We start from the raw sequence: 113215 nt of genomic DNA, 5'->3' as shown, positions 1-113215 counted from the left end.
GTGGCGCTGCTCTGTGCACTCTGGGTGTCGAGCAGGGTGCAGGCCACGTCCTGGCCCTGCCATTGCAGCGTCACGCGCTGCGGAGTGATGTGCGCGGTCTGCACCCTGTCGTTGATGAGCAGCGGCACGGTGAATGGCTTGACCGGCAACGGGCGCTGCAGATAGCCCCAGCTCAGCGTCAGCGGATCGATGAGCCCGGCGGGCGCTGGCTGGGACGGCGGCAGCGCGGCAGAGGCGGCCTCGCCCGCGGTGCGGATGCGCATCTGTCCCTGGTCGATCTGCACCTGCGTGGCGGGGCTGTCGCCCTTCTGGTTGCTCGCCGCCAGCAGCGTGGGCTGACCGCCACTCACGCTGCCACTGGCCGTCCGCACCCAGTGCAGGCGGCGCAGCAAGGTGGCCAGGGCACCACGCGGAGTGAGGGTGCTGTCAATCCGGTAGGGGCCGTTGCCGCTGACAGGCCAGGACACCGTGTCCTGCGCCATCGCCACACCCTCGGCGCCTCCCAGGCCCCCAAGCAACACCAGCAGTTGCGCGGCGCGCGAGTCGGTGCCCTTGCCGTCGGACTCCAGCCGCACCCGCCAGTCGGCCTGCAAGGGCGCCGCGGCCAGATGCGGCACTGCCGCCGACTGCGCTTGCACCGTCCGCGGCAACAGCGCGGCAGCGCAGAGCAGCAGCCCGGCCAGCACATGGCGTGAGCGTGACTGGGCGCAACAGCGCGGGGAGGTGGACAGGGAAGTTGCGGCGGGAGTCATGGTTGTTCAACGTGCAAGCCAGGGGGCTTGCCGACACCCGCTGCCTCTGCTTGTTTGATCGTTTTTTTGTTTTATTAATATGAATTCTATCTGTTTTACTTATTCAATTGCACTGCCTAGCATGTCACCATCGTTCATTCAAAGCCGTGCAACGCATCATGTCCACCTGGAAACCGCTCAACCGCCTGCCCTCCCCGGTCGAACTTGTCCGGCAATTCACGCCGAATTGGTTCACGGTCAATATGGGCACGGGCATCACCTTTTTGCTGCTGGCGCAGTTTCCCGCGCAGGTCCCGGGGCTGCATGCGCTGGCCCATGGTTTGTTCCTCGTGGACGCGCTGCTGTTTGCGCTGTTCACCGCACTGTTTGTCGCGCGCTGGCTGTTTTTCACCAGCGACGCGCTGCCGCTGCTGCGGCATCCGGTGCAGTCGATGTTTCTCGGCGCGATTCCGATGGCGCTGATTCCGCTGGTCAACGGTCTGGTGCTGTTCCATCCGCACGACCCGCTGGCGGCGCAATGGGCGCTGCAGTTGTGGTGGATCGATGCCGGGCTGTCCTTGCTCACCGGCTGGCTGGTGCCGTGGTATCAGTTCACCGCACAGGATCATGCGCTGGAGCGCATGACCGGGGTCTGGCTGCTGCCGGTGGTGCCTGCCGAGGTGGCCGCATCCAGCGCGGGCTATCTGGCGCAGCATCTGCCGGCAGCGCAGGGGCAGTCGCTGGTGGTGGCGGGCTATGCGCTGTGGGGCATGTCGGTGCCGATTGCCCTGGGCATCCTGACCGTGCTGTATCTGCGCTTGGCGCTGCACAAGCTGCCGCCCAAGGAACTGGGCGTGTCCACCTGGTTGAGCCTGGGGCCGATCGGCACTGGCGCGTTTGCGCTGCTCACCCTGGGCGCCGCCGCGCCGCAGGCGTTCGCCGGCACGGTGATGGCGCCGGTCGCGGCGCTGGCCGGGCCGCTGGGCGTGGTCGGCGCACTGGTGCTGTGGGGGCTGGGGCTGTGGTGGCTGGTCACCGCCGTGGCGCTGACCGCGATCCAGCTGCGCCGCGGGCTGCCGTTCAACCTCGGCTGGTGGGGCTTCACCTTCCCGCTGGGGGTCTATACCGCCGCCAGCCTGACGCTGGGGATACGCACCGACATGCCGTTTTTCACCGCATTCGCCGCCGCGCTCATCGTGGCCCTGGTGGGTGCCTGGGCGGTGGTCGCGGTGCGCAGCATGCATGGGCTGTGGCACGGCCATCTGGTGCATGCGCCCTGCCTGAGCTGCAAGGCGGCTGAGTCGGCCAAGGCCTGAGCAGGGCTCAATCGAGCAGGTCGAACGCCAGTTGTTCGACCTGCAGAAACTCCCGCGTGAACCCGGCGAGCGCCCGGTAAAACTGTGCGGCGCGGTCGCCTTCGATCACGTCGCACATCTGTGCGCCCCAGGGCTGGATGTGGCGCTGGAACAGATCGCGCTGGCGGGTCAGGGTGCACACCGCGGGGTCGTCGCCGGCAATCAGAAAGCGCATGATCTCGGCGAGCACGGCGAAGTGGTCCTCGCTTTCGCCGAGGTCGATGCGGCGGCTCAGGCCGATGCCCGACAGGTCCGCACGCAGGCGCGCAAGCGGCTTTTCGTGCAGCGCACCGGCGAGGTAGAACGAGCCGTAGACATACACCGCGGGCCGGCCGGTGCCGCCGAACAGCGCCTCGAATTCGTCGCGTACCAGCTGCGGCGTCACACTGGCGGCAACGCGCTGGAGCTCGCACCAGGCTTGCTGCAGCGCGCTGTCGGGCGCATCGGATGCGGCGGGCGCAGCCGCCAGTTGCGACAGCACTTGCGCGCTCGGCGGCGCGATGAACAGCAGCGACAGCAAGCCCCAGAGGTCGGCGCGGGCGGCGTCTTCGTCGCTGCCCGGCGGTGCCAGATCGACAGGGGTGTGTTGCGGCGATGGGGTGTGCTGCATGGCGGTCAGGGCAGATGGTGGATGGTCATGTCGGCGCCGCTGTGCATGTCGATCACCCGGCAGTCGCCACACATTTTCAACCGCTCGGCGGCCGCGCCGGCGAAGGCGGGATGGCCGGCGAGCCTGGCCACCATCTGCTCGATGGCCTGCACGGTGCCAAAGGGCTTGCCGCAACGCACGCAACGCCAGGGCTGCGCCGCGTTGCGCACTTGCGGCGTGCTGCGCTGCGGCCCCCATTGCAGCCGGGGCTCCAGGCGGATCGCGTCTTCCGGGCAGGTCTTGACGCACAGCCCGCATTGCACGCAATTCTTTTCGATGAAGCGCAATTGCGGCGCCTGCGGGTTGTCGGCCAGGGCACCCGCCGGGCAGGCGCCCACGCAGCTCAGGCACAGGGTGCAGCGGTCGGTATCCACCCGAATCGCGCCGAGCGGTGACCCCGCGCCATGCGGCAGCGCAATGGCGGCTGCGCCCGAGGCGACCTCCCGCACCGGGGCGTGGCGCAGCAGATGATCAAGCGCGAGGTCGAGCGTCGCGCGCTTTTGCGGCAAGGCGGCAAACTGGGCCTGCGCGCTGGGCACCGCACCCGCAGTGCGCGGCCTTGCCAGCAGCGCATCGAGTTCGCGCGCGTCGGCGGTCTGCAGCAGGCGCAGGAGCGTGCCGTCGTAGCCCATGCCGTGCAGCAGCGTCTGGGCAAGCTGCAACTGCGCCTGCAGCGCGTGCAGATAGGCCGGGGCTTCGGAGTGGTCGGACAGCACGACAATCTCCGCCGCGCCCCAGGCCACCGCCGACAGCCACAGCTCCAGCCCGACCGAGGCGATGTGCCAGACCGACACCGGAATGACATGCGCCGGGATTCCGCGCACCTGCGGGTCGGATGCGGCAAGACGCCCGATCTGGCCGATGAGTTCCGCCCCGGCCTCCTGGCTGTGCAGCAGCAGCGCGGGCCGCTTGAGCCCGGCGCTTTGCGCGGTGCGCAGCAGGGTGCGCAGCCGGGCGCCGAGTTCGGGCGCGCGCGGGTAGGCATAGGTCAGCGCACCGCTCGGGCAGACCGTGGTGCAGGCGCCGCAGCCCACGCACAGGTGCGGGTCGATCTCGATCTGCTCGACAAAGGGCTTGCCCTGCGCGGCCCTGGGGAGGATGGAATCGTCCGCGGCGATGGGCGGAGTCTGGTCGGGCCGCAGGCGGGCACGGCTGTGCACCGCCTGCGCGGAGCAGATGTCGATACAGGCGTGGCAACCCAGCAGGGTGTTGCGGCTGTGCGCGCACAGCTTGGGGTCATACTGGAAGAACCGGGGCTTTTCGAAATCGCCCTTGAGGTCGCGCAGTTCGGCCACCGCACGCGCCAGCGCCAGCGGGTCTGCCCCCGGAGCAAAGTAGCCTTGGGGCGGTTGATGCAAGGTCACGCTGGGCTTGGGCTGCAGATCGAGCACCAGGTCGACCTGCAGGGTGTCGATGCGCGGCGCGCGCTGGAAGTCGATCGCGCCGATCGCGCCGCAAGCCTGCACGCAGTCCCGGTGACTGGCGCAGCGCTGCAGGTCGATTTGATAGTCCAGGCCGATCGCGCCTTCGGGGCAGGCGGCGATGCAGGCATTGCAGCGGGTGCAGACGTCGAGGTCGATCGGGTTGGCGCTTTCGACATCGACCTCGAACGCACCGAGCCAGCCGCGCACCGCCATCACACGCCCGGCATGCACCGGGTGTTCATGCTGCAGCGGCAGCGCTGCAGACGCGGCGCGGCCGCCGGGGCTCCCGGTGACGAACAGCTGCAGTTCCAGACTGTCGGCGAGCAACTTGCGCGCCATGTCGAGCGACTCGGCATCGCCGATGACCAGGCAACGCCCCGCGCTGTGGTAGCGCGCGGTCGGCACCGGCTCGGGCTCGGGCAGCGCCGCAGCGGCCAGCAGCGCGGCGATTTTCGGGTTGGCATGCGTGGCGCTGCGGCTCCAGCCGGCGGTCTCGCGGATGTTGACAAAGCGGATCGGCCGCACATCGGGCGCCGGCACACCCTCGGTCTGCGCGGCGACCGCAGCGAACAGCGTGGCTTCCTGGGTGCAGGCGACGATCAGCGGCTCGGAGCTTTGCGCCGCGCGCTGGAACTGACCGATCTCGCGGCGGCAGAGCTGGCTGTGCGGTTCGATGCTCTGGCCCAGCGCGGCGCCGAGCTGCGCGCCATCCAGGGGCATGGTGTGGTTGCAGTTGCAGACCAGGGTTTTCATGTTGAGGGGGGAATCGGCTGGGAAGATGGGTCTGCGGGCGCATCGGCTTGGGCGTCCTGCTCGGACGGCGCTGCAGCATGGCCCGCAGACGCGGGGACGGTCCGGGTGGGCATGGCGCAACCGGCAACCGCTTGTTCCGGCCCGAGGTCTGCAGCGGCGGTCTCTGGCAGGGCCAGCCCCAGGTTCGGGGTCAGCTTGAGGCGCGCCAGAAGGCCGGGCGGAACAGGGCTGGGAGTGTTGTAGTCGTCGATATAGGTATCGAGCCCGTCCATCACGTTGAACTGCGGGTCGGAGAACAGCTTGCGCAGCGCGGCCCGGCGCACGCCCTCCTCCACACCGCTGGCGATGAAGCGCGTCAGGTCGGCGGTATGGTCGAGCGGCGCAAGCTCTTCCAGTGTGGGCGCTGGCGGCTGTTCGGCAGCGGGCGCTGGAATGGGCGGCGGGTGCGCAGACACGGGCGATTCCAGCCCCTTGTCTGCTGGGGCGGGCGCGGTGGGCGGCTCCGCTGGGGCAGCATCTGCACCGCCCTGCAGCTTGCGCCGCGACCAGCGCGACAAGAAGCCGGAGTCACCGGAGCTGGACGTGGTCATGAGCAGCAGGCTGGCGGGTCGTCGCTGTCGGCCCGCGCAGGCGGCGCATTGCCGCTGGACACATCGCGCTCGCCCGGAGCGAGAAAGCTCTGCGGACGACGGCGCTTGCGCGGCTCGGGCTTGTAATGCCGGGACGAAAAATCGGCCAGCCAGTTGGCCACCACAGCCGGCAGCGGCGCGATCTCGATGGTCTCCCCGGCATCCATCCAGCGGGCGGCTTCGTTGTAGGACAAGGTCACCGCCTGGATGCTCGGCAAACCGTCGGGCGCCTGGCGCGGATCATCGCATTCCGGCTCGATCGCCGACGTCCACCAGACGAACCAGCTTGGTTGCGGCGAGGTGAGATTGAGGTGATAGCCCTCGGCTTCGTCCCGAAACAGTTGCACGCTGCAGCCGGGATAGAGCCATTGCGACTGCGTCTTTCCCCATTCCAGGCAAACGGGCAGCGGCGCCGATGGTGCGTCCGCCCGTTCGGTCGGCAGCACGTCGCGCAGGCTCCAGCGCCAGCGCTGCCAGCGGTTGCTCAACTGGTCGCGCTGCATCAGCACGGCGACCGGCCATGTGGCAAGTGCAAGAGGCGGAGCGTTCATGCCAACACCTGCTCCAGCGGTTGCGCGATGAACCGGTGCGGCGCGGTGTACTGCAGAAAGTGGCGATTGGTGCAGCGGGCAAACAGGGCGATGCCCAGCTTTTCTGCGATGTCATAGCCCATCTGCGTCACGCCGGAGCGCGACACCAGGATGGCCACGCCCATCAGGGCGCATTTGATGACCATCTCCGAGGTCAGCCGCCCGGTGGTGTAGAACACCTTGCCGGCGCCGCTCACCCCATGCAGCCACATCCAGCCGGAGATCGCGTCCACCGCGTTGTGGCGGCCGACATCCTCGGTGAACATCAGCAGGCGCCCCCCCTCGAACAGCGCGCAGCCGTGCACCGAACCCGCGCTCTTGTACAGCGAATCGTGCAGGCGCATCGCGTCGAGCAACGCATACAGCTCGCCTTGACTGAGCCGGGTTTCTGGGTCGAGCGTGGCGTTGTCCACTTCGTCCATCAGGCTGGCGTAGACCGTGCCCTGCCCGCAGCCGGTGGTCACGACCCGACGCCCCGCACTGCGCTGCGTCAGATCGGCGATGCCGCTGCGGCTGGTGATCGAACAGGCCTCGACATCCCAATCGACCTGCACCGCAGCAATGTCGGCGATGGAGCGCACCAGACGCTGGTTGCGCAGATAGCCCAGCGCCAGCAACTCGGGTGCCGCGCCCACGGTCATCAGGGTGACGAGTTCCTGTTTGTCGAGATAGAGCGTCAGCGGGCGTTCGGCAGGAATGTGAACCTCCTGCGTCTGGCCAAATTCATTGCGCACCAGCACGCCGCGGGTCAGCGCCACGCGCGCGTCGCTGAGTTGCGGAATGGGAGGAGGCTGGACAACAGGCGACAAGGCGTCTGGCGGGGACGGAAATTTTGATTGGGCCATCAATGCATTTCTCGGGCGGAAGCGCACAAGGGCGTGAAAGCCAACCGGCCCACGTGCCGACGCCCAGGCGCTGCTTCCTATTTCTGGGGGGATGCCGCCGGGGCGGCTGCGGCAGGCTCTGCTGCCACATACGGCCCGGGGTTGACACAGGGCGGCGTCGCCACAGGCGGCTGGGTGGTCTTGCCTTGCTCCTTGGCGGCAGCGTAATAGAACGCGGCCACCTTGTCCTGCGCTTCGCACAATTGGTAGGCGGCCACCTTGTCGGCCCACTTGCTCTTGGCTGCGGCCTCTTCAGCCTTGGCCTGGGCCTGCGGGCTGGGCGGCGGCAACTTTGCCCAAGCGGTTGCGCCGCAGGCCAGCGAGACGGCCACAATCAGTCCACGCATGCATCGCATCATCGTCTCCTCAAGCCTTGGGTTTGATCAAGGGCACCGGCGCCTGCGCACCCGTGCCGCTGCGCTGCGCGGGAATCTTGCCGGACTGGATGTCGTCCAGCCAGAGCGCGTGGTGCTGCCTGGCCCAGCTCTCGTCCACATAGCCGGTGCGCATGCCGTCGAGCGCGCCCTCGGTGCCGATGCTGCCGATGTAAATATGTCCGAAGGCCATGGCCATCAGCAAAATGGTCGCCGAGGCATGGATGATTTCGGCCACCTGCATCGCACCGCGGGTGTAGGGGAAGTTGGGCACCAGCCTGTCGAGCACCAGCCCCGATGCCACAGCCACCAACCCCAGGAACAGCACCCCGACCCAGAACCAGATCTTCTCGCCCGCGTTGAACCGCGCAGACGGCGCCTCGCCGCCGCCAAACAGCCCACCGCCCTTGGCCAGCCAGGCCAGATCGGACTTGCTCGGCAGGTTGTCGCGCACGAAGGTCAGCAGCACGAGGACCAGTGCCAGCCCGAACAGTGGCCCGACGAAGTTGTGGATGGTCTTGAGCGCGTAGGTCAGCCAGCCAAACAGTGCTGCGCCGAGCACGGGCAGCAGGAAGAATTTGCCGAACATGATGACGATGCCCGACACCGCCAGCCCGATGAACGAGAACGCCAGCACCCAGTGCATGAAGCGCTCGAACGGCGTGAAACGCTCGATCTTGCGCCCCGTGGGCTTGTGCTGCAGGCGAATCTTTCCACGGATGAGATAGAACGCGCCGATGCCCACGAGCGCAAGGATCAGCAGCCAGCCGCCGACCGGAATGAGCAGCAGGTTGCGCGTCTGCCGCCAGGCCTCACCGGCCGAGGTGAAGCGCGATCCGGGATAGGCCGTTTGCGGCTGGATCAACACCCCGGCTTCGGGGTCGGGCAGGCTGGTGAATCCGGCCTGCTGCCTGATCTCGCGCCACATCGGGGCATTGTTGCCAGGCTGCACCCGTTCGCGTTCGCCGTTGGTCTGCTGCGCATAGCCAGCCATGGTCGATGCGCCCGGCGGCGCGGCAGGCTGGTCGGCGCGCTGCGCCACTGCGGCCTGTCCGGGTGCCACCGGGCTCGGCGCATCTGCAGCAATGGCGCTGCCGCAGGCCACACCCAGGCTCAGCGCCAGGATTGCAAGCCCGCGGGACAGAAAATTGGAATAGCGTCTGGACATGACCCGCTCCTAGCGCATGCGCACGTATTCGTTCTGGTCCTGCGCACGGCGATCGATGGCGCGTTGCCAGCTCGCCTTGTCACCGATTTTCCAATCCTTTTCGGTGAATGCCGGGTTGGCGCCCATCCACGGGTCTTGCGACGGCGGTGCGCCGGTCTGCGTGAGGGTCTGCGGCTTCTGGCCGCATCCGGCCAGGGCGGCAAGAGTCAGCGCGGAAAGAATCATGGCAATGCGGTTCATGACGAGGCTCCCTGTGTGGTCGGCGCGGGCTGCGCCGCTGGAGCCGACTGCGCATCGGCCTTGCCATACGCCGTGCCCCAGCCCCACAGCTCGGCACCGCCGCCACGGTGCAGCACGCGGTCGCGCAGGATGTCGGCGATGACCTCGCCGTCTCCGGCGAGCAGCGCCTTGGTCGAGCACATCTCGGCGCAGATCGGCAGCTTGCCTTCGGCCAGGCGGTCGCGACCGTACTCCTTGAACTGCTCCTCCGAGCCATTCGGCGCCGGGCCGCCGGCGCAGAAGGTGCACTTGTCCATCTTGCCGCGCAGACCGAACTCGCCGTTGGCGGGAAACTGCGGTGCGCCGAACGGGCAGGCGTACGAGCAATAGCCGCAGCCGATGCACACGTCCTTGTCGTGCAGCACCACGCCTTCTGGAGTGCGATAGAAGCAACTCACCGGGCACACGGCCATGCAGGGCGCATCGGAGCAGTGCATGCACGCCACCGAGATGGATTTCTCACCGGGAACGCCCTCGTTCATGGTGACCACACGGCGGCGATTGACGCCCCAGGGCACCTCGTTCTCGTTCTTGCAGGCGGTCACGCAGCCATTGCAGTTGATGCAGCGTTCGGCATCACAGATGAATTTCATGCGGGCCATGGGGTTGTCTCCGTTTGGCGTGAGCGCGCATCAGGCGCGTTCGAGTTGGCACACGGTGGTCTTGGTTTCCTGCATCATGGTCACCGCGTCATAACCGTAGGTCGTGGCCGTGTTGACCGCCTCGCCCAGCACGATGGGCGCAGCGCCCTCGGGGTAATACTGGCGCAGATCCTTGCCCTGCCAGTGCCCGGCGAAGTGGAAGGGGATGAACACGGTGGAGCGGTCGACCGCCTCGGTGATGCGCGCTCGCACCTTGATGCGCGCACCCGTGGGCGTACTCACCCACACGTCGTCACCTTCGCGGATGTTGCGGTCATTGGCCACTGCGGGATTGACCTGGACAAAGGCGAACTGCTGCAATTCGGCCAGCCACGGGTTGGAGCGGGTTTCGTCACCGCCGCCTTCGTACTCGACCAGCCGACCGGAGGTGAGGATGAGCGGAAATTTCTTGACGATGTCGATGTTCTGATCCTGCACGGTCTTGTACAGCGTGGGCAGGCGCCAGAAGGTCTTTTTGTCGTCGTAGGTCGGGTACTTGACCACCATGTCGGGGCGCACCGAGTACAGCGGCTCGCGATGCTGCGGAATGGGATCGGGGAAATTCCACACCACGGCGCGCGCGCGGGCGTTGCCGAAGGGGTGGCAGCTGTGGTTTTTCATCACCACGCGGATGATGCCGCCGGAGGGGTCGGTCTTCCAGTTCTTGCCATCCGCGGCCTTTTTCTCGGCGTCGGTGAGTTCGTTCCACCAGCCGAGTTTTTTCAGCAACACCGAGTCGAACTCCGGATAACCCGTCTGAATGTCTGCGCCCTTGGAGCAGGAACCATCGGCGGCAAGCAGCGACTGGCCGTCGCGCTCGACGCCGAAATTGGCGCGGAAATTGCCGCCGCCTTCCATGACGTTGAGCGAGGTGTCGTACAGGTTGGCAGTGCCCGGATGCCGCAGTTCGGGCGTGCCGTAGCAAGGCCAGGGCAGACCGAAATATTCGCCATCGAGCTTGTAGCCGGTTTCCTTGTCGATGCCGCCGCGGGCACGCAGGGTCTTCACATCGAATACATGCATGTTGCGCATGTGGATCTTCAGCCGCTCGGGGCTTTGGCCGGTGTAGCCGATGGTCCAGACTGCGCGGTTGATTTCGCGCAGGATCGATTCGGTCTCCGGCTCCATCATGCCGCCCTTGCCGGGCACCATCTTGTAGTTTTTCACCAGCTCCTTGCCGAAGCCGAGCCTGTCGGCGAGCTGGGCCATGATCATGTGATCGGTCCGCGACTCGAACATCGGCTCGATCACCTTCTCGCGCCACTGCAACGAACGGTTGGACGCGGTGACCGACCCCGAGGTCTCGAACTGCGTGGTCGCGGGCAGCAGATAGACCGCGCGATTGGGGTTGAGCGGCGCATCGTCGGCCGGCATCGCAGCCATTGCGGCCGTGGCCGAGGGGTAGGGATCGATGACCACAAGCAGATCGAGCTTGTTCATCGCCTTCTTCATGTCCAGGCCGCGGGTCTGCGAATTCGGCGCATGGCCCCAGAAGATGTGGGCGCGCAGATTTGGCCCCTGATCGACCATGTCATTGGGCGTGAGCACCCCGTCGATCCAGCGCGACACGGTCATTCCGGGCTTGGTCATCATGCCCGGAGCGAAGCGGCCCTTGATCCATTCATAGTCCACCCCCCAGACCGCAGCGTAGTGCTTCCACGCGCCGTCGATCACCCCGTAATAGCCCGGCAGCGAATCGGGGTTGGGCCCCACGTCGGTTGCACCCTGCACATTGTCGTGGCCACGATAGATATTGGTGCCGCCACCTGACTTGCCCACATTGCCCAGCGCAAGCTGCAGGATGCACGAGGCGCGCACGATGGCATGACCGATGGTGTGCTGCGTCTGCCCCATGCACCAGACAATGGTGCCCGGCTTGTTTTCATGCAGCATCTTGGCGATGGCAAAAGTGGTGTCGCCATCGACGCCGGAGACTTCCTTCACAGCGTCGGGATTCCACTTGGCCAGCACGTCTTCCTTGACCTTGTCCATGCCCCACACCCGGGCGTCGATGTAGTCCTGATCCTCCCAGCCGTTCTTGAAAATGTGATAGAGGATGCCGAACACCACCGGCACGTCGGTGCCCGAGCGCAGGCGCACGTGCATGTCGGCCTTGGCCGCAGTGCGGGTGAAGCGCGGATCGACCACGATCACCTTGCAGCCGTTTTCCTTGGCGTGCAGCAGGTGCAGCATCGACACCGGGTGCGCCTCGGCCGCGTTGGAGCCGATGAACAGCGCGACCTTGGAGTGCGACAGGTCGTTGTATGAATTGGTCATCGCACCGTAGCCCCAGGTGTTGGCCACGCCGGCCACCGTGGTGGAGTGACAGATGCGCGCCTGGTGGTCGCAGTTGTTCGTCCCCCAGAAAGACACCCATTTGCGCAGCAGATACGACTGCTCGTTATTGTGCTTGCTCGATCCGACGACGAAGAGTGCGTCCGGTCCGCTTTCCTTGCGGATCTGCAGCAAGCGCTGCGAGATCTCGTCCAGCGCCTGATCCCAGGAGATGCGCTGATACTTGCCGTCGACCAGCTTCATCGGGTAGCGCAGGCGGTGATCGCCGCGGCCATGATCGCGCAGCGCCGCGCCCTTGGCGCAATGCGCGCCCAGATTCAGCGGCGACTCGAACACCGGGTTTTGCCGCACCCACACACCGTTTTCCACCATCGCGTCGGAGGCGCAACCCACCGAGCAGTGCGTGCACACCGTGCGCCGCGTGACCACGTTCTTGCTGCCCGCCGACCCCGGCGCGGGGGTGTCCGCCGCGTCGGCTTTTTTCATCAATTGCAATTGCGAGCCAACCAGCCCGGCGCCCAGCCCCAGCCCCACGCCGATGCCCGAGCGCCGCAGAAAGGTGCGGCGGTCGAGGGTGGGCAGCGCCCGACTCAGGCTGCGCTTGAGTTGGTCGACCCAGATGGTCGAGGAATCCGCGGCCTTGCCTTGTGCGTCTTTGCGTTCGGATATACGGGTCAGCAGCATGTCTTTACTCCAGTGCAATGCGTGGGCACGGACGACGCGCCAGGCAAGGCGTTGATCTCACAAAACCGGAAATGCACGGCGCGACGGGTCGCAGGAACAGCGATGCGCGTCACGGTCAGAGCCGTGTGGTGCGGTAATACGCGCGAATGTGCTCGGTGAGGTGGTAGCCCGACGGCTTCACGCCATCCGCCTCGGGCGCGGCGGCGGCCCTGGGATGCGCCGCCTGCGCCACCGCATCGGCCCGTGCCGCAGACGCCCCGAGTACCGCGGCGGCAATGCCGCCCATGCCCTGCAGCAGCGATCGGCGCTTGATCGGGTTTCCGTCGTGGGGGTCGGGTCGTTTTGCAGTCATTGGAGTCTCCTTGCGACAGGCCGCTGTGTCATTGTTTGTTTCGACTGTAGTCCAACCACAGCCCGCTTTCAATGCGGAAGATTGCACATCCGATCATGCTAATACGGTAATAAACAGCATCTTGCACCTGCTTCAAGCGCAGCCTAATATGAAATTCCTTACATCGCAAAGGGCTTTTATGGATCTCCTGAACCTCGCGCGCGGCCCGCTGTTGGCCACCAGCGTGTTGATCTTCGTGCTGGGCATGCTGTGGAGAACAGTGGGGCTTGTCCGCCGCCCAAGCAAGCTGGCAAGTTCAGCGCCGCGACGCGCCCATGTGCAGGGGGCCGTCTGGGCCACGGTGCTGCGGCACATGCTGCCGCGCACCGGCACCCGCCCGAGCCCGACGCTGGCGACCCTCAACCCCTACTTCTATCACCTTGGTCTGGCGTTCATCGTCTTTGGTTATGCGCCGCACATCGCCTTCCTGCACAGGCATCTGCGCGTGTCGTGGCCAGCGCTGCCCGATGCGGTGATGTACCTGGCCGCCGGCGTCACCATCATCTCGCTGCTCGTCGCGCTGGCCATGCGGCTGATGGACCCGACGCTGCGGCGCATTTCCAGCGCCGACGACTACATCTCCTGGGGACTGCTGTTTCTGGTGATCTTCACCGGCATGGCGCTGATCGATCGACCCTCCAGCGCCTATGCCGCGCAGGCGTTTTCCGCTGACCCGACCCGATTGGCGATCCACCTGATGTCGCTGGAGTTGCTGCTGGTGTGGTTTCCGTTCGGCAAGTTGTTCCACACCCTGAGCTGGTTCTTCGGCCGGGCGCAGTTCGGCGCGTTCATGGCACGGCGGGGGGTACGGGCATGATGAATCGAGAGATGTACGCGCAGTTCGGCAACGCGATCGCGCATCTGGCCGAGCAGGCGCCCAAGGTCGAGATGCCGGATGCACAACGCGTGCAGCGCGCCAAGGAGGTCATGCTGCAAAAGATGGATCGCAACCTTGCGGTCGATCTGGAGACCTGCGTGCGCTGCGGCTATTGCGCCGATGCCTGCCAGTTCAGCGTGCAGAACGACGACCCCGACCTCATTCCCACGCACAAGCTCGATCTGCTGCGGCGGGTGTGGCGGCGCGAGCTCGCGCCGATGTCGTGGCTGTGGAAACCGTTCACGCCGGATGTGAGCGCCGACGATCTGCGGCAATGGCAGGCGCTTTGCTTCGACAGCTGCACCGAATGTGGCCGCTGCAGCATGGTCTGCCCGATGGGCATCAACATTGCCCGCGGTGTCAACGTCATGCGCGAGGCGCTCGCGGCTGCGGGGCTCGCGCCCGATGAACTGCGCGCGGTGCAAAGCGAGCAGGACGCCCGCGGCACGGTGTTTGGCGCGGATGCCAGCCATCTCGCTGAAGCGGTGGAAGCGGTGCGTCGCCGTGGCGTGACCGTGCATCTGGACAAGCCCAAGGCCAAGGTACTGATGCTGACCACGGTGCTCGACATCCTGCTGTTCCAGGACGCGCTCGACGCCACCGCTCGGGTGCTCAACGCCGCCGGGCTGGACTGGACGCTGCGCAGCAATGGGTATGAGGCGGCCAACTTCGGTCTGCTCTCCGGCGTGGAGGAAACGCAGAAAAAGGCGTCCGAAGCGGTCATTCGTCAGGCCATCGAGATCGAGGCCGAAATGGTGATCGTGCCGGAATGTGGCCATGCCTACCCTGCCCTGCGCTGGGAGGGCGCCGAGGTGCATGGGGGGCCGCTGCCATTTCGTGTGCTGGCCATCTCCGAGCTGATCGGGGAGCTTGTGGAGCAAGGCAAGCTGCCCCTGCGCGGCGATGCACATCAGACCCTGATGTTCCACGACGCCTGCAAGCTCGGGCGGCACGGCGGCGTGTTCGAGCAACCTCGGCTGGCGCTGCGCGCCACAGGAGCGGAGCTGCGCGAGCCGCGCGATACCGAGGAGATGAACTGGTGCTGCGGCGGCGGCGCCGGCGGCTTTCTGATCAATCGCGCTGCACCGCTGCGCGCGCAGGCCTTCGCCATCAAGCGGGCCCAGGTGGACAGCAGCGACGCACAGGCCATCGTCACGTCGTGCGGCAGCTGTCGGCTCAACTTCCTGGCGGGGGCGGAGCAGACTGCATGGGACAAGCCTGTTCTCAGCCTGGTCGAACTCGTCGCGCAAAATCTCAAGGAAAATCCGTTGCCCTCCGCAACGTCCTGACCGTCTCCGCGCGCTCTCGAGGAAACGCAGGGCCGCCCCAGGTGCCCTTGACCCCCACGGGGGCGGTAAGCCGACCTGGGGGCACTCAAAAAGAAAAGCCCGCTCATGCGGGCTTTTCCCTGTCTGCGAGTCCTCCCCCGGGCGCAGAGGTGCTGGGGGGATGTTCCGGTCAATCCGCCGCGTAGATGTCGCGATCTTTGGTTTCGGGCAGGAAGAACAGGCCGATGATGAAGGTGCCCGCGGCCACGATGACCGGGTACCACAGGCCGTAGTAGATGTTGCCGTTCTGTGCCACCAGAGCAAAGGAGATGGTGGGCAGCAGGCCGCCGAACCAGCCGTTGCCGATGTGATACGGCAGGCTCATCGAGGTGTAGCGGATGCGGGTGGGGAACAGCTCGACCAGTGCCGCAGCAATCGGGCCGTACACCATGGTGACGAAAATCACCAGCAGCGCCAGGATGCCGATCACCATCGGCAGATTCATCTGCGCCGGGTCGGCCTTCGCGGGATAGCCCGCAGCCTTGAGCGCCGCGCCGATTTCCTTCTTCAGCGCCGCCTCCTTGGCCTTGAATTCGTCAGGCGGAAGATCCTTGGCGCCGACGACCGAAATGGTCTTGTCGCCGATCTTGATCACGGCCGGGCCGGTGCCGGACACGGTGTTGTAGTTGGCCGAGTTGGCCGCCAGCATCTGCTTGGCGATGTCGCAGGACGAGGTGAACTTGGCCGTGCCCGTGGGGTTGAACTGGAAGGTGCACTGGGATTGATCGACCGTGAGCGTGACCGGCGAGTTCTGCACAGCCTGATACAGCGCCGGGTTGGCGTAGTGGGTCAGCGCCTGGAACAGCGGGAAGTAGGTCAGTGCGGCGATCGCGCAACCGGCGAGGATGATGGGCTTGCGACCGATCTTGTCCGACAGCGCGCCGAACACGATGAAGAACGGCGTGCCGATGAGCAGCGCGGCGGCGATGAGCAGGTTGGCGGTTACGCCGTCGACCTTGAGCGTCTGCGTCAGGAAGAACAGGGCGTAGAACTGCCCCGTGTACCAGACTACAGCCTGCCCGGCGACCAGGCCCAGCAGGGCGAGGATGACGTACTTCAGGTTGCCCCAGCGCGCAAACGCTTCGGTCAGCGGCGCCTTGGAGGCCTTGCCGTCTGCCTTCATCTTGACGAAGGCCGGAGACTCATTGAGCTTGAGCCGAATCCAGACCGACACGCCCAGCAGCAGGATGGACACCAGGAAGGGCACACGCCAGCCCCAGGCGTTGAAGGTATCTTCGCCCAGCGCCGTGCGCGTACCAAGAATGACCAGCAGCGACAGGAACAGCCCCAGCGTGGCCGTGGTCTGGATCCACGAGGTGTAGGCGCCGCGCTTGCCGTGCGGCGCATGTTCGGCCACATAGGTGGCCGCGCCGCCATATTCGCCGCCAAGCGCCAGGCCCTGCAGCAGCCGCAACGCGATCAGGATCACCGGCGCGGCCACGCCGATGGCCGCATAGTTGGGCAGCACGCCGACGATGAAGGTCGACAGACCCATGATGAGGATGGTGACCAGGAAGGTGTACTTGCGGCCGATCATGTCGCCCAGACGGCCGAACAGCAGCGCACCGAACGGCCGCACGATGAAACCGGCGGCAAACGCCAGCAGGGCGAAAATGAACGCCGATCCGGCATCCAGGCCAGCAAAGAACTGCTTGGCGATGATGGCCGCCAGCGAACCATAGAGGTAAAAGTCGTACCACTCGAATACCGTACCGAGGGAAGAGGCGAAGATCACCTTCTTCTCACCCGCCGTCATCGGGCGCGCTTGTGCGCCCATTGCAATGGAAGCCATGCTCAAGTCTCCTGTGTGTGGACATGGGCGTGGCGCTGCTCCCCGAGGCCGGCAACGCAACGCATCAACCCCGCGGCGCCGATTTGTTACGGCACGTCACTGGGATGACGGATTGTTTTCAGGCTAGCTGACCATGTGCTGACAGCGGCACCGATGGAAATCTAGGGAAATCACTGAGCTGCAACGCAGCAATTTCGCAAGGCAGCCTTCGACAGAACAATTCCGCCAGACCGTCGAACGAAGACAGACAGATGTTGCGTTGCAACATTCCGAATGTCTGGGACGATGACAGGCACAAAAAAACCGGCCAGCGGCCGGTTTTCAGGTGGGCAGAGGCGCTCAACCGGGCAGGCCGACAGTCGGGTTGCCGAGGTTGGTCCACTCGTTCATCGATCCCGCGTAGAGCTTGGAATTCTTGTTGCCCAGAATTTCATGCACCACGAACCAGGCGCCAGAGGCCAGGTGGCCGGTGTTGCAGTAGGTCGTGGTCGGGGCGTTGTCGCTGATGTTGAAGTCTTGGAAGATCTTCTTGTAGTCGGCCGCGCTCATGAACATGGCCGCACCGTGGTCATCCTTCACGATGGCGTCGATCGGGAAGGTCTTGGCACCAGGCAGGTGGCCTGCGGTCTTGTTGATCGGCTTCTTGGCAATGCCGAGATATTGCGCAGTGGGGCGCGCGTCGATGAACTGCTCGGTGCCGCTCTTCAGGCCTTCCTTGACATCATTGAGGCCTGCCAGCAGCGCCTTGTCCTCGCCAGTGGCTTTCCAGTCGCCAGCCGTTTTCGGTGCGGGCTTGGTGCTCACGGGGAACCCCGCGTTGATCCAGGCATTGGTACCACCGTTGAGGATGGCGATCTGGTCGGCGGGCACGCCGAAATAGCGCATCTGGAAGTACAGACGGGTGCCGCGATCCATCGCGAACACGGCATTGCCGGTCGGCACGATGACATAGGGCTTGCCGCTGTTCACGCCGGCGGCGTCGAGCACCTTGGCGAAGTAGTCGGCGGTGGGCATCATGGCCTTGAGCTTGACGCCATCGACCGTGCGCTCTTCGCGGATGTCGTTGAAGTTCACCAGATCGGCACCGGCGATGTGACCGCCGCTCTTTTTCACGAAATGATCCTTGCCCAGGACGGGCTCTTCGTCATAGGCCTTCATGCTGCCGCCACCGCGGATGTCGATGACGGTCACCTCATTGAGGTGGGCTTTCAGCCACTGGGGCGTGACCAGCGGGCCGGGCACGTTCATGGCAAAGGCAGCATGGGCAGCGCCCAGTCCAATGGCTGCGGCGATCAGGGTTTTGGCGAGTTTCATTTGGCTCCTCACGAGGTTGGTGCATTCGCCGATCTCAACGGTCAGCGATCAGATTGCGCCGCGCAACCGGGTCGGGCTGGCGGCATTGCATGTCCCGCCTGCGGCAAGATCGACGCAGGCGGTCAGACATCGGGCGGGTGTTCTGCTGCACGCAGCACAGCGGCGTTCGCTGCAAAACGTCTCCACATCGGTTCTTGTTGTCAACAGCGCCCTGGCCTGCAATGGCATCGCCACGGCGCACTCCCTGCTCAACGGGGCGGCGTCATCCGGGGTACAACCGAATCACGCCTGACCAAGCTTCACGACAACGAGGAGCAAAACCTGGGTGACTGCACTGTATGCAGTTGCGGGCGCAGAAACTAGGGCCAGTATGTATCAACTGTGACCTGGCGTTTCTGCTGCCATCCGGCCCGCCGCACGACAACTGTGTGAGAAATCTCACGTTTTGGCGAACACAAGCGTAAAGCGCCCTGCACATTGCTCGACCGCGACCGCCGCGCATTCTTAGAGTGCCTCCTGGAGTTTCTCTCCGTGCTGACGGCAAGGGCCGCGGCGCGATCCGTTCACGGTCCATCTCGGAAAAAAGGAAAAATCATGGGACTTCTCGCCTGGCTGCGCCGACATGACGCGGGCCATCTGTCCACCACGGACACCCACCTCACCCCGGACATCGACCCGGAGGAAGATCTGTTCGAGGGCCTCTACCTCGGTCAGGCCGTGCAGGGCCATCTCGCGTGGAAAAAGCGGCTCAAGTCCATCGTTGTCGAAGGGCGGCAGGACGATGTGGACATCGCCCAGGTCGCTCCGGACGATCTGTGCGCGCTGGGGCAGTGGCTCAACGGTCCGGCCAGGGCGCGCTACGGCAAGCTGCCTGAATATGCGCGGCTGCGCAAGATCCACGCCGAGTTTCATCTGACAGCCGGACAGGTGCTGCTCAACAGTCGCAACGGCCAGCGGGACGAGGCCGAGAAGATGCTGCGCGGCGCGTTCAGCGCGCTGTCAGACCAGGTGCAGCTCGAACTGGTGCGGTTTTACGCAGCAGCCCGGCCGAACTGATGGCGGACAGGCGGGCTCGGCGCATCGTTTGAAACTGCGGTTCGAGCACACTGTAAAAATTCCTTCGCATCGGCCCGGACCGCTAGGGGATTGTCAATTTTTCCCGCAAAATCCCGGCGGTGCGTGATGTTTTTGCGCCCATCCCCCACCAACCGATGAGGAGCCCAGTATGTCCCTGATGCAAGATTTCAAGGCGTTTGCCGTCAAAGGCAATGTGGTCGACCTGGCCGTGGCCGTGATCATTGGCGGCGCATTCGGCAAGATTGTCGAATCGCTGGTGAATGATGTCATCATGCCGGTCGTCGGCGCCATTTTTGGCAAACTCGACTTCTCGAATCTGTTCGTCGTGCTGGGCAAGGTGCCCGACGGCACCGCGCAGACCCTGGACGCGATGAAAAAGGCGGGGGTGCCGGTGCTGGCCTACGGCAGCTTCATCACCGTGTCGGTGAACTTCATCATCCTCGCCTTCATCATTTTCATGATGGTGCGCATGATCTCCAAGCTCAAGCATGCCGAGCCGCCCGCTCCGCCCGCGCCAACGCCGGAAGACGTCGTGCTGCTGCGTGAAATTCGCGACGCGCTGAAGAAGTAACGACCAGACTGGCCCGGTTTTCCGAGAAGCGCCGGGCCGCTCAATCCTGCCGGGGGAGTTCCACCCAGAACGTTGCGCCATGGCCGGGGACCGACTCGACCCCGGCGCTTCCCCGGTGTTTTTCCGCCACCAGGCGCACGTAATACAGCCCCAGCCCGGTACTCCCGGTACTGCCAGAGCGGGCTGAGGCATGCTCCGCTGTGCCACGCGCAAAGCGCTGAAACAGCTGGGCCGCTTTCTCCGGCGGCAATCCGGGTCCCTGGTCCTGCACCCAGAAACGAACCGCTTGCGGCTCCAGTGCCGCGCCCAGAGTCACGGTCGATCCGGCCGGGCTGTGCTGCACGGCGTTGCGCAGCAGGTTGCCGGCCAGGCGTTCCAGCGCGTCGAAATCACCGCGCACCCAGATGGGTGCGTCGGGCAGCCTGCGCGCGAATCGCACGCCGCGCTTCAGGGCCTCGTCGTAGGCAAAATCCGCGGCCTGGTGCAGCACCGCACCGAGATCGAGCTCGGTCAGGGCAGCGGGCTCCAGTGCCTGCGCCCGGGTGAGGTTGAGAAAGCCCTGCGCCAGATCGTGCGCACGCCGCAACTGGGCAAGCAGCCGTTCGCGCGCAGGGGCGTCGAGCCGGCCCTCCTGCAGTTGCCGCACGGCGGCGGCCAGCGGCGCGCGCACATCATGGCTGATGAAGGCCAGGGCGTCGTCGCGGCGGGTCTGCAGGTCGCGCAAGCGCTGCTGCGCGGCCTGCACTTCGAGGATGCGCCCCTCGAAGCTCAGACGCCTGTGCGCGGCATCGGGACTGGCCTCGGCAGGGTCGCGTCCGGCGCGACGCAGCTGGCGAAGCTCCCAATCCAGATGCCGTCGCGCGGCCTCCAGACGCCGCCATCCCCACAGGGGGTAGGCCGACAGTCCCGCCGCCAGAGCAGCAGTGGGGGGCCACCACCAGCCCAGCAGGATGGGCAGCGCCGCTGCGGCCAACAGCAGCACGAGCACCCAGATCATGCTGGCCAGCAACCCCGCCAGAGGCATCAGCCGGGGCAGCCACACCAGAGGAGCGAGAGCCAGCAGCGCGGTCAGCCCCAGCGCCCAGGCGGTGGGCACGGTGCGGATCAGGGTGCCATCGCGCAGGGCGAGCACGGTGTTCGCCAGCACCTCCACGCCGGGCATCGGTGCGCCCTGGGTGGTGACCGGGGTGGCGAGAAAGTCCCCCAGCCCTGCAGCGGTGGCGCCGATGAGCACGATCTTGCCGCGCAAAGCATCTGGCGGAAAGGCGCCGTCGAGCACCGCGCTGGCGGACAGGGAGGGCACGGTGCCGCGCGGGCCGACATAGCGCAGCAGGCGCAGGTCGCGCGCCGCGAGGGCATAGGGGCGCACCGGGGCGGCATCTGCCGCGGGCTGCGGCGCACGGCCCCGCAGCGGCTGGTGGGCGATGGTCAGCACAGTCTGCGCCAGCAGGGGCCAGGCCGGTGCGCCCACGCCTTCCCACAGATAGACACTGCGGGCAACGCCGTCGCTGTCGAGCTGCACGCCCACGCGCCCCAGCCCCGCAGCGGCGGATGCCAGCGGCGGAATGGGCAGACCTTCCACAATCTGCCCACCGTCGCGGGAGGTGTCGAGCACCACGGGCAGCGCCACGCGCCCGCAGGCACGCAACGATTGCGCCAGCGCGGCATTTCCCGCCGGGTCCGTGCCCACCTCGGTCAGGGCGATGTCGAACCCAACGGCCTTGGCCCCGGCGCGGCAGACTGCGTCCACCAGGCGGGCATCGGTGGCGCGCGGCCAGTGTCGATGCGCAGGGGCAGCAGCGGAATCAGCAGCAGCCAGAGATGCGGATAACGCGCAGGCACCTCGATGACCTGCACGACCGGCGGGCCTTCTGTGCCGTCGCTGTCGTCCACCAGCCGAGCGCCCAGATAACGCTTGCCGGAGGACGGACGCGGCAGGGTGAGCGCACCGCCAGGGCTTTGCACCTGCGCGAGTGCGGGCTGCAGACTGGCGTTGTTCGACAGGGTGAGGGCGTAATGCTGCCCGGCTGGAGCGGGAGGCAGATCGACCATCAGATGATCGGCGTCAAAGCGCATCGCAGCCCTGGACAGATCGGCCGGGCCGGGACCGGGCAGGTAGGTGAACTTCTGCGGCTTACTCCACGGGCCCTGCTGCCCCTGCGCATCGACACTGGCCGCGCGCCAGAACAGGGTGCCAGGCGGCAGATCGGCGGTCGGTGTCCACTGCGTGTCCTTTGTCTGCACGTCGAACAGGGGCTGCGAGAAATCGGCCGTCGTGGCCAGTTGCACCTGGGTGCGCGCCACATCAAGCACAGCCGACCAGCGCAGCGTCGGACGCGCAACCCGCACCGTCGCTGCCGCCGCGGGTGCGGTCAACATCGGGAAGAACGGCCGGGCGAACACGGTGAAGGCATGCGTGGCGTCGAGGCCCTGCAGCCCATTGGCATCGACTGCGCGCAGACGCAGCACATAGCGCCCGTTGGGCAGATCGGCGATGTTCAGCACCTTTCCACTGGTGGTTTTTTGCAGCAGCACATGCGCCGCATCGTTTTCGGGCAGAACCTGCCCGAACCACGATGTCGCGCCGGTCTGCGCGGGGAGCGGAAAGCTCAGTGGCAATTGCTCGAACCGGGTCGGCAGGGCGGAGACATCCGGCGCGGCCAGCAGACGCACCGGCGGCAGCGGCGGCTGACCGGCGCGTGCCAGCGAACCCATCTCGGCACCCACCCGCACCTGCGTGCCCTGCGCCTGCAGGTCCACCGCGCCGGCCAGGGTTTCTTCCCGCGTGGTCTCGGCGGCGGCGCTGACGCGGAACTGCGTGCCGCGCACCACCGCCTGGGCTGACGGCGTGAGGATGCGCAGGTTCTGGTTCGGCAGACGCTTCGGGTTGTCGCGGATTTCCATTTGGCCTTGCTGCAGACGCAGCCGCGTGTCGGCCATCAGACCGTTGGCATAGAGACTGAGCGTGTCCAGCGACAGCAGGCTGCCGGGCTGCAGGGCCAGGCGGGTGCCGTTGGCCAGTTCGATCACGGCGCTGCCGCCCTCGGGAACCTGCACCTGAGCCCCGGCGGCCAGCGCCTGCCCCGGCTTGGCCGCCTGCCAGTCGTCCTGGGCCTGCGCCCGCCAGCGCACCGCGCCAAAAACCTGGATCAACTGCGCGGAGGACGGTTGCACGCGCAGCAGGCTGGCCGGAAACGACAGCACCGTGCCCGGCGGAATCTGTCGCGGATTGGCAATGCGGTTGTCACGCTGGACGCGCGGCCACTGTGCCGGGTCGCGCAGGTAGCGCTGACCCAGCGCGATCAGGGTGTCGCCGGGACGGACGGTGTATTGCCAGGACGGGGACGGACTGGCATCGGCCGCCGGGGACACGGCCTGCGCCCAGGCCAGGCCCGGGTTGAGTGCAAGAAAGAAGGCGGCGAGCAGCAGCGCCCGACGTCGCAACGGCAAGGCCATGAGTGCGCGCATGAATCGTCTTGGGTCAGAGAGGCCGCAGCGGCGCGTGCAGGGTCGGCAGGCCCAACGCCCGTTGCGAAACTGGCGATTCGCGGCGTCGGGCTGGCCCTGAAGAGGCACTGCAGCAAACCCCTATTGTCGGCCATGCGGACGAAAGCGGAGTCAAGCGTTGCGCTCGATCCGCCGGGCTCGAGCGCGTGAGGCGGTTGTCCACCTCAGTCGTCAAGCTCGGGCGGGATGGTCGGCGGCCCTTCGTCGGGGCTGCGCGCGCGCTCCAGGCGGTAGCCGCGCCCGTAGACGGAAACCAGGCGCCAGCCGGATTCGGGCTGCAACCCCAGCTTGCGCCGCAGCGCGCTGACATGCACGTCCACCGTGCGGGTCTCGACCTCGGGGCGCAAACCCCAGATGGTCTGGATGAGATAGTCGCGGGTGAGCAGCCGGTTCACGTTCTGCAGGAAGTGCAGCGCCAGATCGGTTTCACGGTCGGTCAGATCGACCCGCGCGCCCTGCACAAAGATCTGCCGCCGTGAACAGTCTGCCTCGATATCGCCCAGGCGCAGCCGTGCGCTCGGCTGCGCCGCGCCGGAGCGCCGCAGCACCGCCTGCAGCCGCGCCAGCAGCACCGGGCGGGACAAGGGCTTGACGAGGTAGTCATCCGCCCCCGACTCCAGCGCCTGCACCACGTCCGTTTCCGCATTGCGTCCGGTGAGAAAAATGACCGGCGGCACGCTGGCCCCCAGTTGCAGACGCAGGCGGCACAGCACGTCCGGACCGCTGAGGCCGGGCAGCATCCAGTCGAGCAGACAGGCGTCTGCACCGCCACGCTCCACCGCGCGGGCAAATTCCTGGCCATCCGTGTAGTGCTGCACGTCGTAACCGGCCTCACGCAGCCAGCCCGAGACCTCTTGTGCCAGGAGGAAGTCGTCTTCGAGGTATGCGATACGCAACGCGGAATGAGGTGGCACTGTGGGGCTGAAAAACGTCATGCGACAAGACAATGTTGAGCAAGGAACGATCGGAACGCAACAGGAGTTTCGCGCTGACACCGAAACAAGCGCAAAAAACAAGCAAGCGCAACACCCTCTATCAATACTGTGCAAATCATCACGTCATGGCAAGAAACACGCAAGTAGTGTGATCGGCGCTTTACAAAGTTCGTGCCGTGAATCGATCCTGCGCAAATCGTGTGCTCGATTGTCCCGGGCGTCCGCCCTGCGCCGGCATGAGGGTGTGTAAAGCCTGCCGATTCGGGCCGATGCCGGGTTGCGCGTCCCCAGCATGTCCCGGAGACGCATGACGGCAGCAACTGGCCGTCCATTCCGGGAAAACAGACCAGCGGACCGGCATGAATAATGGCACCATGCATGGATCACCAGCCGAAACGAGGCGCGCCGAAGCCGCCAACCCTGCACCAGCTGACCGAACTGGCGGGGTCAACGCCTTGCACGGCGTGTGGCGCGCCCTGGTCTGCGCCAGCGTGCTGGGCGCCGGCAATCTGCTGGTTCTGCCGCTGACTGCGAACGCGGCAGAGGCGGCCGCGTCGACCCCGCCCGCCTCCGTCACGCCTGCGGAAAAGCCGCTCTACAACGTGGAAATCGATGCGCCGAAGGACCTGCAGGACCTGCTGAGTGCCAATCTCGATCTGTTGCGTTGGCGCAACTTTCCCGACCTGCCGCGCGACCAGATCGAGCGTCTGGCCGAGGAAGCGCCGGCGCAGGCGCAGCGGCTGCTGGCCACGCAAGGGTATTTTTCGCCGCAGATCGCGGTGCAGATCGATTGCCCGGACGGCGCGCCGATCCAGGTGGTGCTGCACGTGCAGCCCGGCGCGCCGACCCGGGTGCAGTCGGTTGATCTGCAGGTGGACAGCCCCGACGGCCAGCCCGATGCCGCGCTCACCGCGCGGCTGTCGCGCGCCTGGGCGCTCAAGCCGGGCGCGGTGTTCCGCGATGCGGACTGGGAGGCGGCCAAATCGAAGGCGCTCTCGATGCTGCTGTCCGGACGCTGGCCCGGCGCGCGGCTGGTGGACAGCCGCGCCAGCATCGATCCGGCCACCCAGCAGGCGCAGCTCGACGTGCGGCTGGAAACCGGCGCGCCGTATGTGTTCGGCGGGCTGAAGATCACCGGGCTGCAGCGCTATCCGGCCAGCATCGTCGAGCGCCTGGCGCCGATGCGGCCGGGCCAGCCCTATTCGCAGTCCGCACTGCTCGACTACCAGGCCGCGTTGCAGAACAGCCCGTATTTCCGCAACGCCCTGGTCGACGCCGATCTGCGCCGGGCGCAGGGCGATGTGGTGCCGGTGGACGTGCAGGTGAGCGAGAACCCCTCGCAGAAGCTCGGCTTCGGCGTGGGGGTGAGCAGCGACACCGGCCAGCGGGTGCAGGCCGACTGGCGCGACCTGAACTTTCTTGGCCGTGCCTGGCGCTTGTCGAGCAGCGTCAAGCTGCAGACCCGTGAGCAAAGCGGCAACGTGCAGCTGGCGTTTCCGCGCACCGCGCAGGGATTCGACGACAGCATCGGCCTGTCGCAGGACCGCACCGACATCTCCGGCCTGGTCACGCGCAACACCAGCCTCACCGCGCAGCGCGCGCGCACCCGCGGCAACATCGACACTGTGCTGGCGCTGCAGTATCAGGCCGAGAGCCTGGTGCCGCAGGGTGCGGCATCCAGCGAGGTGCATGCGCTCAGCCTGAACACCAGCTGGACCCGGCGCGATGTCAACAGCGTGCTCTACCCCAGCCGTGGCACGCTGATCAACCTGCAGCTCGGCGGCGCCAGCCGGGCGCTGCTGTCCAGCGCCAACTTCATCCGGCTGTATGCCCGCGGCCTGGGGTATGTGCCGCTCGATCGCAGCAACCAGCTGATCTTCCGTGCCGAGGCCGGGGCGGTGCTGGCCAACGGCGCCAGCGGCATTCCGCAGAATTTTCTGTTCCGCGCCGGCGGGGCGAACTCGGTGCGCGGCTACGCCTACCAAAGCCTGGGACTGCAGCAGGGCGGCGCGATCGTCGGCGGGCGCTATCTGTTCACCGCCAGCGCCGAGTATGACCACTGGTTCACCCGGCAGTGGGGCGGCGCGGTGTTCTATGACGCGGGCAACGCCGCAGACACCTGGAGCGCGCTCAAGCCGGTGCGCGGCTATGGCGTCGGCGTGCGCTGGCGCAGCCCGGTCGGTCTGGTGTCGATCGACCTGGCGTACGGCCAGGCAGTGCACGCCTACCGGCTGGATTTCAACGCGGGGCTGTCGTTCTGATGGAGCCGCAGATGTCAGCGCAGCACGACACTGCCTCGCAGCCCACCCCGCCGGGTGGCGACGACCACAGCCCGACGCGCGGCAAACGCCGCTGGCTGCGGCTGATCGGCTGGGCATGCGCCGCAGCGCTGGCGCTGCTGCTCGCCGCCGCAGGTGCGCTCGCCTGGCTGGGCAGCGCGGCGGGTGTGCAATGGCTGGCATCTCGCACCCCGCTGCAAATCGGCACGACGCAGCTCGTCGCCCGCGATGTGCGCGGCAGCCTGTGGAGCGCACTGCGCATCGGCCAGCTGCAGATCGTCACCCCGAGCGACACGCTCACCTTGACCGACGCACAACTGCGCTGGACGCCGTCCGCACTGTGGCGGCGGCAACTGGCGATCGAGCGCTTGAGCGCGCAGCGCGTCGATCTGCAGCAGACCCACCCCGCGCCGGCTGCCGGGCCGCTGCAACTGCCTGCCAGCCTGCGCCTGCCGCTGGACGTCTCGATCGACCGCATCGCCATCGGCGCGCTGCGCGTTGGCCCGCCGAGCAAGCTGCGGGATGTCGGCAGTCTGAACGGCGCGCTGCGTTACGCCCGCCGCCAGTGGACCGCGCAACTGGCTGCCGTCACCCCGTGGGCGCGGGCGCAGTTGCACGCCACCGTGGCAGACGCTGCGCCGTTTGCGCTGCACGCCACGCTTGCCGCCACGCATCTCGGCCTGCCGGGCAAGGCGGCCGCGCACGATGCCGCGCTGCTGCGCGCCAGCGGCACGCTGCGCGATCTCGTGCTCGACGGCACCCTGCGCATGGCCGCCGCCAGCGTGCAACTGCAAGCCCGTCTGACCCCGTTCGACCCCACGCCGCTGGCGCGCGCGCGGCTGACCACGACCGCACTCGACCCCGCCGCGTTCGACCCCGCGCTGCCGCGCGCCGCGCTCGACGTGCAGCTCGACCTCGGGCCGTCGAGCGCGCAGCGGCTGCAGGGTCAGATCGCGCTGCGCAACCGCCTTCCCGGCGCGATCGACCAGCAGCGCCTGCCCTTGCGCAGCGTGCAGGCAAGGCTTTCGGGTGATGCCGAGCATGCCAGCGCAGACGATCTGCTGATCGACCTCGGCGCGGGCGGGCAGCTGCGCGGCACGCTCGCCTGGAACGCGTCCATGCTGCAGGCGCGGCTGCAGGCGAGCAGCCTGAACGCCCGCGCGATCGACACCCAGCTCGCCGCCACCCGGCTGTCGGGGCCGATTTCGCTCGACGCCTCCGCGCAGCAGCAGCGCGCGCAGATTACGCTGACGCAGCCCGGCTGGGATCTGCATCTGAGCGCAGCGCGCGCGGGCGACAGCGTGCGCATCGACCGGCTGACGCTTGCCGCGCTCGGCGGTCGGCTGGACGCCAGCGGCAACCTGTCCACCGCGGGCGCGCAGCCCTTCGACCTGCGCGCCCGGCTGCGGCAGTTCAACCCGGCGCAGTTTGGCAACTACCCCGCCGCCACGCTCGATGCCGACCTCACTGCCCGCGGCAGCGTGCAGCAGCGCAGCGCACAGCTCGCGCTGCAGGTCGACCGCAGCATCTGGCGCGGCCACACCTTCACCGGCCACGCCCGGCTGGCGCTCTCCGCGCAGCGGCTGTGGGACGTGGACGCCGCGCTGCGGCTGGGCGACAACCAGCTCAGCGCGCAGGGCGCGTTCGGCCTGCCGCGCGACACCCTGCGGTGGACGCTGGCCGCGCCCGCGCTGGCGCAGATCGACCCCGCGCTTGCCGGCCGGCTGCAGGCGCAGGGCACACTGCTGGGCGGCTTGCAGGCACCGTCCGGCCAGCTTGCGCTGCAGGCCGACGACGTGCGCTGGGCGCAGCGGCTCGCGCTGCACCGCCTGGTTGCCGAGGGGCACTTCGACACCGGGGCTGCGCCAGCGCACCCCGGCGCGCCGCAGATCGCCGCGCTGCTCGACCGTCTGGCCGGGGCCGTCAGTCTGATCCTCGACGGCGTGCAATGGACGCAGGGCGAGCAGACGGTGCGACTGGGCGCGCTGCAGGCGCAGGCGCGGACCAGCGCCGGACTCAGCGGCCAGTTGCAGCTCTCCACCCGGCTGCAGAACCTGCAGGCCGATGGCCAGAAGCTGGCTGATGCCACACTGCAGATCGACGGCACCCGCGCACACCACACCCTGGCGCTGGACGCGCAAGGCCGGTGGCAGCGCAGCGGCGCGGCAAGCGCGCCTGCGGTGCCGATCGACCTGCGGCTGCGCGCCGAGGGCGGCTGGCTGGGCGCGCAGCAGCGCTGGCGCGGCAGCATCACCGCTTTGGACAACCGCGGCAGCGCGGCGCTGCACCTGCAGGCCCCGGCAGCACTCGATCTGGCGTTCAGCCCGCTGCGGCTGCAGCTGCAACGCGCGATGTTCACGCTGCAGGCCGGGCGCATCGACCTGGCCGACCTGGACATCGCCCCGGGCCAGCTGCGCACGCAAGGCAAGCTGCAAGCCGTGAACACCGCCGACCTGCTGGCGCTGGCGGGCATCACCCCGGCCAGGGTACGCAACACCCTGGTGCTGTCGGGCGACTGGGCCCTCGACGCTGGCGCGCAGGTCAATGGCCGCCTGCACCTGCAGCGCGACAGCGGCGATATTGCGCTGCAGCTCGCCGCACCGCCGCCGCAGGTGGGCAGCGTGACCGTCGCACCGCAGTGCACCGCGACCCTTGGCGGATCGCGGTCGCGCGGCGGCTTTTTGCCGCTCGATATCGGCCAGCTGGTGCTCGACCTCACCGCCAAGGACAGCCGCGTGCGCGCCCAGGTCGTGCTGCAGACCGCGATCGGCACCGCACAGGCCAGCGGCGAACTGGCGCTGTCGCAGCGCGACGGCCTCTGGGGTGTGGCGGGCAACGCGCCGCTCGTGCTCGACGCCGGCGCCGACATGCCCAGCCTGGCCTGGGCCGCGCCGCTGATCGGCTTCGATTACCGCGCCGAAGGCCGGCTGCAGCTTGCGGTACAGGGCCGCGGCACGGTGGCGGATCCACAGTTCAGCGGCACGCTCACCGGCCGCGCGCTGCGTCTGGCCTGGGCCGCGCAAGGGGTCGATCTGAAAGACGGCACGCTGCGCGCGCATTTCAGCGGCGACCGGCTGCAGCTCGACCAGCTCGAACTCCACGGCGGCAGCGGACTGCTCACCGCCACCGGCAGCGTGCGGCTGCAGAACGGCCTTCCCCGCGCCACGCTCGATCTGCGGGCGACCCGGCTGCAGGCGCTCAACCGCCCCGACCGCCAGCTGGTGCTCAGCGGCAGCGCGCAGGCCGTGCTGGCCGACAAGGTGCTGGCGATCACCACCGACCTCACCGCCGATCGCGCCGACATCTTGCTGCCGCGCAGCAGCGGCCCGACGCTCAGCAGCGACGTGGTGATCCAAGGCCGCGCCGCACCGCCCGCGCAGAGCGCGGCGGCCATGCCGCGCGCGGTGCGCTTCGATGGCACCTTCCACCTCGGCGCCGACTTTCATCTCTACGGCCAGGGGCTGGACGCGATGCTTGGCGGCAGCGTGCGCGTGCGCGCGGACGACGGCGCGCCGCCCACGGCCACCGGCAGCATCGAACTGGTCAAGGGCGAGTACACCGCGTACGGCCAGCAGCTGCAGGTCACGCAGGGCCGGATCAACTTCGCCGGCCCGCTGGACAACCCCGGCATCAACATCACCGCGACCCGGCCCAACCTGCCCACCGGCATCAGCGTGGGTGTGACGGTCACCGGCAGCGCGCGCCAGCCCGTGGTCAAGCTCAGCGCGACCCCGGCGATGCCCGACACCGAAATCCTGTCGTGGCTGGTGCTGGGCCAGCCGCTCGACCAGGTCGGCGCCGCAGACATCGGCCTGCTGCAGACCGCCGCTGCCGCGCTGATGGGCCCGAGCGACGGCCTGCCGCTGCAGACCCGGCTGGCGCGCGCGGTCGGGCTGGACAGCATCAGCGTGCAAAGCGCCGCCAGCAGCACCAACGGCGGCACCAACGGCAGCACCAGCGGCAACGGGCTGCAGGGCACGATCGTGACGCTCAGCAAGCGCCTGTCGTCCAACACTCTGGTGAGTTTTTCGCGCGGGCTGGACGGGGTGTCGAGCATTTTCACCATCCAGTACCAGCTCACCAGGCGGCTTTCGGTGCAGACCCAGACCGGCACCGAAAACGCGGTGGACCTGTTCTACACCTTCACGTTTCGTTGAACCTCAGGCCGAAAACACCGCCGCCTCAGCGGGTTGCGATGCACCCTATCATGGGCCGACCGCCTTCCATCTGAGCCCCCATCATGGCGACCAAACCCCTGAAAATCGGCATTTCCGCGCGCATCGACCACCCCCAGCCGGGGCAGGCCGGACTGCGCAGCAAAACGTTGCAATACCTGGAGCAGTCGGTGGCGCACTGGGCCATGTCGCGCGATGTGCTGGTGTTCATGGTGCCCACCGTGGCCACCGGCAGCGGGCTGGTGCGCAGCAATATTCGCCTGTCCGACTATGCCGACGCGCTCGACGGCCTGATCCTGCAGGGCGGCGCCGACATGAGCCCGAACAGCTACGGCGAGGAGCCGCTCAAGCCCGAATGGGCCGGCGACCCGATGCGTGACGGCTATGAAATGGAGCTGCTGCACGAATTCATCGAGGTACGCAAGCCGGTGCTCGGCATCTGCCGCGGCGCGCAGCTGATCAATGTCGCGATGGGCGGCACGCTCTACCAGGATCTGCCGACGCAAAAACCCAGCCCGGTGCAGCACCTGAGCGACAGCTACGACCGTCACTTCCATCCGGTGCGCTTCATCGAGGGCGGGCTGCTGGCGCGGCTCTATCCCGAGGTCGACCCCGCCACGCTCCACATCGTCTCAGTGCACCATCAGGCGGTGCGCACCCTGGGCCGCGATCTGGTGGTCGACGCGATCAGCCCCGAAGACGGCCTGCCCGAAGCCATCCGCGGCACCGGCCGCAACTTTCTGCTCGGCGTGCAGTGGCACCCCGAGTTCCACCACCCGTCCAACCCCGAGCTGCTCGACTGCACCCCCATCCTCGACGAATTCCTGCGCCATGTGCGCAAGCGGCGGTGGTGATGCGGGCCATGCAGACCCATACCCTCTCCCGCCTGTGGGTGGCCGCGCAGTTCGGGCTGATCGGGCTGATGATCGTCTGGCCGGCGCCGCATTGGGCGCGCAACGGGCCGTCGTATGCGCTGCTGCTGGCCGGATCGGCGCTGGTTCTGTGGGTGTTCTGGCACAACCGGCCGGGCAACTTCAACATCGTTCCAGAGCCGCGCAAGGGGGCGCATCTGGTGACCACCGGGCCCTACCGCTGGGTGCGGCACCCGATGTATGTCGCGCTGATGCTGTTCATGGCCGGTGTGGCCGCAGCGGCGCACAGCCCGGTGCATTGGGGCTTGTGGGTTGCGCTGTGCGTGGTGCTGAACTTCAAGGCGGCGATGGAGGAGCGCCTGTTACGCGGCGTCTGGCCGGATTACGCGGACTACATGCGGGTCACGCGGCGCTTCATCCCCGGGATGTGGTAGCGCGCGGGCCAGCAGGAAGGCAAACCCCAGCCCGCCGCACACCGCCTGCAGCAGCATGGCCAGCAGCGCGCGATTGCCGGGCAGAAAATTCCAGCTCGGGCTGAACGCCACGGCCACCAGCGGCAGCAACAGCGCGGCGACGCAGAGCTGATAGAAGCGCCAGCGCATCAAGTCCTGCGGCGCCATGTGGGCGCAGCCGGTCTGGCGCAATCCGAGCGCAAAGCTGCCTGCGGCCACCAGGGCCAGCAGCCACGCGCCGCCCTGCCCTGCCGTCCACTCCCACGCGCCCAGCAGCAGCGCACAGATTGCCCCGAGCAGCCAGAGCCTTGACGCGCGCGCCTGCTTTCGGCGCCCCACCTGCAGCGCGAGCAACGCCAGCAGCGCAAAATCGATCGCGACCCGCCACAGCGCCTGACGATCCACCGCGAGATACAGGCATCCCCACTGCAAGGTGAACAGCACTCCGCCCCACAGCGCGGGCAGCAGCGACGCCCCTTGTGCAAACAGCGCCGTGCCGCGCCAGCGTGACCACAGCCACAGCAGCAACATGGCCCAGGCTGCCGCAATGGCCGCCTGGAACAGGGGCGCCACCTGACCGGCCACAGACTGGCTGCTGCCGTATTGCGCCAGCCAGCACAGCATGGTGCCGAGCAGCGCGGCGGCAGACCGCAGACGTGGCGAAATGGAAAGAAACGGGCGCGACATGCGCGCATTGTGGCCGAATGCGTCGCGCGAGCAGGCCAAGTGGTACGCACTGAGACAGGTCAAGCCACACATCACGCATTTCTGCTGCAATCAGGTCACCCTCTCCACGCCGCCGCACATCATGAACTGGAACTCCCTTGCGCAATTCATCCACATCCTCGCCGTGGTGCTGTGGATCGGCGGCATCGTGTTCATGGACGGGTTTCTGGCCCCGGCGCTGCGGCGCGTGATCGCGCAGGCGCAGCCGCGGGCACAGCTGCTCGACGTGCTGTTTCGCAACTTTTTCGCCGCGATCTGGGGCGCGGGCGCGGCGCTGGTGATCACCGGCTATGGCATGGTGTTCCTGCGCGGCGGCTTCGGCGCGCTGAGTGCGGCGCAATGGGTGATGGTGGTGCTCGGCAGCGCCATGGTGCTGCTGGCGCTGTACATCTTTTTCGTGCCCTTCCTGCGCATGCGATCCGCGGTGCTGCACAGCAACTGGGATGCTGCCTGCGCCCAGGCCGGCCGGATCCGGCTGCTGTCCACGGTGAACATCGTGCTCGCCGTGCCGACCATCCTGTCCGGGGTCTGGGCGGTTTTCGGGCCGTTGTTCTGATCAGCCCTTTTTCGCCTCGCGCTCTGCGGCCAGCGTCGCGGCCACGCCGGGGCGGGCTTCCATGCGGGCCTTGTAGCGCGCCAGCGCAGGCCAGGGCGACAGATCCACACCGACATACGCCGCCCAGGTCATCACGGTGTAGAGGTAGGCATCGGCCACGCTGAAGCCGCTGGGCAGCAGGTCGTCCTGCTTGTCCAGGGTCTGCGCGACCAGCGCAAAGCGCTCGGCCAGACGGGCCTTCTGCGCGGCAATCAGGTCGGCGCTGCTGGCCGGGTTGAACAGCGGGCTGAACTGCTTGTGCAGCTCGGTGGAAATGAAGTTCAGCCACTCCTGCAACTGGTAGCGCGCCACGGTGCCATTGGCCGGAGCGAGGTGCAGCTCGGGCTTGCGGTCGGCAAGATATTGCACGATGGCCGGGCCTTCGGTGAGGATGGTGCCGTCGTCGAGCTCCAGCGCGGGCACGTAGCCCTTGGGGTTGATGGTGCGGAAGTCGCGCCCGTCGCTGGTCTGCTTGCTCTTGAGATCGACCAGAACCACATCGTGCGGCATGCCGAGTTCGTGCAGCACGATATGCGGGGACAGCGAGCAGGCGCCGGGGCTGAAGTAAAGCTTCATTTCAGGGTCTCCAGGGAGTGTGCCGCAGTCATGACAGCAGCGTTGTGTGAGACGCCATCGTAGGCCGCGGCGCGGTTTTGTGCAGGCGGATTCCGGTTCAGGCTGGCGCGGCGGCGCGCGCCTGGCGTGCGAGCTCGACCAGCGCGGCGCGGGCGGACTCGGGGTCGCGCACCTCGGCGGGGAAGTCGACGCGCAGCACATGGCCGTCGGCGCGCACATCGAAACCGTCGCAGTCGATGCCGATCATCGACGCGTCCAGCACGTCCACGCCATGCACATGGCGGCAGTAGGCGCGCAGGTTGTGCGCATGGTCGGCGTTCATGTGCGCGAGGATGTCGTCCTCGGCTGCGGCCAGCAGCGGCGCGGGCGGCGGGGCGTAGCGCTCGGGGCGGATCCAGTGAATCTTGCCAAAGCCGCCGATGTAGCGCACGTCTTCGACCACGATGCGGTAGAAGTGAAAGTCGTGCATCGCGAAATAGCCCTCGGCCTGCGGCAGATAGCGCAGGTAGCGCGCGCCGAATGCGGTTTTGTCGGGCAGGCGCTCGGCGCGGCCGACCAGGGTCACGCGGCCTGCGGCCTGCATGTCCTCGGCGCAGGGATGGACGATCAGGCTGACCCGCGGGTCGGCGTCGATGTTCTTGGTGTGCTCGGCGAGCGTCGAGATCAGGATGACCGGGTTGCCGTCGTGATCGAGCACATACGGCGACACCGAGCCGAAGGGAAAACCATCCAGCCGTTTGGACAGGGTGGACAGCACGCCGTTTCGATGGGCGCGCACGAATTGCCGGGCTTCCTTGCCCAGCGCCAGAGCATGTTCGGTATCAGCCATGTGGGATTCCTCCGTTAAGGCAACACTGAAAAAGTCCTTGTGATGATGCGCGCCGGTGTGCGGGATGGGATGCAAGGCGCACACCGCAGCCATAGCCGAAGCTATGGCGAGGATGTGCAACGCCGCAGACCGCCCGCAGACCGGATGCGCAGCGCGCAAGGGACTTGTTCAGCGTTGTCTTGAACATTCGAGCAGGCGCGGCTTAACAGGTTCTGAAGGATGCTCAGCCCTGCGGGTCGGCGACGTCGCGGGCCATGATGGCCTCGCGCAGCCAGTAGATCAGCACCACGCCGGGCACGGCAGCGGCCACGGTGAACAGGTAGAACGCAGGCCAACCCATCGCGTCGACCAGATAGCCGGTCGCCGGGCCGACATACACCCGCCCCACCGCCGACAGCGCCGACAGCAGCGCGAACTGCGTGGCCGAGAATCGTACGTCGCACAGCGCCGAGAGCAGCGCGACGAAGGCCGCCGTGCCCATGCCGCCGGTGAGGTTCTCGATGCCCACGGCCCCGCCCATCAGCACCAGGCTCTTGGGCGAGACCGCCAGCACCCAGTACGCCAGATTGGAGACGCCCTGCAGCACGCCGAACAGCAGCAGCGCGCGCCACAGCCCCAGACGCGCCTGCAGCGCCCCGCCCAGCAGCGCGCCGACGAGGGTTGCCGCCAGCCCCATGCTCTTGTTCATCAGCCCGACCTCGGCGGGGCTGAAGCCTACGCCACGGATCAGGAACGTGGTGGACAGCGCGCCGGCAAACGCATCGCCGAGCTTGTAGAACACGATGGCCAGCAGCAGCATCCACGCGCCCTTGCGGCTGAAAAACTCCTGCAGCGGCAGGGCCACCGCATCGCGCAGGGTGCGCGGCGGCGTGGCATGCACAGGCGGGCGCGGCGCCCACAGCGTGGCTGCGGTCAGCAGCAGCATCAGCGCGGCCATCAGCGCGTACACCCCGCGCCAGCCGGTGACATCGGTGGCCAGCCACAGCGCCAGACCGCCCGAGACGATCATCGCCAGACGGTAGCCCAGCACCAGCACCGCAGCGCCCGCGCTGCGTTCCTCGGCCGGCAGCACATCGGTGCGGTAAGCGTCGATCACGATGTCCTGCGACGCCGAAAAGAACGCCACCCCCACCGCCAGCAGCAGTAGCGGCACCGCGCGGGCGCTGGCCGCATCCACCCCCAGGCGCTCGGCGGCATGCACCAGGCCCGGCCAGGCGGCGGCCTGATCCGGACCGGGCACGCCGACGGCGGCCATCATGCCCAGCGCGGCCGCCAGCAACAGCTGCGCCAGCAGCAGCCAGCCGCGCCGCCGCCCCAGCCAGCGGCCCCACAGCGGCACGGTGAACCGGTCCATCGCCGGCGACCACAGGAACTTGAACACATACGCCTGGCCGACCAGGGTGGCGAAGCCGATGGCCTTCAGGCTCAGCCCTTCCACCGTCAGCCAGGCCTGCAGCGTGCCTGCGGTGAGCGCCAGCGGCAGGCCGGACGAAAACCCGAGCAGCAAGACTGCCGCGATGCGGCGGTTGCCGAACACCGCCCAGGCCGAGACGGCGGGCGGCTTGACGTTGATGGAATCTGCGGGAGCGGACATCGGGCGAGGAAGGCGATCAGCAAGGGCGCAGGATACCCAAGCCCGGACTTTTTCAGTCCGGCGGCATGTCTCCCGGCAGCGGCCAGCCGAGCAACTCGGCCAGGCGGTTGACCACCCACTGTGCCTCCTTCGCGTCCACGCCGGAGTCCGGTCCGCGCAGGCCGCGATACACCCGCTGCAGCACATCGTCCTCGGTGACGTGCAGGCTGGACTGGATGTCTGCGGCGTGCTCGGTCAGCAGGGTGGCGAGGTCTTCGCAGAATTCATACCGCGCGGTGATGACCTCGCGCGACTGCGTGGGGCGGGTGCGGTGCGGCTCCAGAAACAGTGCGATGAACGACGGCGGCACGACGAGCTGCGAGTCGCCCGCCATCATTCGAACCCGACCACGGGATGCGGCTGATACGGCGCCTCCAGCGTCGCGCGCTCGTCGGCGCCGAGCTTGACCGACAGCGCGGCGACGGCGTCGGTGAGATGCTGCGGCCGGGACGCGCCGATGATCGGCGCGGCCACGCCCGGGGTGCCCAGCACCCAGGCCAGCGCCAGTTGCGCCAGCGGCAGGCCGCGCTGCTGCGCCAGCGTGCCCAGCGCCTGTGCCACTTCGCGGTCGTTCTGCTCGGTGCGCGCAAACAGCTTTGCGCCGAATACATCGGTGGCGATGCGCGGGGTGTGCTCACCCCAGGGCCTCGCCAGCCGTCCGCGTGCCAGCGGGCTCCACGGCAGCACCGCCACGCCCTGGTCGCGGCACAGCGGCAGCATCTCGCGCTCCTCCTCGCGGTAGAGCAGGCTGAGCTCGGGCTGCATGCTGACAAAGCGCGTCCAGCCATGCTGCTGCGCGACCTGCTGCGCCTTGGCAAACTGCCAGGCGAACATGCTGGACGCGCCGATGTAGCGTGCCTTGCCCGCCTTGACCACGTCGTGCAGCGCCTCCATGGTTTCCTCGATCGGGGTGTGCGGATCCCAGCGGTGGATCTGGTAGAGATCGACATAGTCCATGCCCAGCCGCTTCAGGCTGGCGTCGATCTCGAACAGGATGGCCTTGCGCGACAGACCGCCGATGTTCGGCGCCTGCCGCGACGGAAACCGCACCTTGGTCGCCACGACGATTTCCTCGCGGCGGGTGCACTCGCGCAGCACGCGGCCGAGGATTTCCTCCGAGGTGCCGTCGGAATAGGAATTGGCGGTATCGAAAAAATTGATCCCCAGCTCGATGGCTTGACGGATCAGTGGGCGGCTGGCGGCCTCGTCCAGGGTCCAGGGATGGTTGCCGCGCTCGGGTGCGCCGTAGGTCATGCAACCCAGGCAGATGCGCGAGACCTCCAGGCCGGTGTGGCCGAGTCGGGTGAATTCCATGCGAGTCTCCTTTGGCGTGCGCCCTGTGGCGCGTGGCGCCATTGCAGCACGGCTGGCGCCCACCTGCACCTCAGCGCAGCAGAATGGGTTCGCCCGCGCCCGGAATCTGCCAGGGGATGCGCCGCTGCTGCAGCTGTTCGCTGAAGGCCTTCATGCCGCGGTCGTTGTCGCCGTGGACCAGAAACACCTTGCGCGGCGACCCGCACCGGGCCAGCCAGGCCAGCAGTTCGCTTTGCCCGGCATGGGCGGAAAAGCCGTTGATGGTGTGGATCTGCGCGCGCACCTGGATGTCCTCGTCGAACAGCCGCACATGCTTGGCGCCGTCGATGATCAGGCGGGCGAGCGTGCCCCCGGCGGCGTAGCCGACGAAGATGATGCTGGCCGCCGCGTTCCACAGGTTGTGGCGCAGATGATGGCGCACCCGTCCGCCGGTGGCCATGCCGGAACCCGCCATGATGACCGCGCCGCCGCGGATGGTGTTGATCGCCATCGACTCGGAGGCATCGCGGGTCATGCGCAGCCCCGGCAGCGCAAACGGATCGTTGGTCTGCAGCCGGGCGTGGAATTCGGCGCGCAGCGCCTCGGGGTAGCGGGTGAAAATCTCGGTGGCCGAAATTGCCATCGGCGAGTCGAGAAACGCGGTGAGATGGCGCGGCAGGCTGCCCTGCTCCATGCCCACCGACAGGGCGTAGAGCACCTCCTGCGCGCGCTCCAGCGCGAAGGTCGGAATGACCACATTGCCGCCGCGTGCGTGGGTGGCAGAGATGGCGTCGATCAATTCGTCGACTGAGGCAGCCCAGGGACGGTGGTCGCGGTCGCCATAGGTGGTTTCCATCACCACATATTCGGGCGGAGCGGGCGGGGCCTGCGGATCGTCGAGCAGCGGTCGGCCCGGGTTGCCGATGTCGCCGGAGAAATAGACGGTGTGCGTCCTGCCGCCGTCGTGCAGTTCGAGGAAGATCGAGGCCGAGCCGAGGATGTGCCCGGCGTTCAGGAAGGTGGCGCGAACCCCTGCGGCCACCTGCATCGGCTGCCCATAGCTGGCCGTGCCGTCGAAAAAATCCATGCTGTGAAAGGCGTCCGCCAGGGTGTAGAGCGGCTGCGGCGGCTGGTCATCGCCACGGTGGTGGGCATGGCGTTCGGCGCGGCGGGCTTCTTCTTCCTGCAGCCCGGCGGCGTCGGTGAGCACCAGCCGGGCGAGCTCGCGCGTCGGCGCGGTGCTGATGATGCGGCCACGAAACCCGCGCTTCACCAGAAGGGGAATGCGGCCGCAATGGTCGAGGTGGGCATGGGTGAGCAGCAGCACGTCGATCTTGCTGGCGTCGAAGCCGAAGTCCTGCGCGTTTTCCTCGGCCAGCTCGTGCCCGCCCTGGAACAGCCCGCAGTCGATGAGCACGCGGGCCGAGTCGGTTTCGATCAGGTGGCAGGAACCGGTGACCTGCTTGGCGGCACCGTGGCAGGAGAGTCGAATCATGACGGGAGTCCTTCACTTGAGGCGGTCTGGGTGCATCCCGCGGCGCACAGGTCGAGCACACCCTGCGCCAGATCGGCGTCGAGCGCGATGGTGTCCACACCGGGCGCGGCCACGTCATCCACGGTATTGGTCACCGCGATGCGCGCGGCGCCCGCGGCGCGGATTGCATCGAGCGCGTCGGCGACAAACAGGCCGTGCACCGCGACGCACACCGGCGGCGGGCTGCCTGCGGCGCGCAGATGGTCGAGCGCGGCGACCAGGGTGCGGCCGGTGCTGATGATGTCGTCGATCAGCACCGGCGTGCGGCCCGGGTGCAGGTGCAGGTCGGGGAGGGTCGAGCGCACGTCGGTGTCGCCCAGCCGGGTTTTCTGCACCACGACCACGGGCGCGGCGGCGCGCGCGGCCACGTCGGCCGCCCATTGCGCGCTCTCGCCGTCGGGGCCGACGACCAGCGGGTTGGGGACGTGCGCCGCGATCCACTGCGCCAGGCGCGGCGCGGCGTGCAGCACGCGGCTGCGCAGGTTGTAGATCTCGGACAGGTCGTGGATGCGGTGCAGGTGCGGATCGACCGTGAGCATCCAGTCGAAATGCGCCGACAGCAGCCGGGCGTACAACCGCGCCGACACCGCCTGCCCCGGCGCAAAGCGGATGTCCTGCCGCATGTAGGCCAGATACGGCGCCACCAGCCCGACCTGCAGCGCGCCGAGCTCGCGCAGCGTGCCCGCGGCCATCAGCAGCGACACGGTGCGGGCATCGGGCTGGTTCAGGCTGCAGACCAGCACCGCCTGGCTGCCCGGCGGGGGCGGCGCCACCTGCACCAGGCTCTCGCCATCGGGGAAGGCGTGCACCGTGCAGGACATCACGCGCACATCGGCGCGGCCCTGCAGCGCCTGCGCGATGGCGGCTGCGCGCGCGGCGTTGCCAGGAAAGGGGTAGAGCAGCAGCGGGCCGGTCATCGTTCCTCCAGATGCACGATGGGCGGATGGCGCGCGACGAAATCGAGCGCATACGCCAGCTCGCCCTGCGACTCGGCGTGCAGCACGAACAGCGGCGCGCCGCGCTCGACCCGTTCGCCCACATGCACTCCCAGCCACAGCCCTGCGGTTTTGGCATGCGGCGCGCCGGCGAGCTTGGCCGCGCGCGCCAGCAGGCGGTTGTCGATGCGCGCCACGCGCCCGGACTGCGCCGCGACGACGGGATGGGTGTAGGGCGCGCGCCCCGGCTCGCGCAACCCGCCCTGCGCGCGGCAGATCGCCTGGAACTTGTTCCAGGCACGGCCATCGGCCAGCGCGGCGGCGGCCAGGCCGAACGCCGCCTGCCCTGCGGCCAGCCCGCCGAGCTCGACCACCGCGGCGGCCACCTGCAGCGCGCGCTGACGCAGGTCGTCGGGCGCGTGCGGCTGGTTCTGCAGCACGGCCAGCACATCGTGCGCCTCGAGCGCTGGCCCGACGCCACGGCCCACCGGCTGGCTGCCGTCGCTGATCAGGCCGTGCAGCTTCAGACCGATGGCATGCGCGGTGCGCTGCAGCGCGTGCAGCAGCGACTGCGCCTCGACCTGGTTGCGCACCTTGGCGGTCGGGCCGGTGGGGATGTCGATCACCACGTGGGTGGAACCGGCGGCGAGCTTTTTCGACAGCACCGAGGCGACCAGCTGGCCTTCGCTGTCGAGGTCGAGCGTGCGCTCCACGCGGATGAGCAGATCGTCGGCCGGGCTCATGTTCATCGCCCCGCCCCAGGTCATGCAGCCGCCCTCGGCATCGACCACGCGGCGCATCTCGTCCAGGCTGAGATCGACCCGCGTGATGGTCTCCACCGTGTCGGCCGTGCCCGCAGGCGAGGTGATCGCGCGCGAACTGGTCTTGGGCATGACCAGCCCCAGACTGGCGACGATAGGGACGACGATGGGCGTGGTGCGGTTGCCCGGCAGACCGCCGATGCAGTGCTTGTCCACCACCACCGGGTGCGACCAGCTCATGCGCCGCCCGCTTTGCACCATCGCGCGGGTCAGCGCGGTGACCTCGGCCGCGTTCATCCGCCCGCCGGCGCAGGCCACGAGAAAAGCGCTGAGCTCCACATTCGACAGCCGCCCGGCGACCACGTCGGCAATGATGGCGTCGAGCTGGCTTTCGCTCAGGTGCTGGCCGTAGATCTTCGCCCGCACATGGCTCATGCTGTCGCTGGGCGGGGCGTAACGGAACCGCAGCCGCTCGCCCTCTGCCGGGTTCAGGCGCCGCCAGGCCGATTCCGACAGCCCCGCTTCGTCGGGCCCGAGCAGCTCACCGGTCACCAGGATGTTGAGCGTGGCGATGATGCTGTGCTGCGGGGCGATGACCTCGACCCGCGCATGCGCCTCGAAGCCCTCGGCCCGGCACACCGGAGAATCGGCGCGCAGCACCACCACCGGCTCGTGGTGGGTGTCGATCCCCAGCCGCACCGGGCGCAGCGCAGCGGCATCCGATCGGTCTGGAGTGTGCGCGGCTTCCTGCATGGCAGATCGGGGAATGTGCGTTGTGGTTGTTGCGACCGCCGCAGACAGACCCGCGGCCAGCCGTTTCAACGCAGGCTAGTGCGCCAGGGCGCCGCAGGCAAGCCCCGGCAAACCCCGGGGCAAGATTTGTCGGGCGGGGATGATCTGCGTCAAGCCAGCGGCTGACGTAGATCGGTGATGATGCGCGCGTCTGGCGGCCAGGACTCGACCGGATGCCAGCTCACCTCGGCGCGCAGCTTGGTCAGGTCGCGCACAGTCTGCTGTACTGCCTGCGCCAGCTCAGCCGAGACGTCTTGCGAGGCGCAGAGCAGTTCCATGTGATCTTCGCCATTGCGCTGCGACACCTGCAGCCGCGCGCGCTGCAGTTGCGGGTGGCGGCGCAGGATGTCATGCACCTGCTGCGGGTGGACGAACAGCCCCCGCACCTTGGTCGCCTGATCCGCGCGCCCCAGCCAGCCGCGAATGCGCACCTGAGTACGACCGCAGGGCGAGGGCGTATGGCGCGACACGGGGATGATGGCCGACAGGTCGCCGGTGCCAAAGCGCATCAAAGGGTAGTCGGGGTTGAGCACGGTCACCACCACTTCGCCGATCTCGCCATCGGGCACGGGCTGATCGTCCGGTCCGACGATGTCGACCCGCACCGACTCGTCGACAAACAGACCGTCACGTGCACGGGTTTCATAGGCAATCAGGCCGACATCTGCAGAGGCATAGCACTGCAGCGCGCTGATGCCCAGCGCGTCCAGCCGCGCCAGCAGGTCCTTGCCGAGTGCCTCGCCCGAGACCAGCGCCTTGCGAAGCTGCGGCAAATCCACCCCCAGCGACTGTGCGCGCTCGATCAAAATGCCGAGAAACGAAGGCGTGCCGGCATAGCAATGCGCGCCAAGGTCGGCCAAGGCCTGGACCTGCAGCTCGGTCTGCCCCACGCCGGCGGGAAACACGGCGCAACCGAGACGTTGCGCGGCGCCTTCAAGCATCGCCCCCGCTGGGGTGAAGTGGTACGCGAAGCTGTTGTGCAGCAACTCGCCAGGGCGCAAACCCGCAGCATGCAGCGCGCGCGCCATGCGCCAGTAGTCCACGTCATGACCCTGCGGTTCGTAGATCGGCCCAGGTGAGCTGAAGACCCGCGCTGCGGTTCTGATGTGCGGCGCACGCGTCGTCCATCCAATGGTGGCATGACCACCGAACACATCGTCGCCGCGCGCGCGACTTGCACGCTGCAGTTCAAGCAGTTCGCCCTTGCGCAACACAGGAATGCGCACCAGCGCCGCCGGGTCGGTGAGTTCGCGCGGATCGATACCGCGCAGACGCTGCGCCCATGCAGGGGAATGCGCCTTCGCGTACGCGGCAACGTCGCGCAGCGCCTCCCAGAATGCGGCCTCGCGTTGCTCCGGGGGGCGCGTTTCGAGCGCATCAAACGGCGTATCGTCGGGCAGGGCGGTCATGGTGGAGTCGGAGTAAGGAAAACACGGCACGGTTCAGCTGAGCCAACGTTTGCGACGGCGATAGCTGCGCACGTCGCGGAAAGATTTCTGCCCGCGATCGGCCAGACCGAGATAGAACTCGCGCACGTCGTCGTTTGCAGCAAGATGACTGGCTGTACCGTCGAGCACCACGCGGCCGTTCTCGAGGATGTAGCCATGATCGGCGTAGCGCAACGCCATCGCGGTGTTCTGCTCGGCGAGCAGGAAAGTAGTGCCCTCACGCTGGTTGAGCTCGCGCACGATGGAAAACACCTCGTCGACCACCTGCGGCGCCAGCCCCATCGAGGGCTCGTCGAGCAGGATGAGCCGAGGATCGGCCATCAGCGCCCGGCCGATCGCGCACATCTGCTGCTCGCCGCCCGAGGTATAGGCCGCCTGGCTGCGGCGCCTCTCCTTCAGGCGCGGGAAGTAGGCATAAACCTTGTCGAGCGCGTCGCGCACCGCCGCCTTGCCATCCCGACGGCTGTAAGCCCCGGCAAGCAGGTTGTCCTCGATGCTCAAGTGGGCAAAGCAGTGGCGCCCCTCCATCACCTGGACCACTCCCTGACGCACCAGGGACGGAGCGTCCAGCCGGTCGATACGATGGCCCTGGTAGTGGATGCTGCCCTTGGTGACCTCGCCACGCTCGGCACTCAGCAGGCAGGACACCGCGCGCAGCGTGGTGGTCTTGCCCGCGCCGTTTCCGCCCAGCAGCGCGACGATGCGCCCCTTGTCCACATGGATGGACACGCCCTTGAGCACGAGGATGACATGGTTGTAGATTACCTCGATGCCCTGCACGTCGAGCAAGGGCGAGGCGGACTGCGGGGTAGACAGGGCGTTCATGGTCGGTCGAATCGGGAAAGCGGGATGGGGCCGATCCGCATCTGCGCCGACCGGCCCGGGTGGATCAGGAGCCCGAGGTCATTTCCTTCGCGCAGTCTCGCGCGGGAATGTTGTGCTCCTTGGCGTATTTGGCCGCCGCATCGCGCACCATTGGCTTGATGATCTGCATGTCCGCGTCGTACCAAGTGTCCTGCATCACCCACTTGCTGCCATCCCAGGTCTGCAGTCGCGCCCAGCTCGATCCCATGTGATCTTCGCAGGTGGTGCGCAATGGACGCAGCTGACCCTCGATGCCCAGCCGCTTGAGCGCAGCGTCATTGAGGTTCAGGTTCTCCAGCCCCCAGCGCACCTGCTCGCCGGTCATCGGCTTCTTGCCGTATTGCTCCTGCGCCCGACGCACGCCCTCGACCGCGAGCATCGCCGAATACAGGCCGCGGTTGTAGAGCACCTGGCCCACCAGTTCGCGTGCACCGGTGCCCTGATTCTTGTCGTAGACGTATTTCAAAATGTCCTGCTGCACCTTGCCGATGCCCGCGCCGTACTGCATCGCCAGCGCGTTGTAGCCCTTGGCTGCCGTGCCCACGTCCTTGACATCCGGCTCGGCGCCCGACCACCACACCCCATACATGCGATCCAGCGGATACGCAGTTGCCACTGCTTCCTTCAGCGCGGTGGCGTTCATCACGCCCCAGCCCCACAGCAACACATAGTCAGGGCGTTCGCGCCGCACCTGCAGCCAGGTGGCCTTCTGCTCCACACCGGGATGCGTGACCGGCAGCTTGACGAACTTGAAGCCGTGCAGCTTGGCACGCATCTCCAGCATCGCGATCGGCTCCTTGCCATATGGCGAGTCGTGATAGACCAGCGCGATGGTCTTGCCCTTGAGCTTGTCGGCGCCACCCTCGCGCTTGATGATGGTCTGCATGATGATGTCGGCCGCAGTCCAGTAGGTGCCGAGCATCGGGAAGTTCCACTTGAACACCGCGCCATCTGCCGACTCCGAACGGCCGTAGCCCGCTGTGATCAGCGGGATCTTGTCCTTCGGAGCCTTTTCCGTCAGCGCGAAGGTCACGCCAGTGGACAGCGGCTGCACCACGGTCGCGCCCGTGGGACCCTTGCCCTTGAGACGCTCGTAGCACTCCACGCCACGGTCGGTGGCATAGGCGGTCTCGCACTCCTCCCAAGTCAGCTTCACGCCGCCCACACCGCCGTCGCGCGCGTTGATCATCTTCAGGTAGTCGACATAGCCGTTGGCCCAGGGCACTCCGTTCGGCCCATAGGGCCCGGTGCGGTAGACGAGCACCGGGAAGAACTGTTCCTTGTCAGCCGCTTGCACGGCTGGTGCAGCGAGCGCGCCGACCAGCATCACCGCGACAGTCATGCCCAGCAGGGCGTTGCGCAGGTTCATCAGAGTCTCCTTCATCGTGGTTGTGAGATCAGACAGGGCGCGGCGGATGTGCCGCAGAAAACACTCAATGCGGGAACGGCCAAAGCCGCAGCTTGTTCTTCGCGGTCATCCACAACCGCGCCATGCCGTGCGGCTCGGCGATCAGAAACAGCACGATCAGCACACCGAAGGTCATGAATTCCAGATGCGACACCAGACTGGTCGAGACCTGCAGCCCAAGCAGACCAGGCAGCCGGTTGAGAAAAATGGGGAGCAGCACGATGAACGCCGCGCCGAACAGACTGCCCATGACCGTGCCCAGGCCGCCGATGATGATCATGAACAGCAGCTTGAGCGACAGGTCGATGTTGAATGCCGCCGGTTCCCATGAACCCAGGTGCACGAAGGCCCACAGCGCCCCTGCGATGCCGGTGATGAAGCTGCTGACCGCAAACGCCGACAGCTTGGCCCGAACCGGCGAGATGCCGATCACGCTGGCGGCCACGTCCATGTCGCGCGTGGCCATCCACTCGCGCCCCTTGCGGCCGCGTACCAGGTTTTTCACCAACAACGCGATGACGCACAGAATGGCAAGGCAGAACAGATACTTACGCACCGGGCTGTCGATCGCTAGGCCGAAGACCTGCAGCCGCGGGGCGGTGACAGAGCCCGAGGCCGCATCGTGGGTCAGCCAGGGCACGTGCGCGAACACCCAGTCTGCGAAAAATTGCGCGGCCAGAGTGGCCACAGCCAGATAAAGCCCGCGGATGCGCAGGCTTGGCAGGCCGAACACCAGACCCACAACTGCGGCGACCAACCCAGCAAGCAAAAGCGCCAGCAGCAGCGGCATCCCGGGCAGACGCGTCATCAGATTGAACGCGGCATACGCGCCGACGGCCATGAACGCACCGGTACCAAGCGAAATCTGCCCGCACCAGCCCACCAGCACGTTCAGCCCGAGCGCGGCCAGTGCCAGGATGAGAAAAGGCACCAGCAGCGCGCGCAGCAGGTAGTCCGAACCCGCGAGCGGCACGCCAACGAACGCCACGAGCAGCAGCGCGAGCATGAACCAGCGGTCCTGCCGGATCGGGAAGATTTGCGCGTCGCTGGCGTAGCTGGTTTTGAACTGCCCGTTTTCGCGATAGAACATGGTGGCTCCCCGATTCAGACGCGGTCGATGATGCGCTCGCCGAACAGTCCCTGCGGGCGGATCAACAGCACGGCCAGCGCCAGCAGGTAGGCGAACCAGCTCTCGATGCCTCCGCCCAGCGTCGGGCCGAGATAGACCTCGGCGAGCTTTTCCCCCAGGCCGACGATCAGCCCGCCGAGGATCGCACCCGGCACCGAGGTCAGACCGCCGAGGATGACCACCGGAAGCCCCTTGAGCGCAATAAGCGACAGCGAGAACTGCACACCGAGCTTGGAACCCCAGATCATCCCGGTGACCAGTGCGACCAGTCCGGCGATCGACCAGACGATCACCCACATGCGTGACAGAGGGATGCCGATGGACTGCGCGGCCTGATGGTCGTCGGCCACGGCGCGCAGCGCGCGGCCGACGCTCGACTTCTGGAAAAACAGCGTGAGCAGGGCGACCAATGCGGCGGCCGAGGCAGCCGCGATCAGGTCTTCGTTGCTCACCAGGATGCCACCGGGAATCCACTGCTGCAGCACCAGTGTGGGTTGTTTTGGCAGACCCAGATCGATGGGATAGATGTCATCCCCCCAGACCATCTGCCCAAGCCCTTCGAGAAAATACGCCACACCAAGGGTGGCCATCAGCAGGGTGACGCCCTCCTGGTTCACCAGGTGACGCAGCACCAGGCGCTCGACCGCCCAGGCCAGCACCACCATGATGGCCATCGCCAGCAGGAAGGCCAAGGGCCAGGGCATGTGCTCCTGCAGCCGTGCCATTGCGAGCGCGGCAAACAGCACCATGGCGCCCTGCGCGAAATTGAATACGCCTGAGGCCTTGTAGATCAGCACGAAACCCAGCGCAATCAAGGCATACAGCACGCCGGACATCAGCCCGGCAATCACAGTCTCGAGGAAGAATCCCATGGTGTCTCACCCCTGCTGGGTTGTGGTGCCGAGGTAGGCGCGAATCACCTCGGGGTTGGCCCGCACCGCGTCGGGCGTGTCGTCGGCAATCTGGCGGCCATAATCGAGAACGACCACCCGGTCCGACAGATCCATCACCACGCCCATGTCGTGTTCGATCAGCACGATGGTGGTGCCGAATTCCTCGCGCGCCTCGAGGATGAAACGGCTCATGTCTTCCTTTTCCTCGAGGTTCATCCCGGCCATTGGCTCGTCGAGCAGCAGCAGCTTGGGCTCCATGGCCAACGCGCGGCCGAGATCGACCCGTTTTTGCAGCCCGTAGGGCAGCCGCCCCACCGGCACCTTGCGCCAAGCCTGGATTTCGAGGAAGTCGATGATGCGTTCGACCACCAGACGGTGCGCGATCTCCTCGCGCAACGCCGGGCCGATGCGAAGCGCCTGCGCGAGCAGGCCACAGCGCATGTGCAGATTGCGCCCAGCCATGATGTTGTCGAGCACGCTCATGCCGGAGAACAGCGCCAGGTTCTGGAAGGTGCGGGCGATGCCCAGACGCGCTGCCAGAGCCGGGCGCATTTGCCCCAGCACATCTCCGTTGAACGCAATGCGCCCCTGCTGCGGCTGATACACGCCGTTGATCACATTGAGCAGCGAGCTCTTGCCCGCACCGTTCGGGCCGATGATCGCGCGGATCTCGCCGGGCTGGACATCGAAGCGCACTGCCTGCAGCGCGTTGATGCCGCCAAAGCGCAGGTGGATGTCTTCGAGCCGCAGCAGCGGTGCGTCTTGCGTCTTCGCCGCCACGCGCATAGCGACGCTCGGATCGGTGAGAACTTCGCACAATGCGGCCATGCGCCTCTCCGTCTCAGGCTGCCGGACGCAGCGCGGCATGCAGCCGTGCTGCGCGCAGCTGCAGATCGGCCTGCACCGCGCCGGTGCGGCCATCGTCGAAACGCACCTGCACGCGCAGCAGGTGATGGGTCTGCGCCGGGTCGTACAGTGCCGCAATCAGGCTGGCATATTTCTCGGCGACGAAGCGTCGGCGCACCTTGCGGGTCCGGGTGAGCTCGTCATCATCCGGGTCGAGCTCCTTGTGCAGCACGGCAAAGCGGTGGATCTGCAAAGAGGCAGTGTGCGCATCCGTTGCGAGATCGGCGTTGACCTTGTCCACGCAGTCGGCGACCAGATCGATGACCTGGGGCTTGCTGGCGAGATCGGCATACCCGGTGTAAGGCAGGCCGCGCTTTTCCGCCCAGCTGCCGACGGCGGGAAAGTCGATGTTGATCATCGCCACCACATGGTCGCGCCCCGCGCCGAAGGCCACGGCCTCCTTGATCGCTGGGAAGAACTTGAGCTTGTTCTCGATCAGCTTGGGCGCAAACAGCGCACCGCCGGCCAGCGCGGAAACGTCCTTGGCACGATCGATGATGCGAAGCTGCCCGTCAGGTTCCAGCCAGCCGGCGTCGCCGGTGCGATACCAGCCCTGCGCATCGAGCACCTCGGCGGTTGCCTCGGGGTTCTTGTAGTAGCCGCGCAGCAGCCCTGCGCTGCGCAACAGGATCTCTCCATGTTCGGCCACACGCAGTTCCACCCCGGGTGCCGGCAGCCCCACGCTGTCGCTGCGCACGCCGTCGTCGGGCTGCATGCAGACGAACACCGCGGTCTCGGTCGAACCATAGAGCTGCTTGAGGTTGATGCCGATGCCGCGGAAGAAACGAAACAGTTCCGGACCGATGGCCTCGCCCGCGGTATAGGCCACGCGGATGCGGCTCATGCCCAGCACATTGCGCAGCGGCGCCAGCGTCAGCCATTCGGCCAGAGGCAGCAGCAGCCGGTCGATTGTGCGTGGCCGCTGATGTGCGTCCCGCGCGCCCTGCACCCGCTGACCCAACGCCACGCAGGCATCGAACAGACGGCGCTTGAGCGCAGCCGCATCGTCCATGCGCACACGCACATCGGTCAGCAGCGCTTCGAACACCCGGGGCGGGGCAAAGTAGTAGGTTGGCCCGATTTCGTGCAGATCGATTGCCACGGTGGCCTGCGACTCCGGGCAGTTCACCGTATAGCCGCACACCAGATGCTGCGCGTAGGAAAAGATGTTCTGCCCGATCCACGCGGGGGGCAGATAAGCCAACACCTCTTCGGACGGCCCGAGATGGTCGAACTCGGCGCCGGAGCGGGCGCGATCGATCAGGCTGGCATGGGTATGCACCACGCCCTTGGGATGCCCGGTGGTGCCCGAGGTGAAGAACAGCGCAGCCACGTCGTCCGCACGCACGTGGGCCACTGCGGCGTCGAACCCGCCCGGATGTTCCGCCCACCAGGCCTGCCCTGCTGCCTCGACCTCGTCCAGATCCATCAGACAGTCGGCCTTGACCTTGCGCAGCCCGCGCGGGTCGTGATAGAGGATGTGGCGCAACAGGGGCAGCTGGTCGTGGAGATCAAGCAGCTTGTCGACCTGTTCCTCGTCTTCGACCACCGCAACCTTCACTTCTGCCAGCTGCAATGGATAGGCAAGCTCGGCAGAGACCGCGTCCTGATACAGCGGCGCGGGTATCGCACCCAGGCACTGCGCCGCCAGCATGACGGCATAAAGCCGCGGACGGTTCTCTCCCAGGATGACGATGTGGTCACCGCGCGTCACGCCCAACGCGGCAAGCCCCCCGGCCAAGCGCTGCACCCAGTCCAAGGCCTGAGACCAGGTGATTTCTTGCCAGATGCCGAGGTCCTTCTCCCGCCAGGCAATACCCTGCGGCCTGTTCAGCGCCTGACCGCGCAGCAGGCCGGGAAAGGTCGTGCGTGCAGCATCCACAGCGTCCATGTCTCCTCCTGCGGCCAGTGGCTCCGGCCATCTTCCATGCCCGGGATGCCCCGGTTGGATTTACATTTTGAAACGCAGTGTAGGTGCAAACTTGCTGCATATTTGTCTCCAGGATGACAATTGGCGCTCAACATGCCTAGGGATTTCACCGACTGGGAACGGTCCTGCGCCTGGCTGCGCGGCCTCACCGAGCATGAACGCGAACGGGTGATGGACGACCTGCAAGTTCAGGACGTGACGCCTGGCGATATGGTGTGCAGACGCGGCGCGCGGGCGCGGCACTGGGTCGGCGTGCTCGACGGTCTGGTCAAGATCGCCTCCGTGTCGATCAGCGGCAAATCGCTCACTTACACCGGAGTGGCACCGGGTGGCTGGTTCGGCGAGGGCACGCTGCTCAAGCACGAGCATTGGCGTTACGACGTCATCGTGCTGCGCAAGGGGCGCATCGGCCTGCTACCCGCCGAAACTTTTTTCTGGTTGCTCGACCGCAGCCTGGAATTCAACCGCATCATCGTCAACCAGCTCAACGAGCGTCTGGGCCAGTTCATCGGTCAGTTGCAGATCGATCGTCTCTCCAGTGCGGACGAGCGCGTGGCGCACACGGTTGCCGCGATGTTCCATCCGGTGCTCTACCCCGGCGTGGATCGCAGATTGCGCATTTCCCAGGAGGAGCTGGGCTACCTCTGCGGGCTATCGCGCCAGCGGGTCAACCGCGCGCTGCGCCATCTTGGCAGCCTCGGCCTGCTGCAGCTGCGCTACGGAGGCATCGAGGTACCCGACCTCGATGCGCTGAGGCAGTACGAGTCCTCTGCAGAGATCACCGAACAAAAAGTGGCAGGATAAAAAGACCGGCAATGCGGCGTGCCCAGTTGGCCCAGGCGCGCGGCACGCAGACCCACAGCCGCCCGCTTCGTCTCAGCGCGTCAAACCGTGGAGCCCGGAGTCCGCAGAGATCTTCTGGTGTCCGACGCGCGACCGGGTCTGCTAGGGCCTGTTAACACAAACTACGGAGGCCATCGACCACCAGTACGAAGCTGAGGAAGGCGAGAAACATCGCGTCGAGTTTTTCGAAACGAGAGAAGATGCGCCGGAAGCCCTTCAGGCGCCGGAACAGGCGCTCGACCTCGTTGCGGCGCTTGTACATCTCTCGGTCGTACTCCCATGGCTCAATGCGCGTCTTCATCGGCGGCACCACAGGAATGAAGCCCAGATCCAGAGCCAGTTGGCGCGTCTCGTTGCCTTCATAAGCGCGGTCCATCAGTAAGTGAATTGGCCGGCTCGTTTGGCCCAGGCTGTCAAGCAACTTCCTGCCCTCGGGTGCATCGTGTGCCTGTCCGGGAGACAGGCTAAACGTTATGGCCGTTCGAGCATCCGCGGCAACCAGATGAACCTTGGTGTTCCATCCCCCGCGGGACTTGCCGATGGATTGCGGTCCGTTTTTTTTAGAGCGCCAGTGCCGTCGGGATGCACCTTGATGCTGGTGCTGTCCAGCGAGACCGCCTCGATCTTGATGCGCACCACCTGCTGGCGCTGCAACTCCTCGAACATCTTGTCCAGCACGCCCGCCTTGGCCCAGCGGCGCATGCGCGTGTAGATCGTGTGCCAGTTGCCGAACCGATGGGGAAGCCCGCGCCACTTGCAGCCCTGTTCGGCCACGTACAGCATGGCATTGACGACTTGCAGATTGGTCATACTGACGTTGCCGCGTTGCTTGGGCAAACAATGTTCGATCAGGGCAAATTGCTCGGAGGTGATTTCCATGAGCAACATGATCGCTCATTCGCACCATCGCAGCAATTAGTGTTAACACGCCCTAGCCGAAGTTCAGTGCAGCAATCCGCACCACGATCTTGCCCATCGCCTCGCGCTGGCTGAGCCTGTGCAGCGCGTCTGCAGCCTGGTCCAGCCCGATCTGCTCGGTGATCTCTGGGCGGATCTGGCCGCAGGCAAACCACTTGAGCAACTGCTGGACATTGGCGGCATGCTGCTTCGGGTCGCGCTGCACCGCCTCGCCCCAGTACACGCCCAGAATCTGGCGTTCCTTCAGCAGCGCCAGGTTGAGCGGGATGCGCGGAATGTCGCCTGCAGCAAACCCCACCACCAGATGGCGGCCGCGCCAGGCCGTGGCGCGCAGCGCCGCTTCGGCATGGGGGCCGCCGACGGGGTCGAGCACGACATGCACCCCGTGGCCGTCGGTCAGCGCCAGCAGCCCCTGGCGCAGGTCGTCACGGCGGTAGTCCAGCAGCGCATCGGCGCCATGCTGCTGCGCCAGGCGCAGCTTGGCGGGGCTGGAGGCGGCGGCGATCACGCGCGCACCCATGGCCTTGGCGATGTCCACTGCAGCAAGGCCCACGCCGCCCCCGGCGCCGAGCACCGCCACCGTCTCGCCGGGCTGCAGCCGCGCGACGTCATGCAGCGCATGCATGCAGGTGCCGTAGGTCAGCAGGAAGGCTGCGCCTTGTTCGAAGGTCATGCCCTCGGGCAAGGGCATGACGCGGCGCGCATCCACTGCGCAGCGTTCGGCCAGCCCGCCATGACCGGCAAAGGCGATGACGGCGTCGCCCGGTCGGTACCCCGTCACCCCGGCGCCCACTTGCTGCACGACGCCCGAGAATTCGGCACCGGGCGCAAACGGCAGCGCGGGTTTGGCTTGGTACAGACCCTGGACGATGAGCGCATCGGGGAAATTCAGCGCGCAGGCCTGCACCGCGATGACGACCTCGCCGGGGGCCGGTGCCGGGTCGGGTGCGTCGCGCAGCTCAAGGGCGTCGATCGGGCCAAAGCGGGTGCAGAGCAGGGCTTTCATGGGGTGTCCTTCGACGAGCTGGCTTCCGGCGGGGCCGACGGCGGCTCGATCGGCGTGGGGTTGCGGCCCAGCAGCATGTCCTGGCAACGCAGTTCCACGGCCTGCAGGATTTTGCGATGCGGCAGGATGTAGAACTGCCCCTGTTCCACCGCGGCGAAGGTGAGGCGGGCGATGTCGTCCGGTGTGAGCTTGCCCGATTGCACCGCCTGCGCCATGCGACGCGCATACGCCGCCGATTGCGGCGACAGCGCAGGCTCGGTGCCGAACCGTGGCGGCCTGTGGCGCGCGCTCTGGTGAATGCCGGTGGGCACCCAGGCCGGGCACAGCACCGAGATGCCCACCGGCGCGCGCTGCGCGCTCAGCTCGGCGTACAGCGTCTCGGACAAGGTCACCACCCCGTGCTTGCTGACGTTGTACGCCGCCATGCCCGGGCTGGACACCAGACCTGCTGCGGACGCGGTGTTCACCACATGGCTGGGCTCGGTTTGCTGTTGCATGCGTGGCACGAAATGGCGGATGCCGTGCACCACGCTCAGGAGGTTCACCCCCAGCACCCAGTCCCAGTCGGCTGCGGTGTGCTCGGTGGTGAGGCGGCTGTAGCCCACGCCCGCGTTGTTGCACAGCAAGTGCACCGCGCCAAAGCGGGAAAAGCTGGCGTCGGCCAGCGCGGCGATGTCGGCCTCGCGGCTGACATCGACGGGATGCAGCACAGCCGCGTCCGGGCCGAGGCCGAGGTCGGCTGCGGCCTGCTGCAAGCGGTCGGCGTCGAGGTCGGTGAGCACCATCTTCATGCCGCGTGCGGCGGCCTGCCGCGCCAGCGCCAGTCCGATGCCACCGGCAGCACCCGTGATGACCGCAACCTTGCCCTGGAAATATCGCATCGAATGTCCTTTCGCGTGCCGTTCACGCCGTTGCGTGCAGTGCCCCCGCATCGGCCACCTGCTGCAAATGCGCGTCGCTGTCGCCCAGCCACAGTTCGATGACCGTCAGGCGCTTGAACCAATGGCTGACCTGCATCGCGTCGGTCATGCCCATGCCGCCGTGCAGTTGCACGGCCTGCTGTGAAATGAAGCGGCAGGCCTGGCCCACGCGCGCCTTGCAGGCAGCCAGCAGCGGCATGCGCTGCGGGTCGTCGCGCGCGGTGCAGATGTGGGCGGCAAGCAGTGCCATGGAGCGCGCCTGCTCCAGTTCCATCCCCATGTCCGCCGCGCGGTGCTGCAGCAACTGGAAGCGGCCGATGGGCTGGCCGAATTGCTGCCGGGTTTTGACATAGGCCACGGTGGCGTCCAGCGTGGCCTGCTGCAGACCGACGGCCTCCATGCACAGCGCGGCCAGCCACAGCGCGCGCAGGTCCTCGGCAAGCGCCGGTCCCTGGCCTGGGAGATCGATGCGCGCGGGGGCGGCAAGCGCCACCCCCTCGAGCAGGACATCGGCAGCACGCTGGCCGTCGAGCAGGGTGTAGCCGCGCAGACCGAGCCCGGGGGTGCCGGCTGGAACGGCGAACCAGGCCAGGCGATCCTGCGGTGTCTGCGCCGAGACGAGCAGCACATCGGCGAACTGCGCCTGCAGCGCCAGCGCCTTGATGCCGTGGAGGCGCCAGCCGTCTGCGGTGCGCTCTGCCCGGGTCTGCGGCTGCGCCATGGCAAAGCCGGCGTCGGGCTCGAACACCGCGGCCGTGGCGATGCTGCGGCCTTCGGCAAGACGGGCCAGCCACCTTTGCGCCTCGACGCTGGGCGAGCAGCCGGCCAGCAGCTGCGTGGCAAGCAGCGCACTGGCGCACACGGGTTCGAGCGGGAGGGCCGGCGCCAGGGCCTGCAGCGCATGCAGGCCATCCTGCACGCTGGCGCCCAGGCCGCCCTGCGCCTGCGGCACCAGCAGCGCGGCAATGCCGATCTGCGTCAGGATGGCCCAGACCTCGGCGCTGAAACCCCCCGCTGCCGCCACGGCGCGGCGGCGCTCGAACCCATAGTCGCGCTGCATGAAACGCTGCAAGGCGTCGGCCAGTTGGGTTTGCTCCTCGCTGGGCTGCCACTGCATGGCGTTCTCCTCACAGCCCGAGCGCGCGCGCCAGGATGTTCCTCTGAATCTCGTTGCTGCCACCATAGATCGACAGCTTGCGCCAGTTGCCGTATTGCGTGGCGAGTTGCGCGTCAGACCGGGTGTCGTCGTCGAAGGCGCCGTCGGTCTCGTCCAGTCCGAAGGGCAGTGCGCGCGGGCCGGCAGCGTGCATGAGCAACTCGGCAATGCGCTGCTGCAGTTCGCTGCCCAGTATTTTGAGCATCGAGCTTTCCGGCCCGGGCGGGCCGTCGCGTTGCAGCAGCCGCAGCTGCGTGATCTCCAGCGCCAGAAGGTCGATTTCAAGTTGCGCCACGCGGGTGCGAAACAGCGGGCTGTCGCGCAACGTGCAGCCATCCCTGTGTCTGCGCTGCGCCAGGGTCTGCAACCGCGCCAGTTCGCGCTTGGCGATGCCGACCCCGGCGATGTTGGTGCGCTCGTGGCCGAGCAGATACTTGGCGATGGTCCAGCCCTGGTTCTCCTCGCCCACGCGGTCGGCGACGGGCACGCGCACCGCGTCGAGCCAGACCTCGTTGACCTCGTGCTCGCCGTCGAGGGTGATGATGGGGCGTACCGTCACACCGGGGGCGTGCAGGTCGATGAGCAGGAACGAGATGCCCTGCTGCGGCTTGGCCGCAGGGTCGGTGCGCGCCAGGCAGAACATCCGGTCGGCGTACTGCGCCAGCGTGGTCCAGGTCTTCTGGCCGGTGATCACATAGTCGTCGCCGTCGCGCACCGCGCGGGTCTTGAGCGAGGCCAGATCCGAGCCCGCGCCCGGCTCGGAGTAACCCTGGCACCACCAGACATCGCCGCTGATGATGCCGGGCAGCAACGCATCGCGCTGCGCTGGCGTGCCGAAGGCCATCAGCACGGGGCCGAGCATCTTGAGCCCGAACGGCTGCTGCCGCGGCGCCCCGGCCAGGGCGCATTCCTCGTCGAAAATGGCCTGCTGCACCGCGTTCCATCCGGTGCCGCCGTATTCCCTCGGCCAGTTCGGCGCACCCCAGCCCTGCGCGTGGAGGATGCGTTGCCAGCGGACAAAATCATCCTTGCCCAGGCGCAGGCCCAGGAGCACCCTGCGGCGGATGTCGGCCGGAAGTTGGCCGCGCACGACGTCGCGCACGTCCCGGCGAAACGCCGCGTATTCGGGGGTGAGATCGAGAGTGCATTGCATGGAGTCGCCTTCCCCTGCGGGTCGCCCGCTTGCCGACGCGTCGCCGGTCAGGCCTTGCCTGTGCGAGCGCGCGGAGAACCGGCAGCACGCACGGGATTTGAAAATTTGATCCAAGTCGATTCGCGGTCAGATCCGCATTGCGGAACACGGTTCCATTGAATAGGGTTGCGATTGTTTGCCCGGCCTGATCGCATGTCAAGGCCGGGCGCTTTGGGGCTCCCCGCGCCCACCCCCTTTCGCCGAAGGAGCGACCGAATGCCTGTGCGCCGCACCCGACCCACCCGATCGCAGCAGGCCGCGCCCGCCGAAGCCGCGGCACCGCGCGACGATGATCGCCAGTTCGTCACGGCGCTGGCGCGCGGGCTCGAGGTGCTGTCGTGCTTTCGCGCCCGCGACAAGGCGCTGGGCAATCTGGACATCGCGCAGCGCTGCAATCTGCCCAAGTCCACCGTGTCGCGGCTGACCCACACACTCACCCAGCTGGGCTATCTCACGCTGGACGAGGCCAGCGGCAAGTACCGCCTCGGCACGGCCACGCTGTCGCTCGGCAGCACCGCGCTGGCGCGCATGGACATCCGGCAGATGGCCCGGCCGCTGATGCAGGAACTGGCCGATGCCTCCAAGGCCATGGTGTCGCTGGGCACGCGCGACCGGCTGTCGATGATCTATGTGGAGAACTGCCGCAGCACCTCGGCGCTGACCCTGAGCCTGGACGTGGGCTCGCGCATTCCCATCGCCACCACGGCGATGGGGCGCGCCTACCTGGCTGTGGCCAGCGCGCGCGAGCGCGCGGCGATTTTCGACGATCTGGCTGCGCTCGACGAACTGGCGTGGCCCGCGCTCAAGCGCGGCATCGACCAGGCGCTCGACGAGGTGCGCACGCTGGGGGTGGCCTGTTCGTTCGGCGACTGGCAGCCCGATGTCAATGCCATTGCCGTGGGATTCGACCCGGGCGGCGGCATGCCGCTGATGGCGATCAACTGTGGCGGCCCGGCCTTTCAGCTGGCGCCCGAGTTTCTGCTCGGCGAGGTCCGCCCCAGACTGCTCGATCTGGTGCGCAGGCTTGGGGAGATGGTCGCGCGCTGAGCCGCGGCCGCGGCTTTACATCCCGCGTGGGGCGGGCTAGGATCAAAAATATTCAAAACAAAGTTCTGCAATGCGGAACAATAGATGGAATCAGACGGGCCGTGTGCGCGACAAAACCTGCGCCGCGTCCCGCCCCATTCAGGAGACAGCATGAGCCGTGTCATCGCCGCGCGCCTGGGCGACATCGCCGTTCTCACCCTCGACAACCCGCCGGTCAACGGCTTTGGCTGGGCGCAGCGCCGCCTGCTGGTCGAGGCCATCGATGCCGCTGCGGCCGACCCGAGCGTGGTCGGCATCGTGGTCACCGGCGCCGGGGCGCTGTTTTCCGGCGGGGCCGACATCCGCGAATTCGGCAGGCCCGCGGCGATGGCGTCGCCGCATCTGCTCGACGTCATTGCCGTGGCCGAAGGCTGCGCCAAACCGGTGGTCGCCGCGATCAACGGCACCTGCATGGGGGGCGCGCTGGAGTTTGCGCTCGGCTGCCATGGCCGCGTGGCCCTGGGCTCGGCGCGGGTGGCGCTGCCCGAGGTGAAGCTCGGCCTGCTGCCTGGCGCGGGCGGAACCCAGCGCCTGCCGCGCGCGGTGGGGCTGGAGCAGGCGATGAACATGATCGTGTCTGGCGAGCCGGTGCCGGCCAGCCGACTGGCGCACACCGCGCTGTTCGATGCGGTGGTGGATGACGATGTGGTCGGCGCGGCGGCCGAGGTTGCGCGGCGCCTGGCGGCATCAGAGCAGCCCACACCCAAGGTACGCGACCGCACGGTCGATCCTGCCGATGCCGAGGCCTTCGTGCAGTTCACACGCCAGACGGTGCAGGCGCGATACCCGCACGAGCCCGCGCGGCTGCAGTGTGTCGAAGCGGTGGCGGGCGCGCTGCGCGCCTTCGAGGACGGCATGGCGCAGGAGCGCAAGCTGTTTGCGATGCTGATGGCCTCGCCCGAGTCGCACGCGCTGCGCCATGCGTTTTTTGCCGAGCGCGCGGCGTCCAGGATCGCCGACATGCCGGCCGACACCCCCACGCGTCGCATCGCCCGCGTGGGCGTGATCGGCGCGGGCACCATGGGCGGCGGCATCAGCATGAATTTTCTCAACGCCGGCCTGCCCGTCGTCCTGGTCGAGGCCAGGCAGGACGCGCTGGACCGCGGTGTGGCCACCATCCGCAAAAACTACGACAACTCGGTGCAGAAAGGCCGGCTGAGGCCCGAGCAGGTGGAGCAGCGCATGGCCCTGCTGCAACCCACGCTGGACTTCGCGCAGCTGGCCGATTGCGATCTGGTGATCGAGGCCGTGTTCGAGAGCATGGAGGTCAAGCGCGAGGTATTCCAGCGGCTGGATGCGATCGCCAGGCCCGGCGCCATCCTGGCCTCCAACACCTCCACGCTGGATCTCGACGCCCTCGCCGCCTGCACCGGGCGCGCGCAGGACGTGGTCGGCCTGCATTTCTTCAGCCCGGCGCATGTGATGCGGCTGCTCGAAGTCGTGCGCGGCAAGGCCACCGCGAACGACGTGCTGGCCACGGTGATGCAGTTGGCCAAGACCATCGGCAAGGTCGCGGTGGTGTCCGGGGTGTGCGATGGCTTCATCGGCAATCGCATGCTCGAACATTACGGACGCATGGCCACCTTTCTGGTCGAGGAGGGTGCCAGCCCGCAGCAGGTGGACCGCGCGCTCGAAGCCTGGGGCATGGCGATGGGCCCGTTTCGCATGGGCGACTTGGCCGGCAACGACATCGGCTGGGCCATCCGCAAGCGCCGCTATGTGGAAAAGCCGAACGTCCCGTACTCCCGACTGGCCGATCGGCTGTGCGAGCAGGGGCGCTTCGGCCAGAAGACCGGCAAGGGTTGGTATCGCTACGCGGCGGGCAACCGCACCGCGCTGCCCGACCCCGAAGTGGATGCGCTGATTGCAGACTATCGCCGCGAGATCGGCGTGACACCGCGCACCATCGACGACGCTGAAATCGTCGACCGCTGTATCTACGCGCTGGTCAACGAAGGTGCGCGGCTACTGGCCGAGGGCATTGCGCAACGCGCGTCCGACATCGACATGGTCTACCTCGCGGGCTACGGATTTCCCGCCTGGCGCGGCGGGCCGATGCGGTACGCCGACGAGGTCGGGCTGTTCATGGTGGCGCGGCGCATGCGCCAGTTCGCCGCCCAGCCCGGCGGCGATGCGGCGTTCTGGCAACCCGCGCCGCTGCTGGCCGAACTGGCCGCGCAGGGCAAGACCTTCAACGCCGGCTGAGCCGCGCGTCAGGCCGCATTGCGCCCGAAACCGATTCAAACACGCCATTCATGGCAGACCCACCGAACCGAGGAGCATCCCCATGACCGATGCCGTGATCGTGTCCACCGCGCGCACGGCGCTGGCCAAATCCTGGCGCGGCGCGCTCAACCTCACGCACAGCGCGACCCTGGGCGGGCATGTGGTGCAGGCCGCGGTACAGCGCGCCGGCATCGACCCGGGGGAGGTGGAAGACTGCATCATCGGCTGCGCCTATCCCGAAGGCGCCTCGGGCGGCAATATCGCGCGGCAGATCGCGCTGCGTGCCGGCCTGCCGGTGACCACCGCCGGAGCCACCATCAACCGCTTCTGTTCGTCGGGACTGCAGGCCATTGCCATGGCGGCGCAGCGCGTTCTCGTCGACCGGGTTCCGGTGATGGTGGCCGGCGGGGTCGAGTCCATTTCCTGCGTGCAGAACGACCGCGCCAACCAACACATGCTGCGCGAGCCCTGGCTGCAGCAGCACAAGCCCGAGCTGTACTGGACCATGCTGCAAACTGCGGAATGCGTTGCCCAGCGCTACGGCATTTCGCGCCAGGCGCAGGATGAATACGGCGTGCGCAGCCAGCAGCGCGCCGCAGCCGCGCAGCAGGCGGGACGGTTCGACGCGGAAATCGTGCCGATCACCGTGCGCGCCGGGATGGTCGACCCGGCCACGGGTCAGATGCTCACGCGCGAAGTCACACTGCGCACCGACGAAGGCATCCGCCCTGACACCACTCTGGAGGGGGTCAGCCGCATTCGCCCGGCACGGCCCGGCGGGGTGATCGCTGCCGGCAACGCCAGCCAGTTCTCCGACGGCGCCTCGGCCTGTGTGGTGATGGACGCGCGGCTTGCCCAGCAGCGCGGCATCGCGCCGCTGGGGGTGTTTCGCGGCTTTGCCGTGGCCGGCTGCGAGCCCGACGAAATGGGCATCGGCCCGGTGTTCGCGGTGCCGCGGCTGCTGCAGCGCGCCGGGCTGAAGGTCGAGGACATCGGCCTGTGGGAACTCAACGAGGCCTTCGCCGTGCAGGTCCTCTACTGCCGCGACCGGCTGGGCATCCCCGACGAGCGGCTGAACGTCAACGGCGGGGCGATCGCAGTGGGCCATCCCTATGGCGTCACCGGCGCACGGCTGGTCGGGCATGCGCTGATCGAGGGCAAGCGCCGGGGTGTGAAGTATGTCGTGGTCACCATGTGCATCGGCGGCGGACAGGGCGCGGCCGGTCTGTTCGAGGTGTGCTGAGCGGGCATTGCAAGGCGCAATGCGCGCGGGAGGAAGCGGTCATGTCGGTGCAGCAGTTGTTCAGTCTTTCCGGGCGCAGCGCGCTGGTCACCGGCGGCTCGCGTGGGCTTGGGCTGCAGATGGCGCAGGCGCTGGGCGAGATGGGTGCCAAGCTGGCGCTGGTGGCGCGCAAGGCGGACGAACTCGAGCAGGCGCGTGCCCGGCTGCAGGCCAGCGGGGTGCAGGCGCAGGTTTTCGCTGCCGATCTGTCGCGGCGCGAGGCGATCGCTCCGCTGGTGCAGGCCGTGCAGGACGCGCTGGGCAGCATCGACATCCTGGTGAACAACGCCGGTGCGACCTGGGGTGCGCCAGCGGAGGACTACCCGGACGCGGCCTGGGACAAGGTGATGCGCCTGAATGTCGATGCCACGTTCTTCCTCAGCCGCGAGGTGGGCAGGCGCTGCATGATCGCGCAGCGCCGCGGCAGCATCATCAACATCGCGTCGATCGCCGGTCTGGGCGGCAACCCGCTGCCGATGCGCACCATCGCCTACAACACCTCCAAGGGCGCGGTGATCAATTTCACCCGCGCGCTCGCGGCCGAATGGGGGCAGTATGGCATCCGGGTCAATGCCCTGCTGCCGGGATTCTTTCCGTCCAAGATGTCGGCCGGACTGCTGGAAACGATGGCCGAGACAGTCTTGCGCGCCACCCCGCTGGCGCGGCTCGGGGGCGAGCAGGATCTGATGGGCGCGGTGGTGTTCTTCGCCAGCGAGGCCTCACGGCATGTCACCGGCCAATGTCTGGCCGTCGACGGCGGGGCGAGCGTGATCTGAACCGGTCGCGCCTTGCATGCATGGCGCGACCCCACACTTTCTGGAGCAACCCGAATGCGCGATCAAAACCTGCAATGCGTGCTCGCCGAGCGCCCCACAGGCTGGGTCGAGCCGCGCCATTTCCGCTTCGAGCGCAGCCCGATCCCGACGCCGGGCGACGGCGAGGTGCTGGTGCGCAATCACTGGCTGTCGCTCGACCCGTACATGCGCGGCCGCATGTCGGACGCCAAGTCCTACGCCGAGCCGGTGGCGCTCGGTGCGGTGATGGTGGGCGGCACGGCAGGTGAGGTGATCGCCTCGCGCGACCCGCAGTTTCAGCCGGGTGACAAGGTCGTGGGCATGCTGGGCTGGCAGCTCTACGGTGTGGCGCCCGGGCGGGCGCTGCAGAAGGTGGATGACCGGCAGGTGCCGCTGTCCGCCTATCTGGGCCCGGTGGGCATGCCCGGGGTGACCGCGTGGTATGGGCTCAACCGCATCTGTGAACCCAAGGCGGGCGAGACCGTCGTGGTCACCGCGGCCGCGGGCGCCGTGGGCAGCGTGGTCGGTCAACTCGCCAAGGCCAAGGGATGCCGGGTCGTGGGCGTGGCCGGCGGCGCGCACAAATGCCGCTACGTGGTGGAAGAACTGGGCTTGGACGCCTGCGTGGACTACAAGGCCGGCAACCTCAAGGCCGACCTCAAGACGGCGCTGCCCGACGGGGTGGATGCGCTATTCGAAAACGTCGGCGGCGAAATTTTCGACGTCTTGCTGACCCGCACCAATGCGTTTGCGCGCATTGCCCTGTGCGGCATGATCGCCGACTACAACACCACAGACCCGTACTGCATGAAAAACCTCCGCGCGGTGCTGATCCACCGGCTCAAACTGCAAGGCTTCATCGTGTCCGAGCACATGGACCAGTGGCCCGTGGCGCTGCGCGAGCTTGCGGGGCTGGTGGCGGCAGGGCGGCTGCGCTGGCGCGAGAGCGTGGCGCAGGGGCTGGAGAACGCGCCCGAAGCCTTCATCGGCATGCTCAAGGGGCAGAACTTCGGCAAGCAACTGGTCAAGCTGATCTGAGCACACGCCATGATGCCCGGCACCCACGAAGTCTCCCCGGCGCTGGCCTTCGATGTCGCCGCGCTCGAACGCTATCTGCGCGACCACCTGTCCGCTGCGCGCGGCCCGTGGCAGGTGGCGCAGTTCCAGGGCGGGCAGTCCAACCCCACCTACTTGCTGACCAGTGCCGACGGCGCGCGCTATGTGCTGCGGCGCAAGCCGCCGGGCAAGCTGCTGCCCTCGGCGCACGCGGTCGACCGCGAGTTCCGGGTCATGCACGCTTTGCACCAGGCCGGCTTTGCGGTGCCCGCCCCGCATGTGCTGTGCACCGACGAGGCGGTGATCGGCATGGCGTTCTATGTGATGGACTTCGTCGCCGGGCGCATTTTCTGGGACCCGCAGCTGCCTGGCCTTGCTGCGGCCGAGCGCAGCGCGCTGTTCGATGCGATGAACCAGACCATCGCCGCGCTGCACCGCATCGACCCCAGCGCCGTGGGACTGGGCGATTACGGCAAGCCCGGGCAATACATCGCCCGCCAGGTGGCGCGCTGGTCGCAGCAGTACCGCGCCAGCGAGACCGAGCGCATCAAGGCCATGGACCGGCTGATCGACTGGCTGCCGGCGCACATCCCGCCCGGGGAAGAGACCGCGATCGTGCATGGCGACTTTCGCCTGGACAACCTGGTGTTCCACCCCACCGAGCCGCGGGTGCTGGCGGTACTGGACTGGGAGCTGTCGACCCTGGGCCATCCGCTGGCCGACTTGGCCTATCACTGCATGGCCTGGCGGCTCGAGCCCGGGCAGTTCCGCGGACTGGTGGGCGGCGATCTGCAGGCGCTGGGCATTCCCAGCGAGGCCGCGTATGTCGCAGCCTATTGCGCCCGCACCGCGCGCGCGCCGATTCCGGGCGAAGCCTGGGAGTTCTACATGGCCTACAACCTGTTTCGCCTGGCCGCGATCCTGCAGGGGGTGTTGGCGCGGGCGCTGCAGGGCAATGCCTCGAGCGCCCAGGCGCTCGAGGCCGGCCGCCGCGCCCGTCCGCTGGCCGAGGCGGCTTGGGCGCAGGTGCAGCGGGTGTTCGGCAGCTGACCCTTGGCTCAAACACGAGGCACTTTTCATGGACTTCACCTACTCCGACCGTGTGCGCGCACTGCAGCAGCGGCTCGCCGCCTTCATGGAAGCCGAGATCTACCCCAGCGAAGCGCGGTTCGCCGCCGAGGTGGCGGCCCACCGTGCTGGGGGCAACGCCTGGCAGCCGACACGGATGATGGAGGATCTCAAGGCCAAGGCGCGGGCTGCGGGGCTGTGGAATCTGTTTCTGCCGCAATCGGCGCATGGCGCCGGGCTCAGCAACCTCGAGTACGCCCCGCTGTGCGAAATCATGGGCCGCTCGCCGATTGCGCCCGAGGCGTTCAACTGCTCGGCGCCCGACACCGGCAATATGGAAGTGCTCGAGCGCTATGGCAGCCCCGAGCAGAAGGCGCAGTGGCTCGAGCCGCTGTTGCGCGGCGAGATTCGCTCGGGCTTTGCCATGACCGAGCCCGATGTGGCGTCGAGCGATGCCACCAACATCCAGGCCAGCATCCGGCGCGACGGCGACCACTATGTGATCAACGGCCGCAAGTGGTGGACGTCCGGGGCGAACGACCCGCGCTGCAAGGTGCTGATCTTCATGGGCAAGACCGACCCCGATCACCCGGACCGCCACCGCCAGCAATCGATGATCCTGGTGCCGATGGACACGCCCGGCGTGCAAGTGTTGCGCCACCTGCCCGTGTTCGGCTACGACGACGCACCGCATGGCCACGCCGAGATCGCTTTCAATGACGTGCGCGTGCCTGCGGCCAACATGCTGCTGGGCGAAGGCAGGGGTTTCGAGATTGCCCAGGGGCGCCTCGGGCCGGGGCGCATCCACCACTGCATGCGGCTCATCGGTCTGGCCGAGCGCGCGCTCGAGGCCATGTGCCGCCGGGCGCTGTCGCGCACCGCGTTCGGCCGGCCGATTGCCGACCACGGCGTCACGCGCGAGCGCATCGCCAATGCCCGCCTGCTGATCGACCAGGCGCGGCTGCTGGTGCTCGCGGCGGCAGACAAAATGGACCGCGAAGGCAACAAGGCCGCGCGCAAGGAGATTGCGATGATCAAGGTGGCGGCGCCGAACATGGCCTGTCAGGTCATCGACTGGGCGATGCAGGCACACGGCGGCGGCGGGGTCAGCGACGATTTCGGCCTGGCCTATGCCTACGCCAGCGCCCGCACCCTGCGCTTTGCCGACGGGCCCGATGAGGTGCATCGCGATCAGATCGCGCGCCTCGAACTGGCGCGCCACACGCCTTTGCGTTGACCGGCAGTTCACGTCGCAATTCGACACGCAGCGGCGCGACCGCAGACACAACAGGAGACTGCCCATGAGCACGCGTCACTTTGCGTTCTGGCCCAAGGGAATGCCGCGGCACCTGACCATTCCGCAGACCCATCTGTTCCACAACGTCGAGGTGTCGGCGGCGCGCTATGCGGACAAGCCGTTTTTGATTTTTTACGACCAGGCGCTGACCTTCTCCGAGTTCAAGCGCCAGGCCGAGGCGATTGCCGGCTTTTTGCAGCAGGACTGCGGCGTGCGCCGCGGCGACCGGGTGCTGCTGGACATGCAGAACAGCCCGCAGTTCGTGCTGGCGTATTACGGCATCTTGCGCGCCGGTGCCGTGGTGGTGCCGATCAACCCGATGAACTTGACCCACGAGCTGGCCCATTACGTTCAGGACAGCGGCGCGCGCGTGGCTTTCGTCGGCCAGGAACTGTTCGCGCAGATGCAGCCCTTGCTGGATCCCGGGCCGGGTGCTGAGGCCGATCGCCTGCGCCACATCATCGTTGCCGCCTACAGCGACTACATCTCCCCCACACCGCGCATCGCCGTTCCCGCGTTCGTCGCTGCGCCGCGCGAGCCGCTCACCGCGCCCGGGGTGACCCAATGGGTGGACATGCTCGCGCAGCGCCGCGCCCCGGCGCCGCTGCAGGCCAGCCCCGACGATCTTTGTGTGATGCCGTATACCTCGGGCACGACGGGCAGGCCCAAGGGCTGCATGCACACCCACCGCAGCGTGATGAGCACGGTCGTCGGCGGTGTGGAATGGCTGCGCATGCCCAAGGACACGGTGGCGCTGGCGGTGCTGCCGTTCTTTCACGTGACCGGCATGCAGGGCGGCATGAATGCCTCGCTCTACAACGGCAACACCCTCGTGCTGCTGCCGCGGTGGGATCGCGACGCGGCGCTCGACTGCATGCAGCGCTACCAGGTGGGCACCTGGCAGGCCATCGCCGCGATGGTGGTGGACTTTCTGATGCACCCACGCATTGCCGAGTATGACCTCTCCAGCGTGTGGAACATGACCGGCGGCGGTGCCGCGATGCCCGATGCCGTGGCAAAGAAACTGCAGGATCTGTGCGGCATCACCTACATCGAGGGCTACGGCATGACCGAGACCATGGCGCCCACCCACATCAACCCGCCGCATCGCCCCAAGCGCCAATGCCTGGGCGTGCCGCTGTTCGATGTCGATGCCCGCATCATCGACCCGCAGACCCAGCAGGAACTGCCCGCAGGCGAGGTGGGGGAGATCATCGTGCATGGGCCGCAGGTCATGCAGGGCTACTGGAACCAACCGCAGGCCACGACAGAGGCATTCATCACCCTGGACGGCAAGCGCTTTGTGCGCACCGGCGATCTGGGGCGGGTCGATGAGGACGGCTACTTTTTCATGGTCGATCGGCTCAAGCGCATGATCAACGCGTCGGGCTACAAGGTCTGGCCAGCCGAGGTGGAAACGGTGATGTACCAGCACCCCGACATCGCCGAGGCTTGCGTGGTGGCGGCAAAAGACACGCACCGTGGCGAGACGGTCAAGGCCTTTGTCGTGCTCAAGCCCGGCGCACGCGAACGCGTCAGCGAGCAGGACATCATCGACTGGGCACACCACCACATGGCTGCCTATAAAAGCCCGCGCATCGTCGAATTCGTCGACAACCTGCCCAAGTCCGCAACCGGCAAGATCCAGTGGCGCATGCTCCAGGAGCGCGAAGCCGCGCCACAGGCGGCCAGCCTCGAATGACCCGAGCGCCGCGACGTGGTCACAGGATTTCGCCATTGAAAGGCTGAACCCAGGCCGCATAGCGAAGGAGCGAATGCCAGATTTAGTGTGGTGTCCCGTTAATAAATGGCATTAATCTTGCTTGCCTTTGCGGTATCTTGGGATTGGAGATACCGCGATGAGAACAGGCAGACCGAAGGCCGAACTGCAGCTGTCGGACCAGGAGAGCGCGCAGCTTCAGTCCTTTGCGCGCAGGCGGTCGATTCCGGCGGCGCTGAGCAACCGGGCGCGCATCATCCTCAGCAGCGCCGAGGGCGAACCGAACAACGCGATCGCCCAGCGGCTGAAGCTGACCAAGGCCACGGTGGGCAAGTGGCGAGCTCGCTTCATCGAGCGACGCATTGCCGGCCTGTACGACGACGTGCGCCCGGGCAAGCCGCGCACGATCGACGACGAACGGTTGGCGCAGCTGATCAGGACCACGCTGCATACCAAGCCCGCCGACGGCTCGACGCATTGGAGCGTGCGCTGCGTGGCCGCCGAGACGGGCATCTCCAAGAGCAGCGTGGCACGCTACTTCCAGCTCTTCGGGCTGCAGCCGCACCGCACCGAAGGCTTCAAGCTGTCCAACGACCCGTTCTTCATCGAGAAGCTGCGCGATGTGGTGGGCCTGTACCTGAGCCCGCCCGACAACGCGTTGGTCATCTGCGTGGACGAGAAGAGCCAGTGCCAGGCGCTGGAGCGCACCCAGCCGATGCTGCCCATGGGATTCGGCTACGCCGAGGGCGTCACCCATGACGACAAGCGCCACGGCACGACCACGCTGTTCGCGGCGCTGAACGTGCTCAACGGCGCCGTGTTGGCCAGCTGCAAGCCTCGCCACCGGCACCAGGAGTACCTGTCCTTCCTGCGCGAGATCGACAAGGCCGTGCCGCCCGAGTTGGACATCCACTGCATCGCCGACAACGACGCCACCCACAACCATCCGAAGATCAAGTCGTGGCTGGCGGCGCGGCCCCGCTGGCACATGCACTTCATCCCCACCTACAGCTCCTGGCTCAACCAGGTCGAGCAATTCTTCGCGCTGATCACCGACAAGGCCATCCGCCGCGGCTCGTTCACCAACGTCAAGCAACTCGTGCAGCGCATCGATCACTTCGTCGCCGCGTACAACACGAACTGCCAGCCCTTCAAGTGGACCGCCACCGCTGACTCGATCCTCGAGAAGCTGCATCGACTTTGCTCACGTATCAGCGGGACAGCACCAGGCCCGTCAGGTCATCCGCGCCCTGCATCCACTGCGACATGTCCTGCATTGTGCCGCCGGGTTTTTGCAGGCGTGTGATGCGCAACACGCCCTCGGCGCAGCGCACGTCCAGACCCTCTGACTGCATGCGCAGCACCGTGCCGAGCGCTGTTTGCGTCTGGTCTGCGGCCGCCGCAACGGCGTGAGCGGCTCCCACCTTGATGATGCGGCCATCCGGCAGGGAGAACTGCGTTCCGGGCCAGGGCGAGAAGGCGCGCACGCGGCGCGCCAGCAGGTCTGCAGACTGTGTCCAGTCGAGCACGGACTCGGATTTGGCGATTTTTGCCGCATAGGTCACGCCGGTTTGGGGCTGCGGGCGCGCGGTCAGGGCGCCGCGCTCCAGCGCGTCCAGGCCCTGCACCACCAGTTCCGCACCCAGCGCGGCGAGCTTGTCGTGCAGTGTGGCGGCGGTGTCCTGCGCCAAAATGGGCAGTGCCTTGCTGAGCAGCATGTCGCCGGTGTCCAGGCCCGCATCCATCTGCATCAGGGTGATGCCGGTCTGCGCATCGCCTGCCTCGATCGCGCGCTGAATGGGCGCTGCACCGCGCCAACGCGGAAGCAAAGAGCCGTGGATGTTCAGGCAGCCCAGGCGCGGCAGGGTGAGCACCGAGACCGGAAGGATCAGCCCGTAAGCGGCAACGACCAGCACGTCGGGCGCCGCTGCGTGCAAGGCGGCATGCGCGGACGCAGCCTGATCGGCGTAACGCCCGTCGAGCCGCAGGCCCTGGGGCTGAAGCAGCGGGATCTGAGCCGCAAGCGCCACCTGCTTGACCGCGCTGGCCTGCAGCTTCATGCCGCGTCCCGCCGGGCGGTCCGGCTGGGTGAGCACCAGCGGCACCACATATCCGGCATCCAGAATGGCCCGCAGCGCCTGCGCAGCAAATTCCGGCGTACCCGCGAACGCCACGCGCAGACGTCGATCGGGCGCGGCCACCGTCAGATCGCTCAAGCCGCCTGCCTCTGGCGCTTGAGCATTTTGGTCTTGATGCGATTGCGCTTGAGCGGCGACAGGTAATCGACAAACACCTTGCCCAGCAGATGATCCATTTCATGCTGGATGCACACTGCGGTCAGGCCATCGGCGTCCATCTCGAAGGGCTCGCCATCGAGGTCGAGCGCACGCACCCGCACGGTGGCCGGGCGCACGACCTTGTCGTAGATGCCGGGAACCGACAGGCAGCCTTCTTCCCACTCCTTGTCCTCGTCGCTGTGGCGCAGGAGTTCCGGGTTGATCAGCACCACAGGCCGGTTGCGCTCCTCGGAGGTGTCCATCACGATGATGCGCTCGTGCACATCGACCTGCGTCGCCGCCAGTCCCACCCCGTTCGCCGCATACATGACGTCGAACATCGCCGCGACCAGCGCACGCACGCGGTCATCCACCATGGCAACCGGCTTGGCCACGGTGTAGAGACGTGGATCTGGATATTGGAGGATGGTGAGCTTTTCCATGGTCTGCATTTTAGTAATTTCCGATGGAGACGCGGTTTTCCATTGGAAAAATAGGGGAGTCCCGAACCACACCGCATCCAGCACGCGCCGGACGCCGCAACATTCTCGCAACTGCAGCGCCGGCGCAGGCCGCGATTTGATTGCCGCGTCAAGGTGTTGCATGCACAATGTCAGCCAGATTCTTCATAGACAGGCCCTGGAGTCGCAAACTTCCACGGGGGGCAGATTCACAAAAACCACACCGCACCGGATGTGGCCGCGGTTTAATCTGGGGACATGCGCCATGCTGAGACAGGCTTTCCATCACCCTTTGCGTCGTCATGCACTGACTGTCGCGCTGCTGCTCGGTGGCGCACTGCCACTGACCTGCCAGGCCGCTGACTCCCACCCTGCCGCGCCGAGCCTGCATGGTCTGCCCAACTACCCCGTGGCCCCGGCCCAGAAGGCGCAGGCGGAACTCACCGCGCAAACCGGAGTGCCCGTTTCCGAGCTGGCCGCCAACGCGCCGTCGACATACACCGTCAAGCGCGGTGACACGCTGTGGGCCATTTCCGGCATGTATCTGCGCAAGCCCTGGGACTGGCCCAAGCTCTGGGGCATGAACCTGCAGCAGATCCGCAACCCGCACTGGATTTTCCCCGGCCAGGTGCTCTACCTCGACATCTCGGGCGGCCGCGCCCGCCTGAGCCTGGGCAGCGGCAGCCAGGGCATCCCGACAGTCAAGCTCAACCCGCAGGTGGAATCGAGCGCGTTGCCGCCCGAGGGCATTCCCACCATCTCGCCCGAGCTGATCGCGCCCTTCCTCACCCAGCCGCTGATCGTCGAGCCCGACACGCTGGAAGCCTCGCCGCGCATCGTCGCGCTGCCCAAGGGCCACACCATGGCCTCGCCCGGCACGCAGGTCTACGTGCGCGGTGATGTGAGCAAGGCCACGCGCTACCAGCTCTACCGCCCGGCCAAGCCCCTGGTCGATCCGGCCACCAAAAAGATCATTGCCTATCAGGCCGATTACCTCGGCACCGCCAGTCTGGCCGAGCCGCCATCCGGCCCGGACGCGGTGTCGGTGTTCCGGGTGGACGGCATCGAACGCGAAGTGGGCGTGGGAGACCGGCTGGTGATCGCGCCGCCGCGCGAGTATCTGAACTACACCCCGCATGCCCCGGCCAAGCCAGTCAGCGGCGACATCGTCTCCATTTATGGCGACCTGAACATGGCGGCCAAGAACAGCGTGGTCGCCCTCAACCGCGGCGCAGCCGATGGCCTGGAACGCGGCGACGTGCTCGCGCTGTGGCACAGCAGCCGCATGGTCAAGGATGTCACCGCGCCCGGCAAGCCGGAAATCGAAATCCCCGACCGTCGCATCGGTCTGATGATGGTGTTCCGCACCTTCCAGCATGTGGCCTACGCCCTCATTCTGTCGGCGGACGAACCCGTGGAAGTGGCCGACCGCTTCACCCAACCCTGACGCGCATCCCCGCGCGGGCGGTTCGGTTGTTGCACTCTCGTTCTGCAGCCTCATGGCCAGCGCCGAAGACCTTGCAGGCTGGCTTCGCCTGATGGAGACCCCCGGCGTTGGCGCGCTCACCGCGCGTCAACTGCTGTCGGCATTCGGGCCGCCGCAACAGATTTTCCAGACCTCGCACGGCGCACTCGCGCGCGTGGCCGGCGCCACAGTCGCATCGGCCCTGCTGTCCGAGCCCGACAGCGAAACGCAGGATCTCATCGCCCGCACGCAGGAGTGGGCTGCACAGCCCGGCCACGCCTGCCTCACCCTGGACAACCCCGGCTATCCGCAAAGCCTGCTCGACATCGCCGATCCGCCGCCGCTGCTCTACACCCTGGGCAACACCGCGCTCGTGGGTGCACCCCGACTGCTGGCCATGGTGGGTGCACGCACCCCCACTGCGCAGGGCGAGCGCGATGCCCAGGCCTTCGCCCGGGCGTTCAGCGAAGCGGGGGTCACCATCGTCTCGGGCTTCGCGCTGGGCATCGACGCAGCGGCGCATCGCGGTGCGCTGGCGGCCACGGGCGCGCAGGCCGGATCGACCATCGCCGTGCTCGGCACCGGCTGCGACCGCGTCTATCCGCCGCGACATCGCGACCTGGCGCATGCGGTGGCCGAGCGCGGGCTGCTGCTGTCCGAATTTCCGCTGGGCACGTCCCCATCGAAAGGCAATTTCCCACGCCGCAACCGCCTCATCAGCGGCCTGTCGCGTGGCGTGCTGGTGGTCGAGGCGGCGACGCACTCTGGCTCGCTCATCACGGCCCGCCTCGCGGGCGAGCAGGGGCGCGAGGTCTTTGCCATGCCCGGCTCGATTCACAACCCCCTGGCCCACGGCTGTCACCTGCTGATCCGCGAGGGCGCCAAACTGGTGGAAACCGCGCAGGATGTGCTGGAGGAATTTGGCTGGGACACGCCACTGCCCGCCGCCGAGCCCACCCCTGCTGCCGCGCAGGACACCATCGCAGGCCCTGCCGAGGGTCCCGATTGCGACATCCTGCGCGCCCTCGGCTACGACATCCGCAACTTCGACGAACTGTCGGCGCGCAGCGGCTGGCCTGCAGACCGGCTGGGGGCGCGCCTGCTCGAACTGGAGCTGCAAGGCCATGTCGCCCGCCTGCCCGGTGGCCGCTTCCAGCGCATCGCCCGCGTCTGAGTCCGCTGGAACATCACCCCATTCCACCGCAACAGGGCCGGAATGGGCAGCCCATCAGGACGTCATCGGGCTGTGCATAGAATGGCCGCATGTTCGACATTCTGATGTATCTCTACGAGTCCTACTGGCACCCGGAGGCCTGCCCCGAGTTCGGCCAGTTGTCGCGCAAGCTCAGCGCCGCAGGTTTCGAGAGCGACGAAATCCACGAGGCGCTCGACTGGCTGCGCGGTCTCGACAGCGCCGTGGGCGGCCTGCACACCCAGCAGGCGCAAAGCGCGACATCCATCCGCCTGTACGCCCCGCAGGAAGTCGACTGCCTGGGCCTGGAAGCCATTGGCTATCTCAACTTCCTGGAAAGCGCTGGCGTGCTCAAACCCCATCTGCGCGAACTCACCATCGAGCGGGCCCTGGCGACCGGCATGCAGCCGTTGCCGCTGGAGCACCTCAAGACCATCGTGTTGATGATCTTCTGGCGTCTGGACGAAGAACCGGACGCCCTCATTCTCGATGAGCTTTTCGTCGAGGCTGAAGACCGCGTGGTGCATTGAGCCACTGCGGCTCCGCGCACACTGCAGTTTGCGGCAACACCCACTCCACAAACACTGAAAGATTTCCGATGCAACTCTCCCGACTCCGCATCAGCCTGGGCGCCGCCCTGCTCGGCAGCCTGACCCTCGCGGGCTGCGGCGGCGGCTCATCCAGCACGAACTACGAAGGCTCGATCGTCACCGGGCAGGTGCTCATGGGGCCGCAATACCCAGGCGACACCTCGGGCGGCCCGGTCTCGGGCGCTACCGTCTGCGCCTACGCCTTCCTGGCCAGCGGCTCGCCGCTCTACACCATCTCCACCGCGACTTCGCCTTACACCTACTACAGCAGCCCGGCAGCGACCTGCCAGACCACCGGGCCCAACGGCAGTTTCAACTTCAACCTGACCAACGGCGTGTATGGCCCGGTGCTGTTGCAGGCCACGCTGGGCAGCTACCAGTTCGGCGCCAGCAGCAGCGCACTCAAGAGCTACACCCTGAACCAGCTCACCTCGACCGCGCTGAACCTGGCGAGCAACACCTCGTCGGCGCCGACCAACTACTTCATCGCGACCAACACCACACTGCAGGCGGTGATCAGTGTCGGCGGTGGCGGCACGGTGTCGACCAACATCACCCCGCTGACCACCTTCGCCGTGGCGCGGGCAAATCCGATCAACGGCTTCACCGTGGCCACCTACCAGAGCAATCTGAGCAATGTCGCCGCGCAGCTGGGCATCAGCGGGGTGGGCAATCTCGCGACCGCGATTCCGGGCAATCTGGCAACCGACCGCAATAGCAACTACGGCCAGGCCATGCTCGGTGTCGAACAGTACCTGTCCACCATGACGCCCAACGGCAGTAGCACCGACGACCCCTATGGCGCCAACCTGCTGAACTGGTACGGCCCGAGCCTGGCCACGGTGTCGAACGACTACACCGCGGCCTATCAGGCGATCAACGGCAGCGGCCCGACGTTCAGTTTCAACTGATCGCCTGCGCCACGGAACAAAAAAGCCAGCTTGCGCTGGCTTTTTTGTTGCCCGATTCACGCCGGCTCACACCACCGCGCCCGCGTTCGGGTCGTTGCTGCTGCCGCTGGGCTTGTTGCCGCCTGGCTTGATCAGGTCTTCGCGCTTGACGCCGAACCACATCGCCAGCGCTGCGGCGACGAACACCGAGCTGTAGATGCTCATCGAGATGCCGATGATCAGCGCCAGCGCAAAGTAATGCAGGGCCGGGCCGCCGAAAAAGAACATGGAAAACGCCATCGCCAGCGTCGAGCCGTGGGTGATGACGGTGCGGCTGATGGTGTTGGTGATGGCGCTGTCGATCACCTGCACGGTGGTGTACTTGCGGTACTTGCGGAAGTTTTCGCGCACCCGGTCGAAAATCACGACCGACTCGTTGACCGAATAGCCCAGCACGGCGAGCACGGCGGCCAGCACCGGCAGCGAGAACTCCCACTGGAACAGCGCAAAGAAGCCGAGCACGATGACCACGTCGTGCAGATTGGCCAGAATGGCGGCCACCGAGAACTTCCACTCGAAGCGCACCGCCAGATAGGCGACGATGCCGAAGATCACCAGCGCCAGCGCCTTGAGGCCGTCGGTGGCCAGTTCCGAGCCGACCTGCGGGCCGACGAATTCAGTGCGGCGCTGCTGCGCCTGCGGATCGGCAGCCAGCAGCCCGGCCATGACCCTGGTGCTCTGCTCGGAGCTGGTCTCGCCCTTGTGCAGCGGCAGGCGGATGACCACGTCGTTGGCGTTGCCGTACGCCTGCACCTGTGCGTCGGAATAGCCGAGCTTGCTCAGGGTGGAGCGGACAGCGTCGATATTGGCGCCCTGGCTGTAGCCGACTTCCATCACCGTGCCGCCGGTGAATTCGATCGAGAGATTGAGCCCGCGGGTGATGAGAAAGAACACTGCGGCAGCAAACAGCAGCGCGGAGACGACATTGAAGGTCAGCGCATTGCGCATGAACGGGATGTCGCGCTTGATTCGGAAAAATTCCATGATGAGCCTTGAATCGTGGACCTGAGCAGATCAATGCACCTTGCGGCGCGGCTTGGTGCTGCGCGGCGTGGGCGCGGCCAGCGGCTTGCCGGCCTTCACCGCGTCACTCGCGGCACCTGCGGAAAGCGCACCGGCAGTGGCCTCGGCCGCCTGCGGCTTCCAGATCTGGCCGATGGAAATGCTGTGCAGACGCCGCTTGCGGCCATACCAGAGGTTGATCAGCCCGCGCGAGAAGAACACCGCCGAGAACATCGAGGTCAGGATGCCCAGCACATGCACCACGGCAAAGCCGCGGATGGCGCCCGAGCCGAAGATCAGCAGCGCGACACCGGCGATCAGGGTGGTGACGTTGGAGTCGAAGATGGTGGCCCAGGCGCGCTCGTAGCCGTGATAGATCGCGTTCTGCGGGCTGGCGCCGTTGCGCAGTTCTTCGCGGATGCGCTCGTTGATCAGCACGTTCGAGTCGATGGCCATGCCCAGCGCCAGCGCCATGGCCGCGATGCCCGGCAGGGTGAGCGTGGCCTGCAGCATCGACAGCACCGCCACCAGCAGCAGCAGGTTGACCGCCAGTGCGATCGACGACACCACGCCGAAGAACATGTAGTAGATCGACATGAACACGACGATGGCGACAAAACCCCAGGTCACCGAATGGAAACCCTGGCTGATGTTCTGCTGCCCCAGGCTGGGGCCGACGGTGCGCTCCTCGATGATGGTCATCGGCGCGGCCAGCGCGCCTGCCCGCAGCAGCAGTGCGGTGTCGTTGGCTTCCTGCACGGTCATGTTGCCCGAGATCTGCACCCGCCCTCCGGCGATTTCGCTGCGGATGACCGGCGCGGTGATGATCTCGCCACGGTTGCGGTCGAACAGGATCATCGCGGTGCGCTTGCCGATGTTCTCGCGGGTCACATCCTGGAAAATGCGCGCGCCCTTGGAGTCGAGGGTGAGGAACACCGCAGGCTCGTTGTTCTGCTGGTCGAAGCCGGGCTGGGCATCGGTGAGGTTGTCGCCGGTGAGCAGCACGTCGCGCTTGACCACGAGCTTGCCGCCCTGTCGGTCGGGAAAGATCTGGTCGCCGGGCGGCAGCGGGCCTTGCCCGGCCAGCGCGGCCAGCGCGGCCGGACTGTCATCGACCATGCGCACTTCCAGGCTGGCGGTGCGGCCGAGGATGTCCTTGGCGCGCGCCACATCCTGAATGCCGGGCAGTTCGACCACCACGCGGTCGCGACCCTGCTGCTGGATGATGGGCTCGGCCACGCCCAGTTCGTTGATGCGGTTGTGCAGGGTCTGGATGTTCTGCTTGATCGCGTAGTCCTCTTCCTGCTTCACGGCAGCAGGGGTCAGGCTGACGCTGAAACTATTGGGGCCGTTTGGTGCCTGCGGGGCGAACTGCAGGTCGGCATGCTGGCGGGTGATGAGGTCCTTGGCCTGATTGAAGGCCGCAGCATCGACGAACACGCCCTGAATGGTGTCGCCCACGCGGTCGAGCTTGGTGTAGCGCACGTCCTTGTCGCGCAGGTCGCGACGCAATTCACCGGAAATGGAGTCGAGCTTTTTCTGCACCGCCGCCTGCATGTCCACCTGCAGCAGGAAATGCACGCCGCCGCGCAGATCGAGACCGAGGTACATGGGGTTGGCGTTGAGCGCGGTCAGCCAACTGGGCGAGCGCGACAGCAGGTTCACCGCGACCACGTAGCGCGGGTTGTCCGGATCGGGGTTGAGCGCCTTGGCCAGCACGTCGCGCGCCTTGAGCTGCACGCTGGTATTGCTGAAGCGGTAGTTCACCGTGGTGCCGTTGAAGTCGGCCGAATCGGGCTTGAGCGCGGCGGCGTCGAGAATCTGCTCGCCCTTGAGCAGCAGGGCGTTGTCCACCTTGCTGCCGCCGGTGCTGGAAATCTGCACCGAGGGCGATTCGCCGTAGAGATTGGGCAGCGCATACACCGCGCCCACCACCAGCACGACGGCCATGATGAGATATTTCCACCAGGGATAACGATTCATAGCAACAACCTCGATTCAGCCACACAAGCCGGGCAGCATCAGCAAAAGGAACCGCACAAACCCGGCTTGTGCGGCGCGCTGCGCGAGAACGCGCAACAGTGCGGCGGGGTCAGGCGCCGCTCTTGATGGTGCCCTTGGGCAGCACCATGGTCACGGCGCTGCGCTGCACCAGCACTTCGGTATTGGCGGCGATTTCCAGCGTGACATAGTTGTCGTTGATCTTGCTGATCTTGCCCACCATGCCGCCGGTGGTGACCACCTCGTCGCCCTTGGCCAGCGCCGCGAGCATGGCGCGCAATTCCTTCTGCTTTTTCATCTGCGGGCGCAGCATGACAAAGTAGAGGATGACAAACATCACGATGATGGGCAGCAGGCTCATCAGCGTGGAGCCGGCGCTGGGCGCCGGGGCAGCCGCTTGGGCGTGCGCAACGGAAATGAAATTCATGGGCGGTCTGGAACGGTGGAATTCATCGGCATCCCGGCGGTCGGCCGGGGTCGGTAACCGCGTATTGTCGCAAAGCTGCGCGTCTGTGCCGCAATTCCCAGGATTTCCGGGCTCCACCCGCCACGGCAAGGTCACGCGCAGCACATAACATCGCTCTTTTCAACCTGAAGACCCGCACCATGAACCCTCTGCGCATCGGCATCGTTGGCGGCACCGGCTATACCGGAGTGGAACTGTTGCGCCTGCTGGCGCGCCATCCGCACGCACAGCTGGTGGCCATCACCTCGCGCAAGGAAGCGGGCATGCCGGTGGCCGAGCTGTTTCCCAGCCTGCGCGGGCAGGTCGATCTGGCATTCTCCACGCCGGATGACGCACCGCTGCACACCTGCGATGTGGTGTTTTTCGCCACCCCGCACGGTGTGGCGATGGCCCAGGCGCGTCGGCTGGTCGATGCCGGGGTGCGACTCATCGACCTGGCTGCCGACTTCCGGCTGCAGAACGTCGCCGAATTCACCCAGTGGTACGGCATGGAGCACGCCTGCCCGGAACTGCTGCAGGAAGCGGTGTACGGCCTGCCCGAGCTACACCGCGCGGCCATCGCCAAGGCGCGCATCGTCGCCAATCCCGGGTGCTATCCCACCACGGTGCAGCTCGGATTTGCGCCGCTGCTGCGCACGCCAGGGCTGGTCGAGGCCGACCATCTGGTGGCCAATTGCGTCTCGGGCGTGTCTGGCGCGGGGCGCAAGGCGGAAATCGGCTTACTGTTCAGCGAGGCGTCGGACAACTACAAGGCCTACGGCGTCAGGGGCCACCGTCACGGTCCGGAAATCAACGAGCAACTGCGCCGCATCGCCGGTGTGGCGCCGGGCAGCAGCGCGGTCGACTGCCTGTTCGTGCCCCATCTGGCGCCGATGATCCGCGGCATGCACTCCACCCTGTACGCCCGGCTCACCCCCGCCGGACAGACGGCCGATCTGCAGGACCTCTATACGCGGTTTTACGCCGAGGAGCCCTTTGTCGATGTGCTGCCTGCTGGCAGTGCGCCCGAAACCCGTTCGGTGCGCGGCGCCAATACCCTGCGCCTTGCCATCTACAAGCCGCACCCGGATACCGCGATGATTCTGGTGGTGCAGGACAATTTGACCAAGGGCGCCTCGGGCCAGGCGGTGCAGAACATGAACGTGATGTTCGGCCTGCCGGAAGCCGCCGGGCTGGACGGACTGGCGGTGCTGCCCTGAACGTCCGGCAATGCCGCTGCGCGCGCAGGGTCTTGCGCGGCACTAAAATTGAAGTTCTTTGAAGGAGAAGCCCCCATGAGCGCCATGCTTGACACCGCCCCCACCGCCGAAATGGCCGTTCCGCCCGCGCCGCTGCTGTTTACCGACAGCGCTGCGGCCAAGGTCAAGGAACTGATCGACGAGGAAGGCAACAACGACCTGAAGCTGCGCGTGTTCGTGCAGGGCGGCGGCTGCTCGGGCTTCCAGTACGGCTTCACCTTCGACGAAGCGGTCAACGAGGACGACACCCAGATGGTGAAAAACGGCGTCACCCTGCTGATCGACGCGATGAGCCTGCAATACCTGGTCGGCGCCGAGATCGACTACAAGGACGGGCTCGAAGGCGCGCAGTTCGTCATCAAGAACCCCAACGCCACGACCACCTGCGGCTGCGGCTCGTCGTTCTCGGTCTGACGGTCTCGCTTCCCCCGGCAAAAAGAACCGCCCTTTCAGGGCGGTTCTTTTTTTCACACCCACTGCCCGTCGGCCTTGCGCCGGTGCGTCTGGCCCGCGGCGTCGATCTGCAGGATGTGCAGCCAGCCGCCGTCGACCAGTTCGCGCACTAGCTGGTGTTTGGCGATGATGGCGTCGATCGCCTGCTGCGGCGCCTCGAGGAAGACCGACAGCCGCACCGGCTCGTGCACCCAGCGCGTTCCGTCGTGCACCGACTGCAGCGGCAGGCCCACGCGCAGGTCGCCGCCGTTGCCCTCGAGCACGCCGATCGCGCCGCCGACGATGTTGTGCAACACCTTGTTGCCGCTGCCCAGCCGCGCGGCATCGACCACCGAGCCGTAGTACTGCAGGTTGATCCAGTTGGCCACGACCATCGGCGCGGTCATGATCAGCTCGAGGATTTTGAACCCCGGATCGTTTTGCCAGACGTAGTCGTGCAAAAACGCGCGGCCCTGCAGGTCGAGCCCGGCGGTGCGCTGGCGCGGCGCGGCGATGAACGCGGCGTTGTTCGCCAGCGCCCATTCCGGCCGCACCTGCGCCCAGTCGCGGCTGCGTTTTTGCACCTCGTCGTGCACCTTGTGGTCGGGCAGGTGCGAAAGCCCCAGCAGCGCGGCGCGTTCCATGCGGGTGAGGTCGCCCGCCTGCTCGAGCCACTGTCGGGTCTGCGCCAGATCGTCCTGGAGTTCGGCGGGCAGGTCGTCGGTGTCGAACACCCGCACCGTGTCGGTGGTGGTGTCGTGCAGCGCGGGCAGGAACCAGGTGTCGTGCGGAATGGTGATGCCGCGCGCGCGCAGACCGTCGCGCACCGCGGGCTGGTTGAGCAGCGCGGCGACGGCGCGCGCACTCGCCTCGCCGGTCTGCCCGGCGCAGGCGCCGCAGTCCAGGCTGGTGGCGTGCGGGTTGTTCACCGTGGTGCTGCCGTGCCCGACCAGCAAGACCAGGCGGGCGAACGGCCCGGTCAGCCCCATGTTGCGCAGAATGCGCTCGGCGTTGTCCACCCGCTCGCCCTCGGGGATGCCCACGGGCAGCACCCGCGTGGCATGCGCGTGGCCGCAGCTGGCCGCTGCGCTTGGCGAGATCACCGGGCGCAGCCGGGCGAAGGTGCCGGCGTCCAGCCCCTGCGAGGCAGGGTCGGGCACCGGGCGCGACCAGCCCAGGCTGTTGACGAGCAGCTTGGGCGCGTACATCAACCCTGCAGCCTCGACGAAGGAAAAGCAGGATGCGGCCGACAGCTTGAACCCTTTCCACGCCTTGGCCAGCGCCAGACGGTGGCGGCGCTGCTGCGCGACCTGCGGCGTGCTACCGCCGTCGACCTGCTCGGCGATGCAGTAGCTCGGGTTGAAGATCACCGGCACATGCGTGCGCCCGCTGTCTGCGCCCAGCGGCAGCACTTCGATGAACAGCCCGAAAAACCCGGCAAATCCCAGGGTCTGCACCTGCGGGGCGACGGTTTCCAGGCTGCGGCGGAACACTTCCGAGCGCACATCGATGCAGAACGCCGCCTGCACCGCAGGCCGCGACGGCGGGGCAGCGACGGCGCGCTTGAGCCCGCGGGCGATGTGGCGCTGCACGCCGACTTCCATCGCCAGCAGCAGCACACGGTCGATTTCGGCTGCGGCCTGGCGCTTGGCCGAGGGCGGGCGCATGCTCGCGGCCAGCATCTCGTGCCAGCGCGCCACCAGCGCCGAGCTGCGCTTTTCCTGGTAGAGCAGCACGTCCCACATCAGCCGGATCGCCAGCAGATCGACGATGGCGTCGTCGCGCCCGCCTTGCAGCTCGGCCTGCCAGCGCAGGTAGCGCGTCCAAGACGCCCAGCCGTTGACGCTCAGCAGCGCGGCGTGCAGATAGCGCTCGACCGCGGCGTCTGGGATCGCCAGTTGCGCGATCGCCCAGGCGATCGCCTCGCGCGGCTTGTCGGGCAGGCGCGCGACCGCGGCGCGAAAATCGCCCAGGCCCATCATCGCCGGGCTGCGGTCGATCGACGCTGCGGCCTTCCAGCTGGCGTACAGCCCCTGCCCGCGCCAGGGCATCGCAACGAATGCCTGGCCGAGGTCGAAATACGCCGCGCAGTGCAGGCTGATGCGCTCGGTGACGAAACTCGACCACAGCCCGCCCTCGACGCGCTCGAGGATCACGCTGACCGGCGCCATGCCCAGCCGCGGCTTGGGCGCGCGGGTGGACAGGGTGTGCAGCACGTCCTGCACGTCGAGCGCGCTGCCCAGACGGGTGAGCGCCTCGTCGATGTCCTCCGGGGTGATGCGGCCGCTGGCGATCTGCTCGCGCCAGTACTCCCACGGCATGTACAGGCTGCTGCCGGCGACCCGCGCGAGCAGGTCCGAGGCGTCCTGAAAGCGCAGGTCGCGCAGCCCGAAATAGGGATTGACCGCGACGAAATGCTTGAGCGGCCACAGCGGGGCGATGCGCGCGCACGCGGCGTCGATCCGGGCGTCGAGCTGCTGGGCGGCGGCAAGCGCCGGGGTGGCGTCGGTGAGGTTCATGTCAGGCTCCGGTGGAAACGGGGGAAGGGGTTTGCAGCGTCGGCGACGGCCAGGCGCGCTGCAGCAGGCGGGTGATCGCCACGTCGATATACAGGCCGTTGTAGAGGTGCACCCACAGCCGCTGGCGCAGCGCCGACGCGCTGGTGGCGATGAAGCGCTGCGCTGCCAGCAGCAGCAGGAAGACGCCGACGACCAGCGGCACCAGCCACACTTGCGCTGCGGCGGCCCCGGGCTGCAGCGGCACCACGCTGCCGCGCAGCAGCGCATCGAACGCCGCGTGCAGCGCGTAGTAGGCGGCGCAGACCGCTGCGGCCCACCCCAGCGCGCGCAGCCACTGCGCCGCGCCGAGCGCCGCGGTGGTTTGCAGCATCAGCTGCGCGCTCGCCACCGAAACGATGGCGGCGGCGGCGATCAGCGCCGGCTCGTGCCGCCAGTCCAGCCCGAACGCGACCGCCAGCCCGCCCGACACCACGGCCGCCAGCGCCAGCAGCGCGACCGTCTGCACCGCGCCGCTGCTGCGGCCTGCGTAGCGCACCACCGGGGCGCGAAACCCATCCACCCCGCTGCCCGACGCGAGGAAGGCGTGCGCCTTGTACAGCGAATGCGCCACCAGGTGCAGCATCGCCAGGCTGTAGAGCCCCAGGCCGCATTCGAGCAGCATGAACCCCATCTGCGCGGTGGTGGACCAGGCCAGCGACACCTTGATGCTGGTCTGCGTGAGCATGACCAGCGAGGCCAGCGCCAGGGTCACCAGGCCGATCAGCGCCAGCACCGACAGCGCCAGACCGGACTGCGACATCAGCGGACTCATGCGCAGCACCAGAAACGCCCCGGCGTTGACGATGCCCGCGTGCAGCAGCGCCGACACCGGCGTGGGCGCTTCCATCACCTGGATCAGCCAGCCGTGCAGCGGAAACTGCGCCGACTTCAGCGCCGCGCTGGCCACCACCAGCAGCGCCGCCGCCTGCAGGCCGAGCGGCAGCGGCTGCAGCGGCGCGGCCAGCCTCGCGTACACCTCGGGCAGCTCAAGAGTGTGCAGTTGGCTGCCGATCAGCAGCACCGCCAGCAGCAGCGCGGCATCGCCGATGCGGCTGGCGACGAATTTCTTGTGCGCCGCGAGCATTGCCGCCGGACGTTCGCGGTAGAAGGTGAGCAACTGATGCAGGCACAGGCTGGTGGACATCCACGCCAGCGCGAACAGCAGCAGGTTGCCGCTGACGATCAGCGTCAGGATCGACGCCAGGGTCCACATCAGCCAGAGGTGAAACCGCCCCTGTCCGGGTTCGCGGTCGAGGTAGGTGCGGGCGTAGCGCGACACGATCACGCCGACGAAGGACACCAGCAGCAGCATCACCAGCGTGACCGCGTTGAGATAGACGCTGAGCGAAAACGCGCCCACGTTCCCCGGCAGGGGCAGCGAAAACGCGGTCCATGCCACCGGCGGCTGCAGCGCGAACGCCGCGGCGATGCCCAGCGCGGCGGCGAAAGCGGTCCAGGCCGCCGCGGTGTTCAGCCGGGCCACGGCCGCAGGCCGCGCCGCGGCCCAGCGGCTGCCGACCAGCCCGGCCAGGCAGAGTACCGCGGGCGGCACCAGGCCGACGGCGGGGGAGACAACAGAGGGGATATCGGTCATGGGGCTCTCCTTGGATCGATCGCAGCGCCGCGAAAGGGGGCTGCTTGGCATGGGGAGGCAGTCTAGGCAGAGCCCGACCAAAACACTAATGAATTGTTATCATGAAAACCATTGCCTTTGGGCTATACATCACCGGAGCAACACCATGCTGCATGTCACCCTGCGTCAATTGCGCACCTTCGAGGCGGTGGCGCGGCTGCGCAGCTTTTCGCGCGCGGCCGACGAGCAGCACGTCACCCAGCCCACGGTGTCCAAGCAGATCCGGCTGCTGCAGGAGGCCGTGGGGCTGCCGCTGATCGAGCAGATCGGCAAGCGCCTCTATCTCACTCAGGCGGGCGAGGCGCTGTATGCCACCTGCGGCGGCTGGCTGGAGACCTGGGGCCGGTTCGAGCAGACCATCGCCGATCTCAAGGGCGTCAAGCAGGGGCGGCTGCGCATCGCCACGGTGACCACGACCAAATACTTCATGCCGCGGCTGCTCGGCCCGTTCTGCAACGCCTATCCCGGCATCGACATCGCGCTGGAAGTGGTGAACCGCGACCGCGTGCTCGAACGCCTGGCGCGCAACCAGGACGATCTGTATGTGATGGGCGTGCCGCCAGACGACCTGGACATCGTGCGCGAGCCCTTTCTGGAAAACACCCTGGTGGTGCTGGCCGCAGCAGACCATCCGCTGGCGCAGCGCCGCGGCATCACGCTGGACGAAGTGGCGCGCGAGCCGTTCATCCTGCGCGAGCGCGGATCGGGCACGCGGCTGACGGTCGAGCGGGTGTTTCGCGAGCGCGGGCTGAGCCTGAGCGTGCGCATGGAACTGGGCAGCAACGAGGCGATCAAGCAGGCGGTCGCCGGCGGGCTGGGGCTGGGCATCCTGTCGCTGAGCACGCTGCATGCCGACCCGCGGCTCGATGAGGTTGCGGTACTCGATGTGGAGAATTTCCCGATCCGCCGCCACTGGTATGTGGTGTGGCCGCGCGACAAGGAGCTGTCGGTGGTCGCGCGCACGTTTCTCGATTTTTTGCGCGGACACGTCGATCTGCTCGCGCACCGCGACCCCGCCGCGCCTGCGATTCAGGCCGGGTAGATCGCGCCGAGCACGCGCGGCCCGGCGGCGCCGGTGACCGCAGGCAGGTTGCCGGGCAGGCCGAGCAGCGTCTGCCGCGCCAGCCAGGCGAACGCCGCCGCCTCGACCTGCTCGGCCGGGATGCCGTGCACATCGCTGGTCTCGCACCGCACTCCGGCGAGTGCCGCCTGCAGCCGGCGCAGCACATCGGCGTTGCGCGCGCCGCCGCCGCACACCACGACCCGCGCCACCCGCGGCATCGCCCGCAGCAAGGCATCGGCGACGCTGCGCGCGGTCAGCGCCGACAGTGTGGCCTGCACGTCCTGCGGCGCGGGCGTGGTGGCGAGCGCGGCCAGGTGGCGTTCGAGCCAGGCGGGGTGGAAGTCGTCCCGCCCGGTGCTCTTGGGCGGCAGGCGCGTGAAATACGGATCGGCCAGCAGCGCGTGCAGCAGCGCGGCAACCACCGTGCCGCCCGCGGCCCAGGTGCCGTGGCGGTCGAACGGCTGACCGGTGTGCCGCTGCGCCCAGTGGTCGAGCAGCACATTGCCCGGGCCGGTGTCGAAACCGAGGGTGCGGCCATCGGCGAACAGCAGGCTGAGGTTGGCGAATCCGCCGAGGTTGAGCACCGCGACGTCCTCTCCCGCTGCGGCGAACACCGCGCGGTGGAACGCCGGCACCAGCGGCGCGCCCTGGCCGCCCGCGGCGAGGTCGCGGCTGCGAAAATCGGCCACGACCGCGATGCCGGTGCGCTCGGCCAGCAGCGCCGGAGCGTTGAGCTGCACGGTGTATCCGAGGTCGGGGCGGTGGCGCACGGTCTGGCCATGCGCGCCGATCGCGCGCACTGCAGACGCCTTCAGCCCTGTGGCCTGCAGCAAGTCCGCGACGACCGACGCGTAGAGATCTGCGAGTTGCTGCGAAGCGCAGACGCTGCGATGCAGTTCGTCAGGCCCGGCCGTGTTGAGTGCGAGAAACTCGGCGCGTAACGCGGCGGGGAAGGGCCGCGCCGCATGTGCGCGCACCTGGGGTGGTCCGCCGTCTGGCGGACTGTCGAGCAGCACCCCATCCACCCCGTCGAGCGATGTGCCCGACATCAGGCCGATGGTCAGCGTGGGTTCAGTCGGCACGCGCCAGCTGCACGGCGTCGCCACCACCCGCGGCCTGCGCCAGCTGGGTGCGCATGACTGCGGTGGCGGCAAAGAATGCGGCCTTCTCGCCGGGCGGCAGCGGCTTGCCTTGCGGCACATAGCTGGCCATGCGCTGGGGATCGACCAGACGGCCTGCCGAGTGGAACTCGAAATGCAGATGCGGCCCGGTGGAGGTGCCGCTGTTCCCGCTCTTGCCGATCAACTCCCCTTCGCTCACCGCTTGGCCTGGCTTGACGGCAATGCTGCTGAGGTGGGCATAGACCGTCTCGAATCCGCCGGGATGGCCGATCTTGACCACATTGCCGTAGCCACTCTGCACCCCGGCGAACTTCACCCGGCCGTCGGCCACGCTGGGCACCGGCGTGCCGATGTGTGCAGCGTAGTCGACGCCCTCGTGCATTTCGCGAATCCCCCGCACCGGATGCAGCCGCATGCCGAACGGCGAGGTGATCTTGGCGCCAGGCAGCGGCGAACTGGCCCAGGCTTTTTCCAAACCCTGCCCCGCCGGGGTGTAGTAGGCGCCCTTGGCATCGCCGCTGGCAGCGAACCAGACTGCCTGACGCGTGGTGCCATGGGTGCGAATCTCTGCGGCAAGCAGCCGCCCGGGACGCACTTCTCTGCCGTCCAGGGCGTGCATTTCGTACACCAGCGCAACCTGATCGCCCTTGCGCAGACTGCGGCGCAGGTCCATCTGCGGCGCGAACACCTTCACCAGCTGGGTGCCGATGGCAGCAGGCACACCGGACTGACCGAGCGCAGTACTCAGGGCGCCGCGCACCGGCACATTGGCCAAGCGCGTGCGCACTTCCATCTGGCGCTCGGTGGTGGAGACTTCCAGCGCGCCGTCCTGGCCCGCGCGCACCAGCAGCGCGCGCCACAGCGGTACGGTGCTGTCACCTGCCGGGAGCGGCAGGGTGGCGCTGAGTTGCAACAGCTCGCCCTGCGCGTTGACCAAGGCGCGCACCGGCTCTGGCGTGGCGCCAGCAGTCACCAGGGCACGCATGCGTGCATCTGCGCCCAGCTGCTTGACCGCCGCCGGATCGGTGACCCCCAGCCGCTTGAGCAATTGCTGCACCGTGTCCTGACGGCGCACCGTCGTGCTGTTGGCGTAGTGCAGATCGGCGCTGGCAATGGCCTCGGTCTGCGCCGCCACACCGGCGTCGTACACAGTGGCCACGGTGGCGCGCGGCGGCAGTTGCGGCTGCGCCTCGACCAGCGCCCAGGCCCCGGCACTGCTCAGCAGCAGCGCGCTGCCCACGCCTGCGGCAACGCGGCGCGGGTGGGCGCGCAGTGCGGCGATGAGTTCGGTGGAGAGTTGGGTGATGCGCAGGACGGCGTTCTTGCTGCGGGCAGAATCAACCATGCTGCGCCCCCTTGCCGGGCCGGGCGGCGGCCGTGGTGAGCGGGCTGTTGCCGTCGATCACGGCCAGCAGTTGCCGCGGCTCGGCCGTCTGCGCCAGGAACTCGGTGCGCAGCGCGGCTGGAACCGGCGTGCCCTTGGGCGCGTAGTGCGCAAGGGTCAGCGGGTTCACCGGCGTGCCATGGACGAAAAACTGAAAGTAAAGGTGCGGCCCGGTGGACCAGCCGGTATTGCCCGACAGCGCCACCACCTCACCCTGCTTGACCTGCTCGCCCACATGCACCTTGAACGCGCTCAGGTGCGAGTAGATGGTGGCAAAACCGCCGGGATGCTCGACCTTGACATACTTGCCGTAGCCCGTGCCCCAGCCGGCATACACCACGCGGCCATCGGCAATGGTCTTGACCGGCGTGCCGATGGGCACCGCCAGGTCGATGCCCTTGTGAAACTCGTGGAAGTGCATCACCGGGTTTTCACGCCAGCCCCAGCCGGAGGTGATGCGGTCGTAGGGCAGGGGGGAGAGCAGGAAGGCGCGGCTCAGGCTGTCGCCATTGGGTGCGTAGTAGCCGGAGACCTTGGCATCGCCCCTGGCGTCGAACCACACGGCCTTGTAGTCGTGCCCCTGATTGATGAATTGCGCCGAGACCAGCCGACCATCCGCCAGGGTCTGTCCCTGGGCCTGATAGACCCGGTAGACCACACTGAAGCGGTCGCCCGGGCGCAGGTTGCGGCGGAAATTGATCTGGGTGTCGAACACATTGATCAGTTGCGAGGCCACGTTGTGCGGCAGCCCAGCCTCATCTGCCGCAGCAAAAAAGCTGGACTGCACCACGCCGCTGGCTGCGCGCAGTGCGGGCTGCACAACACGCGAGAGCGTGTGCACACGCCAGCCTTGCGGCGTCGCATGGATCGTCAGCTCGCGCCACTCGCGGGCATCTCCAGTGCCACCAGCCACAGGCTCGAGGCCGGGCAGACGCCCTTGCAGGCTGCGCAGTTCACCCAGGTTGCTGACCTGGGCACTGACCACCCGGCCCGGATCGCCCGCGACCAAGGCGCGCAGGTCGGGCTGGGCGCTGAGCTGACGCAACTGCTGCGGGTCGGTCACCTGCAGGCGGCGCAGCAGCGATTCGACCGAATCGCTCGCCCGGACATGCGCCGTGGTGTAGACCACTTGATCGACATTGGAGAGCTGCTCGGCCTGTTGCGGCGCAGTGCTCGCCACCGCCACGCTGACCCAGGTGGGTGCGGGCGGGTGCGCCTGCGGCCCTTCGTAGGCCAGGGCGAAGGCAGCGGCGCTGGTCAACAGCAAACCACTTCCAACCCCCGCCAGAACACGCTTGTGATGCTGATGCAGCCAATTGGCCAGATCGCTGGCCAGCCCCTGCGCGCCCTGCGTTGCAGCGTGCTTGAATTCGACAAAAGACATCCCCACTCCTCACACTTCAGGCCGTGGCGCATGCGCCGATCCCGACAATGGAAAGTGGCGCCGAAGGCCATGCCTCCGACACCGTGATGGCACCACCGACAACGGGCGGCGAGACGCTGCAAGCATCTGCGAGCGCACCCTGGGCGCGGCTGGATGGTCTGCGCGTGGGGTCACACCCGCTTCACACCCAACAGTCACGCTGTGGCACCGAATACACTGCATCCTTTGCTGAAAGCGGATGCAGCACGGACATAAAGGCGCGAGTCTAACAGCCCGCCTGGCGCACTTTTCGATTTTCCCCATGATGGACTCCAACTCTCCCGCCGACCTCCCAGACGCCGTGCGCCAGGCACTGGCCATCACCAAACGCGGCTGCGCCGAATTGCTGGTGGAGGCCGACTGGATCGCCAAGCTGACCCGCAGCGCCCAGACCGGCCAGCCGCTGCGCATCAAACTCGGCCTCGACCCCACCGCGCCCGACATTCATATCGGTCACACGGTGGTGCTCAACAAGCTTCGACAGTTGCAAGATCTGGGCCACACCGTCATCTTTCTGATCGGCGACTTCACCTCGCGCATCGGTGACCCGTCCGGGCGCAACGCCACGCGGCCGCCGCTCACCCTCGAGCAGATCCAGACCAACGCCCAGACCTACTACGCCCAGGCCAGCCTGGTGCTCGACCCGCAAAAGACCGAGATTCGCTACAACTCCGAGTGGAGCGAGCCGCTGGGCGCCGACGGCATGATCCGCCTGGCCGCCAAATACACTCTGGCCCGGCTGCTCGAGCGCGACGATTTCACCAAGCGGTTCAAGGATGGCGTGCCCATCGCCATGCACGAGCTGCTCTACCCGCTGATGCAGGGCTACGACTCGGTGGCGCTCAAGAGTGACCTCGAACTCGGCGGCACCGATCAGAAGTTCAACCTGCTGGTCGGGCGCGAGCTGCAGCGCGAGTATGGCCAGGAGCCGCAGTGCATCCTCACCATGCCGCTGCTCGAAGGGCTGGACGGCGTGGAAAAGATGTCCAAGTCCAAGGGCAATTACATCGGCATCCAGGAACCGGCGGCCACCATGTTCGCCAAGCTGCTGTCCATCAGCGACACGCTGATGTGGCGCTACTACGAGCTGCTGTCATTCCGCCCGATGGAACAGATTGCCGCGCTCAAGGCCGAAGTCGAGGCCGGACGCAATCCGAAAGACGCCAAGGTGATGCTGGCGCGCGAGATCGTCACCCGCTTCCACTCGGCTGCGGCGGCCGACGCCGCGCAGGCCGATTTCGCGCTGCGCGCCAGCGGCGGCATTCCCGACGACATTCCCGAGATGCGCCTGACCCTGCCCGAAGGCGGTCTGGCCCTGCCGCAGGCGCTCAAGCAGGCCGGCCTGGTGCCGTCCACCGCCGAAGGCGTGCGCATGATCGAACAACGCGGCGTGCGCATCGACGGTACCGTGGCCGAAGACCGCACACGCAAGCTCGCCGCCGGAACCGTGGTGCTGCAGGTGGGCAAGCGCAAGTTCGCCCGGGTGACGCTGGGCTGAAACAGCGCGATGCACGCTGGCGTGCATCGCTGCGCGGCATGCGTCGGCGAGCCTTGTCGCCGAATCTGCAAAAGTTGTCAGGCTTTTTTCACCAGCCGGATCAGCCACAGCAGCACGATGGCGCCGATGGTTGCCACGATCAGGCTGGGCAGCAGGCCGCCGCCGGGAAACAGGCCGAGCAAGCGGAACAGGAAGCCGCCGATGAAGGCCCCGACTACCCCGACCACCATGTCGCCCAGCACGCCGAAGCCGCCGCCGCGCATGATCTTGCCCGCCAGCCACCCGGCGATCAGGCCGATGATCAGAAATCCGATGAGTCCCATGCCGCACTCCTTCGCCCGCAGGCGGTTGACGATGGGCGCAAGGTAACAGCGTTGCGGTGAAATCGTCACGCGCCGCGCAGCACTCGCCCCAGATAGGGGCCGGTGACGCTGTCGGGATGCGCGGCGATGGCCTCGGGCGTGCCTTCGGCGATCAGCAGGCCGCCGCCCGCGCCGCCCTTGGGGCCGAGTTCGACGATCCAGTCGGCGCTGGCGAGCACGTCGAGGTTGTGCTCGATCACGACGATGGTATTGCCGGCGTCGCGCAGTTTGAACAGCACGCCCAGCAGCAGCTCGATGTCGGCAAAGTGCAGGCCGGTGGTGGGCTCGTCGAGGATGTAGAGGGTGCGCCCGGTGTCGCGCTTGGAGAGTTCGAGCGCCAGCTTGACGCGCTGCGCCTCGCCACCCGACAGGGTGATGGCGGACTGCCCGAGGCGGATATAGCCCAGGCCCACGTCCATCAGGGTCTGCAGCTTGCGGGCGATGGCGGGCACGGCGCCGAACACATCGAGCGCCTGCTCCACAGTGAGGTCGAGCGCCTGCGCGATGCTCAGGCCACGGTAGGTGACTTCGAGGGTTTCGCGGTTGTAGCGCTGGCCGCCGCACACATCGCATGGCACATAGAGGTCCGGCATGAAGTGCATCTCCACCTTGACCGCGCCATCGCCCTGGCAGGCTTCGCAGCGCCCGCCCTTGACGTTGAACGAGAAGCGTCCGGCGTCGTAGCCGCGCTCGCGCGCAACGGCAGTTTGCGCATACAGCTCGCGGATCGGGGTGAACAGCCCGGTGTAGGTGGCGGGGTTGCTGCGCGGGGTGCGCCCGATGGGGGACTGATCGACCGCGATCACCTTGTCGAGCTGATCGAGGCCGTCGAGCGCGGCATACGGCGCGGCCTCCAGCCCGGCCCGGTTGAGTTCATGCGCGCAGGCGGCGTAAAGGGTGTCGTTGATGAGCGTGGACTTGCCCGAGCCCGACACCCCGGCGACGCAGGTGATGCGCCCGAGCGGAAACCGCGCCGTGACGTTGTGCAGGTTGTTGCCGCAGGCGCCGCTCAGGGTCAGCCATTGCTCGGGGGCGGCGTGCTGGCGCGGCTTGCCGCGAAACACACTGCGCTGGCCGCTGAGGTAGGCGCCGGTGAGCGAGTTGGGGTCGGCCATGACCTGCTGCGGCGTGCCCTGGGCGATGATGCGCCCGCCGTGCTCACCCGCGCCCGGCCCCATGTCCACCACATGATCGGCACACAGAATGGCGTCGGCGTCGTGCTCGACCACCAGCACGCTGTTGCCCAGGTCGCGCAGGCGCTTGAGGGTGGCGATCAGCCGGTCGTTGTCGCGCTGGTGCAGGCCGATCGACGGCTCGTCGAGCACATACATCACCCCGGTCAGCCCCGAGCCGATCTGGCTGGCCAGGCGGATGCGCTGCGCCTCGCCGCCCGACAGGGTGTCGGCGCTGCGGTCGAGGGTCAGATAGTCCAGACCGACGTCGATCAGAAAGCGCAGGCGGCTGCCGATTTCATGCACCAGCCGCGCAGCGACCTCGGCGCGCTGGCCGTCGAGCTGCAGCGCCGCGAACCAGTCGTGCAGCGCGCGCAGCGGTCGGCGCGCCAGCACCTGCAGCCGCTGCCCGCCGACGGTGACGTTGCGCGCCACCGCCCCAAGCCGCGCGCCGCCGCACTCCGGGCAGGTCTGCACGGTGCGCAGCCGCGCGAGCTCCTCGCGCACCGCGGGGCTGTCGGTCTCGGCCCAGCGGCGGTCCAGATTGGGCAGGATGCCCTCGAACGGGTGCTGCTTGACCGTGGGCTTGTTGCGGTCGTTCAGGTAGGTGAAGGCGATCGCCTCGGCGCCGCTGCCGTGCAACAGCACATGGCGCACGGTCTGCGGCAATTGCTCGTACGGCGTGTCCAGATCGAAGCCATAGTGCGCGCCCAGCGCCTGCAGCATCTGGAAGTAAAACGCGTTGCGCCGGTCCCAGCCGCGGATCGCGCCGCTGGCCAGGCTCAACTCGGGGTGCGCGACCACCCGCGCCGGGTCGAAGCGCTCGACCTGCCCCAGGCCGTCGCAGGTGGGGCAGGCGCCCGCCGGGTTGTTGAACGAAAACATTTTCGGCTCGAGCGGCGGCGCGGCAAAGCCGCAGATCGGGCAGGTCGGACGGCTGTGAAACGCCGTCACCTCGCCGCTGTCCGCGTCGAGCGCCAGCACCCGGCCTTCGGACAGCCGCAGCGCGGTTTCCAGGCTTTCGGCCAGACGCTGGCGCAGATCGGGGCCGGTCTTGATGCGATCGACCACCACCTCGACGCGCTGCGGCGGCGGCGCGTCCGCGCCCGGCAGGCTTTGCGCATCGACCACCTCGCCATCGAGCCGAAAGCGCACAAAGCCCTGCGCCCGCAGCGCCGCCAGCCGCACGGCGGCGGCGGCGCCTGTCTGCGCCGCTGGCAGCGGCGCGAGAATCAGCAGCCGCACCCCTGCTGGCCAGCCGGAGAGGGCATCGACCATTTGCGAGATGGTCTGCGCCTGCAGCGGCTGGTCGGGGTGATGCGGGCAATGCGGCGTACCGGCGCGGGCGTAGAGCAGCCGCAGATAGTCGTGGATTTCGGTGACCGTGCCGACGGTCGAGCGTGGGTTGTGGCTGGTGGCCTTCTGCTCGATCGCGATTGCCGGAGCCAGCCCCTCGATCAGGTCGACATCGGGCTTTTCCATCAGCTGCAGGAACTGCCGCGCGTACGCCGACAGGCTCTCCACGTAGCGCCGCTGCCCCTCGGCGTAGAGAGTGTCGAACGCCAGACTGGACTTGCCCGACCCCGACAGCCCGGTGATGACCACCAGCTTGTTGCGCGGCAGGTCCAGCGAGATGTTCTTCAGGTTGTGGGTGCGCGCCCCCCGCACGCGAATCAGCGCCTCGCCCTGGATGCTGGCCAGCGGTTCAAACGAGGAGGCGATGTCATTCATGGGGCAGAGGCGGGAAAAAGCGAACCCGTCACTATAAAGTGCCGGCGCGGTTTGAACAAAGTCGGGACATTCACGCCGCGCCGTTTGCGCGCAGCAGCGGTTTTGATGTAACGGCAGGTAAACACGGGCACTTCTGCACAGATCCCGTGACGAAATGGGGCGGCGTTTGGGCGAAAATGTCACCCAGACCCTGGCTTGCCCTGACGCGCAGCCTTGCGTATTGCGTTTTCGCTTTTTCTGCCGCCGTGGCGCGGCCCACCCGAGTTCCAGACGATGGCTTCCAAATCCTCCCGGCGATCTTCGCCCACCGACCCCCAAGACGCCATGACCCCGGCCGAGCGCCGCGCCAGCAGCACGCTGGCGTCGATCTACGGCCTGCGCATGCTCGGGCTGTTTTTCATCCTGCCGGTGTTCGCGGTCTATGCCCAGCACCTGCCGCATGGGCACGACAAATTTCTCGTCGGCCTGGCGCTGGGCATCTACGGCCTCACGCAGGCCATCATGCAGATTCCCTTCGGCCTGGCCAGCGACCACCTGGGACGCAAGCCGGTGATGGTGTTCGGGCTGGTGCTGTTTGCCATCGGCTCCTTCGTCGCCGGGGCGAGCGACAACCTCTACCTCATCATCATCGGCCGCGCCATTCAAGGCTCGGGGGCGATTTCTGCGGCCATTTCCGCGCTGATTGCCGACTCTACCCGCGAGCAGCACCGCACCAAGGCCATGGCGATGGTGGGCATGACCATCGGGCTCGCCTTCATCGTCTCGCTGGTGTTGGGGCCGCCGATCTATCACGCCATTTCGGTGCCGGGCATGTTCGACCTCACCGGCATTCTGGCGCTGCTGGCCATCGCGGTGGTGATCTGGGTGGTGCCCAACGCGCCGATGACCACGCACTCCGAGGAAATCGAAGGCCACTGGGCGCGCGCCGTGTTCACCCCGGCGCTTCTCAAGCTCGACTTCTCGATTTTCGTGGTCAACTTCCTGCAGGTCAGCATGTTCGTGGTCGTGCCGGTGGCGCTGGTGCAGTACGCCGGCATTCCGCTGCTGCACCACTGGATGGTGTATCTGCCGGTCACGCTGGTGTCCTTCGCCCTGGCCATTCCGGGCATCATCTGGGCGGAGAAATACGGCTACATGAAGCCGGTGTTCGTCGGCAGCGTGGCGCTGCTGGTGCTGACCATGCTGGGATTTGCCGCGGGCTACAAGCACCCGGTGGCGCTGATCGCCGCGCTGTTCTTTTTCTTCCTCGCGTTCAACGTGATGGAGGCACTGCTGCCCTCGCTGGTGTCGCGCACCGCGCCGCCCAATCGCAAGGGATTGGCGCTGGGCATCTACAACACCGGGCAGTCGCTCGGCCTGTTTGCGGGCGGCGCCGTGGGCGGCCTGCTGGCGCAATATGCCTCCAAGGAAGGCGTGTTCCTGGTGGCTGCGGCGGTCGCGGCGCTTTGGCTGCTCGTGGCGGTCACCATCCAGCCGCCCCGGCGGCACAAACCCCTTGAAACCGACGCTGCGCCAGCGCAGGCGCAGAACGCCTGACTGATTGCCCGCTGGGCGGCGCAGACGCGGCTGGCGCTATGCTTGCCGCCTTCCGCCCGCACGCTGCGGGACACGCAATTCAGGACACACCATGGCCTCCGTCAACAAAGTCATCCTCGTCGGCAATCTCGGCAAAGACCCCGAGGTGCGCTACGCCCCCAGCGGCGCTGCCATCTGCAACATCACCCTCGCCACCTCGCGCAACTGGAAAGACAAGGCCAGCGGCGAAAAGCGCGAGGAAACCGAATGGCACCGCGTGGTGTTCTATGACAAGCTGGCGGAAATTGCGGGCGAGTACCTGAAAAAAGGCCGCCCGGTCTACGTGGAAGGCCGCCTGAAAACCCGCAAGTGGACCGACAAGGACGGCGCGGACAAATACACCACCGAAATCATCGCCGAAGAAATGCAGTTGCTTGGCGGCCGCGAAGGCGGCAGCGCTGGCGGTGATGAAGGCTACAGCCGCCCGCGCGAAGCCGCGCCGAGCCGCACCGCCCCCAGCCGCGCCCCTGCCGCCGCAGCGAGCAAACCGGCGAGCGATTTCAGCGACATGGACGACGATATTCCGTTCTAGGAAACACCCCCAGGGTCGGCTCGCCGACTCGCCCTCCGAGGAAGGACAAGGAAACTTGAACGGCCCGGCGCCTGCGCAGCCGGGCCCGGCGGTGTTTCAAACGGGCTTGCGCGCCACGCCGTCGATCAATGCGGAGCGGCCAACATGGCCGCGGCCTTCGTGAAGCTCCGCTTCGCGTTGCTCCAGCAGCAGCCAATCGGCCTGGGGCAGCAGGTCGCGCAGCAATTGCAAGGTGTAGAGATGGTCGGGCCGGCCGGGGCCGCCGGTGCCGTAGGCCATCTGCTCCAGCGCATAGCCTTCCACCAGCAACAGACCGCCGGGCTTGAGGGTGCGCCACAGGCCGGAAAACAGCCGCGCGCGCAGGTCCGGGTCGGCAAACTGCACGAAGATGGCGACAGCCGCGTCGAACTGGTCGGGTTTCCAGTCCCACTCGTCCACCGCTGCCACATGGAAGTCCACGGCGACGCCGCGTTCCTGTGCCCACACGCGTGCCTTGTCCACCGCGACCGGCGAGAGGTCGAACGCGGTGACATGGTGGCCTTGCTCGGCCAGCCAGATGCTGTTGCGGCCTTCGCCGTCCGCCGCGCTGAGGACGCTGCTGCCCGGAGCGAGCCGGGCGGATTCACGCACCAGAAAGGCGTTGGGCTCGGCACCGTAATGCAGGCCGGGCTGGGCGAAGCGGGCATTCCAGGTGTCGCGAGGGTTGGCAAAGCCGCCTGCAGGCGGTGTGGCGGGGGTGTGCGGTGGTGTCATGACGGGCAATGCGGTAAAAAAGCCGTCATTCTGCGGGCTTATTTGAGTTTCTGCCCGGTGCCGTCGAACACCGACACCGTGACCGGGATGCCCTGGCGCACGCTCTCGCCCACGGTGCAGAACTGCTCGAACTGCATCAGCACGCGGTCAAGGCGTTCCATGCCCTGCGCGGCGGCGCCCATGCGGATGTCCACGGTGATCGACAGCACGCGCAGACGGCCTGCGGCGTTGCGGCCGATGTCGCCGGTGGCCGTGGTGGTCAGCCCCTTGGGGTCGAGCTTGAACTTGGTCAGCGCGAAATACAGGCTCGAACTCATGCAGTTGCCCACGGCGGCAAGCAGCAGGTGCGAGGGCGACGGCCCCGCGCCCTCGCCCAGCGGCGGCGGTTCGTCGGACAGGAGGGCGGGCCGGCCCTCGGCGTAGTGGATGTCGAACTGATAGTCCTTGACCTGCCTGAGGGTGACGCTGGGGGGCTGTTTGTCGTCCATGAACGCTCCTGAGTGACGGCGCGCCGTAAGCGCAGCAAGACGGCCATTGTCCGCCGCAATCCTTGCGGGCCGTCCGTTTCAGGTGAACTTTAATGCCTGCGCAATCACTGGGGATGTGGCGGCGCCCCCTAAGATGACAGGTCTGACCGCACCACCGCGCGGCCTCCTGCAATTCACGGCATTCCCATCTTGGCAACTCCCGAAGAACTCTGGCTCAAGTCGCGCAAAAGGGACATCCGCCCCGCGCTGAACCGCGCCGTGGGGCTGGGGTTGTTTGCCGGCTGGCTGATCATCGTGCAGGCCTGGCTGCTGGCGCGGGTGGTGTCGGAGGTCATCATCGAACACCGGCATCTGGCCGATGTGTGGGCCTATCTCGCGGCGATGCTGCCGATTTTCGCGCTGCGCTTTGTGCTCATGCGCGCCTCGGAAAACGTCGCCTTCGAGGCCGCTGCGCAGGTGCGGCGCGACCTGCGCGGACGGCTCTACGACCATCTCCAGGCGCTCGGGCCGCTGTGGCTCAACCGGCAGTCCAGCGGTGATCTGGCCAACTCCATCGTGGTCGGCATCGATGCGCTCGAAGCGTATTACGCGCGCTACCTGCCCAGCATGGCGCTGACCGCGCTGGTGCCGCTGTCCATCCTGGTGTTCGTGCTGCCGCAGGACTGGGTTTCCGGGCTGGTGCTGCTGGTCACGGCGCCGCTGATCCCGATTTTCATGATCCTGGTGGGCAAGGGCACCGAGACCATGAACCAGCAGCAATGGCAATTGCTCGCCCGCATGAGCGCGCGGTTTCTCGACAGTCTGCAGGGCCTGACCACGCTCAAGCTGTTTGGCGTGAGCCGCCACGAGGCCGAGGTCGTGGCCGTGCTGACCGAGGACTACCGCATCGGCACGATGAAGGTGCTGCGCGTGGCTTTCCTGTCGTCGGTGGTGCTCGAGTTCCTCTCGACCCTCAGCATTGCCATGGTGGCGGTGTTCATTGGCTTTCGGCTGTTTTACGGCGAGATGCAGTTTTTCAACGGCTTTTTCGTGCTGTTGCTCGCGCCCGAGTTCTACCTGCCGCTGCGCAATATGGGCACCTTCTATCACGCCCGCATGGAAGCCATCGGCGCGGCGCAGGGTTTGCTCAAGCTGCTCGACACCCCCATTGCGCCGCATGCCCAGCCCAGCCGCGGCACGCTGAAACTTGCGGCGGCACAGGACGTGCGCATCCGCTTCGAGGCGGTGACGGTCCGCTATGCCGATGACCTGGCACCCGCGCTCGACGACCTGAGCTTTTCCGCCCCGGCGCGCGGCCTCACTGCCCTGGTGGGGGCCAGCGGCGCGGGCAAGAGCACGGCGCTGCATGCCCTCATGGCGCTGGTGCAGCCCGCGCAGGGACGCATTCTGATCAACGACACACCGCTGTCGGACCTCGATCCCGACGACTGGCTGCGGCATGTGGCCTGGGTGCCGCAGCGCCCGCATGTGTTCGAGGGGACGGTGCGCGACAACATCGCCCTCGGACAGGCGCCCGCCAGCCACGCCGCCGTGGAGCGTGCGGCCCGCGCGGCGCAGGCGCATGACTTCATCGCCGCCCTGCCGCAGGGCTATGACACCCCGCTGGGCGAACGCGGCATGGGCCTGTCCGGCGGGCAGGTGCAGCGCCTGGCGCTGGCGCGCGCCCTGCTCAAGCCCGCCCCGCTGGTGCTGCTGGACGAGGCCACGGCGCAGCTCGACGCCCATACCCAGGCGCAGGTCGGCGAAGTCATCCTGGAACTGGCGCGCCAGCGCTGTGTGATCCTTGCCGCGCACCGCCTGAGCACCGTGCTGCGCGCCGATCATGTGGTGGTGCTCGACGCCGGGCGCGTGCTGGAACAGGGCACGCCGCAGGCCCTGCTTGCCGCAGGCGGCGCGTTCGCCGCACTGGTCCAGGCACACGCGGCGGCTTCCCAACCGCTGCAGGAGGCCCAGCCATGAAGTGGAACCCCTTGCCCGCAGATTTCAACGCCGCCCAGGCCAAGGCCGATCTGTGGCGTCTCATCGGCCTGTTCCGGCCCTACCGCAAGTGGATGTTGTGGGGCGCGCTGGCCGCTCTGGTCACGGTGCTGGCGAACGTGGCGCTGATGGCGACTTCGGGCTGGTTCATCGCGCAGATGGCGCTGGTCGGTCTCGTCGGTGCCGCGATGGACTACTTCACCCCGGCGGCATTCATTCGCGGCATGGCCATCACCCGCACCGCCGGGCGCTACATCGAGCGCCTGATCACCCACGAAGCCACGTTCCGGCTGCTGCAGGAACTGCGCGTGTGGTTCTACCAGCGTCTGGAGCCGCTGGCCCCGGCACGGCTGCAGGAGCTGCGCGGGGCCGACCTGAGCAGCCGCATTCTCAGCGACATCGACGCGCTCAACCATCTCTATCTGCGGGTGCTGGTGCCCGTGGGCGTGGCGCTGGTGGGCGGCCTCATCATTCTGGCGATGATGGCGCTGTTCAGCGGTCGGGTGGCGGCGTCCACCCTGCTGTTCCTCCTGCTGGCTGGCGTGGCCGTGCCCCTGCTGACCTTCCGGCTCGGCCATGCGCCAGGCCGCGCCCTGGTGGATCTGCGCGCGCAGTTGCGCAGCGCCGCGGTGGACGGCCTGCAGGGCCTGGGCGAGCTGCGCATCTACGGTGGCACGCAGCAGCAGGCGCAGCGCATCGGCGCGCTGACCGACTCCATGATCGCGCAGCAGCGCCAGCTCAGCCGCGCCACCGGGCTGTCGCAGGGGTTGCTCGGCCTGTGCGCCAATCTGGCGATGTGGAGCGCGCTGCTGCTGGCCGTTCCGCTGGTGGGCAGCGCCGACATCACCCCGGCCCAGTTGCCCATGCTGGCGCTGTTCGTGCTCGCCAGCTTCGAGGCGGTGCTGCCGCTGCCGCTGGCGCTGCAGATGCTGGGCGAGACCCTGGCCGCGGCGCGGCGCGTGTTCAGCATCATCGACACCAAGCCGCAGGTTGACGAACCTGCCGACCTGCCTGTCCCGCAATGGACGCAGGCCGATGTGCAGATCGACGGGCTGCGCCTGCGCTATCCCGGCCCGCAGGGCGCCGCGCCCGTCTGGGCGCTCGACGGCCTGCGTCTGCATCTGCGCGCGGGTGAGCGTGTCGCGCTGGTTGGCCCCAGCGGCGCGGGCAAGAGCACCCTGGTGCAGGCGCTGCTGCGGTTCTGGGACTATCAGGAGGGCAGCGTGCGCATCGGCGGCCACGATCTGCGTGCCTGGCCGGGGCAGGCGCTGCGTGCGCACATCGCCGTGGTGTCACAGGACACCTACCTGTTCAACACCACCCTGCGCGACAACCTCATGCTGGCCCGGCCCGAGGCCACGCAGGAGGACGTGATTGCCGCGTGCAAGGCCGCGCAACTGCACGACTTCATCACCACCCTGCCCGACGGCTACGACACCTGGGTGGGCGAAGCCGGCATGCGTCTATCGGGCGGACAGGCGCGGCGGGTGGCGATCGCCCGCGCCCTGTTGCGCAACGCCCCGCTGCTCATCCTGGACGAACCGACCGAGGGGCTGGACACGCTGACCGAGCGTGATCTGCTGCGCGACATTGCCCACTTGATGCAGGGCCGCACCGTGCTGCTCATCAGCCACCGCATCGCCGCGCTGCCCGCTGCGGTGGACCGGGTGCTGGTGATGGAAGCGGGCCGCGTGGTGGAAACCGGCACCCCGGCCGAACTGCTGGCGCGGCAGGACGGCGCCTTCCGCGCGCTGCACGACGCGCTGTAGCGCGCCGACCGGTCAGGTGCCCCGCAACCCGGGCAGGGCGGGCAACAGAGCGCGCAGGCTCAGGCCCTCCTCGCTCAGCGCGGTGGCAATGGCAAGACGCAGCGGGCCGATGCGGCTGGAGGCGTCGAGCACCAGCCGCCGCACCAGCCGGGCCGGGCCGCGGTCATCGGTGTAGAGCGTGGCAATGGCCTGGGTGGCCAGATACAGCGGACGCGTGGCGCGGCGATGCGCGGCCTCGAAACGCTGCAGGCGCTCGGGCGCGGCGATGTCGGTGCCCGCGCGCGCCGCCGCCAGAATTTCGCGCGACAGCAGATCCACTCCATGCAGCCCGAAGTTGAAGCCGTGCGCGGTGACCGGATGCATGCCGACGGCGGCATCGCCGATCAGCGCGAACCGCGGGCCGACGAATCGCTGCGCGTACACGCCGATCAGCGGATAGCTGTGGCGGCTGCCCGCGCGCCTCATCTCGCCCAGCCGCCCCAGGTAGCGCCGCGCGATGTCGCGCTCGAAGTCGGCATCGGGCAACTCCAGCAGCGCCTGCATCTCGTGCGGCGGCAGGGTGAGCACCACCGAGGACAGATGCTCGGACAGCGGCAGCAGCGCCAGCGTCTGGCCGATGCCGAACCATTCCCACGCGGTGTGGTGATGCGGCTGCTCGTGCTGCATGCGGCATACCAGCATGGTCTTGCCGAAGTCGTGCGCATCCGCGCCGATGCCCATCTTGCGGCGTGTGTCGGAAAAGCGGCTGTCGGCGGCGATCAGCAGTCGGGCGCGGATCGACAGCGGGGCGGGCTCGACTGCAGCGCCCTCCCCGCCTTCGGCCACGGGCTGCAGCTCGATCTCCACGTGGTCGGCCGCAGTGTGAATGGCGCCGACGCGGTTGCGATCGAACAGCGTCAGCCCCTGCTGCCCCTGCACCGCAGCCCATGCGGCGCGGCGGATCTGCTGGTTGGGCACCAACGCGCCGAGAGCCGACTTGCCGCGCAGCGGCGCCACACGCATGGGATGCCTGTCCTCGCCGTTCATCACGATGGCATGCTCCAGCGGGAACACCTGATCGGCAGGAATATGGTCGAACACCCCGGACTCGCGCAGGATGCGCAGGGTGCGCAGGCTCAGCGCGATTTCTCGGCCGTCAAACGGCGGATCGGCCAGGGCACTGGCGCTTTGCTGCTCGATGAGGGCGATGCGCAGACCGCTGTCGGCCAGCGCCCGCACCATGGACAGACCGGCCGGACCGGCACCGATGATGGCTAGATCGAAGGTCATGAGAGACATCCCATAAAAAAAGCGCAAGAAGGGCGGCGATGAGGCCCGTTACAGCCGCGCCATTTCCAGCGGGGCCTCACCATACACCGCCCGCGCCAGCACCCGCAGCGCGGCACGCAAGCCCTCTTCGAGCACGGGGTGATAGAACGGCAGGGTCAGCAGCTCGGCCACGCTCATGTCGCGCTGGATGGCCAGCGCCAGCAGATGGCCCAGATGCTCGGCGCCAGGCACGCACATTTCTGCACCCAGCAGCTTGCCGCTGCCCGGCTCGGCATAGACATGCAACTGACCGGCTGCGCGCAGCATGGCCATGGCGCGGGCCTGCTGCGCGAAGTTGAACCCGCCCGTGGCGAATGGCCGCCCCTGCAGCGCCTGCCAGCTCTGCCCGACCACGGCGATCTGCGGATCGGTGAACGCAATCGCCAGGGGCACGCGGCGCTTGAAGCGTGCGGGGCCGTGCAGGGCGTTGAAGGCCGCAATGAAGCCTTCGTCGGACGCCTCGTGCAGCACCTGCAGCTCGCCATTGACATCGCCGGTGAAAAACACCGGAAGATCGCTGATCTGCAGCGTATTACGGTCAAATGCAGGCAAGCCGCGCCCATCCAGCGGCACACCCAAGGTGTCCAGACCCAGGCCGTCGGTATTGGTGCGTCGGCCCATGGCGGCGAGCACGGCGTCCACCTCGACCACGGTCTCGCCGTTGTCCACCCGCACCGCGCCGTCCGCGCCCTCGCGCAGGGTGACGGCGCGGCCCATGTGCAGCGCAAACTCGGCGCCGATGCGACGCTGCGCCTCGCCCTGAATCACCGGATCGGTCAGCGGCCCGAGGCTCTCGCGCAGCTCGAAGCCGTGGATCTGCAGCCCGAGCCGGGCGAGGGCCTGGCCGAGCTCGAGGCCGATCACCCCCAGCCCGACCACGGCGATGCGCCGCGGCAGATCGCGGCGCTCGAACAGATCGTCCGTGGTGAGGATGCGCTCGCCAAACGCGCGCCAGGCATCCGGCACGACCGGGCGGGTGCCGGTGGCAATCAGGATGCGGTCGGCGCCGATGACCTCCTCGCGGCCGTCCGGATGGGTGACGATGACGCGATTCGGCCCGTCGAGCCGGGCGCGTGCGGCAAGGTTCTGCGCGGGCTGCAGGCTGTCGGTTGCGGCCAGCACCCCGGCGACGCGGGCATCGCGGTAGTCGCGCACGCGCTGCAGCACCGCGGGAAGATCGACCTGCAACGCCTCGCCACCCCGAATGCCCAGGGCGGCCAGCGCGCTGCGGCGATGAAAATCGTCGGCTGCCTGGATCAGCGCCTTGGACGGCATGCAACCCACGCGCGCACAGGTGGTGCCGTAGGGGCCGTGGTTGATGATGACAAAGTCGTCGGTGTGCTTGCGCACCTGGGACAGCGCGGTCAGACCGGCCGTCCCGGCGCCGAGGATGGCAATGCGGACGTGGCGCACGGATGGGGCTCCGGGAAAGTGGACTCCGTGCCAGTCTATTGGCGCGGCATGACCGCCGTTTTGGGCAGGGTCAAGCCGCGTGGCGACGCGCGCTCAGGTGTGATCGTGGACCGGTGCGTGCTCGGCGTCGGCGTGGGCGATGGCGAGCATGGCATCGCGCTTGTCGGCGGTGCCGAACATCGGGCTGGTGCCCACGATCTGATGATTGGCCGCCTTCAGCGTGAAATAGGCACGGCCATCAGTGGCGGTCAGCTTCTCGAACCGCTCGGGCAACACGCTGTTCTTCTTCACCGACGCCATGCCGTTCTCGGCGGACGCCTTGCTCTCGTACTGCTCGCTGCTCAACACGGTCGCGCCGTCGTCGGTCTTGAGCGAGAAATGGAATTGACCCTTGTCGTTTTTGTGCAATTCGAAGCGGACTGCCATAGAGGACTCCTGGATGGGTAAGCCGAAGCAGGGCCGCGGCAGCCGCCTGTGGGGCATGCGCGCGCCAATGGAAGAACGGCCGGGATGATGCATCCCCGCACGCCCCGAATGGTCTGTGGGATCTGTGACAAATGCAAGGCTTCGCCACCCACTTTTGACAATAGTTGACACAATTTGCGACCAATCCCCCGATGTTCAGGGGGCTGGGGCAGGGTCAGCTCGCCTGCTGCTCCAGGGCGAAATGCGCCCCCTGGAATTGACCGAGCGCCCCGGTCAGCCAGGGCAGCAGCTCGCGCAGGGTGGCGTGCAGCGTCCAGGGCGGGTTGATGAGGAACATGCCGCTGCCCAGCAGGCCGAAGCCGCTGGCATCGGGCTCGCGCACCTGCAGGCGCACATCGAGCCAGTCGGCCTTGCCTGCGATGCGGCGCAATTGCTGCGGCAGCAGGTGCGACTCGCGCCGCTGCAGCACCGGGTACCACACGGCATAGGTGCCCACGGCGAAGCGGGTGAGCGCGTCGCTGACCGCATTGCGCAAGGCGGCGTAGTCGGTCTTCAGCTCGTACGAGGGATCGAGCAGCACCACGGCGCGGCGATCCGGCGGCGGCAGCAGGCTTTTGAGCGCCACAAAGCCGTCGGCACAACGCACCTGCACCCCTGGCTGCGTGCCAAACGTGGCCTCGAGCACACGGTGATCGGTGGGATGCAGCTCGAACAGCCGCAGCTTGTCCTGCGGGCGCATCAGCCGCTGCGCAATCGCGGGCGAGCCGGGGTAGTACAGCAAGACGCCGCCGGAGTTGAACTCCTTGATCAGCGAGAGGTAGTCGGCCACGGCCTCGGGAGCGTCCCTGCGTGTCCACAGACGTTCGATGCCCTGGGCGTACTCGGCATTTTTCTGCGCCGCGGCCTCGTGCAGGGCATAGCCGCCGGCGCCGGCATGGGTGTCGATCACCCAGTAGGGCTTGTCCTTGCGGTTCATGTGGCGCAGGACCTGCACCAGAATCAGATGTTTGAGCACGTCGGCATGGTTGCCGGCGTGAAAAGCGTGTCGGTAGGCGAGCATGGCCGTAATGTAGGGCCTCCGGGGAGGGAAGGGACGGCTTGACGAGCATTGCGCCCTGCACGCGCGCTGCGGTGCAAATTGCGTGCAGGGCTGGGGCACAATGCGGGAAAACACGTATCGGCGCCGACAGCGCAGCCCTCGACCATTTTTCGCCCGTCATGTCCTCCTCCCCCCGCTCCAGCCAGACTGACCTCAATGCCCTCGATTTCATCCGTTTCGCCGTCGACAGCGGGGTGATTGCCTTTGGCGACTTCACCACCAAGGCGGGCCGGCAGTCGCCCTACTTTTTCAACGCCGGCCTGTTCAACGACGGTGCCATGCTCGGGCGGCTGGCTCAGTTCTACGCGCAGGCCCTGCTGGGCAGCGGCGTGCAGTTCGATCTGCTGTTCGGCCCGGCGTACAAGGGCATTCCGCTGGGCGCAACGGTGGCGGTGGAGCTGGCCCGGCAGGGCCGCAACGTGGGCTTTGCGTACAACCGCAAGGAGGCCAAGGATCATGGCGAAGGCGGCAGCACGGTGGGCGCGCCGATCCGTGGCCGGGTGGTCATCGTCGACGATGTGATTTCCGCCGGAACCGCCACCGGCGAGTCGGTGCGGCTGATCCGCGCGGCGGGCGCCGAACCCGCCGCCGTGCTCATCGCCCTCGATCGGCAGGAAAAGGCGGCGATCAACGGCCAGACCCTCGACCTGTCTGCGGTGCAGCATGTCAGCCGCGAATACGGCCTGCCGGTGATCGCCATCGCCAATCTGGGCACCCTGCTGGAGTATCTGACTGCCAGTGGCAACGCGGACCTGGCGCGCTGGCGGCCTGCGGTGCAGCAGTACCGCGACACCTATGGAGTGTGAGACGGTGTGAGCAGATCCGCCATGGCCATCGCCCTGCGCTCGCCCCTCAACATGTCGTTTTCCGCCTTGCTGCTGTGGGGCTTCGCGTTGGTGGGGCTGCCGATGCTGCTCGGGCTGTCGGTCACGGCGTATCTGTTCGATCAGGTGGCCACGCAGGCCCGCACCTCGGTGGCGGCTGCGGTGCAGTTCACGCGCAACTCGCGCCAGATCGCCCAGGACATCGACGATCTGCAGCGCGCCAGCGGGCAATGCCTGGTGCTGCAGGACGCGGCGCTGTGCAGCGGCGTGCGACAGGCGCACGGCGCCTTCGAGCACGACGCCAGCCAGCTGCAATCCATGCCACTGCCGGAGGCGCAGCAGCGCACCCTGCACGCCTTGCGCGCGCAGGAGGCAACGCTCTACGGCGCAGTCATGGCCTCGGGCGGGGTGAAGGATGGCGCACGCGTGTTCAACGCCCTGAACCCGCAGTTCGATGCCATGCGCGCGGCGGCCGTGCGGCTGATCGCCCACAGCAATCAGCTGGTGGACGCACAGGAAGCGCGGCTGCAGCAGGTGTCGAGCCGCATCTGGTCGGTGCTGGTGTGGCTGGCACTGGCCAGCGCCAGTCTGTCGGTCTGTCTGGCGCTGCTGTTCTCCTGGCTGCTCAGCCAGCCGCTGCGGCAGATCAAGCGCGCCATCCGCCGCTTGGGCGAGGGTCAGCTCAATCAGGCGCCGACCATCGTCGGCCCGCGCGATCTGGTCGATCTGGGCGGACAGCTCGACTGGCTGCGCCGCAGGCTGGCCGAGCTGGAGGCGCAGAAAATCCAGTTGCTGCGGCATGTGTCGCATGAACTCAAGACCCCGCTGGCGTCGATGAAAGAGGGCGTGGACCTGCTGGCCGACGGCGTGCCCGGTCCGCTCAATGCCGAGCAGCAGTCCATCACCCGCATCATGCGCGGCAATGTGCGCGATCTGCATCAGCGCATCGACAGCCTGATTCACTACGACAGCGCGCTGCACGATCCCGGGCCGCTGCAGATCACTGCGGTGAAGCTGCGGCTGTTGCTCGCGGGGCTGATCCGCCGCAACCACCTGACCCTGCGCGCGCGGGGCGTGCATGTGGAATGCGGCTGTTCTGCGCTGCAGGTGCTGGGCGACCGCGCCAAGCTCGAAAGCCTGTTCGAGAACCTGCTGCTCAACGCCATCCGCTTCAGCCCGCAGGGCGGCACCATCGGGTTTGACGCCACGCCGGTGGCGGGCGGCATTGAAATCTGCATCAGCGACCAGGGCCCGGGGGTGGCGCCCGAAGACCGCGCCCAGTTGTTCCAGCCGTTTTTCCAGGGCCGCAACCAGCCGTCCAGCGCCCTGCGCGGTACCGGCCTGGGACTGGCGCTGGCGCGGCAATATGCGCACATGCACGGCGGCACGCTCGAACTGGTGCAGCGCCCGCCCCCCGGCGCCGTGTTCCGCGTGTTCCTCCCTGACCAACCCAAGACGCTCGCATGACCCTGCATCGCCCCATTTGCTTCCCTCGTTCCATTCGTCCGCGGCTTTTGCTGTCGCTTGCCTTGAGCCTGAGCCTGGCGGCCTGCGCCGAGTTGCCGCGTCTGGCCGATCTGCCCGCCCGCCCGGCCGCCAGTGGGCAAGGCGCCGACCGGCTGGACGACGCCGCGATCAGCCGCTTGCTGCGCGACACGCCACAGACTGCGGGCCCGGCGCTGCAAAGCCAGATCACCCGCCTGCTCGCCCTGGGCAAGCGGCGCAGCACGCCCGAGCAGCTCCAGCTCGCCATGCTGCTGCTGGCGCGCGCCGAGCCGGGCGATGCGGAACTCGCACAGAATTTGCTCGATGGCCTGCCAAGCCGCGCGGCCGATCCGCAGGCGCGCAACCTCGTGGTCCTGCTGCAGCGCGACGCCGCGCAGCAACTCGCACTGCAGCAGGCGCAGAAGTCGGCCGCGGCACTGCAGAAGCAGATCGACCAGATCAAATCGCTGGAGACCCAGTTGCAGAACCGCAGCCACTGACCCATGCCCACCTCCGTTCTCCTGGTCGACGACGACCCCGATCTGCGCCAGCTCCTGGCCATGCGCCTGCGCTCGGCCGGCTACGCGCCCGTCACCGCAGCCAGCGGCGCCGAGGCGCTGGGCAGCCTGGCCGCCAACCGTCCCAGCGCCGTCATCACCGACCTGCGCATGGACGGCATGGACGGGCTGTCGCTGTTCGAGCAGATCCGCGCGCAAGACCCCGCGTTGCCGGTCATCATCCTCACCGCGCACGGCACCATTCCCGACGCGGTGGACGCCACGCAGCGCGGCGTGTTCGGCTTTCTGACCAAGCCGTTCGAGGCGCGCGAACTGCTCGCCCTGCTCGAGCGCGCCATCGCGCTGCAACCCAGGCAAACCCCTGCGCCCTCGCCCAGGGACGACGCCTGGCGTGCCGACATCCTCACCGCCAGCCCGCGCATGCTGGCGCTGCTGTCCGAAGCCGCTCTGGTGGCGCGCAGCGAAGCCAGCGTGCTCATCCGGGGCGAATCGGGCACGGGCAAGGAGATGCTGGCCCGCGCCATCCACCGCGCAAGCCCCAGGCAGGCCGGGCCGTTCGTCGCCATCAACTGCGCGGCCATCCCCGAGACCCTGCTCGAATCTGAACTGTTCGGTCACGCCAAGGGGGCGTTCACCGGCGCCAGCCAGGCGCAGACCGGCCTGTTCCAGCAGGCCAGCGGCGGCACCTTGTTTCTCGACGAAATCGGCGACATGCCGCTGCCGCTGCAGGTCAAGCTGCTGCGCGTGCTGCAGGAGCGCCAGGTGCGGCCACTGGGTGCGGCGCAGGCGGTCGATGTGGACGTGCGCATCGTCTCCGCGACCCATCGCGATCTGGATGCCGCCATCGTGCAGGGCCAGTTCCGCGACGATCTGTACTACCGCCTCAACGTGGTCACCCTGCACCTGTCGCCGCTGCGCGAGCGGCGCGAGGACATCGCGATGCTGGCCCAGCATGCGCTGCAGACCCTCTCCCCGCGCATGCACCGCCGCATCACCGGCTTCACCCCGGACGCGCTCGACCTGCTGCAGCAACAGGACTGGCCCGGCAATGTGCGCCAACTGATGAACGTAGTGGAGCAGTGCTGCGCGCTGAGCACCACCAGCCGCATCCCGGCCAGCTCGGTGGCGCGGGCGCTGCGGCTCAAGCCCACCACCCTGCCACCGCTGGCCGAGGCGCGCGAACAGTTCGAGCGCGACTACCTGGCGCAGCTGCTCAAGATGAGCAACGGCAACGTGGCGCAGGCCGCGCGGCTGGCGCAGCGCAACCGCACCGAGTTCTATCGCCTGCTCGGCAAGCACCACCTCGACCCGGCGCAATTCAAGGCCGCCGCGGAAGACACCCCGGCGCGGGACTAACGCCCATGTCGCCATCCAGCGACAAAAATAGTCTCGATATATCAATGGGTTGAGACAGGCCGCGGCAAACCTGTCGCCGCTGCCCGACACTTTTGACGTCGATTTCTGCCGTCTGTCGCCATTTGGTGTGATTTTTTCCCTCTCTCCCGAGCGAAGCGCACGCATGGCACAGGGTTTGCACCAGGTCTCTGCGCAGATCGCATCCGCTCGGTCTGCTCCACAGGAGAACTCGATGCAAACCACACCATCCCCCACCGCCTTTCCCACCGAGCCGAGTCGGGCCATGTTCCTGGCGATGCAGCGGCAACTCCATGCCCTGGCCGCGCAACTGCGGGCGCTGCATCAACCCGACCCACTGACCCGGATGCGGCGACAGCACGCCCACGCTGTGCGCGCCTTGCAGCGGGAGTTTGGCCACAGCGTCACGCTCGCCGCGCAGCGTGCACCGCGCGCCCGCCGCTGACGCTTTCCCTTTTTCATCCCACTGTGTTTCGGAGGACTGCCATGCTCCCCATCGATTGGTCTGCATTCCCCCCCTACACCGCCTTGGCCGGCGGTGTGTTGATCGGCGCCGCAGCCGGTGCGCTGGCGCTGGGCGGCGGCAAGATCGCCGGCATCAGCGGCATTCTGGGCGGCGTACTGAGCGACGCGCTTGCCGCGCGCCGTCCGGTGCCGTGGCGCTTGAGTTTTGTGCTCGGCGTGCTCATGGCCTCGGTGCTCTGGGCGGCTGCCCTGCCCATTCCCGGCGCGGCGTTTGCAGCGCCCTGGCCGCTGTTGCTGATCGGCGGTCTGCTGGTGGGCGTGGGCGCCCGGCTGAGCTCGGGCTGCGCGAGCGGCCACGGCGTCTGCGGCCTGGCGCGGCTGTCGCGGCGCTCGCTGACAGCGGTTGCCACGTTTTTGTCCACCGGCATCGCCACGGCGGTGACAGTGCATGCGCTGCTGCACTGACCCGACACGTCCACCCTGAAGGAGATTGTCATGAACAAACTCGCGTTTTTCTCTGGTCTGCTGTTCGGTCTGGGCGTGCTGCTCTCAGGCATGACCAATCCGGACAAGGTGCTGGGCTTTCTGAACATCGCCGGCGCCTGGGACCCAAGCCTGCTGCTGGTGCTGGTCGCCGCCGTGCTCGTGGCCTTCGTGCCCATGCAGCTTGCGCAGCGCCGCAGCAAGGCGCTGCTGGGTGAGCCCATCGCCTTTCCCGACACTCGCAGCATCACCGGCAGGTTGATTCTGGGCAGCGCGGTGTTCGGCATGGGCTGGGGCATGACCGGGCTGTGCCCCGGCCCGTCGCTCGCCGCGCTGGCCTCGCTGCACGCGCCGCAATGGCTGTTCTTCGCCAGCATGGTGGCGGGCATGACGGGGTTCGAGCTGTGGCAGCGTGCTGCAGCCGGCAAGACACAGCGCACCACCTCCCCCGCCCGCCCCGGCGCGACGGCGCTCGGCTCCAAATCCTGAAGGAAAGACTCCATCATGTCCACGACATCCCCGCGCCCCACGGCCGCCACGCGGCAAGACACCCCCTGCGACATCGCAGCCCATCCTGCTGCGCCGTCATTGCCCACAGCCGCCGACCTGCAGTTGCGCGAACGGGTCATGGCCCGCCTGAGCCAGACCGCGCTGCGCCGACTCGACATTCAGATTCACGTGCAGGACGGCCTGGTTCGCCTGTGCGGCAGCCTGCGCGACGCCCGCCTGCGCGCCCATGCCGAATGGCTGGTGTTCACCACCGAGGGCGTGCAGGCGGTGTGCAGCGACTGGCAACTGCCCACCTCCGCAACCCCGCAATACCGCCATTGAGGACAGACCGATGCAATATCCAACCCCCACCGTTCAAAGCTGGTTTCACGCACCCACGTTCACCGCCACCCACTGCATCATCGACCCGCAGACCAGGCACTGCGCCATTCTGGACAGCGTGCTCGACTTCGATTACGCCTCGGGCCGCACCAAGACCGACTTTGCCGACCAGATCGTGGCCTTTGTGCGCGAGCAGGGCCTCACCGTGGACTGGCTGCTCGAGAGCCACGCGCATGCCGACCATCTCTCGGCAGCGCCCTATCTCAAACAAGTGCTCGGCGGGCAGATCGCCATTGGCGAGCACATTCAGGATGTGCAGAAAGTGTTCAGCCAGGTGTTCAACGACCGCACCATGCCCACCGACGGCTCGCCCTTCGATCATCTGTTCAAGGACGGCGAAACCTTTGCCATCGGCAGCTTGCAGGCCCGGGTGATGCACACCCCCGGCCACACCCCGGCGTGCGTGACCTATCTGGTGGGCGACAGTGCCTTTGTCGGTGACACCCTGTTCATGCCGGACTACGGCACGGCGCGCTGCGACTTTCCCGGGGGTGACGCGCACGTGCTTTACCAGTCGGTGCACAAGCTCTACAGCCTGCCGCCGCAGACCAAGCTGTATCTGTGCCACGACTACATGCCTGGCGGGCGCGAGCCGATCTGGCAGACCACGGTGCAGGCCGAGCGCGAGGGCAATGTCCAGCTCAACGCCCGCACCACCGAGGAAGAGTTTGTCGCGTTTCGCAAGCAGCGCGATGCCAAGCTGAGCATGCCCGCCCTCATCCTGCCTGCGGTGCAGATCAATGTGCGCGCAGGCGAACTGCCCAGGGCGGAAGGCAACGGGGTGAGCTATCTCAAAGTCCCCCTCGGCGCGCTTTGAGCGTCGCCGCCCCAACAGCATTCGGCGCCAGCGCGCCGTCCCCTGCGACCCTGTCGCGCTCCTCGCACTCCTGCGTCCGCCCCCCGATGGCGCGGGATGTGTTTCGCCGCAGCCCCGTGCTGCGGTGTTTTTTTTCAGGTTCCGCCGACGAAGGGGTTGCTGCGGCGCTCTTCGCCGAAGGTCGATTCCGGTCCGTGACCGGGGATGAACACCGTGTCGTCGCCCATGGGCCACAGCCTGCCGGTGATGCTGTCGATGAGTTGCTGGTGATTGCCGCCGGGAAAGTCGGTGCGGCCGATGGACCCGGCAAACAGCACATCGCCCACCCAGCATCTGCGCGCCTCGGGCTGGTGAAACACCACATGCCCCGGTGTGTGGCCAGGGCAGTGCCGCACGGTGAATTGCAGGCTGCCGAGCTGCAGGGTGTCGCCGTCGGCCAGCCAGCGGTCGGGAGTGAACGCCTCGGCCGGCGGAAAGCCGAACATCGCCGCCTGCTGCGGCAGCGCGTCGATCCAGAACTGGTCGCCCGGGTGCGGACCGATGATGGGCACGCCCGCGCGCCGCGCCAGCTCGGCCGCACCGCCCGCGTGGTCGATATGCGCGTGGGTCAGCCACACGGCGCGCAGCGTCAGGCCCTCCTGCTGCGCGGCCTGCAGCAGTCGGTCGACCTCTCCGCCCGGATCGGTGCACACCGCCTCGCGCGTGGCACCATCCCACAGCAGACAGGCGTTCTGGGCAAAGGCGGTGACTGGAAAAATGCGGTAGCGGAGCATGGGCGGAACGGCAAGACCGGACGAGCAACGTGTCGAAAAGATCATCCTACGCCGCGCTCCGCACCTCCACAGCCACCTCGTTGCGGCGAAACGCGGGCAGTGTCCAGGGGGGATCGTAAAACCAGGCAACGGGCGTTCCGACCGGGTGCCAGGGCGTCTTGGCGAGCAATTCGAGCAGCCGCGCCTGTTCTTTTTCCACGGCAGCGGGGCTGCGGCTGCCGGAAAACCGCAGCACGGCGTCATCGGTGGCCGGGATGGTCACCAGACGGACCTGCGGATCGTCAGGCGTCGGCAAGGTGTCCAGCGTCTCGTTGGCCGGCATGTAGAAGCGGATCACCCAGCCTTGCGCGGATGGGGATTGGGTGACGGGCGCCGTCATCGCGATGCGTTCACCGGGCGATTGAGCCACAGGCGTCGTCATGGCGATCCGGCTGTGGCGATGGTTGGCGCCAAAGATATAGGCCGCCAGTCGCCGAAATCCCTGGTAGCGCGCTGCGCTGGGCCCGGCCTGCACCGTCGTCTCGGCCGCAATGCGCGGTGCGTAATGCCGAATCTCCACAGGTCCGATCTGGGAGATCACGGTGAACCTGGGCTCGGGCGTCGTGGAGCGCACTCCAAAGACCGAGCAGGCCGAGAGCAACAGAGGGGTCAGCATGAGAAGGATGGGGCGAGTTTTCATGTTGCGATGCCGCTCGCGTGCGCGGCGCCCAGCCTGGTGGGGACAGCGTGCGCATCACCAGCCGTCATGTCAACCTGCTGTCGCGGTTGCGGCGCCGATGATGCGCGCGTGTTCGGCCAGTTCACCCAGAAGCTGCTCGGCTGCGGCGCCACTGAGCGTCAGGGGAGAAAACCGCGCATCCGGCGAATAGGCCAGAAAGAGGCTGCGGTTCTTTTCGTTGCTCAGCACATATCCCATCGACCAGTCGCCAAAGAGGCGCTTGTCGATCTCGCGGTAATGCAGAATCGCCGAGTCGGCGTGGCGGGTGTCGCGCAGGATGCGCGCATAGAGCGCATTGATCCGCGAGCGGGCGCCCTCGAGCGCCTGCAGAAAGAATCCATCTGCAAACACCAGCATGCCCGACAGGCCGAGCGCGGGGTTGTTGCGGCGGGAGCTGTTGAGAATGTCATGCACATCGGCCGAGCCCAGCTGGGTGATGCGGCTGGCGTAGATCATGCGAATCATCGGATCCATGGGTGTCCTTGTGGTCTTGGGAAACTCTTCGATCGCCTGATGATGCAGGGCATCCGGCGGTGGGGAGCGCTCAGCCGGGTCGCTTCAACCCCTCGGCTGCACGTGCCCAGCGCTGCAGGCGCGGGCGAATGATCAGGAACCCCCGGTAGAGCACTTCCAGCACGGGAGTCACGCCGGGCAGACGGCCGATGCG

Annotated in this window: 100 protein-coding genes and 1 pseudogene (2 of these 101 cut by a window edge); 41 read left to right on the top strand and 60 right to left on the bottom strand. The window is 67.4% G+C overall.

The window, feature by feature from the left end:
- Positions 1-752: the 5' portion of a hypothetical protein gene (locus tag AC1ZQA_RS00790; protein WP_482677956.1), read on the bottom strand. 157 nt of this gene lie to the left of the window's left edge; 752 of the gene's 909 nt are visible here — the first part of the coding sequence; its start codon is at positions 750-752; the stop codon falls past the left edge of the window.
- A gap of 158 nt (positions 753-910) precedes the next feature.
- Between AC1ZQA_RS00790 and AC1ZQA_RS00785 the strand changes: the two genes are divergently transcribed.
- Positions 911-2047, top strand: coding sequence for a TDT family transporter (locus tag AC1ZQA_RS00785; protein WP_482677955.1), 1137 nt, complete (start codon positions 911-913; stop codon positions 2045-2047).
- Positions 2048-2054: 7 nt separating this feature from the next.
- On the opposite strand, the gene AC1ZQA_RS00780 is transcribed toward AC1ZQA_RS00785, so the two are convergent.
- The 11 genes from AC1ZQA_RS00780 to AC1ZQA_RS00730 all read right to left on the bottom strand — a co-directional run bounded on the left by AC1ZQA_RS00780 (position 2055) and on the right by AC1ZQA_RS00730 (position 12808).
- Entirely contained in the window at positions 2055-2696 is a 642-nt protein-coding gene (locus tag AC1ZQA_RS00780; RefSeq protein ID WP_482677954.1) for a TorD/DmsD family molecular chaperone, read from the bottom strand.
- A 5-nt stretch (positions 2697-2701) separates the two neighbouring features.
- Positions 2702-4912: a 4Fe-4S dicluster domain-containing protein gene (locus tag AC1ZQA_RS00775; protein WP_482677953.1), complete on the bottom strand. Its 2211-nt coding sequence runs from the start codon at positions 4910-4912 to the stop codon at positions 2702-2704.
- Positions 4909-5502, bottom strand: coding sequence for a DUF3306 domain-containing protein (locus tag AC1ZQA_RS00770; RefSeq protein WP_482677952.1), 594 nt, complete (start codon positions 5500-5502; stop codon positions 4909-4911). Before AC1ZQA_RS00770 ends, AC1ZQA_RS00775 begins: the two co-directional genes overlap by 4 nt.
- Positions 5499-6092 carry a DUF3305 domain-containing protein gene (locus AC1ZQA_RS00765; protein WP_482677951.1) on the bottom strand — a complete coding sequence of 198 codons (594 nt, stop codon included), beginning with the start codon at positions 6090-6092 and terminating at the stop codon, positions 5499-5501. Before AC1ZQA_RS00765 ends, AC1ZQA_RS00770 begins: the two co-directional genes overlap by 4 nt.
- A complete protein-coding gene (locus tag AC1ZQA_RS00760; protein WP_482677950.1) occupies positions 6089-6976 on the bottom strand; it encodes a formate dehydrogenase accessory sulfurtransferase FdhD in 888 nt (295 codons plus the stop codon). The genes AC1ZQA_RS00765 and AC1ZQA_RS00760 overlap by 4 nt, the downstream gene beginning before the upstream one ends.
- 77 nt (positions 6977-7053) lie before the next feature.
- Entirely contained in the window at positions 7054-7362 is a 309-nt protein-coding gene (locus AC1ZQA_RS00755) for a hypothetical protein (protein ID WP_482677949.1), read from the bottom strand.
- 19 nt (positions 7363-7381) lie between these two features.
- Positions 7382-8557, bottom strand: a complete 1176-nt coding sequence (locus AC1ZQA_RS00750; protein WP_482677948.1) for a formate dehydrogenase subunit gamma — start codon at positions 8555-8557, stop codon at positions 7382-7384.
- A 9-nt stretch (positions 8558-8566) separates the two neighbouring features.
- Positions 8567-8797, bottom strand: a complete 231-nt coding sequence (locus tag AC1ZQA_RS00745) for a hypothetical protein (protein WP_482677947.1) — start codon at positions 8795-8797, stop codon at positions 8567-8569.
- Positions 8794-9438 carry a formate dehydrogenase FDH3 subunit beta gene (gene fdh3B / locus AC1ZQA_RS00740; protein ID WP_482677946.1) on the bottom strand — a complete coding sequence of 215 codons (645 nt, stop codon included), beginning with the start codon at positions 9436-9438 and terminating at the stop codon, positions 8794-8796. Before fdh3B ends, AC1ZQA_RS00745 begins: the two co-directional genes overlap by 4 nt.
- Before the next feature lie 30 nt (positions 9439-9468).
- Complete coding sequence (locus tag AC1ZQA_RS00735) at positions 9469-12456, bottom strand: formate dehydrogenase subunit alpha (protein ID WP_482677945.1); 2988 nt, start codon at positions 12454-12456, stop codon at positions 9469-9471.
- A 115-nt stretch (positions 12457-12571) separates the two neighbouring features.
- On the bottom strand, positions 12572-12808 hold the full coding sequence (locus tag AC1ZQA_RS00730; RefSeq protein WP_482677944.1) for a hypothetical protein: 237 nt from the start codon (positions 12806-12808) through the stop codon (positions 12572-12574).
- Positions 12809-12986: 178 nt separating this feature from the next.
- On the opposite strand from AC1ZQA_RS00730, the gene AC1ZQA_RS00725 reads away from it, so the two are divergent.
- Both AC1ZQA_RS00725 and AC1ZQA_RS00720 read left to right on the top strand, forming a co-directional pair.
- The gene (locus tag AC1ZQA_RS00725; RefSeq protein ID WP_482677943.1) at positions 12987-13664 is read left to right on the top strand and encodes a hypothetical protein; all 678 of its coding nucleotides are present in this window, start codon (positions 12987-12989) and stop codon (positions 13662-13664) included.
- Positions 13661-15013, top strand: coding sequence for a (Fe-S)-binding protein (locus AC1ZQA_RS00720; protein ID WP_482677942.1), 1353 nt, complete (start codon positions 13661-13663; stop codon positions 15011-15013). Before AC1ZQA_RS00725 ends, AC1ZQA_RS00720 begins: the two co-directional genes overlap by 4 nt.
- Positions 15014-15182: 169 nt before the next feature.
- Here AC1ZQA_RS00720 and AC1ZQA_RS00715 read toward each other — a convergent pair whose 3' ends face one another.
- Both AC1ZQA_RS00715 and AC1ZQA_RS00710 read right to left on the bottom strand, forming a co-directional pair.
- A complete protein-coding gene (locus AC1ZQA_RS00715) occupies positions 15183-16844 on the bottom strand; it encodes an MFS transporter (RefSeq protein ID WP_482677941.1) in 1662 nt (553 codons plus the stop codon).
- A gap of 339 nt (positions 16845-17183) precedes the next feature.
- The gene (locus AC1ZQA_RS00710; protein WP_482677940.1) at positions 17184-18158 is read right to left on the bottom strand and encodes a sulfurtransferase; all 975 of its coding nucleotides are present in this window, start codon (positions 18156-18158) and stop codon (positions 17184-17186) included.
- 594 nt (positions 18159-18752) lie between these two features.
- Between AC1ZQA_RS00710 and AC1ZQA_RS00705 the strand changes: the two genes are divergently transcribed.
- Positions 18753-19214 (top strand): CZB domain-containing protein, encoded by a 462-nt coding sequence (locus tag AC1ZQA_RS00705; protein ID WP_482677939.1) that lies wholly within the window; start codon positions 18753-18755, stop codon positions 19212-19214.
- Positions 19215-19383: 169 nt separating this feature from the next.
- The gene (mscL, locus tag AC1ZQA_RS00700; RefSeq protein WP_482677938.1) at positions 19384-19806 is read left to right on the top strand and encodes a large conductance mechanosensitive channel protein MscL; all 423 of its coding nucleotides are present in this window, start codon (positions 19384-19386) and stop codon (positions 19804-19806) included.
- Positions 19807-19846: 40 nt separating this feature from the next.
- Here mscL and AC1ZQA_RS00695 read toward each other — a convergent pair whose 3' ends face one another.
- From AC1ZQA_RS00695 to AC1ZQA_RS00685, 3 genes are all read right to left on the bottom strand, one after another.
- Positions 19847-21556, bottom strand: coding sequence for a CHASE2 domain-containing protein (locus AC1ZQA_RS00695; protein ID WP_482677937.1), 1710 nt, complete (start codon positions 21554-21556; stop codon positions 19847-19849).
- Positions 21502-23274 (bottom strand): FecR family protein, encoded by a 1773-nt coding sequence (locus AC1ZQA_RS00690; RefSeq protein WP_482677936.1) that lies wholly within the window; start codon positions 23272-23274, stop codon positions 21502-21504. Before AC1ZQA_RS00690 ends, AC1ZQA_RS00695 begins: the two co-directional genes overlap by 55 nt.
- Positions 23275-23477: 203 nt before the next feature.
- Complete coding sequence (locus AC1ZQA_RS00685; protein WP_482677935.1) at positions 23478-24209, bottom strand: response regulator transcription factor; 732 nt, start codon at positions 24207-24209, stop codon at positions 23478-23480.
- A gap of 413 nt (positions 24210-24622) precedes the next feature.
- Between AC1ZQA_RS00685 and AC1ZQA_RS00680 the strand changes: the two genes are divergently transcribed.
- From AC1ZQA_RS00680 to AC1ZQA_RS00665, 4 genes are all read left to right on the top strand, one after another.
- Positions 24623-26509 (top strand): autotransporter assembly complex protein TamA, encoded by a 1887-nt coding sequence (locus AC1ZQA_RS00680; RefSeq protein WP_482677934.1) that lies wholly within the window; start codon positions 24623-24625, stop codon positions 26507-26509.
- Positions 26510-26520: 11 nt separating this feature from the next.
- Positions 26521-30684 (top strand): translocation/assembly module TamB domain-containing protein, encoded by a 4164-nt coding sequence (locus AC1ZQA_RS00675; RefSeq protein ID WP_482677933.1) that lies wholly within the window; start codon positions 26521-26523, stop codon positions 30682-30684.
- A gap of 83 nt (positions 30685-30767) precedes the next feature.
- Positions 30768-31556: a gamma-glutamyl-gamma-aminobutyrate hydrolase family protein gene (locus AC1ZQA_RS00670; RefSeq protein WP_482677932.1), complete on the top strand. Its 789-nt coding sequence runs from the start codon at positions 30768-30770 to the stop codon at positions 31554-31556.
- Positions 31557-31564: 8 nt separating this feature from the next.
- Positions 31565-32008 (top strand): methyltransferase family protein, encoded by a 444-nt coding sequence (locus AC1ZQA_RS00665; RefSeq protein WP_482677931.1) that lies wholly within the window; start codon positions 31565-31567, stop codon positions 32006-32008.
- Here the strand turns inward: AC1ZQA_RS00665 and AC1ZQA_RS00660 are convergent.
- Positions 31937-32713: a hypothetical protein gene (locus AC1ZQA_RS00660; protein WP_482677930.1), complete on the bottom strand. Its 777-nt coding sequence runs from the start codon at positions 32711-32713 to the stop codon at positions 31937-31939. The two genes, AC1ZQA_RS00665 and AC1ZQA_RS00660, sit on opposite strands and share 72 nt — an antisense overlap.
- Between AC1ZQA_RS00660 and AC1ZQA_RS00655 the strand changes: the two genes are divergently transcribed.
- Complete coding sequence (locus AC1ZQA_RS00655; protein WP_482677929.1) at positions 32712-33308, top strand: hypothetical protein; 597 nt, start codon at positions 32712-32714, stop codon at positions 33306-33308. The genes AC1ZQA_RS00660 and AC1ZQA_RS00655 overlap by 2 nt on opposite strands.
- Here the strand turns inward: AC1ZQA_RS00655 and gstA are convergent, their stop codons facing one another.
- From gstA to AC1ZQA_RS00580, 15 genes are all read right to left on the bottom strand, one after another.
- A complete protein-coding gene (gstA, locus tag AC1ZQA_RS00650; RefSeq protein WP_482677928.1) occupies positions 33309-33923 on the bottom strand; it encodes a glutathione transferase GstA in 615 nt (204 codons plus the stop codon).
- A 97-nt stretch (positions 33924-34020) separates the two neighbouring features.
- The gene (locus tag AC1ZQA_RS00645; RefSeq protein WP_482677927.1) at positions 34021-34752 is read right to left on the bottom strand and encodes a HugZ family pyridoxamine 5'-phosphate oxidase; all 732 of its coding nucleotides are present in this window, start codon (positions 34750-34752) and stop codon (positions 34021-34023) included.
- A 223-nt stretch (positions 34753-34975) separates the two neighbouring features.
- A complete protein-coding gene (locus AC1ZQA_RS00640; RefSeq protein WP_482677926.1) occupies positions 34976-36346 on the bottom strand; it encodes an AmpG family muropeptide MFS transporter in 1371 nt (456 codons plus the stop codon).
- 52 nt (positions 36347-36398) lie between these two features.
- Positions 36399-36722 (bottom strand): ATPase with chaperone activity, encoded by a 324-nt coding sequence (locus tag AC1ZQA_RS00635; RefSeq protein ID WP_482677925.1) that lies wholly within the window; start codon positions 36720-36722, stop codon positions 36399-36401.
- Positions 36719-37699, bottom strand: a complete 981-nt coding sequence (locus tag AC1ZQA_RS00630) for an aldo/keto reductase (protein WP_482677924.1) — start codon at positions 37697-37699, stop codon at positions 36719-36721. The genes AC1ZQA_RS00635 and AC1ZQA_RS00630 overlap by 4 nt, the downstream gene beginning before the upstream one ends.
- Before the next feature lie 70 nt (positions 37700-37769).
- Positions 37770-39173 (bottom strand): MBL fold metallo-hydrolase, encoded by a 1404-nt coding sequence (locus tag AC1ZQA_RS00625; protein WP_482677923.1) that lies wholly within the window; start codon positions 39171-39173, stop codon positions 37770-37772.
- Entirely contained in the window at positions 39170-40129 is a 960-nt protein-coding gene (locus tag AC1ZQA_RS00620; RefSeq protein WP_482677922.1) for a ribose-phosphate diphosphokinase, read from the bottom strand. Before AC1ZQA_RS00620 ends, AC1ZQA_RS00625 begins: the two co-directional genes overlap by 4 nt.
- The gene (locus AC1ZQA_RS00615) at positions 40126-41661 is read right to left on the bottom strand and encodes a thymidine phosphorylase family protein (protein WP_482677921.1); all 1536 of its coding nucleotides are present in this window, start codon (positions 41659-41661) and stop codon (positions 40126-40128) included. The genes AC1ZQA_RS00620 and AC1ZQA_RS00615 overlap by 4 nt, the downstream gene beginning before the upstream one ends.
- Positions 41662-41810: 149 nt before the next feature.
- Positions 41811-43109 (bottom strand): phenylacetate--CoA ligase family protein, encoded by a 1299-nt coding sequence (locus AC1ZQA_RS00610; RefSeq protein ID WP_482677920.1) that lies wholly within the window; start codon positions 43107-43109, stop codon positions 41811-41813.
- Between the two features lie 33 nt (positions 43110-43142).
- Positions 43143-43973 carry an ABC transporter ATP-binding protein gene (locus tag AC1ZQA_RS00605; protein ID WP_482677919.1) on the bottom strand — a complete coding sequence of 277 codons (831 nt, stop codon included), beginning with the start codon at positions 43971-43973 and terminating at the stop codon, positions 43143-43145.
- Between the two features lie 64 nt (positions 43974-44037).
- The gene (locus AC1ZQA_RS00600; RefSeq protein ID WP_482677918.1) at positions 44038-45381 is read right to left on the bottom strand and encodes an ABC transporter substrate-binding protein; all 1344 of its coding nucleotides are present in this window, start codon (positions 45379-45381) and stop codon (positions 44038-44040) included.
- A gap of 64 nt (positions 45382-45445) precedes the next feature.
- Positions 45446-46510: a branched-chain amino acid ABC transporter permease gene (locus AC1ZQA_RS00595; protein WP_482677917.1), complete on the bottom strand. Its 1065-nt coding sequence runs from the start codon at positions 46508-46510 to the stop codon at positions 45446-45448.
- A 14-nt stretch (positions 46511-46524) separates the two neighbouring features.
- Entirely contained in the window at positions 46525-47421 is an 897-nt protein-coding gene (locus tag AC1ZQA_RS00590; RefSeq protein ID WP_482677916.1) for a branched-chain amino acid ABC transporter permease, read from the bottom strand.
- A gap of 6 nt (positions 47422-47427) precedes the next feature.
- On the bottom strand, positions 47428-48228 hold the full coding sequence (locus tag AC1ZQA_RS00585; RefSeq protein WP_482679361.1) for an ABC transporter ATP-binding protein: 801 nt from the start codon (positions 48226-48228) through the stop codon (positions 47428-47430).
- Positions 48229-48283: 55 nt separating this feature from the next.
- On the bottom strand, positions 48284-50239 hold the full coding sequence (locus tag AC1ZQA_RS00580; protein ID WP_482677915.1) for an AMP-dependent synthetase/ligase: 1956 nt from the start codon (positions 50237-50239) through the stop codon (positions 48284-48286).
- A 132-nt stretch (positions 50240-50371) separates the two neighbouring features.
- On the opposite strand from AC1ZQA_RS00580, the gene AC1ZQA_RS00575 reads away from it, so the two are divergent.
- Complete coding sequence (locus AC1ZQA_RS00575; RefSeq protein ID WP_482677914.1) at positions 50372-51082, top strand: Crp/Fnr family transcriptional regulator; 711 nt, start codon at positions 50372-50374, stop codon at positions 51080-51082.
- A 151-nt stretch (positions 51083-51233) separates the two neighbouring features.
- On the opposite strand, the gene AC1ZQA_RS00570 is transcribed toward AC1ZQA_RS00575, so the two are convergent.
- From AC1ZQA_RS00570 to AC1ZQA_RS00550, 5 genes are all read right to left on the bottom strand, one after another.
- Positions 51234-52000, bottom strand: a protein-coding gene (locus tag AC1ZQA_RS00570) for an IS5 family transposase (protein WP_482677913.1) whose coding sequence is annotated in 2 segments (ribosomal slippage) — positions 51234-51685 and positions 51685-52000 — 768 coding nt in all. Because the reading frame shifts where the segments join, the coding sequence is not laid out codon by codon here.
- A 52-nt stretch (positions 52001-52052) separates the two neighbouring features.
- The gene (locus AC1ZQA_RS00565; RefSeq protein WP_482677912.1) at positions 52053-53045 is read right to left on the bottom strand and encodes an NADPH:quinone oxidoreductase family protein; all 993 of its coding nucleotides are present in this window, start codon (positions 53043-53045) and stop codon (positions 52053-52055) included.
- Positions 53042-53926 carry an SDR family NAD(P)-dependent oxidoreductase gene (locus tag AC1ZQA_RS00560; RefSeq protein WP_482677911.1) on the bottom strand — a complete coding sequence of 295 codons (885 nt, stop codon included), beginning with the start codon at positions 53924-53926 and terminating at the stop codon, positions 53042-53044. The genes AC1ZQA_RS00565 and AC1ZQA_RS00560 overlap by 4 nt, the downstream gene beginning before the upstream one ends.
- A 22-nt stretch (positions 53927-53948) precedes the next feature.
- Positions 53949-55082, bottom strand: a complete 1134-nt coding sequence (locus tag AC1ZQA_RS00555; RefSeq protein ID WP_482677910.1) for an acyl-CoA dehydrogenase family protein — start codon at positions 55080-55082, stop codon at positions 53949-53951.
- Positions 55083-55092: 10 nt separating this feature from the next.
- Entirely contained in the window at positions 55093-56274 is a 1182-nt protein-coding gene (locus AC1ZQA_RS00550) for an acyl-CoA dehydrogenase family protein (protein ID WP_482677909.1), read from the bottom strand.
- Between the two features lie 255 nt (positions 56275-56529).
- On the opposite strand from AC1ZQA_RS00550, the gene AC1ZQA_RS00545 reads away from it, so the two are divergent.
- The 9 genes and pseudogenes from AC1ZQA_RS00545 to AC1ZQA_RS00505 all read left to right on the top strand — a co-directional run.
- Positions 56530-57360: an IclR family transcriptional regulator gene (locus AC1ZQA_RS00545; protein WP_482677908.1), complete on the top strand. Its 831-nt coding sequence runs from the start codon at positions 56530-56532 to the stop codon at positions 57358-57360.
- Between the two features lie 150 nt (positions 57361-57510).
- Positions 57511-59604: a 3-hydroxyacyl-CoA dehydrogenase NAD-binding domain-containing protein gene (locus tag AC1ZQA_RS00540; RefSeq protein ID WP_482677907.1), complete on the top strand. Its 2094-nt coding sequence runs from the start codon at positions 57511-57513 to the stop codon at positions 59602-59604.
- Between the two features lie 82 nt (positions 59605-59686).
- Complete coding sequence (locus tag AC1ZQA_RS00535; RefSeq protein ID WP_482677906.1) at positions 59687-60868, top strand: acetyl-CoA C-acyltransferase; 1182 nt, start codon at positions 59687-59689, stop codon at positions 60866-60868.
- Between the two features lie 41 nt (positions 60869-60909).
- A complete protein-coding gene (locus tag AC1ZQA_RS00530) occupies positions 60910-61683 on the top strand; it encodes an SDR family oxidoreductase (RefSeq protein ID WP_482677905.1) in 774 nt (257 codons plus the stop codon).
- A 54-nt stretch (positions 61684-61737) separates the two neighbouring features.
- Positions 61738-62739: an NADP-dependent oxidoreductase gene (locus AC1ZQA_RS00525; RefSeq protein WP_482677904.1), complete on the top strand. Its 1002-nt coding sequence runs from the start codon at positions 61738-61740 to the stop codon at positions 62737-62739.
- 9 nt (positions 62740-62748) lie between these two features.
- Complete coding sequence (locus AC1ZQA_RS00520; protein ID WP_482677903.1) at positions 62749-63807, top strand: phosphotransferase; 1059 nt, start codon at positions 62749-62751, stop codon at positions 63805-63807.
- A gap of 28 nt (positions 63808-63835) precedes the next feature.
- Complete coding sequence (locus AC1ZQA_RS00515; RefSeq protein ID WP_482677902.1) at positions 63836-65062, top strand: acyl-CoA dehydrogenase family protein; 1227 nt, start codon at positions 63836-63838, stop codon at positions 65060-65062.
- Positions 65063-65126: 64 nt separating this feature from the next.
- Positions 65127-66824 (top strand): long-chain fatty acid--CoA ligase, encoded by a 1698-nt coding sequence (locus AC1ZQA_RS00510; protein ID WP_482677901.1) that lies wholly within the window; start codon positions 65127-65129, stop codon positions 66822-66824.
- A gap of 157 nt (positions 66825-66981) precedes the next feature.
- Positions 66982-68064: pseudogene (locus tag AC1ZQA_RS00505) on the top strand (IS630 family transposase); the annotation flags it as partial.
- Here the strand turns inward: AC1ZQA_RS00505 and fmt are convergent.
- Both fmt and def read right to left on the bottom strand, forming a co-directional pair.
- Positions 68054-69022: a methionyl-tRNA formyltransferase gene (fmt, locus tag AC1ZQA_RS00500; protein WP_482679360.1), complete on the bottom strand. Its 969-nt coding sequence runs from the start codon at positions 69020-69022 to the stop codon at positions 68054-68056. The pseudogene AC1ZQA_RS00505 and the gene fmt sit on opposite strands and share 11 nt — an antisense overlap.
- Before the next feature lie 32 nt (positions 69023-69054).
- Positions 69055-69561 (bottom strand): peptide deformylase, encoded by a 507-nt coding sequence (def, locus tag AC1ZQA_RS00495; RefSeq protein WP_482677900.1) that lies wholly within the window; start codon positions 69559-69561, stop codon positions 69055-69057.
- A gap of 283 nt (positions 69562-69844) precedes the next feature.
- Between def and AC1ZQA_RS00490 the strand changes: the two genes are divergently transcribed.
- From AC1ZQA_RS00490 to AC1ZQA_RS00475, 4 genes are all read left to right on the top strand, one after another.
- A complete protein-coding gene (locus AC1ZQA_RS00490) occupies positions 69845-71026 on the top strand; it encodes a LysM peptidoglycan-binding domain-containing protein (RefSeq protein WP_482677899.1) in 1182 nt (393 codons plus the stop codon).
- Between the two features lie 52 nt (positions 71027-71078).
- Complete coding sequence (dprA, locus tag AC1ZQA_RS00485; protein ID WP_482677898.1) at positions 71079-72218, top strand: DNA-processing protein DprA; 1140 nt, start codon at positions 71079-71081, stop codon at positions 72216-72218.
- Positions 72219-72307: 89 nt separating this feature from the next.
- Positions 72308-72766: a Smg family protein gene (locus tag AC1ZQA_RS00480; RefSeq protein ID WP_482677897.1), complete on the top strand. Its 459-nt coding sequence runs from the start codon at positions 72308-72310 to the stop codon at positions 72764-72766.
- A 68-nt stretch (positions 72767-72834) separates the two neighbouring features.
- Entirely contained in the window at positions 72835-73737 is a 903-nt protein-coding gene (locus AC1ZQA_RS00475; protein WP_482677896.1) for a hypothetical protein, read from the top strand.
- A gap of 66 nt (positions 73738-73803) precedes the next feature.
- Here AC1ZQA_RS00475 and secF read toward each other — a convergent pair whose 3' ends face one another.
- The 3 genes from secF to yajC all read right to left on the bottom strand — a co-directional run bounded on the left by secF (position 73804) and on the right by yajC (position 77206).
- A complete protein-coding gene (gene secF, locus AC1ZQA_RS00470) occupies positions 73804-74760 on the bottom strand; it encodes a protein translocase subunit SecF (protein WP_482677895.1) in 957 nt (318 codons plus the stop codon).
- Positions 74761-74790: 30 nt separating this feature from the next.
- Positions 74791-76761 carry a protein translocase subunit SecD gene (gene secD, locus AC1ZQA_RS00465; RefSeq protein ID WP_482677894.1) on the bottom strand — a complete coding sequence of 657 codons (1971 nt, stop codon included), beginning with the start codon at positions 76759-76761 and terminating at the stop codon, positions 74791-74793.
- 109 nt (positions 76762-76870) lie between these two features.
- Positions 76871-77206: a preprotein translocase subunit YajC gene (yajC, locus tag AC1ZQA_RS00460; protein ID WP_482677893.1), complete on the bottom strand. Its 336-nt coding sequence runs from the start codon at positions 77204-77206 to the stop codon at positions 76871-76873.
- Positions 77207-77385: 179 nt separating this feature from the next.
- Here yajC and argC point away from each other — a divergent pair, with 179 nt between their 5' ends.
- Positions 77386-78444: an N-acetyl-gamma-glutamyl-phosphate reductase gene (argC, locus tag AC1ZQA_RS00455; RefSeq protein WP_482677892.1), complete on the top strand. Its 1059-nt coding sequence runs from the start codon at positions 77386-77388 to the stop codon at positions 78442-78444.
- Between the two features lie 75 nt (positions 78445-78519).
- Positions 78520-78897: an iron-sulfur cluster insertion protein ErpA gene (erpA, locus tag AC1ZQA_RS00450; protein ID WP_482677891.1), complete on the top strand. Its 378-nt coding sequence runs from the start codon at positions 78520-78522 to the stop codon at positions 78895-78897.
- 53 nt (positions 78898-78950) lie between these two features.
- Here erpA and AC1ZQA_RS00445 read toward each other — a convergent pair whose 3' ends face one another.
- On the bottom strand, positions 78951-81434 hold the full coding sequence (locus AC1ZQA_RS00445; RefSeq protein ID WP_482677890.1) for a YbcC family protein: 2484 nt from the start codon (positions 81432-81434) through the stop codon (positions 78951-78953).
- Between the two features lies 1 nt (position 81435).
- Positions 81436-83067 carry an NADH-quinone oxidoreductase subunit L gene (locus AC1ZQA_RS00440; protein WP_482677889.1) on the bottom strand — a complete coding sequence of 544 codons (1632 nt, stop codon included), beginning with the start codon at positions 83065-83067 and terminating at the stop codon, positions 81436-81438.
- A 145-nt stretch (positions 83068-83212) separates the two neighbouring features.
- Here AC1ZQA_RS00440 and AC1ZQA_RS00435 point away from each other — a divergent pair, with 145 nt between their 5' ends.
- On the top strand, positions 83213-84148 hold the full coding sequence (locus tag AC1ZQA_RS00435; protein ID WP_482677888.1) for a LysR substrate-binding domain-containing protein: 936 nt from the start codon (positions 83213-83215) through the stop codon (positions 84146-84148).
- Here AC1ZQA_RS00435 and AC1ZQA_RS00430 read toward each other — a convergent pair.
- The 3 genes from AC1ZQA_RS00430 to AC1ZQA_RS00420 are packed head-to-tail and all read right to left on the bottom strand — an operon-like array spanning position 84136 to position 88058.
- Positions 84136-85218 (bottom strand): anhydro-N-acetylmuramic acid kinase, encoded by a 1083-nt coding sequence (locus AC1ZQA_RS00430; protein ID WP_482679359.1) that lies wholly within the window; start codon positions 85216-85218, stop codon positions 84136-84138. The two genes, AC1ZQA_RS00435 and AC1ZQA_RS00430, sit on opposite strands and share 13 nt — an antisense overlap.
- 22 nt (positions 85219-85240) lie before the next feature.
- The gene (locus AC1ZQA_RS00425; RefSeq protein WP_482677887.1) at positions 85241-86635 is read right to left on the bottom strand and encodes a peptidoglycan DD-metalloendopeptidase family protein; all 1395 of its coding nucleotides are present in this window, start codon (positions 86633-86635) and stop codon (positions 85241-85243) included.
- Positions 86628-88058: a peptidoglycan DD-metalloendopeptidase family protein gene (locus AC1ZQA_RS00420; protein ID WP_482677886.1), complete on the bottom strand. Its 1431-nt coding sequence runs from the start codon at positions 88056-88058 to the stop codon at positions 86628-86630. Before AC1ZQA_RS00420 ends, AC1ZQA_RS00425 begins: the two co-directional genes overlap by 8 nt.
- Positions 88059-88359: 301 nt before the next feature.
- Between AC1ZQA_RS00420 and tyrS the strand changes: the two genes are divergently transcribed.
- Complete coding sequence (tyrS, locus tag AC1ZQA_RS00415) at positions 88360-89595, top strand: tyrosine--tRNA ligase (protein ID WP_482677885.1); 1236 nt, start codon at positions 88360-88362, stop codon at positions 89593-89595.
- A 77-nt stretch (positions 89596-89672) separates the two neighbouring features.
- On the opposite strand, the gene AC1ZQA_RS00410 is transcribed toward tyrS, so the two are convergent.
- Both AC1ZQA_RS00410 and uvrA read right to left on the bottom strand, forming a co-directional pair.
- Positions 89673-89918, bottom strand: coding sequence for a GlsB/YeaQ/YmgE family stress response membrane protein (locus AC1ZQA_RS00410; protein WP_482677884.1), 246 nt, complete (start codon positions 89916-89918; stop codon positions 89673-89675).
- Between the two features lie 65 nt (positions 89919-89983).
- Positions 89984-92860 carry an excinuclease ABC subunit UvrA gene (gene uvrA / locus AC1ZQA_RS00405; protein ID WP_482677883.1) on the bottom strand — a complete coding sequence of 959 codons (2877 nt, stop codon included), beginning with the start codon at positions 92858-92860 and terminating at the stop codon, positions 89984-89986.
- A gap of 273 nt (positions 92861-93133) precedes the next feature.
- Between uvrA and AC1ZQA_RS00400 the strand changes: the two genes are divergently transcribed.
- Together AC1ZQA_RS00400 and ssb are read left to right on the top strand one after the other, a co-directional pair.
- Positions 93134-94396 (top strand): MFS transporter, encoded by a 1263-nt coding sequence (locus tag AC1ZQA_RS00400; RefSeq protein WP_482677882.1) that lies wholly within the window; start codon positions 93134-93136, stop codon positions 94394-94396.
- A 91-nt stretch (positions 94397-94487) separates the two neighbouring features.
- A complete protein-coding gene (ssb, locus tag AC1ZQA_RS00395; RefSeq protein WP_482677881.1) occupies positions 94488-94967 on the top strand; it encodes a single-stranded DNA-binding protein in 480 nt (159 codons plus the stop codon).
- 96 nt (positions 94968-95063) lie between these two features.
- On the opposite strand, the gene AC1ZQA_RS00390 is transcribed toward ssb, so the two are convergent.
- Positions 95064-95720, bottom strand: a complete 657-nt coding sequence (locus AC1ZQA_RS00390; RefSeq protein ID WP_482677880.1) for a class I SAM-dependent methyltransferase — start codon at positions 95718-95720, stop codon at positions 95064-95066.
- Between the two features lie 38 nt (positions 95721-95758).
- The gene (locus AC1ZQA_RS00385; protein WP_482677879.1) at positions 95759-96208 is read right to left on the bottom strand and encodes an OsmC family protein; all 450 of its coding nucleotides are present in this window, start codon (positions 96206-96208) and stop codon (positions 95759-95761) included.
- A 189-nt stretch (positions 96209-96397) separates the two neighbouring features.
- Between AC1ZQA_RS00385 and cydD the strand changes: the two genes are divergently transcribed.
- Positions 96398-98167: a thiol reductant ABC exporter subunit CydD gene (gene cydD, locus AC1ZQA_RS00380; RefSeq protein ID WP_482677878.1), complete on the top strand. Its 1770-nt coding sequence runs from the start codon at positions 96398-96400 to the stop codon at positions 98165-98167.
- Entirely contained in the window at positions 98164-99954 is a 1791-nt protein-coding gene (cydC, locus tag AC1ZQA_RS00375) for a thiol reductant ABC exporter subunit CydC (RefSeq protein WP_482677877.1), read from the top strand. The genes cydD and cydC overlap by 4 nt, the downstream gene beginning before the upstream one ends.
- 12 nt (positions 99955-99966) lie before the next feature.
- On the opposite strand, the gene ubiM is transcribed toward cydC, so the two are convergent.
- The 4 genes from ubiM to AC1ZQA_RS00355 form a co-directional block, all read right to left on the bottom strand.
- Positions 99967-101223 (bottom strand): 5-demethoxyubiquinol-8 5-hydroxylase UbiM, encoded by a 1257-nt coding sequence (gene ubiM, locus AC1ZQA_RS00370; RefSeq protein ID WP_482677876.1) that lies wholly within the window; start codon positions 101221-101223, stop codon positions 99967-99969.
- Between the two features lie 48 nt (positions 101224-101271).
- Positions 101272-102675, bottom strand: coding sequence for a dihydrolipoyl dehydrogenase (locus AC1ZQA_RS00365; RefSeq protein ID WP_482677875.1), 1404 nt, complete (start codon positions 102673-102675; stop codon positions 101272-101274).
- 93 nt (positions 102676-102768) lie between these two features.
- Positions 102769-103101 (bottom strand): YegP family protein, encoded by a 333-nt coding sequence (locus tag AC1ZQA_RS00360; protein WP_482677874.1) that lies wholly within the window; start codon positions 103099-103101, stop codon positions 102769-102771.
- A 214-nt stretch (positions 103102-103315) separates the two neighbouring features.
- Positions 103316-104161 carry a 23S rRNA (adenine(2030)-N(6))-methyltransferase RlmJ gene (locus AC1ZQA_RS00355; RefSeq protein ID WP_482677873.1) on the bottom strand — a complete coding sequence of 282 codons (846 nt, stop codon included), beginning with the start codon at positions 104159-104161 and terminating at the stop codon, positions 103316-103318.
- Between the two features lie 158 nt (positions 104162-104319).
- Between AC1ZQA_RS00355 and pyrE the strand changes: the two genes are divergently transcribed.
- The 9 genes from pyrE to AC1ZQA_RS00310 all read left to right on the top strand — a co-directional run bounded on the left by pyrE (position 104320) and on the right by AC1ZQA_RS00310 (position 111057).
- Positions 104320-105006, top strand: coding sequence for an orotate phosphoribosyltransferase (gene pyrE, locus AC1ZQA_RS00350; protein WP_482677872.1), 687 nt, complete (start codon positions 104320-104322; stop codon positions 105004-105006).
- 21 nt (positions 105007-105027) lie between these two features.
- A complete protein-coding gene (locus AC1ZQA_RS00345; protein WP_482677871.1) occupies positions 105028-106491 on the top strand; it encodes a sensor histidine kinase in 1464 nt (487 codons plus the stop codon).
- Positions 106488-107009 carry a hypothetical protein gene (locus AC1ZQA_RS00340; protein WP_482677870.1) on the top strand — a complete coding sequence of 174 codons (522 nt, stop codon included), beginning with the start codon at positions 106488-106490 and terminating at the stop codon, positions 107007-107009. The genes AC1ZQA_RS00345 and AC1ZQA_RS00340 overlap by 4 nt, the downstream gene beginning before the upstream one ends.
- Positions 107010-107012: 3 nt before the next feature.
- The gene (locus tag AC1ZQA_RS00335) at positions 107013-108383 is read left to right on the top strand and encodes a sigma 54-interacting transcriptional regulator (RefSeq protein ID WP_482677869.1); all 1371 of its coding nucleotides are present in this window, start codon (positions 107013-107015) and stop codon (positions 108381-108383) included.
- Between the two features lie 232 nt (positions 108384-108615).
- A complete protein-coding gene (locus AC1ZQA_RS00330) occupies positions 108616-108846 on the top strand; it encodes a hypothetical protein (RefSeq protein WP_482677868.1) in 231 nt (76 codons plus the stop codon).
- 41 nt (positions 108847-108887) lie between these two features.
- Complete coding sequence (locus tag AC1ZQA_RS00325) at positions 108888-109331, top strand: YeeE/YedE family protein (RefSeq protein ID WP_482677867.1); 444 nt, start codon at positions 108888-108890, stop codon at positions 109329-109331.
- A 30-nt stretch (positions 109332-109361) separates the two neighbouring features.
- Entirely contained in the window at positions 109362-109838 is a 477-nt protein-coding gene (locus AC1ZQA_RS00320) for a DUF6691 family protein (protein ID WP_482677866.1), read from the top strand.
- 15 nt (positions 109839-109853) lie between these two features.
- On the top strand, positions 109854-110180 hold the full coding sequence (locus AC1ZQA_RS00315) for a BON domain-containing protein (RefSeq protein ID WP_482677865.1): 327 nt from the start codon (positions 109854-109856) through the stop codon (positions 110178-110180).
- Positions 110181-110190: 10 nt separating this feature from the next.
- Complete coding sequence (locus tag AC1ZQA_RS00310; protein WP_482677864.1) at positions 110191-111057, top strand: MBL fold metallo-hydrolase; 867 nt, start codon at positions 110191-110193, stop codon at positions 111055-111057.
- Positions 111058-111191: 134 nt separating this feature from the next.
- Here AC1ZQA_RS00310 and AC1ZQA_RS00305 read toward each other — a convergent pair whose 3' ends face one another.
- The 4 genes from AC1ZQA_RS00305 to AC1ZQA_RS00290 form a co-directional block, all read right to left on the bottom strand.
- A complete protein-coding gene (locus AC1ZQA_RS00305; protein WP_482677863.1) occupies positions 111192-111830 on the bottom strand; it encodes an MBL fold metallo-hydrolase in 639 nt (212 codons plus the stop codon).
- 46 nt (positions 111831-111876) lie between these two features.
- Positions 111877-112485 (bottom strand): SOUL family heme-binding protein, encoded by a 609-nt coding sequence (locus AC1ZQA_RS00300; protein WP_482677862.1) that lies wholly within the window; start codon positions 112483-112485, stop codon positions 111877-111879.
- Positions 112486-112578: 93 nt separating this feature from the next.
- On the bottom strand, positions 112579-113022 hold the full coding sequence (locus AC1ZQA_RS00295) for a BLUF domain-containing protein (RefSeq protein WP_482677861.1): 444 nt from the start codon (positions 113020-113022) through the stop codon (positions 112579-112581).
- Between the two features lie 70 nt (positions 113023-113092).
- On the bottom strand, positions 113093-113215 hold the 3' portion of the coding sequence (locus tag AC1ZQA_RS00290; RefSeq protein ID WP_482677860.1) for a thiol-disulfide oxidoreductase DCC family protein. It continues 291 nt past the right edge of the window; 123 of the gene's 414 nt are visible here — the last part of the coding sequence; the start codon falls outside the window, past its right edge; it ends in the stop codon at positions 113093-113095.

The sequence above is a fragment of the Thiomonas sp. DCM-2 genome (assembly GCF_056820905.1).
Note: the sequence above shows the minus strand (reverse complement) of the source record. Positions and strands in the feature narration are given on the sequence as shown.

Excerpts from the sequence above, each read along its gene's own strand:
- AC1ZQA_RS00785 (WP_482677955.1), top strand. The coding sequence starts at position 911 with ATGTCCACCTGGAAACCGCTCAACCGCCTGCCCTCCCCGGTCGAACTT.
- AC1ZQA_RS00780 (WP_482677954.1), bottom strand. The coding sequence starts at position 2,696 with ATGCAGCACACCCCATCGCCGCAACACACCCCTGTCGATCTGGCACCG.
- AC1ZQA_RS00775 (WP_482677953.1), bottom strand. The coding sequence starts at position 4,912 with ATGAAAACCCTGGTCTGCAACTGCAACCACACCATGCCCCTGGATGGC.
- AC1ZQA_RS00770 (WP_482677952.1), bottom strand. The coding sequence starts at position 5,502 with ATGACCACGTCCAGCTCCGGTGACTCCGGCTTCTTGTCGCGCTGGTCG.
- AC1ZQA_RS00765 (WP_482677951.1), bottom strand. The coding sequence starts at position 6,092 with ATGAACGCTCCGCCTCTTGCACTTGCCACATGGCCGGTCGCCGTGCTG.
- AC1ZQA_RS00760 (WP_482677950.1), bottom strand. The coding sequence starts at position 6,976 with ATGGCCCAATCAAAATTTCCGTCCCCGCCAGACGCCTTGTCGCCTGTT.
- AC1ZQA_RS00755 (WP_482677949.1), bottom strand. The coding sequence starts at position 7,362 with ATGCGTGGACTGATTGTGGCCGTCTCGCTGGCCTGCGGCGCAACCGCT.
- AC1ZQA_RS00750 (WP_482677948.1), bottom strand. The coding sequence starts at position 8,557 with ATGTCCAGACGCTATTCCAATTTTCTGTCCCGCGGGCTTGCAATCCTG.
- AC1ZQA_RS00745 (WP_482677947.1), bottom strand. The coding sequence starts at position 8,797 with ATGAACCGCATTGCCATGATTCTTTCCGCGCTGACTCTTGCCGCCCTG.
- fdh3B (WP_482677946.1), bottom strand. The coding sequence starts at position 9,438 with ATGGCCCGCATGAAATTCATCTGTGATGCCGAACGCTGCATCAACTGC.
- AC1ZQA_RS00735 (WP_482677945.1), bottom strand. The coding sequence starts at position 12,456 with ATGCTGCTGACCCGTATATCCGAACGCAAAGACGCACAAGGCAAGGCC.
- AC1ZQA_RS00730 (WP_482677944.1), bottom strand. The coding sequence starts at position 12,808 with ATGACTGCAAAACGACCCGACCCCCACGACGGAAACCCGATCAAGCGC.
- AC1ZQA_RS00725 (WP_482677943.1), top strand. The coding sequence starts at position 12,987 with ATGGATCTCCTGAACCTCGCGCGCGGCCCGCTGTTGGCCACCAGCGTG.
- AC1ZQA_RS00720 (WP_482677942.1), top strand. The coding sequence starts at position 13,661 with ATGATGAATCGAGAGATGTACGCGCAGTTCGGCAACGCGATCGCGCAT.
- AC1ZQA_RS00715 (WP_482677941.1), bottom strand. The coding sequence starts at position 16,844 with ATGGCTTCCATTGCAATGGGCGCACAAGCGCGCCCGATGACGGCGGGT.
- AC1ZQA_RS00710 (WP_482677940.1), bottom strand. The coding sequence starts at position 18,158 with ATGAAACTCGCCAAAACCCTGATCGCCGCAGCCATTGGACTGGGCGCT.
- AC1ZQA_RS00705 (WP_482677939.1), top strand. The coding sequence starts at position 18,753 with ATGGGACTTCTCGCCTGGCTGCGCCGACATGACGCGGGCCATCTGTCC.
- mscL (WP_482677938.1), top strand. The coding sequence starts at position 19,384 with ATGTCCCTGATGCAAGATTTCAAGGCGTTTGCCGTCAAAGGCAATGTG.
- AC1ZQA_RS00690 (WP_482677936.1), bottom strand. The coding sequence starts at position 23,274 with ATGCGCGCACTCATGGCCTTGCCGTTGCGACGTCGGGCGCTGCTGCTC.
- AC1ZQA_RS00680 (WP_482677934.1), top strand. The coding sequence starts at position 24,623 with ATGCATGGATCACCAGCCGAAACGAGGCGCGCCGAAGCCGCCAACCCT.
- AC1ZQA_RS00675 (WP_482677933.1), top strand. The coding sequence starts at position 26,521 with ATGTCAGCGCAGCACGACACTGCCTCGCAGCCCACCCCGCCGGGTGGC.
- AC1ZQA_RS00670 (WP_482677932.1), top strand. The coding sequence starts at position 30,768 with ATGGCGACCAAACCCCTGAAAATCGGCATTTCCGCGCGCATCGACCAC.
- AC1ZQA_RS00665 (WP_482677931.1), top strand. The coding sequence starts at position 31,565 with ATGCAGACCCATACCCTCTCCCGCCTGTGGGTGGCCGCGCAGTTCGGG.
- AC1ZQA_RS00655 (WP_482677929.1), top strand. The coding sequence starts at position 32,712 with ATGCGCGCATTGTGGCCGAATGCGTCGCGCGAGCAGGCCAAGTGGTAC.
- AC1ZQA_RS00660 (WP_482677930.1), bottom strand. The coding sequence starts at position 32,713 with ATGTCGCGCCCGTTTCTTTCCATTTCGCCACGTCTGCGGTCTGCCGCC.
- gstA (WP_482677928.1), bottom strand. The coding sequence starts at position 33,923 with ATGAAGCTTTACTTCAGCCCCGGCGCCTGCTCGCTGTCCCCGCATATC.
- AC1ZQA_RS00645 (WP_482677927.1), bottom strand. The coding sequence starts at position 34,752 with ATGGCTGATACCGAACATGCTCTGGCGCTGGGCAAGGAAGCCCGGCAA.
- AC1ZQA_RS00640 (WP_482677926.1), bottom strand. The coding sequence starts at position 36,346 with ATGTCCGCTCCCGCAGATTCCATCAACGTCAAGCCGCCCGCCGTCTCG.
- AC1ZQA_RS00635 (WP_482677925.1), bottom strand. The coding sequence starts at position 36,722 with ATGATGGCGGGCGACTCGCAGCTCGTCGTGCCGCCGTCGTTCATCGCA.
- AC1ZQA_RS00630 (WP_482677924.1), bottom strand. The coding sequence starts at position 37,699 with ATGGAATTCACCCGACTCGGCCACACCGGCCTGGAGGTCTCGCGCATC.
- AC1ZQA_RS00625 (WP_482677923.1), bottom strand. The coding sequence starts at position 39,173 with ATGATTCGACTCTCCTGCCACGGTGCCGCCAAGCAGGTCACCGGTTCC.
- AC1ZQA_RS00620 (WP_482677922.1), bottom strand. The coding sequence starts at position 40,129 with ATGACCGGCCCGCTGCTGCTCTACCCCTTTCCTGGCAACGCCGCGCGC.
- AC1ZQA_RS00615 (WP_482677921.1), bottom strand. The coding sequence starts at position 41,661 with ATGCAGGAAGCCGCGCACACTCCAGACCGATCGGATGCCGCTGCGCTG.
- AC1ZQA_RS00610 (WP_482677920.1), bottom strand. The coding sequence starts at position 43,109 with ATGACCGCCCTGCCCGACGATACGCCGTTTGATGCGCTCGAAACGCGC.
- AC1ZQA_RS00605 (WP_482677919.1), bottom strand. The coding sequence starts at position 43,973 with ATGAACGCCCTGTCTACCCCGCAGTCCGCCTCGCCCTTGCTCGACGTG.
- AC1ZQA_RS00600 (WP_482677918.1), bottom strand. The coding sequence starts at position 45,381 with ATGAACCTGCGCAACGCCCTGCTGGGCATGACTGTCGCGGTGATGCTG.
- AC1ZQA_RS00595 (WP_482677917.1), bottom strand. The coding sequence starts at position 46,510 with ATGTTCTATCGCGAAAACGGGCAGTTCAAAACCAGCTACGCCAGCGAC.
- AC1ZQA_RS00590 (WP_482677916.1), bottom strand. The coding sequence starts at position 47,421 with ATGGGATTCTTCCTCGAGACTGTGATTGCCGGGCTGATGTCCGGCGTG.
- AC1ZQA_RS00585 (WP_482679361.1), bottom strand. The coding sequence starts at position 48,228 with ATGCGCGTGGCGGCGAAGACGCAAGACGCACCGCTGCTGCGGCTCGAA.
- AC1ZQA_RS00580 (WP_482677915.1), bottom strand. The coding sequence starts at position 50,239 with ATGGACGCTGTGGATGCTGCACGCACGACCTTTCCCGGCCTGCTGCGC.
- AC1ZQA_RS00575 (WP_482677914.1), top strand. The coding sequence starts at position 50,372 with ATGCCTAGGGATTTCACCGACTGGGAACGGTCCTGCGCCTGGCTGCGC.
- AC1ZQA_RS00565 (WP_482677912.1), bottom strand. The coding sequence starts at position 53,045 with ATGAAAGCCCTGCTCTGCACCCGCTTTGGCCCGATCGACGCCCTTGAG.
- AC1ZQA_RS00560 (WP_482677911.1), bottom strand. The coding sequence starts at position 53,926 with ATGCGATATTTCCAGGGCAAGGTTGCGGTCATCACGGGTGCTGCCGGT.
- AC1ZQA_RS00555 (WP_482677910.1), bottom strand. The coding sequence starts at position 55,082 with ATGCAGTGGCAGCCCAGCGAGGAGCAAACCCAACTGGCCGACGCCTTG.
- AC1ZQA_RS00550 (WP_482677909.1), bottom strand. The coding sequence starts at position 56,274 with ATGCAATGCACTCTCGATCTCACCCCCGAATACGCGGCGTTTCGCCGG.
- AC1ZQA_RS00545 (WP_482677908.1), top strand. The coding sequence starts at position 56,530 with ATGCCTGTGCGCCGCACCCGACCCACCCGATCGCAGCAGGCCGCGCCC.
- AC1ZQA_RS00540 (WP_482677907.1), top strand. The coding sequence starts at position 57,511 with ATGAGCCGTGTCATCGCCGCGCGCCTGGGCGACATCGCCGTTCTCACC.
- AC1ZQA_RS00535 (WP_482677906.1), top strand. The coding sequence starts at position 59,687 with ATGACCGATGCCGTGATCGTGTCCACCGCGCGCACGGCGCTGGCCAAA.
- AC1ZQA_RS00530 (WP_482677905.1), top strand. The coding sequence starts at position 60,910 with ATGTCGGTGCAGCAGTTGTTCAGTCTTTCCGGGCGCAGCGCGCTGGTC.
- AC1ZQA_RS00525 (WP_482677904.1), top strand. The coding sequence starts at position 61,738 with ATGCGCGATCAAAACCTGCAATGCGTGCTCGCCGAGCGCCCCACAGGC.
- AC1ZQA_RS00520 (WP_482677903.1), top strand. The coding sequence starts at position 62,749 with ATGATGCCCGGCACCCACGAAGTCTCCCCGGCGCTGGCCTTCGATGTC.
- AC1ZQA_RS00515 (WP_482677902.1), top strand. The coding sequence starts at position 63,836 with ATGGACTTCACCTACTCCGACCGTGTGCGCGCACTGCAGCAGCGGCTC.
- AC1ZQA_RS00510 (WP_482677901.1), top strand. The coding sequence starts at position 65,127 with ATGAGCACGCGTCACTTTGCGTTCTGGCCCAAGGGAATGCCGCGGCAC.
- def (WP_482677900.1), bottom strand. The coding sequence starts at position 69,561 with ATGGAAAAGCTCACCATCCTCCAATATCCAGATCCACGTCTCTACACC.
- AC1ZQA_RS00490 (WP_482677899.1), top strand. The coding sequence starts at position 69,845 with ATGCTGAGACAGGCTTTCCATCACCCTTTGCGTCGTCATGCACTGACT.
- dprA (WP_482677898.1), top strand. The coding sequence starts at position 71,079 with ATGGCCAGCGCCGAAGACCTTGCAGGCTGGCTTCGCCTGATGGAGACC.
- AC1ZQA_RS00480 (WP_482677897.1), top strand. The coding sequence starts at position 72,308 with ATGTTCGACATTCTGATGTATCTCTACGAGTCCTACTGGCACCCGGAG.
- AC1ZQA_RS00475 (WP_482677896.1), top strand. The coding sequence starts at position 72,835 with ATGCAACTCTCCCGACTCCGCATCAGCCTGGGCGCCGCCCTGCTCGGC.
- secF (WP_482677895.1), bottom strand. The coding sequence starts at position 74,760 with ATGGAATTTTTCCGAATCAAGCGCGACATCCCGTTCATGCGCAATGCG.
- secD (WP_482677894.1), bottom strand. The coding sequence starts at position 76,761 with ATGAATCGTTATCCCTGGTGGAAATATCTCATCATGGCCGTCGTGCTG.
- yajC (WP_482677893.1), bottom strand. The coding sequence starts at position 77,206 with ATGAATTTCATTTCCGTTGCGCACGCCCAAGCGGCTGCCCCGGCGCCC.
- argC (WP_482677892.1), top strand. The coding sequence starts at position 77,386 with ATGAACCCTCTGCGCATCGGCATCGTTGGCGGCACCGGCTATACCGGA.
- erpA (WP_482677891.1), top strand. The coding sequence starts at position 78,520 with ATGAGCGCCATGCTTGACACCGCCCCCACCGCCGAAATGGCCGTTCCG.
- AC1ZQA_RS00445 (WP_482677890.1), bottom strand. The coding sequence starts at position 81,434 with ATGAACCTCACCGACGCCACCCCGGCGCTTGCCGCCGCCCAGCAGCTC.
- AC1ZQA_RS00440 (WP_482677889.1), bottom strand. The coding sequence starts at position 83,067 with ATGACCGATATCCCCTCTGTTGTCTCCCCCGCCGTCGGCCTGGTGCCG.
- AC1ZQA_RS00435 (WP_482677888.1), top strand. The coding sequence starts at position 83,213 with ATGCTGCATGTCACCCTGCGTCAATTGCGCACCTTCGAGGCGGTGGCG.
- AC1ZQA_RS00430 (WP_482679359.1), bottom strand. The coding sequence starts at position 85,218 with ATGTCGGGCACATCGCTCGACGGGGTGGATGGGGTGCTGCTCGACAGT.
- AC1ZQA_RS00425 (WP_482677887.1), bottom strand. The coding sequence starts at position 86,635 with ATGGTTGATTCTGCCCGCAGCAAGAACGCCGTCCTGCGCATCACCCAA.
- AC1ZQA_RS00420 (WP_482677886.1), bottom strand. The coding sequence starts at position 88,058 with ATGTCTTTTGTCGAATTCAAGCACGCTGCAACGCAGGGCGCGCAGGGG.
- tyrS (WP_482677885.1), top strand. The coding sequence starts at position 88,360 with ATGATGGACTCCAACTCTCCCGCCGACCTCCCAGACGCCGTGCGCCAG.
- AC1ZQA_RS00410 (WP_482677884.1), bottom strand. The coding sequence starts at position 89,918 with ATGGGACTCATCGGATTTCTGATCATCGGCCTGATCGCCGGGTGGCTG.
- uvrA (WP_482677883.1), bottom strand. The coding sequence starts at position 92,860 with ATGAATGACATCGCCTCCTCGTTTGAACCGCTGGCCAGCATCCAGGGC.
- AC1ZQA_RS00400 (WP_482677882.1), top strand. The coding sequence starts at position 93,134 with ATGGCTTCCAAATCCTCCCGGCGATCTTCGCCCACCGACCCCCAAGAC.
- ssb (WP_482677881.1), top strand. The coding sequence starts at position 94,488 with ATGGCCTCCGTCAACAAAGTCATCCTCGTCGGCAATCTCGGCAAAGAC.
- AC1ZQA_RS00390 (WP_482677880.1), bottom strand. The coding sequence starts at position 95,720 with ATGACACCACCGCACACCCCCGCCACACCGCCTGCAGGCGGCTTTGCC.
- AC1ZQA_RS00385 (WP_482677879.1), bottom strand. The coding sequence starts at position 96,208 with ATGGACGACAAACAGCCCCCCAGCGTCACCCTCAGGCAGGTCAAGGAC.
- cydC (WP_482677877.1), top strand. The coding sequence starts at position 98,164 with ATGAAGTGGAACCCCTTGCCCGCAGATTTCAACGCCGCCCAGGCCAAG.
- ubiM (WP_482677876.1), bottom strand. The coding sequence starts at position 101,223 with ATGACCTTCGATCTAGCCATCATCGGTGCCGGTCCGGCCGGTCTGTCC.
- AC1ZQA_RS00360 (WP_482677874.1), bottom strand. The coding sequence starts at position 103,101 with ATGGCAGTCCGCTTCGAATTGCACAAAAACGACAAGGGTCAATTCCAT.
- AC1ZQA_RS00355 (WP_482677873.1), bottom strand. The coding sequence starts at position 104,161 with ATGCTCGCCTACCGACACGCTTTTCACGCCGGCAACCATGCCGACGTG.
- pyrE (WP_482677872.1), top strand. The coding sequence starts at position 104,320 with ATGTCCTCCTCCCCCCGCTCCAGCCAGACTGACCTCAATGCCCTCGAT.
- AC1ZQA_RS00345 (WP_482677871.1), top strand. The coding sequence starts at position 105,028 with ATGGCCATCGCCCTGCGCTCGCCCCTCAACATGTCGTTTTCCGCCTTG.
- AC1ZQA_RS00340 (WP_482677870.1), top strand. The coding sequence starts at position 106,488 with ATGACCCTGCATCGCCCCATTTGCTTCCCTCGTTCCATTCGTCCGCGG.
- AC1ZQA_RS00335 (WP_482677869.1), top strand. The coding sequence starts at position 107,013 with ATGCCCACCTCCGTTCTCCTGGTCGACGACGACCCCGATCTGCGCCAG.
- AC1ZQA_RS00330 (WP_482677868.1), top strand. The coding sequence starts at position 108,616 with ATGCAAACCACACCATCCCCCACCGCCTTTCCCACCGAGCCGAGTCGG.
- AC1ZQA_RS00325 (WP_482677867.1), top strand. The coding sequence starts at position 108,888 with ATGCTCCCCATCGATTGGTCTGCATTCCCCCCCTACACCGCCTTGGCC.
- AC1ZQA_RS00320 (WP_482677866.1), top strand. The coding sequence starts at position 109,362 with ATGAACAAACTCGCGTTTTTCTCTGGTCTGCTGTTCGGTCTGGGCGTG.
- AC1ZQA_RS00315 (WP_482677865.1), top strand. The coding sequence starts at position 109,854 with ATGTCCACGACATCCCCGCGCCCCACGGCCGCCACGCGGCAAGACACC.
- AC1ZQA_RS00310 (WP_482677864.1), top strand. The coding sequence starts at position 110,191 with ATGCAATATCCAACCCCCACCGTTCAAAGCTGGTTTCACGCACCCACG.
- AC1ZQA_RS00305 (WP_482677863.1), bottom strand. The coding sequence starts at position 111,830 with ATGCTCCGCTACCGCATTTTTCCAGTCACCGCCTTTGCCCAGAACGCC.
- AC1ZQA_RS00300 (WP_482677862.1), bottom strand. The coding sequence starts at position 112,485 with ATGCTGACCCCTCTGTTGCTCTCGGCCTGCTCGGTCTTTGGAGTGCGC.
- AC1ZQA_RS00295 (WP_482677861.1), bottom strand. The coding sequence starts at position 113,022 with ATGGATCCGATGATTCGCATGATCTACGCCAGCCGCATCACCCAGCTG.